Annotated in this window: 100 protein-coding genes and 1 tRNA gene (2 of these 101 cut by a window edge); 41 read left to right on the forward strand and 60 right to left on the reverse strand. The window is 67.5% G+C overall.

Features of this window, described 5'->3' with window-relative positions; all coding sequences use genetic code 11:
- The 17 genes from AC1DSZ_RS01530 to leuC all read right to left on the reverse strand — a co-directional run.
- A protein-coding gene (locus AC1DSZ_RS01530; protein ID WP_476836635.1) for an SIS domain-containing protein crosses the window boundary here: on the reverse strand, positions 1-1,035 show its 5' portion. The gene continues 66 nt to the left of window position 1, outside the view; only the first 1,035 of its 1,101 coding nucleotides appear in the window; it begins with the start codon at positions 1,033-1,035; its stop codon lies beyond the left edge, outside the window.
- A 29-nt stretch (positions 1,036-1,064) separates the two neighbouring features.
- The gene (locus AC1DSZ_RS01535; protein WP_476836636.1) at positions 1,065-1,880 is read right to left on the reverse strand and encodes an ABC transporter permease; all 816 of its coding nucleotides are present in this window, start codon (positions 1,878-1,880) and stop codon (positions 1,065-1,067) included.
- A complete protein-coding gene (locus tag AC1DSZ_RS01540) occupies positions 1,877-2,806 on the reverse strand; it encodes an ABC transporter permease (protein WP_476836637.1) in 930 nt (309 codons plus the stop codon). Before AC1DSZ_RS01540 ends, AC1DSZ_RS01535 begins: the two co-directional genes overlap by 4 nt.
- On the reverse strand, positions 2,796-3,860 hold the full coding sequence (locus AC1DSZ_RS01545) for an ABC transporter ATP-binding protein (protein ID WP_476836638.1): 1,065 nt from the start codon (positions 3,858-3,860) through the stop codon (positions 2,796-2,798). Before AC1DSZ_RS01545 ends, AC1DSZ_RS01540 begins: the two co-directional genes overlap by 11 nt.
- The gene (locus tag AC1DSZ_RS01550) at positions 3,857-4,759 is read right to left on the reverse strand and encodes a carbohydrate kinase family protein (protein ID WP_476836639.1); all 903 of its coding nucleotides are present in this window, start codon (positions 4,757-4,759) and stop codon (positions 3,857-3,859) included. Before AC1DSZ_RS01550 ends, AC1DSZ_RS01545 begins: the two co-directional genes overlap by 4 nt.
- Complete coding sequence (locus AC1DSZ_RS01555; protein WP_476836640.1) at positions 4,756-5,841, reverse strand: SIS domain-containing protein; 1,086 nt, start codon at positions 5,839-5,841, stop codon at positions 4,756-4,758. The genes AC1DSZ_RS01550 and AC1DSZ_RS01555 overlap by 4 nt, the downstream gene beginning before the upstream one ends.
- A 10-nt stretch (positions 5,842-5,851) precedes the next feature.
- On the reverse strand, positions 5,852-6,907 hold the full coding sequence (locus AC1DSZ_RS01560; RefSeq protein WP_476836641.1) for an ABC transporter substrate-binding protein: 1,056 nt from the start codon (positions 6,905-6,907) through the stop codon (positions 5,852-5,854).
- Positions 6,908-6,942: 35 nt separating this feature from the next.
- On the reverse strand, positions 6,943-7,986 hold the full coding sequence (locus AC1DSZ_RS01565; protein ID WP_476836642.1) for an ABC transporter substrate-binding protein: 1,044 nt from the start codon (positions 7,984-7,986) through the stop codon (positions 6,943-6,945).
- Positions 7,987-8,800: 814 nt separating this feature from the next.
- Complete coding sequence (locus AC1DSZ_RS01570) at positions 8,801-10,153, reverse strand: HNH endonuclease (RefSeq protein ID WP_476836643.1); 1,353 nt, start codon at positions 10,151-10,153, stop codon at positions 8,801-8,803.
- A gap of 178 nt (positions 10,154-10,331) precedes the next feature.
- A complete protein-coding gene (locus AC1DSZ_RS01575; protein WP_476836644.1) occupies positions 10,332-11,342 on the reverse strand; it encodes a hypothetical protein in 1,011 nt (336 codons plus the stop codon).
- Between the two features lie 236 nt (positions 11,343-11,578).
- On the reverse strand, positions 11,579-12,328 hold the full coding sequence (locus AC1DSZ_RS01580) for an ABC transporter permease (protein ID WP_476836645.1): 750 nt from the start codon (positions 12,326-12,328) through the stop codon (positions 11,579-11,581).
- Positions 12,325-13,077, reverse strand: a complete 753-nt coding sequence (locus AC1DSZ_RS01585) for an ABC transporter permease (protein ID WP_476836646.1) — start codon at positions 13,075-13,077, stop codon at positions 12,325-12,327. The genes AC1DSZ_RS01580 and AC1DSZ_RS01585 overlap by 4 nt, the downstream gene beginning before the upstream one ends.
- Entirely contained in the window at positions 13,074-13,892 is an 819-nt protein-coding gene (locus AC1DSZ_RS01590) for an ABC transporter ATP-binding protein (RefSeq protein ID WP_476836647.1), read from the reverse strand. Before AC1DSZ_RS01590 ends, AC1DSZ_RS01585 begins: the two co-directional genes overlap by 4 nt.
- Positions 13,889-14,884, reverse strand: a complete 996-nt coding sequence (locus tag AC1DSZ_RS01595) for an ABC transporter substrate-binding protein (RefSeq protein WP_476836648.1) — start codon at positions 14,882-14,884, stop codon at positions 13,889-13,891. Before AC1DSZ_RS01595 ends, AC1DSZ_RS01590 begins: the two co-directional genes overlap by 4 nt.
- Positions 14,885-14,953: 69 nt before the next feature.
- Entirely contained in the window at positions 14,954-15,844 is an 891-nt protein-coding gene (locus tag AC1DSZ_RS01600; protein WP_476836649.1) for an isocitrate lyase/PEP mutase family protein, read from the reverse strand.
- Positions 15,841-16,473, reverse strand: a complete 633-nt coding sequence (leuD, locus tag AC1DSZ_RS01605) for a 3-isopropylmalate dehydratase small subunit (protein ID WP_476836650.1) — start codon at positions 16,471-16,473, stop codon at positions 15,841-15,843. The genes AC1DSZ_RS01600 and leuD overlap by 4 nt, the downstream gene beginning before the upstream one ends.
- Positions 16,470-17,888, reverse strand: coding sequence for a 3-isopropylmalate dehydratase large subunit (gene leuC, locus AC1DSZ_RS01610; protein WP_476836651.1), 1,419 nt, complete (start codon positions 17,886-17,888; stop codon positions 16,470-16,472). The genes leuD and leuC overlap by 4 nt, the downstream gene beginning before the upstream one ends.
- Positions 17,889-18,114: 226 nt before the next feature.
- Between leuC and gcvA the strand changes: the two genes are divergently transcribed.
- Positions 18,115-19,014, forward strand: a complete 900-nt coding sequence (gcvA, locus tag AC1DSZ_RS01615; RefSeq protein WP_476836652.1) for a transcriptional regulator GcvA — start codon at positions 18,115-18,117, stop codon at positions 19,012-19,014.
- Between the two features lie 1,135 nt (positions 19,015-20,149).
- Here gcvA and AC1DSZ_RS01620 read toward each other — a convergent pair.
- The gene (locus AC1DSZ_RS01620; protein WP_476836653.1) at positions 20,150-21,337 is read right to left on the reverse strand and encodes an AAA family ATPase; all 1,188 of its coding nucleotides are present in this window, start codon (positions 21,335-21,337) and stop codon (positions 20,150-20,152) included.
- A gap of 41 nt (positions 21,338-21,378) precedes the next feature.
- Here AC1DSZ_RS01620 and AC1DSZ_RS01625 point away from each other — a divergent pair, with 41 nt between their 5' ends.
- Positions 21,379-21,774 (forward strand): hypothetical protein, encoded by a 396-nt coding sequence (locus AC1DSZ_RS01625; protein ID WP_476836654.1) that lies wholly within the window; start codon positions 21,379-21,381, stop codon positions 21,772-21,774.
- 131 nt (positions 21,775-21,905) lie between these two features.
- On the opposite strand, the gene AC1DSZ_RS01630 is transcribed toward AC1DSZ_RS01625, so the two are convergent.
- The 5 genes from AC1DSZ_RS01630 to AC1DSZ_RS01650 form a co-directional block, all read right to left on the reverse strand.
- Positions 21,906-22,487, reverse strand: coding sequence for a hypothetical protein (locus AC1DSZ_RS01630; RefSeq protein ID WP_476836655.1), 582 nt, complete (start codon positions 22,485-22,487; stop codon positions 21,906-21,908).
- Positions 22,488-22,826: 339 nt separating this feature from the next.
- Positions 22,827-23,045, reverse strand: a complete 219-nt coding sequence (locus AC1DSZ_RS01635) for a helix-turn-helix domain-containing protein (protein WP_476836656.1) — start codon at positions 23,043-23,045, stop codon at positions 22,827-22,829.
- Positions 23,046-23,129: 84 nt separating this feature from the next.
- Complete coding sequence (locus AC1DSZ_RS01640; protein WP_476836657.1) at positions 23,130-23,915, reverse strand: hypothetical protein; 786 nt, start codon at positions 23,913-23,915, stop codon at positions 23,130-23,132.
- The gene (locus AC1DSZ_RS01645) at positions 23,902-25,125 is read right to left on the reverse strand and encodes a tyrosine-type recombinase/integrase (RefSeq protein ID WP_476836658.1); all 1,224 of its coding nucleotides are present in this window, start codon (positions 25,123-25,125) and stop codon (positions 23,902-23,904) included. The genes AC1DSZ_RS01640 and AC1DSZ_RS01645 overlap by 14 nt, the downstream gene beginning before the upstream one ends.
- Before the next feature lie 157 nt (positions 25,126-25,282).
- Positions 25,283-25,372 (reverse strand) — tRNA-Ser (locus AC1DSZ_RS01650).
- Between the two features lie 157 nt (positions 25,373-25,529).
- On the opposite strand from AC1DSZ_RS01650, the gene AC1DSZ_RS01655 reads away from it, so the two are divergent.
- The 9 genes from AC1DSZ_RS01655 to AC1DSZ_RS01695 all read left to right on the forward strand — a co-directional run bounded on the left by AC1DSZ_RS01655 (position 25,530) and on the right by AC1DSZ_RS01695 (position 34,312).
- Positions 25,530-25,928, forward strand: coding sequence for a hypothetical protein (locus AC1DSZ_RS01655; RefSeq protein WP_476836659.1), 399 nt, complete (start codon positions 25,530-25,532; stop codon positions 25,926-25,928).
- A 415-nt stretch (positions 25,929-26,343) separates the two neighbouring features.
- Entirely contained in the window at positions 26,344-27,369 is a 1,026-nt protein-coding gene (locus AC1DSZ_RS01660; protein ID WP_476836660.1) for a septal ring lytic transglycosylase RlpA family protein, read from the forward strand.
- 72 nt (positions 27,370-27,441) lie between these two features.
- Positions 27,442-28,650 (forward strand): D-alanyl-D-alanine carboxypeptidase family protein, encoded by a 1,209-nt coding sequence (locus tag AC1DSZ_RS01665; RefSeq protein ID WP_476836661.1) that lies wholly within the window; start codon positions 27,442-27,444, stop codon positions 28,648-28,650.
- Positions 28,647-29,294: a dTMP kinase gene (gene tmk, locus AC1DSZ_RS01670; protein ID WP_476836662.1), complete on the forward strand. Its 648-nt coding sequence runs from the start codon at positions 28,647-28,649 to the stop codon at positions 29,292-29,294. Before AC1DSZ_RS01665 ends, tmk begins: the two co-directional genes overlap by 4 nt.
- 66 nt (positions 29,295-29,360) lie before the next feature.
- Positions 29,361-30,434, forward strand: coding sequence for a DNA polymerase III subunit delta' (locus AC1DSZ_RS01675; protein ID WP_476836663.1), 1,074 nt, complete (start codon positions 29,361-29,363; stop codon positions 30,432-30,434).
- Between the two features lie 29 nt (positions 30,435-30,463).
- Positions 30,464-32,005 (forward strand): methionine--tRNA ligase, encoded by a 1,542-nt coding sequence (gene metG, locus AC1DSZ_RS01680; protein WP_476836664.1) that lies wholly within the window; start codon positions 30,464-30,466, stop codon positions 32,003-32,005.
- A 43-nt stretch (positions 32,006-32,048) separates the two neighbouring features.
- Positions 32,049-32,849 carry a TatD family hydrolase gene (locus AC1DSZ_RS01685; RefSeq protein ID WP_476836665.1) on the forward strand — a complete coding sequence of 267 codons (801 nt, stop codon included), beginning with the start codon at positions 32,049-32,051 and terminating at the stop codon, positions 32,847-32,849.
- Positions 32,846-33,643: an MBL fold metallo-hydrolase gene (locus AC1DSZ_RS01690; protein WP_476836666.1), complete on the forward strand. Its 798-nt coding sequence runs from the start codon at positions 32,846-32,848 to the stop codon at positions 33,641-33,643. The genes AC1DSZ_RS01685 and AC1DSZ_RS01690 overlap by 4 nt, the downstream gene beginning before the upstream one ends.
- A gap of 180 nt (positions 33,644-33,823) precedes the next feature.
- Positions 33,824-34,312, forward strand: a complete 489-nt coding sequence (locus tag AC1DSZ_RS01695) for a GFA family protein (RefSeq protein WP_476836667.1) — start codon at positions 33,824-33,826, stop codon at positions 34,310-34,312.
- Between the two features lie 24 nt (positions 34,313-34,336).
- Here AC1DSZ_RS01695 and AC1DSZ_RS01700 read toward each other — a convergent pair whose 3' ends face one another.
- The gene (locus AC1DSZ_RS01700; RefSeq protein WP_476836988.1) at positions 34,337-35,446 is read right to left on the reverse strand and encodes a class I SAM-dependent methyltransferase; all 1,110 of its coding nucleotides are present in this window, start codon (positions 35,444-35,446) and stop codon (positions 34,337-34,339) included.
- Between the two features lie 404 nt (positions 35,447-35,850).
- Here AC1DSZ_RS01700 and AC1DSZ_RS01705 point away from each other — a divergent pair, with 404 nt between their 5' ends.
- A complete protein-coding gene (locus AC1DSZ_RS01705; protein WP_476836989.1) occupies positions 35,851-37,038 on the forward strand; it encodes a UbiH/UbiF family hydroxylase in 1,188 nt (395 codons plus the stop codon).
- A gap of 75 nt (positions 37,039-37,113) precedes the next feature.
- Here AC1DSZ_RS01705 and AC1DSZ_RS01710 read toward each other — a convergent pair whose 3' ends face one another.
- On the reverse strand, positions 37,114-38,076 hold the full coding sequence (locus tag AC1DSZ_RS01710; protein WP_476836668.1) for an AEC family transporter: 963 nt from the start codon (positions 38,074-38,076) through the stop codon (positions 37,114-37,116).
- Between the two features lie 214 nt (positions 38,077-38,290).
- On the opposite strand from AC1DSZ_RS01710, the gene AC1DSZ_RS01715 reads away from it, so the two are divergent.
- The 3 genes from AC1DSZ_RS01715 to hspQ all read left to right on the forward strand — a co-directional run bounded on the left by AC1DSZ_RS01715 (position 38,291) and on the right by hspQ (position 40,747).
- Positions 38,291-39,211 carry a lysophospholipid acyltransferase family protein gene (locus AC1DSZ_RS01715; RefSeq protein ID WP_476836669.1) on the forward strand — a complete coding sequence of 307 codons (921 nt, stop codon included), beginning with the start codon at positions 38,291-38,293 and terminating at the stop codon, positions 39,209-39,211.
- A 93-nt stretch (positions 39,212-39,304) separates the two neighbouring features.
- A complete protein-coding gene (locus AC1DSZ_RS01720) occupies positions 39,305-40,345 on the forward strand; it encodes an HpcH/HpaI aldolase/citrate lyase family protein (RefSeq protein ID WP_476836670.1) in 1,041 nt (346 codons plus the stop codon).
- A 72-nt stretch (positions 40,346-40,417) separates the two neighbouring features.
- Positions 40,418-40,747, forward strand: a complete 330-nt coding sequence (gene hspQ, locus AC1DSZ_RS01725; RefSeq protein WP_188518017.1) for a heat shock protein HspQ — start codon at positions 40,418-40,420, stop codon at positions 40,745-40,747.
- Positions 40,748-40,806: 59 nt separating this feature from the next.
- Here the strand turns inward: hspQ and AC1DSZ_RS01730 are convergent, their stop codons facing one another.
- Together AC1DSZ_RS01730 and AC1DSZ_RS01735 are read right to left on the reverse strand one after the other, a co-directional pair.
- Positions 40,807-42,669, reverse strand: a complete 1,863-nt coding sequence (locus AC1DSZ_RS01730) for an ABC transporter ATP-binding protein/permease (protein ID WP_476836671.1) — start codon at positions 42,667-42,669, stop codon at positions 40,807-40,809.
- Positions 42,670-42,796: 127 nt separating this feature from the next.
- Positions 42,797-43,882, reverse strand: coding sequence for a LacI family DNA-binding transcriptional regulator (locus tag AC1DSZ_RS01735; RefSeq protein WP_476836672.1), 1,086 nt, complete (start codon positions 43,880-43,882; stop codon positions 42,797-42,799).
- A 115-nt stretch (positions 43,883-43,997) separates the two neighbouring features.
- Here AC1DSZ_RS01735 and AC1DSZ_RS01740 point away from each other — a divergent pair, with 115 nt between their 5' ends.
- From AC1DSZ_RS01740 to AC1DSZ_RS01765, 6 genes are all read left to right on the forward strand, one after another.
- Complete coding sequence (locus AC1DSZ_RS01740; protein WP_476836673.1) at positions 43,998-45,017, forward strand: TRAP transporter substrate-binding protein; 1,020 nt, start codon at positions 43,998-44,000, stop codon at positions 45,015-45,017.
- Between the two features lie 29 nt (positions 45,018-45,046).
- Positions 45,047-46,936 (forward strand): TRAP transporter large permease, encoded by a 1,890-nt coding sequence (locus AC1DSZ_RS01745; protein ID WP_476836674.1) that lies wholly within the window; start codon positions 45,047-45,049, stop codon positions 46,934-46,936.
- A gap of 22 nt (positions 46,937-46,958) precedes the next feature.
- Positions 46,959-47,498 carry a VOC family protein gene (locus tag AC1DSZ_RS01750; RefSeq protein WP_476836675.1) on the forward strand — a complete coding sequence of 180 codons (540 nt, stop codon included), beginning with the start codon at positions 46,959-46,961 and terminating at the stop codon, positions 47,496-47,498.
- A gap of 9 nt (positions 47,499-47,507) precedes the next feature.
- The gene (locus AC1DSZ_RS01755) at positions 47,508-48,779 is read left to right on the forward strand and encodes a ribulose-bisphosphate carboxylase large subunit family protein (protein WP_476836676.1); all 1,272 of its coding nucleotides are present in this window, start codon (positions 47,508-47,510) and stop codon (positions 48,777-48,779) included.
- On the forward strand, positions 48,776-50,068 hold the full coding sequence (locus AC1DSZ_RS01760) for a four-carbon acid sugar kinase family protein (protein ID WP_476836677.1): 1,293 nt from the start codon (positions 48,776-48,778) through the stop codon (positions 50,066-50,068). The genes AC1DSZ_RS01755 and AC1DSZ_RS01760 overlap by 4 nt, the downstream gene beginning before the upstream one ends.
- Before the next feature lie 161 nt (positions 50,069-50,229).
- On the forward strand, positions 50,230-50,745 hold the full coding sequence (locus AC1DSZ_RS01765; protein WP_476836678.1) for a BA14K family protein: 516 nt from the start codon (positions 50,230-50,232) through the stop codon (positions 50,743-50,745).
- Positions 50,746-50,802: 57 nt separating this feature from the next.
- Here the strand turns inward: AC1DSZ_RS01765 and AC1DSZ_RS01770 are convergent, their stop codons facing one another.
- The 17 genes from AC1DSZ_RS01770 to AC1DSZ_RS01850 all read right to left on the reverse strand — a co-directional run bounded on the left by AC1DSZ_RS01770 (position 50,803) and on the right by AC1DSZ_RS01850 (position 68,933).
- Positions 50,803-52,470: a ribonuclease J gene (locus tag AC1DSZ_RS01770; RefSeq protein ID WP_476836679.1), complete on the reverse strand. Its 1,668-nt coding sequence runs from the start codon at positions 52,468-52,470 to the stop codon at positions 50,803-50,805.
- Positions 52,471-52,486: 16 nt separating this feature from the next.
- Positions 52,487-53,263, reverse strand: a complete 777-nt coding sequence (locus AC1DSZ_RS01775) for a biotin--[acetyl-CoA-carboxylase] ligase (RefSeq protein ID WP_476836680.1) — start codon at positions 53,261-53,263, stop codon at positions 52,487-52,489.
- 1 nt (position 53,264) lies between these two features.
- Positions 53,265-54,704 (reverse strand): NADH-quinone oxidoreductase subunit NuoN, encoded by a 1,440-nt coding sequence (gene nuoN / locus AC1DSZ_RS01780; protein WP_476836681.1) that lies wholly within the window; start codon positions 54,702-54,704, stop codon positions 53,265-53,267.
- Between the two features lie 10 nt (positions 54,705-54,714).
- On the reverse strand, positions 54,715-56,220 hold the full coding sequence (locus tag AC1DSZ_RS01785) for an NADH-quinone oxidoreductase subunit M (protein ID WP_476836682.1): 1,506 nt from the start codon (positions 56,218-56,220) through the stop codon (positions 54,715-54,717).
- 4 nt (positions 56,221-56,224) lie between these two features.
- Positions 56,225-58,243, reverse strand: coding sequence for an NADH-quinone oxidoreductase subunit L (gene nuoL / locus AC1DSZ_RS01790; RefSeq protein WP_476836683.1), 2,019 nt, complete (start codon positions 58,241-58,243; stop codon positions 56,225-56,227).
- Between the two features lie 31 nt (positions 58,244-58,274).
- A complete protein-coding gene (nuoK, locus tag AC1DSZ_RS01795) occupies positions 58,275-58,583 on the reverse strand; it encodes an NADH-quinone oxidoreductase subunit NuoK (protein ID WP_188518030.1) in 309 nt (102 codons plus the stop codon).
- A 10-nt stretch (positions 58,584-58,593) separates the two neighbouring features.
- A complete protein-coding gene (locus AC1DSZ_RS01800) occupies positions 58,594-59,208 on the reverse strand; it encodes an NADH-quinone oxidoreductase subunit J (protein ID WP_476836684.1) in 615 nt (204 codons plus the stop codon).
- 201 nt (positions 59,209-59,409) lie between these two features.
- A complete protein-coding gene (gene nuoI / locus AC1DSZ_RS01805) occupies positions 59,410-59,898 on the reverse strand; it encodes an NADH-quinone oxidoreductase subunit NuoI (RefSeq protein WP_476836685.1) in 489 nt (162 codons plus the stop codon).
- A gap of 102 nt (positions 59,899-60,000) precedes the next feature.
- On the reverse strand, positions 60,001-60,246 hold the full coding sequence (locus tag AC1DSZ_RS01810; protein WP_476836686.1) for a hypothetical protein: 246 nt from the start codon (positions 60,244-60,246) through the stop codon (positions 60,001-60,003).
- A 1-nt stretch (position 60,247) separates the two neighbouring features.
- Positions 60,248-61,261, reverse strand: coding sequence for an NADH-quinone oxidoreductase subunit NuoH (gene nuoH / locus AC1DSZ_RS01815; protein ID WP_476836687.1), 1,014 nt, complete (start codon positions 61,259-61,261; stop codon positions 60,248-60,250).
- A gap of 11 nt (positions 61,262-61,272) precedes the next feature.
- On the reverse strand, positions 61,273-63,351 hold the full coding sequence (nuoG, locus tag AC1DSZ_RS01820; RefSeq protein ID WP_476836688.1) for an NADH-quinone oxidoreductase subunit NuoG: 2,079 nt from the start codon (positions 63,349-63,351) through the stop codon (positions 61,273-61,275).
- A 14-nt stretch (positions 63,352-63,365) separates the two neighbouring features.
- Complete coding sequence (gene nuoF / locus AC1DSZ_RS01825; RefSeq protein WP_476836689.1) at positions 63,366-64,676, reverse strand: NADH-quinone oxidoreductase subunit NuoF; 1,311 nt, start codon at positions 64,674-64,676, stop codon at positions 63,366-63,368.
- Between the two features lie 6 nt (positions 64,677-64,682).
- Positions 64,683-66,032 carry an NADH-quinone oxidoreductase subunit NuoE gene (gene nuoE, locus AC1DSZ_RS01830; protein ID WP_476836690.1) on the reverse strand — a complete coding sequence of 450 codons (1,350 nt, stop codon included), beginning with the start codon at positions 66,030-66,032 and terminating at the stop codon, positions 64,683-64,685.
- A gap of 48 nt (positions 66,033-66,080) precedes the next feature.
- Positions 66,081-67,271: an NADH-quinone oxidoreductase subunit D gene (locus AC1DSZ_RS01835; RefSeq protein WP_476836691.1), complete on the reverse strand. Its 1,191-nt coding sequence runs from the start codon at positions 67,269-67,271 to the stop codon at positions 66,081-66,083.
- 10 nt (positions 67,272-67,281) lie between these two features.
- Positions 67,282-67,896 (reverse strand): NADH-quinone oxidoreductase subunit C, encoded by a 615-nt coding sequence (locus tag AC1DSZ_RS01840; protein ID WP_476836692.1) that lies wholly within the window; start codon positions 67,894-67,896, stop codon positions 67,282-67,284.
- A gap of 96 nt (positions 67,897-67,992) precedes the next feature.
- A complete protein-coding gene (locus AC1DSZ_RS01845) occupies positions 67,993-68,577 on the reverse strand; it encodes a NuoB/complex I 20 kDa subunit family protein (protein WP_188518040.1) in 585 nt (194 codons plus the stop codon).
- Positions 68,568-68,933 (reverse strand): NADH-quinone oxidoreductase subunit A, encoded by a 366-nt coding sequence (locus AC1DSZ_RS01850; protein WP_188518041.1) that lies wholly within the window; start codon positions 68,931-68,933, stop codon positions 68,568-68,570. Before AC1DSZ_RS01850 ends, AC1DSZ_RS01845 begins: the two co-directional genes overlap by 10 nt.
- 294 nt (positions 68,934-69,227) lie before the next feature.
- Between AC1DSZ_RS01850 and AC1DSZ_RS01855 the strand changes: the two genes are divergently transcribed.
- On the forward strand, positions 69,228-69,983 hold the full coding sequence (locus AC1DSZ_RS01855; protein ID WP_476836693.1) for an SDR family NAD(P)-dependent oxidoreductase: 756 nt from the start codon (positions 69,228-69,230) through the stop codon (positions 69,981-69,983).
- A gap of 2 nt (positions 69,984-69,985) precedes the next feature.
- On the opposite strand, the gene AC1DSZ_RS01860 is transcribed toward AC1DSZ_RS01855, so the two are convergent.
- The 3 genes from AC1DSZ_RS01860 to AC1DSZ_RS01870 all read right to left on the reverse strand — a co-directional run bounded on the left by AC1DSZ_RS01860 (position 69,986) and on the right by AC1DSZ_RS01870 (position 72,763).
- Positions 69,986-70,519, reverse strand: coding sequence for a response regulator (locus AC1DSZ_RS01860; protein WP_476836694.1), 534 nt, complete (start codon positions 70,517-70,519; stop codon positions 69,986-69,988).
- A 143-nt stretch (positions 70,520-70,662) separates the two neighbouring features.
- Positions 70,663-71,697 carry an L-idonate 5-dehydrogenase gene (locus AC1DSZ_RS01865; protein WP_476836695.1) on the reverse strand — a complete coding sequence of 345 codons (1,035 nt, stop codon included), beginning with the start codon at positions 71,695-71,697 and terminating at the stop codon, positions 70,663-70,665.
- Between the two features lie 118 nt (positions 71,698-71,815).
- Positions 71,816-72,763 (reverse strand): acetamidase/formamidase family protein, encoded by a 948-nt coding sequence (locus tag AC1DSZ_RS01870; RefSeq protein WP_476836696.1) that lies wholly within the window; start codon positions 72,761-72,763, stop codon positions 71,816-71,818.
- 210 nt (positions 72,764-72,973) lie between these two features.
- On the opposite strand from AC1DSZ_RS01870, the gene AC1DSZ_RS01875 reads away from it, so the two are divergent.
- From AC1DSZ_RS01875 to AC1DSZ_RS01900, 6 genes are all read left to right on the forward strand, one after another.
- Complete coding sequence (locus AC1DSZ_RS01875; RefSeq protein WP_476836697.1) at positions 72,974-74,536, forward strand: ABC transporter substrate-binding protein; 1,563 nt, start codon at positions 72,974-72,976, stop codon at positions 74,534-74,536.
- Positions 74,537-74,718: 182 nt separating this feature from the next.
- Positions 74,719-75,687 (forward strand): ABC transporter permease, encoded by a 969-nt coding sequence (locus AC1DSZ_RS01880; RefSeq protein WP_476836990.1) that lies wholly within the window; start codon positions 74,719-74,721, stop codon positions 75,685-75,687.
- The gene (locus tag AC1DSZ_RS01885; RefSeq protein ID WP_476836698.1) at positions 75,687-76,523 is read left to right on the forward strand and encodes an ABC transporter permease; all 837 of its coding nucleotides are present in this window, start codon (positions 75,687-75,689) and stop codon (positions 76,521-76,523) included. Before AC1DSZ_RS01880 ends, AC1DSZ_RS01885 begins: the two co-directional genes overlap by 1 nt.
- Positions 76,520-78,133 (forward strand): ABC transporter ATP-binding protein, encoded by a 1,614-nt coding sequence (locus tag AC1DSZ_RS01890; protein WP_476836699.1) that lies wholly within the window; start codon positions 76,520-76,522, stop codon positions 78,131-78,133. Before AC1DSZ_RS01885 ends, AC1DSZ_RS01890 begins: the two co-directional genes overlap by 4 nt.
- Before the next feature lie 149 nt (positions 78,134-78,282).
- Positions 78,283-79,590, forward strand: a complete 1,308-nt coding sequence (locus AC1DSZ_RS01895) for an ArgE/DapE family deacylase (RefSeq protein WP_476836700.1) — start codon at positions 78,283-78,285, stop codon at positions 79,588-79,590.
- A 3-nt stretch (positions 79,591-79,593) separates the two neighbouring features.
- A complete protein-coding gene (locus AC1DSZ_RS01900; RefSeq protein WP_476836701.1) occupies positions 79,594-80,637 on the forward strand; it encodes a histone deacetylase family protein in 1,044 nt (347 codons plus the stop codon).
- Here the strand turns inward: AC1DSZ_RS01900 and AC1DSZ_RS01905 are convergent.
- From AC1DSZ_RS01905 to mfd, 6 genes are all read right to left on the reverse strand, one after another.
- Entirely contained in the window at positions 80,634-82,934 is a 2,301-nt protein-coding gene (locus tag AC1DSZ_RS01905; protein ID WP_476836702.1) for a xanthine dehydrogenase family protein molybdopterin-binding subunit, read from the reverse strand. The two genes, AC1DSZ_RS01900 and AC1DSZ_RS01905, sit on opposite strands and share 4 nt — an antisense overlap.
- 17 nt (positions 82,935-82,951) lie before the next feature.
- Positions 82,952-83,839, reverse strand: coding sequence for an ABC transporter permease (locus AC1DSZ_RS01910; protein WP_476836703.1), 888 nt, complete (start codon positions 83,837-83,839; stop codon positions 82,952-82,954).
- 4 nt (positions 83,840-83,843) lie between these two features.
- Positions 83,844-84,731 (reverse strand): ABC transporter permease, encoded by an 888-nt coding sequence (locus AC1DSZ_RS01915; protein WP_476836704.1) that lies wholly within the window; start codon positions 84,729-84,731, stop codon positions 83,844-83,846.
- Between the two features lie 2 nt (positions 84,732-84,733).
- Positions 84,734-85,798: an ABC transporter ATP-binding protein gene (locus AC1DSZ_RS01920; RefSeq protein ID WP_476836705.1), complete on the reverse strand. Its 1,065-nt coding sequence runs from the start codon at positions 85,796-85,798 to the stop codon at positions 84,734-84,736.
- Between the two features lie 184 nt (positions 85,799-85,982).
- The gene (locus tag AC1DSZ_RS01925; RefSeq protein WP_476836706.1) at positions 85,983-87,167 is read right to left on the reverse strand and encodes an ABC transporter substrate-binding protein; all 1,185 of its coding nucleotides are present in this window, start codon (positions 87,165-87,167) and stop codon (positions 85,983-85,985) included.
- Between the two features lie 213 nt (positions 87,168-87,380).
- On the reverse strand, positions 87,381-90,935 hold the full coding sequence (gene mfd / locus AC1DSZ_RS01930) for a transcription-repair coupling factor (protein ID WP_476836707.1): 3,555 nt from the start codon (positions 90,933-90,935) through the stop codon (positions 87,381-87,383).
- 391 nt (positions 90,936-91,326) lie between these two features.
- On the opposite strand from mfd, the gene AC1DSZ_RS01935 reads away from it, so the two are divergent.
- Positions 91,327-94,563 carry a PAS domain-containing protein gene (locus AC1DSZ_RS01935; RefSeq protein WP_476836708.1) on the forward strand — a complete coding sequence of 1,079 codons (3,237 nt, stop codon included), beginning with the start codon at positions 91,327-91,329 and terminating at the stop codon, positions 94,561-94,563.
- A gap of 14 nt (positions 94,564-94,577) precedes the next feature.
- Here AC1DSZ_RS01935 and AC1DSZ_RS01940 read toward each other — a convergent pair whose 3' ends face one another.
- Complete coding sequence (locus AC1DSZ_RS01940) at positions 94,578-95,324, reverse strand: FadR/GntR family transcriptional regulator (protein ID WP_476836709.1); 747 nt, start codon at positions 95,322-95,324, stop codon at positions 94,578-94,580.
- 140 nt (positions 95,325-95,464) lie between these two features.
- Between AC1DSZ_RS01940 and AC1DSZ_RS01945 the strand changes: the two genes are divergently transcribed.
- The 7 genes from AC1DSZ_RS01945 to AC1DSZ_RS01975 all read left to right on the forward strand — a co-directional run bounded on the left by AC1DSZ_RS01945 (position 95,465) and on the right by AC1DSZ_RS01975 (position 101,951).
- Entirely contained in the window at positions 95,465-96,250 is a 786-nt protein-coding gene (locus AC1DSZ_RS01945) for a transporter substrate-binding domain-containing protein (protein WP_188518059.1), read from the forward strand.
- Between the two features lie 88 nt (positions 96,251-96,338).
- The gene (locus AC1DSZ_RS01950; protein ID WP_476836710.1) at positions 96,339-97,010 is read left to right on the forward strand and encodes an amino acid ABC transporter permease; all 672 of its coding nucleotides are present in this window, start codon (positions 96,339-96,341) and stop codon (positions 97,008-97,010) included.
- The gene (locus AC1DSZ_RS01955) at positions 96,989-97,507 is read left to right on the forward strand and encodes an ureidoglycolate lyase (protein WP_476836711.1); all 519 of its coding nucleotides are present in this window, start codon (positions 96,989-96,991) and stop codon (positions 97,505-97,507) included. The genes AC1DSZ_RS01950 and AC1DSZ_RS01955 overlap by 22 nt, the downstream gene beginning before the upstream one ends.
- A 17-nt stretch (positions 97,508-97,524) precedes the next feature.
- Complete coding sequence (locus AC1DSZ_RS01960; RefSeq protein ID WP_476836712.1) at positions 97,525-98,742, forward strand: cysteine desulfurase-like protein; 1,218 nt, start codon at positions 97,525-97,527, stop codon at positions 98,740-98,742.
- A gap of 116 nt (positions 98,743-98,858) precedes the next feature.
- The gene (locus AC1DSZ_RS01965) at positions 98,859-99,911 is read left to right on the forward strand and encodes a type III polyketide synthase (protein WP_476836713.1); all 1,053 of its coding nucleotides are present in this window, start codon (positions 98,859-98,861) and stop codon (positions 99,909-99,911) included.
- Positions 99,908-100,414, forward strand: coding sequence for an isoprenylcysteine carboxyl methyltransferase family protein (locus AC1DSZ_RS01970; protein WP_476836714.1), 507 nt, complete (start codon positions 99,908-99,910; stop codon positions 100,412-100,414). Before AC1DSZ_RS01965 ends, AC1DSZ_RS01970 begins: the two co-directional genes overlap by 4 nt.
- On the forward strand, positions 100,374-101,951 hold the full coding sequence (locus AC1DSZ_RS01975; RefSeq protein ID WP_476836715.1) for a DHA2 family efflux MFS transporter permease subunit: 1,578 nt from the start codon (positions 100,374-100,376) through the stop codon (positions 101,949-101,951). The genes AC1DSZ_RS01970 and AC1DSZ_RS01975 overlap by 41 nt, the downstream gene beginning before the upstream one ends.
- Here the strand turns inward: AC1DSZ_RS01975 and AC1DSZ_RS01980 are convergent.
- From AC1DSZ_RS01980 to AC1DSZ_RS01995, 4 genes are all read right to left on the reverse strand, one after another.
- The gene (locus AC1DSZ_RS01980; protein WP_476836716.1) at positions 101,948-102,646 is read right to left on the reverse strand and encodes a 4-carboxy-4-hydroxy-2-oxoadipate aldolase/oxaloacetate decarboxylase; all 699 of its coding nucleotides are present in this window, start codon (positions 102,644-102,646) and stop codon (positions 101,948-101,950) included. The genes AC1DSZ_RS01975 and AC1DSZ_RS01980 overlap by 4 nt on opposite strands.
- Positions 102,643-103,383, reverse strand: a complete 741-nt coding sequence (locus AC1DSZ_RS01985; protein ID WP_476836717.1) for a PIG-L deacetylase family protein — start codon at positions 103,381-103,383, stop codon at positions 102,643-102,645. The genes AC1DSZ_RS01980 and AC1DSZ_RS01985 overlap by 4 nt, the downstream gene beginning before the upstream one ends.
- Before the next feature lie 12 nt (positions 103,384-103,395).
- A complete protein-coding gene (locus AC1DSZ_RS01990) occupies positions 103,396-104,508 on the reverse strand; it encodes a 4-oxalomesaconate tautomerase (RefSeq protein WP_476836718.1) in 1,113 nt (370 codons plus the stop codon).
- A 133-nt stretch (positions 104,509-104,641) separates the two neighbouring features.
- Positions 104,642-105,556 carry a LysR substrate-binding domain-containing protein gene (locus AC1DSZ_RS01995; RefSeq protein ID WP_476836719.1) on the reverse strand — a complete coding sequence of 305 codons (915 nt, stop codon included), beginning with the start codon at positions 105,554-105,556 and terminating at the stop codon, positions 104,642-104,644.
- 108 nt (positions 105,557-105,664) lie between these two features.
- Here AC1DSZ_RS01995 and AC1DSZ_RS02000 point away from each other — a divergent pair, with 108 nt between their 5' ends.
- The gene (locus AC1DSZ_RS02000) at positions 105,665-106,615 is read left to right on the forward strand and encodes a catechol 2,3-dioxygenase (RefSeq protein ID WP_476836720.1); all 951 of its coding nucleotides are present in this window, start codon (positions 105,665-105,667) and stop codon (positions 106,613-106,615) included.
- Positions 106,616-106,711: 96 nt separating this feature from the next.
- Positions 106,712-107,272 carry a fasciclin domain-containing protein gene (locus tag AC1DSZ_RS02005; RefSeq protein ID WP_476836721.1) on the forward strand — a complete coding sequence of 187 codons (561 nt, stop codon included), beginning with the start codon at positions 106,712-106,714 and terminating at the stop codon, positions 107,270-107,272.
- Between the two features lie 76 nt (positions 107,273-107,348).
- Here AC1DSZ_RS02005 and AC1DSZ_RS02010 read toward each other — a convergent pair whose 3' ends face one another.
- A complete protein-coding gene (locus AC1DSZ_RS02010; RefSeq protein WP_476836722.1) occupies positions 107,349-107,585 on the reverse strand; it encodes a hypothetical protein in 237 nt (78 codons plus the stop codon).
- Positions 107,586-107,766: 181 nt separating this feature from the next.
- On the opposite strand from AC1DSZ_RS02010, the gene AC1DSZ_RS02015 reads away from it, so the two are divergent.
- Positions 107,767-108,894: a zinc-binding dehydrogenase gene (locus AC1DSZ_RS02015; RefSeq protein WP_476836723.1), complete on the forward strand. Its 1,128-nt coding sequence runs from the start codon at positions 107,767-107,769 to the stop codon at positions 108,892-108,894.
- Between the two features lie 4 nt (positions 108,895-108,898).
- On the opposite strand, the gene AC1DSZ_RS02020 is transcribed toward AC1DSZ_RS02015, so the two are convergent.
- Complete coding sequence (locus tag AC1DSZ_RS02020; RefSeq protein WP_476836724.1) at positions 108,899-109,819, reverse strand: LysR substrate-binding domain-containing protein; 921 nt, start codon at positions 109,817-109,819, stop codon at positions 108,899-108,901.
- 130 nt (positions 109,820-109,949) lie between these two features.
- Here AC1DSZ_RS02020 and AC1DSZ_RS02025 point away from each other — a divergent pair, with 130 nt between their 5' ends.
- Positions 109,950-110,975 (forward strand): ABC transporter substrate-binding protein, encoded by a 1,026-nt coding sequence (locus tag AC1DSZ_RS02025; RefSeq protein ID WP_476836991.1) that lies wholly within the window; start codon positions 109,950-109,952, stop codon positions 110,973-110,975.
- 213 nt (positions 110,976-111,188) lie between these two features.
- Positions 111,189-111,982, forward strand: partial view of an ABC transporter ATP-binding protein gene (locus AC1DSZ_RS02030; protein ID WP_476836725.1) — the 5' portion only. It continues 259 nt past the right edge of the window; the window shows 794 of its 1,053 coding nt (coding positions 1-794); its start codon is at positions 111,189-111,191; the stop codon falls past the right edge of the window.

Here is a 111,982-nt window from a genome sequence, read left to right on the forward strand (position 1 = left end):
GATGCTGGCCGGGAGGGCTGCGAGCTCCGCCCGAACTGCCGGGACGTGGACGGCGCCGAAGGCGAGCTCCTCGATCTCGGGGTGAGGGTCCGCGAGGATCGCGACCAACCGCCCGCCGACCTTGCGGCTTACCAGCGCGGTGTCCAGCGCCCGGTCGAGGCTCGCCGCATCCGTGGCGACCAGCACCAGCGGCTCGCCCGCCTTTTGCGAGCGGTAGTGGTGGTACTCCTCCAGCGGCGTCGCGATGGCGTGGACCGGCGAGAGTTCCTTGACCTTCGCGGCGCCGAAGCACGCCGTCGCCAGATTGGGTCCGAGCCCGGAGAACAGCACCAGCGGGGCGTCCGCGACGGGGGCTGCCAAAGCTTTCACGGGCGCGTCCAGCGTCAGCGCGAGCTCATCCAGACGGTTCGCCACGTGGTCCAGATCCGCGCCGAACCGCGCGGCCTCGGGCGTGTCAGCCCAGCGCTGGGCGAGGCGCATCAGAAGCGCCATTGTGGCGGTGCTGGACTGGGTGGGCCAGCCGGAGCGGGTGGCGTGCACCACGAGGCCGGCGTCGAACGCGGTGAGCAGCGCGCTGCCGGGCGTATTCGACACGCCGAGCGTGAAGGCGCCACGCGCCCGCGCCCTGTTTAGCGCGTCCATGATCACCGGGGTGGTCCCGCTGGCGCTGATGCCGACCACCAGCGTGCACGCGTCCCCGGCCGCTGCGCCGTAGCTGGCGTAGTCCAGCGCCTGGGCGGCTTCCAGCGGAAGGCCGAGCAGGCTCTCGAAGGCGTGGCGCACCCCTGTCCCCACATGCCAGCTGTCGCCACAGCCCGCCACCACCACGCGCGAAATCCCGCGTTCGCGCAGGGTCGCCGCCAGGCGCTCGATGGCGGGCGCTTCGGCCGCAAGGGTCCGCGCTATCGCGACGCCCTGCGCCATCATCTCGGTGCGCGTGCGCTCGACGCGGCCGAGCCGGGCGGGGTCGCCGGCTTCGTCGCGCGACGGCTCCGCCGTGAGGGCGTCGGCGCGGGCGGTCTGTTCGGGGGTCATCGGGCGGCGTCCATGGCGGTTTGCGGGGGTCATCGGCCGAGGCGGTCCAGCCCGACCGTGCGGGCGATCAGCATCATCGCCAAAAAGGAGAGGCCGATCTCCAGCGACGAGATGGCGGCGATCACCGGCGAGCTGTCGAACTGCACGAGGTAGTAAAGCTCCACGGGCAGCGGCCGGGCGCGCACGTCGGAGGTGAACAGCGCCACCGTGACGTTGTCGAAGGCTTCGATGAACGTGAAGGCCCCGGCCGCCAGCAACGCCGGCGCGAGCTGCGGAACGGTGACGCGCGCAAAGGTCTCCAGCTTGCCGGCGCCCAGATTGGCGCTCGCCTCGTCGAGGCGCGGGTCAAGCCCGGCGAGCCGCGCCATAGCGATGCGGATCACGAAGGGGAGGCAGAACACCGACAGGCTCAGGATCAGCATGGCGTCCGAGGCCCGGAACGCGAAATAAGCCCCGAAAAACAGGCTCGCGATGCCGATCACCATGCCGGGCATCATCTGTGGCGACAGCAGGAAGGCGTTCAGCGCGCCCTTGCCCGCAAAGGCGCCGCGCACGCTCGCGAAGGCGGCCGGCACCCCGAGCGCGAGGCAGACCAGCATGACGCTGAATGCGGCGCGCACGCTCACCAGCACCGAGTCGGTGAGCTGCCGGTTCGCGAACACGGCCTCGTACCAGCGCAGCGAGAACCCCGATGGTGGAAAGCTGATGTAGCCGCGCGGCTCGATCGACACCGCGAGCACGATCAGGCTCGGCGCGACCAGCAGCAGGATGGAGAAGCCGGTGACGATCGCGAGCGCCGCCATGCCGATCCGGTCGACCCAGACAACTCCGGAAGGCCGCCTCATCGCCGCACCTCGTTCCAGCGGCTGAGCCGCGACCCCACGCTCACGATCGCGAGCACGAACACGAAGCAGGTCGAGAGCAGCAGCGTGGCCAGCACGGCTCCGCGCGTCCAGTCCAGCACCACGATGGTCTGCTCGTAGACCTGCACGGCCAGCGTCGAGTAGTTGCCGCCGCCCAGGAGCTGCGGGATGATGAAGTTCGTGTAGGAAACCGCGAACACCAGCGCCAGACCGGCGAAGGTGGCCGGAATGCTCATCGGGACGATCACCTTGAAGAAGGTGGCGGTGCGGCTCGCGCCGAGGTTCAGCGAGGCCTCCTCAAGCCGCCTGTCGCGCTCGCTCAGCACGGCGAGCAGAGGCAGGATCATGAACGGCAGGTGGATCTGCGTCATCCCGATCAGCACCGCCCAGTCGGTGTTGAGGATCCGCAACGGCTCGTCGATCACGCCGAGCCAGATCAGCGACTGGTTGAGGATGCCGCGCCGTCCGCCCAGGATCACCAGCCACGCATAGGTGCGCACCAGCGCGCTGGTCAGCAGCGGCGACACGATCGCGACCAGCAGCAAGGTGCGCCATGCGCCGCGCAACGACCCGTACGCGAAGGCGACCGGATAGGCGAGCACGAGGCAGAGCCCCGTGGAGGCCGCCGCCACCCAGAAGCTGCGCCACATCAGCCGCCACACCAGCGGGTCCGACAAGGCGCGCAGCATCGGCTCCAGCGTGAAGCTGTCGCCGACGATCCGGCCGCGCTCGATGGTGACGAACCCGAACAGCAGCAGGGTGCCGATCGGCAGCACCATGAAGACGAGGAGATAGGCGACCGCCGGCACGGCCGGCCACAGGCCGCCGCCCGTCAGGGGCCGCAGCCACGCGGCGCGGCGGGGCGACACAGGCCGGGACGGGGGAGCCCGAAGCGCCTCAGTGGACATGCGCGCCATCCTGCCGCCGCAGCACCACGGCCGCGGCCGGGTCGGCGATGCGGGCGACCACGCGCTCGCCCGGTCCCGCCTGCGGCCGTCCAGGGCTGCGCGGCGCGATGGCGCGCAGCGGCTCGGCCCAGCCGCAATCGATCTCATACTCCACCGTGGGACCGAGCGCGGTCGTGAAGGTGACGGTTCCGGGCCAGCCCGGCGCCGCGTCGCCGCCGGCTGCAGGCTCGACCGTGACGTTCTCGGGCCGCACCACGAGCACGGCCGGCCCGGCCGGCGCCTGCGTGGCGATCCGGGCGGGGTCGTCGAAATGGCCGTCCGCCACCGCGCCCGGGATCACGTTCGCCCGGCCGATGAAGTTCGCCACATACGCGGTGCGCGGGCGGTCGTAGATGTCCAGCGGCGATCCGAACTGCTCGACCACGCCCTTGTGCATCACCGCGACCGTGTCGGAGAGCGTCATCGCCTCCATCTGGTCATGCGTGACGAAGATGGACGTGATGCCGACGCGTTGGATGAGCTTGCGCAGCTCGATCTGCATGGTGAGCCGCAGGCGTGCGTCGAGGGCGTTGAACGGCTCGTCGAGCAGCAGCACGGACGGCTCCAGCACGAGCGAGCGCGCGATGGCGACGCGCTGCTGCTGGCCGCCCGACAGCTGTGCCGGGTAGCGGTCCGCGAAGGCGGAGAGGTCGACAAGCCGCAGCGCCTCCTCGACCCGCCGCGCCACGTCCGCCCGGGACATGCGGCGCACCTTCAGCCCATAGGCGATGTTGGCCGCGATGGTGAGGTGGGGAAACAGCGCGTAGTTCTGGAAGACGTAGCCGACCTCGCGGCGATTCGGCGGCAGGTCGGAAATGTCGTGTCCCTGCACGACGATCCGGCCCGCGTCAGGCGTGATGAAGCCCGCAATGGTGCGCAGCAGGGTGGTCTTGCCGCAGCCGGACGGCCCGAGCAGCGTCAGCACGGAGCCTTTCTCGACCGAGAGGCTGCAGCCGCGCAGCACCGGCAGGTCGCCGAAGCTCTTGGACACGTTGTCGATCACGAGGTGGCTCATGCTGTCTCCGCCAGGCTTTGCGCGACCGTTAGGGGAAGGCCGACGTCGAGGCCGAGGCCGGTGGGCCCCCGGCCCGACACCGCCCGCCCGCCGATCCGCATGGCGCCGTCGATGAGGTCGAGAAACGGCGTCCGGCCGGCCAGTCCGGCCGCCATCGCGCCCAGCACCGCGTCGCCGGCGCCTGTCGGGTCCAGCGCTTCGACGCCCATGGGCGCGCCGAACTGTGTGAGGTGGCCGGAGCTCGGCGTTGCCGCCGCCGCCCCGTCCCGCCCGCGCTTCTGGAGGACGCAGCAACCCATGGAGGCGAGCCGGATCACGGCGGCGTTGTCGTCGAGTTCGGGGAGCAGCAGCCGTGTTTCCTCCCGGCTCGCCGCCAGCACGCTCATGCGGGGCGCCAGCGCCAGGAACCGCGCGGTGTCGGCCGCCGCGAAGGCCTCGCTGGTGTCGACCAGCACCGGCGCGTCGCCCGCAGCGTCCAGCAGCGCTTCGAGACGCTCGATCGGCATCGGGCAGGCCGCGACGCCGTCGAACGCCGCGGCGTCGGCCGGAATGGCGGGCGCAAGCGCGTGGGTGCGGGCCCACCACTGTGGGTCGCGGTGGTGCGGGGAGGCCCGCGCGCCGTCCAGCGCATGCACGATGCGCGCGGTGCGGGACGGGCCTTGCCGGCGCTCGATGCGGGACAGGTCGACCCCAAGCGCGATGAGCGCCTCGAGCCACGCGGCTGGATAATCGTCGCCGACCGCCGCGGCCAGGCAGGGCAGGGCGGAGCCGGCGGCGAGCGCCCCGAGCGCGGCGTAAAGCGCCGCCCCGCCCGGAACGGGGCCGAAGCGCCCGGCCGGCGTATCGATCGTGTCGACAGACAGATAGCCGACGACCAGCACGGTCGGGCGGCGCGTCATTGCCCGGTCCCCAGCAACGACCGACGCGTGAGCAGCCGGCTGACGCGAAAGCGCAGCGTGTCGTTCTTGAGATGCAGGCGCGTGTCGGGGTCGAGCCCCGTCATGCGCGCCAGCCCGGCCGCCAGCGCCTGCACGGGCGCGGCCATCGCGAGCGGCGACAGCGCGGCGGGCGCGGCCGGGACGGTGATCCGGTGGGTCGCGCTTGGGATCGGGGCTTCGGGCGTATCGATCGCGAGCGTGACGACGCCCATGTCGCGCAGTGCCTCGCAATTCAGGTTGGCGTAGCGCGCGATGGCGGGCTGGCTGGCGATCATCACCACGAGGTCGGTCGCCGGCATGGTCCAGTACTGGCTGTGCGCAAACTCCTCCAGGTCCGCCGACCAGGCGGGGATGCGGGTGAGCTCGACGCATTTCGCCGCCGCATAACGCGCCGTGCCGCGCTCCACCCCGGCGGCCTGGAAGCGGACCCCGGTGGGCGCGGTAAGCGCCGGCGTCACCGCGTCGGCCGCCCGCAGGGCTGCGCCGATCGCATCGCCGATCGCGCCAATGTCGAGGCTCTCCGCGCGCCCGGCGGCGCCTTGCGCGAGCAGCATCAGCGCCAGGATCGTGGCCGTGTAGGAGGCCGTTCCGCACAGGAACGGCGCGACGTCGGCGAGTTCGAGCGAGATCTTCCGGGTGGCAATCGAGCCCAGGCGGCCTCCGTCGCCGTTCACGAGCGCCAGCAACGGCGCGCCGCGCTCCTGGATGGCCTGCGCGGCCTCGACGGTGCGGTCGACATTGCCGGACATCGAGATGGACACGATGCGGTCGCCGTCGCGCAGGTCCGCGGCGGCCAGCATCAGGTCCAGCGGCCCGACGGCCCGCCAGTCGAGACCGAGCGTCTCGGCGTAGCCGGTCGCCGCCTGCGCGGCGAACAGGCCGTCGCCGCAGCCGCATACGAAGATCCGCCCGCCGACCCCCGGCGCGAGAACGGCCGCGCCGGCGCTCCGGAAGGCGTCCGCCCGCCGCAAGAGATCCGCCAGGACCTCCGGCTGCCGCTCCATGTCGCGCCGCATCGGCGACGCGGATGTGTTCGTCGTCATGAACGCGTCCTCAGCTGGCGAAGAGCCGGTCGAACTGCTCGACGAGCTTGCCGCGCACGGGCGCGATCTTGGCCCAGTCCACCGACTGCAGCGCCAGCACCTCGGCCGGCGTGGCCGGCGTGTAGGGCTTCGCGGCTTCCGGAATGGGAACGTCCTTCACGGTCGGGCCGAAGAAGTAGGGCGCGTTCGCGGCACGCGTCTGGTACTCGACCGAGAGCAGCATGTTCATCCACTCGGCGACCAGATCGGGATGGCGGGTCTTGGCGACCGCCGACATGAACGACACGATCGCGACCGGGCCGGGCGTCGGCTTGATGAACTTGATCGGGAGGCCCTTGTCGGCCGCGCCCGCGGCGTCGTTGTTCCAGATCGGCGCCAGCGCGATCTCCTCGCGCTCCAGCATCTGCAGCAGCTGCGTGGGCGAGCGGCCCACGATGGGCTTCAGCTCCTGCAGCTTCGCCCAGCCCGGCTCGAGATTGTCCTCGGACCCGCCAAAGGTCTTGGCCGCGATCACCAGCACGCCGAGGCCGAGATTCGAGGAGGCGCGCGGAATGCCGATCTTGCCGCGGTATTCCGGGTTCCACAGGTCGGCCCAGCCCTTGGGAAGGGTTTTCACCATCTTCTCGTTGTAGGCGACGCCGATCAGCGAGTAGCTCGCCGGCACGCCATAGCCCTGGCTCTTGGCCACGAAGTCGGGAACCAGGTTGGCGTAATTCGGGATCTTGGCCGGGTCGACCTTCTCGATGTAGCCGTCCCTGATTCCGATCAGGTGAGGCGGCTCGCCGTTCGGCAGCGCGTCATAGGGCGAGTAACCCTGCGCGGCCTTGATTTGCGCCACCACGTCCTGGCTCTCGCTCGGCACGAGCCGAACCTTGAGCCCGGGATGCTTCTCCTCCATGCGCTTTGCGAGCCACTGGTGCGGCTCCTGCAACTGGCCCGCGAAGCTCACGATCACGAGCTCCCTGGCCTCCTGCGCCCTCAGGCTCGTCGGCAAGGCCGCGGCCGCGCCGGCCGCCAGGGTGGTGGACAGGAAAGTGCGGCGATCGACGGTGGTGAGGCGTGTCATGGCGGCGTCTCCGAAGGGCTTCAACGGGTGGCGGATCACATCGCAAAGGTGCGGTCGAAACGCTCGACCAGCTGCCCGCGCACGGGCACGATCTTGGGCCAGTCGATCGTCTGCAGCGCCAGCACCTCCTCGGGCGTCGAAGGCGTGTAGGCGGCGGCGTCGGCCGGAACCGAAACGCCCTTCACGGTCGGCCCGAAATAGTACGGCGCGGCGGCGGCCCGCGCCTGGTACTCGGCGCTGATGATCCCGTTCATCCACTCGTCGACGAGCTCGGGCGCGCGGGTGCGGGCGATGCCGGAAAAGAACGAGATGATCGCGATGGCGCCGGGCTTCGGCTTCACGAAGGCGATGGGCAGGCCCTTGCCGGCCGCCGCCGCGGTGTTGTTGTTCCACAGCGGAGCCATCGCGATCTCCTCGCGCTCCAGCATCTGCGTGAGGCTGGCGGGCGAGCGCGCCGCCTTGGCGTCAAGCTCCTTCAGCTTCGCCCAGCCGGGCTCGAGGTCGGCCTCCGAGCCGCCGAAGGTCTTGGCCGCGATCGCCAGGGTGGCGAGGCCGAGATTGGACGACGTGCGGGCGATCCCGACCTTGCCCTTGAATTCCGGCTTCCAGAGGTCCGCCCAGCTCGTTGGCGGCGCCTTCACCATCGCGGTGTTGTACGCGATGCCGACCAGCGAATAGGTGGCCGGCACGCCGTAGCCCTGGCTCTTGTCGAGCAGCGACGGGTAGACGTTGCCGAGGTTCGGCAGCGCAGAATCGTTGCGCTTGGCGAGGTATTGCTCGCCGATGCCGATCAGGTGCGGCGGCTCGTCGTTTGGCATGGCGTCATAGGGCGAAAAGCCCTGGCCGGCCTTGATCTGCGCCACCACGTCCTGGCTGTCCGACGGAACGAGCCGGATCTTCAGCCCGGGGCGGCGCGCCTCGATCTGATCGGCGAGCCAGCGATGCGGCTGGGACAGGACGCCCGGATAGGAAATGATCACCAGCTCGGTGGCGGTCTGTGCGCGCAGAACGGAGGGCGACGCGACGGCGGCGACGCCGCCCAACGCGGTGATCAAGGCTTCGCGACGGCTCATCGACATGGCGGCGGTCCTTTCTGGGATCCGGGATAGCGCTGGCGGCCCACGCGTGGGCGAGGTCGGGCAGTGGAGAGATGGGATTAAGGCGAAGTGGCGCGTCCGCGCCGCGCAACGCCGCCTGAACGGCGCATCAGCGCCGCAGGCGCATCAACGTCTGGCGCGTTCGAGCGAGCCCAGCAGGGCCACGAAGAGCCGGCAGGAACGCGAGCGCCATACGGCGCTGCGGCCGCGCGCGCCGCCGCGGCGGCCGGAATGACCGGCGGCTCTGCAGGGGGCGCGGGATGGCGTTGCGTGGCTCACAAATGAAAGCGTTTCACAATGGCGGGGGGCGCACAAGCTGATTTGATATGCAGCGATGCTTGATAATGCGGCACTGCTAGCAGCCGTTTAGTGGGTAGCTGCTCGTGCGCCGATACAAGTAGTCAGTCTCCCGGCATTCACACCCGCTCTCCCCCGCACATAACGTCCCGTCCGCAACGGGACTGTCCTTCTCGACGGGGAAGTCGCGTCCGCATTCAGAGGACGTACAGCTGGCGCGCAAAGCCGACTGATTTGAACGCGTGCTCCTGACCCTGAACGGACCTTGAGAATGCCGCTTGCACCGCGGTGCTCAACATCGAATGGTGTTTGTCGAAGTTAGGGTCCCTGGAACTTTCGGCCCGCCGCCCGCTTATCGGGCACCACACAGCTCAGAGAGATGGTGGCAGCCTGCCCCTGAGTGCCGCAGAACATACCGGAGCTTGCGTAATAATGTGCCATATGGGCAAGTCTCAATGTCAGGTTCAGCTAAGGTACCGCTAAAAGGCAAAAGAGCCGGCTACCCCAATCTATCCAGATCTTCCCGAAGCTTCTTTATTTCAGCTTCGTCCAAAGCGAATTTGCCATTGTTATAGACCTCACCCGCCAAAGTGAGCATATGCCGCGCTTCCGCCACAAAGGACCTATCGCCGCTAATAGCGATTTTCTGGATGAGAGCGGCCGAAAGATTCTTTTGAACCCTCGCTTGCATGAGTCGGATCATCCCATCGTATTTAGCAACGCATTCGCGAAGATTGATTATGGATATATCCAGTAAAAACCTATCCGACTTTGAGCGCGCTGATCTGAAACGCTCCAATCCTAATCCAGACAGTGCGTATGCGACTTCGAGTTGGCCACTGTTAGCCCTATGATAAATCTCCAATTCTTCGTAGAGAGAAATGAGCTTGCGGTGCAAGTCATGCGTCTTAAGTGAACGAAATACTGCGTTCACTGTATCAGCTAATTTGTTCGTGACATAAAGCCATTCTTTGCTATTTTTTGTCGTACGCTGCTCACGAACATTGAAAAGGAAGTTGGATAGTGGAATGGAAACTGCGTTACCACCTTTATCAACTGCCGCCCATTCAGCATATCCTGGTATAACTATCAGACAGAAAGAAATTTCACTAGGCGCATCCGCGATAGTGTATGTTTTAATTTGATCACCTACCCGCAAATTGCGTTGGTCTATGTCTACTAACGAGCCCGCGTTCCCTCTAAACTTAGCTTTTCGCACATCAACCAACTCAGGCGAGAGCGCAATTTCTAATTCTATTTCTCTGGGCTTAGATCTAATCTTTAGAATTGGCCCTACAAGCTCATAATCCCAAACTCCGGTGCTTACAGAAATTTCGTTCTTATTGATCTCAAGAATTTTGGCTCCTTTTTCGTCGAATACTCCTAGGTTTAATAGCAGCGCTGTATCTTGTCTTTCGAAATTTAGCGCGAAAAATATATCCAAGATAATTATTGGACAGTAATGGCCATCATGAATGTCATACTTTAGAGCTTGCGGGCCAAGCTTAAATGCTGTCAGGCCATGGTCGAAATGCGCTATGTCGACAGCGGGTGTTTCGCTTGCGTTTGAGTTACGAGGATTTCTATTCTTTGCTACGACTTGTGCGCTGCTGATCCTTTTCGAAGTCTTGGATGCATGATGGTTGTAGCAAAGCAGAGTCAAATTGGACGCCTCATGGCACTGAACTTCGCTGAAGGGGTCCATATGATCATATGTAAACAAGGGCACGCCGCAGAAGATGCAGCCGAAACCGCAACGCTGGCGCACTTCTCTCTTGATCCCTTCAGGGATGGTCCTGGCAATCGCACTCTGCTTTTCGAACGCAATGCGCTCTGCTTCTACGTCACTCATTTGACCCTCGCTACAGTCAGGATGGGTACGCAGAATGGGTACGCACTCGCTGGGCATGCAGCCTAGGGGACTGCAAATACTGGGAAATTCATGCTCAAAATAGCGTGGCGGAGGGAGCGGGATTCGTAGCCAAGCCCAGATTCCTTGCCGCGACCTGCAGCATGACGAAAGTCCGACGTCAATCAAACCGGGTTGTAGCCCTTCGCATAGGTGGGCTGCGATCCCAAAGGCTTGGGACCACGTCGCCGCTCTGGAGGTAGTTCAAGACCGCGCCAAGATAGCGGCGGAAATCATCGTTCTCCTCAGCGATCCGGTTCGCGCTAGCCCAGTCAACTTCTTCGCGTTCGCGTGCGGGGATGAGGATCCTGCCTGCGAGGGCGTCGTCGTGGTCAAGGCGGATGTAACCCACACCATGCAGAGCGCAGAGCATCTCGAGCTCTCGCCAGGTGTCCGCCCCGCGTACCTCCGTGGCTGCTAAGTAGGCGCGGTTTGCCCATTGGCTGTTGGAGACGGTTTGGAAGAAAGCCTCTCGGATGTCGCCGGAGGTGAGCCGTACCTTAACTTCGACTGAGATAAGCTTGGCTCGGCGGGTTGGGAGTTGCCTCGAACAGTCTCTTACGATCCTGGTCCAGGCGAGATCCGGAACGATCATCCCATCGATGTCCGGGTGGAGCCACTTATTGCCGTTGCGTCCTCGGCGGTTGGCGCTTCGGCTTTCGTTGACCCGTATTCCAAGCGTACTCTCGATGTCAGCAAGGAACTCGAGCACGTTAGGATAGAGACTTGCCTCTTTCAGGCTCTCCTCTAGCGTGAGCTCAGCCTCAACTATCTCCTTGAGTGCGGCGATCGGGTCCGCATCGGGAGCTCCGCCTGCGTCTTCAACCTCGTGAGCAAATGAGCTAGCAGCAAGCGTTGGAGCGGCGGCAAAGAAGCGGATGCCGTCCGACACGTCTACCTGCACACTTTCGCTCGCTTCAACGATCGCATGTCGCCTTGCATACAGCTCGCGTTCAATTTGGTAACCGACAGACCGTCCGGCATGCTGAGCCTCATACTCCCGCCTCTTGCGCGCGAAATGATCCGGGTAACTTGTTAAGAGCCGTTCAGCGAGTTCCCGTGGCCGGAGCTTCTCGCCGGCTGCATCGAGGATTGCAGCAGTCGCCAACGCGACCAAAGTAGGTTTAGTCATGCTCTGCCCGCAGAAACCGTAGGCGACCGAACCACTGTCCGAGATTCGCGGTCGATTGCCGTCATTGTATATCGACCATTGCGCAATGGTTCAAAGCCGGCCACGTCCATCCGGCTTCACCTTTAAAAATCGCCTTTTGCAAGAGGCCGAACTTCTGCTCTTGGCGCGAAGGGTAACTTCATTGCTTCGGAACTAAGCTGCTTCCCGAGCTGTCCCTTGGACATTGGGCCATACACTCACGCCGGCGATTGCAGGCGCTTGTTGATGCTCAGCAGGATGCCGCTCGCCACGCCCGCGAAGGTGGCCAGAAGGACGGTGAGCGCCAGGATGAGTTCGACGTTGTGCAGTCCGATGGCGTTCATCAGCAGGAACCCGAGGCCACGCTGCGAGGCGAACATTTCGCCCAGCAGCGTGCCGATGAGCGTCAGCGAAAAGCCGATGCGCAGCCCCGTGAAGATCTCCGGCATGGCGGCCGGGATCACGATCCGCAGAATGGCGTCCCAGGCCCCCAGCCGCATCACCCGCCCCGTCTTGATGTAGACCCGTCGCACATTGCGCACCGCCGCCATCGTGAACAGCGCGATCGGGATGATCCCGTGGATGGCCCCGAACGCCACCTTGGCGGCGATGCCGAGGCCGAACATCAGCAGCAGGATTGGATAAAGGGTGATCTTCGGGATCGAGTAGACCGCCACCAGCACGGGTTCGAACACCGCGCTCATGAAGCGGTTGAGCCCGAGCGTGAAGCCGATCGCCAGGCCGATGGCGATGGCCAGCAGCAGGGCGAGGCCGAAGGCCTTGGCGGTCTCGGCGAGGTGCGGCAGGAAGAGCGGCGTCGTCATGAACTTCGCCATGAACGCCGCCGTCTGCGCCGGCGAGCGAAGCGCCACGTCGCCGACCATCCAGTAGAGCGCCTGCCAGGCGACGAGGATCGCGGCCAGCAGCGTCAGCGTGTTGCGCAGGGAGCCGTTCGCGAACCGCGTCATGCCAGGCCTCGTCTCGCCATCAGGACCTTTTCCCAGCGCGCGATCCCCATGTTGATGCTGATGGACACGAGCAGGATCAGCACGATCAGCGGGTACATGGTCGCATTGTCGAAGTTCATGTAGGCGAAGCTGATCTCGTAGCCCATGCCGCCATTGGACATGATGAACTCGGCCCCGATGATGCCGATCAGCGAATAGGCGACGGCCAGCTTCGCGCCTGTCATGATGGCGGGCGCGGCGCAGGGCAGGGTGATCTGCAGCGCGGTCTGGAGCGGCGACAGGCGCATCACCCGCGAGGTTTTCATCAGCGCGCGTGGCACGCGGTCGAGGCCGTTCAGCGTGTTCACGATCACGGCGACGACGCCCAGCATGGCCCCGATGAAGATCTGCGGCGCGTCGCCGAGCCCCAGCACCACGATCAGCAGCGGATAGAACGCGAAGACCGGGATGGCGTAGTAGGTGGCGAACAGCGGATCGAGCGTGTCGCGCACGCGGCGGAAGCGGTGGATCACGAGGCCGCTCGCGACGCCAAGCGCCATCGCGATCGCGAACGCGATGGCGGCGTTGCCGAGCGTCTTCGCGATGGCGGCGTTGAGCGAGCCGGAGGCGAGCAACTTCCACAAATCCATCAAGATTCGGTGGGGCGGCTGCATGGTGATCCGGTCGATGACGCCGAACAGGCACAGCGCCTCGATGGTCGCCAGGAGGCCGACGAGGAGCCCCGTCCGCCAAAGGCCAGCGCGCGTCATGCCGCCGCGCCCGCGTGGCCAAGCGACTTCATGGATTCCTCGCGGAGCGACCGCCAGAGGCGCGCCGTGATGGCGCCGAAGGCCTCCTGCTCGACGATGCGGCTGTCGCGCTCGCGCGGCCAGCCGGTCTCGATGACGTCGATCAGCCGGCCGGGCCGGGCCGACATCACGCCGATGCGGTCGGCCAGCATGGCGGCCTCGTCGAGCGCGTGCGTGATCAGGAACACGGTCGCGCCGGTCTTGCGCCAGAGATCGAGCACCTCGTCGCCCATCAGCAGGCGGGTCTGCTGGTCGAGGGCGCCGAAGGGTTCGTCCAGCAGGATCAGCTTGGGCTCGGTAACCAGCGTCCGGGCGATGCAGACGCGCTGGCGCATGCCGCCCGAGAGCTGCGCCGGATAGGCGTCCGCGAACGGAACGAGGCCCATCATGGCGAGCGCCCGCTTGATCCGGCGCTGCTTCTCGTCAGGCGCGAGCGGCAGCCGCTTGAGCCCGAACGCGATGTTGTCGCGCACGCTCAGCCACGGGAACGACGCGTCCTCCTGGAACACGACGCCGACACCGTCCGGGATCTCGCCCCGGATCGGGCTGCCTTCGTACAGGACCTCGCCGCTCGTCGCGTCGGCGAGGCCGGCGATCAGCTCCAGCAAGGTGGACTTGCCGCAGCCCGACGGGCCGACCACGGCGAAGAACTCGCCGCGCCGGAGCTCCAGGTCGATGGGCCCGAGCGCGTGGACCGGGGCGCCGCCCCGGCCGGAGGCCGGGAAAACCTTCTCGGCCGCCCGCAACGCGACCTGCGCGGTCGGAACGTCCCTCATTTCAGCGCCTTCAGGTCGTCCGGCAGGAACTGCGTGTCCACCATGGAGGCGGCGTCCACGTCGCCCGTGATCGCGCCGACCATCTTCTGGACCTCGATGGCCTTCTTCAGCCCCTCCATGTGGAACTGGCCGGCGCCCCAATAGTCGACGCCGTCCGTCTTGCTGCCCACCAGGGCGGTGACGGATCCGCGGGCCACCTCGGGCTCGAGATTGTAGACCTTGGCGATGATGTCGCCGGCCTCGTTCGGGTTCTGCTTCATGAACTCAACGGCGCGGCGCCGCGCCCGGATGACGCCCTTGATGAAGTCGCCCTTGGAGGCGGCCGCCGAACCCGACGCCGCGCCAAGCACGTTGGCGATGGGCGGCAGCATGTCGGAGGCCTTAGCGATCGCCCGGTACTTGTCCTTAAACTTGGCCCAGAGGGGTTCCGGAATGGGCGCGATGTCGACGAGCCCGATGTCGAGCGCGGCCACGCCCTCGCCGAAGCCGCCGGTCTTCACCAACTCGACGTCCTTGGCGGTCAGGCCGCCGGACTGCAGCACGAGGGTGGCGAGGGCCTGGCTGGTGGAGCGCGGGTTGGTGTAGCCCATCTTCTTGCCCTTGAGGTCCTGGACGGACTTGATGGGCGAGTCAGGCTTCACGGCCCAGACGAATTCCGCGACCGTGAGCACGTTGTCGCTGATGAACTTAATGTCCGCGCCTTGCTGGACGGCCGCGATCACGGCGTTGGGGTTGACCTCGGCGTAAGGGGCGGAGCCGGCCAGCATGTTGCGCAGGGTTGTGCCGCCGCCGGCGCTGGAGAGGATGCCCGTGACATTGGCGCCCTCCTCCTTGAAGTAGCCTTTCTCCATCGCAACCGCGAAGGGCATGCCGTTGGCGGACACGCCGTAATTGCTGACGACGATCTCTTCCGCCCTGCCGGCCGTCGAGCCGACCAGCATCGCGGCCAAGCCGGCCGCGGCGAGCACGCTGCGTTCCGTGGTTCCGTTCATGTGGCTTCCTCCCGTTGTGTCCGTCTTGTCGCGGATCGCTGCGCCGCGATGGGCGCGTTTCGGTGCAGTCTAGTCGGTTGCGGCGGGCTTGTGGTCCCGCTCGATGGCCCGCCAACGCGCAAGGTCGACGGCCTGGTCCAGCGTCGCCCGCGCGGCGGCTCCGCCGGCGAAGACCTGGAGCGGCTGCGAGCCATCGCCGTGGCGGCGCAGCGCCTCCAAGGCGTCGCGCATGGTCGCGACGATGCGGAACATGAGGCTCGCCGGAAAGGAAACCTGGGTAAAGCCCAGGGCGCCGAGTTCGACGGGGCTGATCCAGGGCGTATCGCCGCCCTCGAACATGGCGGCGGACAGGAACGAGCCCCGGAAGGCCGCGCCGACGCGGCGGTAATCCTCCTCCGTTTTCAGCCCGGCGACGAACACGCCGTCGGCGCCCAGAGCCAGGAACCGCTCGGCGCGCCGCATCGCCGCGTCCAGCCCGAGCGGGCCATACGCGTCGGTGCGGCCCACCACGAAGGTCTCGCGATCCTGGCGCACGCTCAGGGCGGTGCGCAGCTTGGCCTCGATCACAGCCTCGTCGACCACGGCGGCGGCCTTGTCGGCGCGCTGCTGCTTGCTGTCGCGATCCTGGTCCTCGAGCAGGAAGCCGCGGACGCCGATCGCCTCGTAGGCCTCCACCAGGCGCGCAACGCTCTTGACGTCGCCATAGCCGTCATCCGCATCGGCGAAGAAGGGAAGGTGGGAGGCCGCCGCGATGTCGCGGACGCCGCTCACCATATCGGAGAGACCGATCAAACCGATATCCGGATAGGCGTGCCGGGCCGCCAGCAGGGCGGAGCCCCCGATCGCGAAGGCGCGAAAGCCGGCCTGTTCAATCAGCCGGGCCGACAGCGCGTCATGCGCGAGCGGGGTGATCAGGGGCGTTTCGGCTGCAAGGGCCTGCCGGATTGTTGCGCGGGTCATGAGGCCTTGCGCTCCACCAGACTGCCAGGGAATAGCCAGCGCGAGGAGGCGAGGCTCCGGTCGTAATGGGCGTCGATTTCGCCTTCGAACGCCAGCGTGATCGCGATCTCGTCATCACCGCGCAGCAGGGCCTGGGCGCGCGACGCCGGGATCAGGAACGGGTAGGCTTCGCCGCCCGGCGCGATCACGGTCGCGGAGGCCAGGTCCACCGTGAATGGAGCGCCGCCCTGGGACGCGCCGCCAAGGGCCCGGAACGTCGCGGCGTCCACGACGCCCGCCACGAGGCCGTTCCGGAACGCGTTCTCGTAGAAAATGTCCGCGAAGCTGGGCGCCAGCACGCAGCCGACGCCGAACTGGACAAGGGCCCAGACGGCGGCCTCGCGCGAACTGCCGCAGCCGAAATTCTCGCCCGCCAGCAGGATGCGGGCCTGGCGGAACTCGGGCCGGTTGAGCACGAAGTCCGGCTTCTCGCGCCCTTCCTCGTCATAGCGCTGGGCCCCGAACAGGCCCTTGCCCAGATCCGCCGTCGCGGTTCGCAGCCACGCGGAGGGAATAATCTGGTCGGTATTGACGTTCGGCGTCGGCATTGAGGCCATCGCGCCATGCACGGTCGAGACCGGGTTTCTCATGCGCGCGGCCCCTTGCGGATGTCGACGATACGCCCCGCCAGGGCGGCGGCCGCCACCGTGGCTGGGCTCGCCAGATGGGTGCGGCTCCCGGGCCCTTGGCGGTTTTCGAAATTGCGGTTGGTGGTCGCGATGCAGCGCGAGCCGGGCGGCGCCACGTCCTGGTTGATGCTGACGCACATGGAGCAGCCCGCGTCGCGCCATTCGAAGCCGGCGTCGCGGAACACGTGGTGCAGCCCAAGCGCCTCCGCGTCGCGCTTCACCGACATGGAGCCGGGCACCACCAGAGCCTTCACGCCCGGCGCGACCCTGCGCCCGCGAACCACCGCGGCGGCGGCTTCGAGGTCGGAGACGCGCGCGTTGGTGCAGGAGCCGATGAATGCGATGTCGACCGGGATGCCTTCAAGCGGCGTCCCGGGCTCCAGGCCCATGTAGTGGATCGCCTTGGCGGCGGCGTCGCGGCGGCGGACGTCGTCCATCCGCGCCGGATCGGGCACATAGCCGTCAACCCCGGCGACGTCCTCGGGCGTGGTGCCCCACGTGACTTGCGGCGCCATGCCGTCGCAGTTGATCGTCACGTCACGTTCGAACGCGGCTTCGGGATCGCTGGCGAGACGGCGCCAGGCCTGGACGGCGGCTTCGAAATCCTGGCCGCGGGGGGCGAACTCCCGGCCGCGCACATAGGCGAACGCCTTTTCGTCCGGCGCGATGAGGCCGAGCCTCGCGCCCAGTTCGATCGACATGTTGCAGATGGTCAGGCGGCCCTCGACCGAAAGCGCCTGGATGGCCGAGCCCGCATACTCGACCGCGCAGCCGCGTCCGCCAGCGACGCCGACCGTCCCCATGGCGCGCAGGATCAGGTCCTTCGCCGAAATCCCGTCCGGCGGAACGCCCTCGAAGCGGATCCGCATGGCCCGCGGGCGAGCCAGCGCCAGCGTCTGCGTCGCCAGGACGTGCTCGACCTCGCTGGTTCCCACGCCGATGCCGAGCGCGCCGAGCCCGCCGACCGTGGAGGTGTGGCTGTCGCCACAGGCGAGAATGCATCCGGGAAGCGCCAGCCCGAGCTCCGGCGCGATTACGTGGACGATGCCCTGGCGAGGATCCTCGACGCCGAAATGGCGGATACGGTTGCGATAGGCGTTGCCCCGCATCAGGCCAAGCAGCTCGCGGCCGCCCGGATTGGTGTCTTCCGTCCGGCCGGGCTCCGTCGAGACGATGTGGTCCTGGGTCGCGACCGTCAGGTCGGGGCGACGGACGGCGCGGCCGGCGCGCCTGAGGCCGTCGAAAGCGACTGCGCTGGTGGTTTCCTGAAGCACGTGGCGATCGACGAAGATGAGATCGCGCCCGTCGTCGAGCCGGCGCACGAGATGCGCATTCCAGATTTTCTCGAACAGGGTGGCCGGCGGCTGTTCACCCATGGCGGGCTGGCCGGATGACGCAGCTCTGAACAGGACGAGCAGCCGACAGGGCGGCGCCGCGAGCGCGGTCGCATGCCATGAATTTTCCTTCCGAAACGTCTTATTTGAAGCGGCTGACGCTCTCCGCGCCAGGATGCCTACGCTTGACTTACAAAAAGGCTAGCCGTGCAATGGGAGCCTGCATACCCACAATAATGGCCTCACCCTTGACGAAAGCTCAGAGCAGATGGCCAGAACTCTACCGCCGCTGAACGCTCTGCGGGCGTTCGAGGCCACCGTCCGGCACGGCAGCCTGACCCGGGCGGCTGACGAACTGAGCGTCACCCAGGGAGCGGTGTCGCGCCATGTCACCCAGCTCGAAGCCTGGCTGGACGTGGCGCTGCTGGTCCGGCTGCGCCGCGGCGTCGAGGCGACGCCGCTCGGGGCCGCCTACGCGATTGCGGTGCGCGACGCGTTCGACCAGCTCGAAGCCGGCACAAGGCGCGCCATGACCAAGCCGAACGAGAACCGGTTGCGCATCAAGCTGCCGCCGACATTCGCGATCCGCTGGTTCGTGCCCCGCCTGGCCCGCTTCCACGCGCGCCATCGCGAGATCGACGTCCAGATCACGACCTCGCACCAGCCGGTCGATTTCAGCCGCGACGAAGCGGATCTCTGCATTCATTCGGGCGGGGAGCCGCCGCGGGGCGCGGTGCTCCGCCGGTTGTTCGGCGAGATGCTCACCCCGGTCGCCAGCCCCGGGCTCCTCGCCGCCAATAATGGACTTCGTGAGCCGGGTGATCTGGCGCGATACGTCCTGCTTTGTTCGATGCATCGCCCGGATGACTGGCCTGTCTGGCTGCGCGCCGCCGGCGTGGCCGAACTCGACGGCAATGCCGGCCTGAAGTTCGAAAACTCGGCCTTGGCCTACCAAGCCGCCATCGATGAACTCGGCGTCGTCATGGCTCAACGCGCTTTCGTCGAGGACGACTTGCGGAGCGAACGACTAGTCGCTCCATTAGATCTGCAGGTTGAAACCGCGGGTGGATACTACTTAGCTTATTCTGAAGCGCGTGCGCGATCTCCCGCCATCCGTGCCTTCGAGCAATGGATCCTCCAAGAGGCGGCGGCAGCGCAACCTTCGTGATTTCTGCGCCCGCTCTTGATTCGATGGAGAAGAGCAAAGCCCAAGCGGGTTTAAGGCGTGAACGATCCCAAGACGCAGGCTCACGGGGCCGTTTCATGCGGTCATTGTGAGAGGCCGCTGACAGCCATCGGTCTTAGGTCGGCTCCTGGCGCAAAACGGACCGCGGCGAAGGTGCGCTACTGACCCGAGCAGACGTTAGCCGGTCGCCCATATAGAGGCAGCAGATGACGCAAGTTAACAGGTGAAGCAAGGCACCTGAGCCGCGGTGCGGGGCATGGTCTCACCGGCTTTAAAGCACCCGGAGTGCGGCCCCGAAAGGGGCTACCAAGCACGTGAGGCCCACGCCAAAAGAAATGAATCCTCGATTTCTCTTTCGCGAGATACGCCAAAATCTTGGGCCGGATTACCGCCGCACGTGCCGCAGGGCACAGGGAGGACCCATTCGATTTCCGCGGAAGGCCGGGCCGTGGGCCAGGCGCGGGGGCGTGGGCGGGCTCGGTGGGGGTGCGACGTGCGTCGGGGCGGCGTGGTGCGAGCGCCCGTGTACGGCCCGCTGTGTGGCCCTGCCTGAGGGGTCGGCTAGGTGCTCGACCAGGGGTCAGGGGCTGGGCGTGGTGGCTGTGTGCTGAGGGTCGAAGCGACGTAGACGGTCCAGCCACCATGCGTGGCCTCGTGCTCCTGCCCGGCGAAGAAGCGAGCCTCGGGTGCTCTTGCTCCGCGCCTCCGCAGCATCAAGCCGGACGAGATGTCGGCGTGACGCCGACACTCGCCGGTCAGACGCGTAGGGGACGCCCACCAGGCGTTCCCGATGCGCGGCCAGTTGAAGCGAGCGAGGCAGTCGGCGCGATCGGTCGAGATCGAGCCAGTCCGGTGGATGCTCGCCCTACAGCCCCAATCCAACTCCCATCGAGCAGGCCCTAAAGTACCCGCGCGCATACGCGGGGAGGACTGCGTAAGTTGTTCGAGCCTTATGGGACAATTCCTGGAGTGGCTGTGCAAACGGTCCCCTTAGGGAACCTCCGGTCTTCCGACCGGGGTGTTCCAACACTCCCGGGGTATAAGGGGTGTGTGTGGACAGGGTGTCGGAAAGGGGTTGGAAGGGTGTTGGAATAGGGTTGGAAGGGGGTTGGAAGCGTTACAGCCCGACCTCAACGAGACGGCTGCGCCGTCGTGATGGCGGGCCGCTCTCCTCAACTTTAATCCTGCCAGCGTTGAACAGGCGCTCCATGGCGGCCGCGAACTGCTTCTTGTTCCTGCCGCCCCGATCCGGGTTTTCGGCGAACAGCTTCGGCGCGTACGTAGAGCATGTTTTGGACGTGACATCCCGGTTTTGCTGGTCGAACTGGCTCAACAGTCGAAGAAAAATTGCATCGGTCTCAGCGTCGTAGCCAATCCCATTCGAACCGGTTAGGCCCGTTTCAAGCCGGAACCGGCCATCTACCCAACGCAAGCGGATCTCGCCTCCAGTACGGCCGTAGTTGGCTTTCATTGTGCGAAGTACGCGTGCATCCGGGTCTGACTCGGAGCCGCCGACCTTCACGCGATCGAGGTAGAGGCGGCTCCGGACGCTATTAGACCATGAGGTGGATCCGCTCAGGCCCGTGCCGCTCTCCATGCCGCTCACCGAAGGGTGGGCTAGAAGCACGACTGCCAAATCGAACTCTACGGCGAGCGCTCGCAGCATGGCGATAAAGCCTCGTACGGCTGAGCGCTTGATCTCTTCGGGGAACAGATCGGCCGCCGTATCTAATACGACCAGCGCCGGCCTTAACCGTTCGACCTCCGCTCTCAGCGCGCCCCAAAGCGGAGTGGGATGGAGCCGGCCCGAAGGGTCGTTCGCGGGCACCGCTAATGCTGTGCCCGATGCGCCTGCTGCGGCTTGCTCAACAAGCGAGACGAGCTCGAGCCAAGCGAGGTCACGGTCTGAGAACCCTCGATCACGCACTATGTCTTCCAGTCGCCGGTTCAACTCGTCTTGCTCATCTTCAGCGGACACAAAGAGGGCAGGCCCGCGGCGGGGCTCGCAAGTGAGCCAATCCGTGCCAGTGACACCCGCAACCGCCAGTTCCAGGCTCAGAAGGCTTTTGCCTGTTCCGCCGTCTCCGCCGAGCAAAGTGACCTGGCGCATCGGGACCAATCCTTCTGCATACCACTCGCGCGTTGGAGCGGGCTGAGACAACAGGGAGGCCGCGGTAACCGGGCGCAACTTTAGGAGCGGCTCAGGCGCAATCGGGCCGCGCTGGACCGGCTGCTCAAACCTTGACACTGCCGCCTCATGGCGCACTGCTTGGATCTCGGCGTCTGTGTCGGCTCGGAAGCTCATCACGCCACCGCCGGCATCAGAACTGTCGAAGGCTCGACAACATGAAGCGTGAGCCGGACAAAAGCGGCCCAATCCTCGCGATCCTGGGCCGCAACGGGCGCGTGCTCAGCCCCGCAAAGCCCGGCGGCCGCTGCTTCCGTAAGCGGCACGGCGCCGACGCAGCCCGCCTTGATGCAGGTCAGGGGCGTCCGGTGCAGCCGGAGCGGCTTTCCCCGGTGGCACGTTCCGGGGTTCACTACGTTTACGGCGCCAAGAACGTCCGCAGCACCGAGCAGCGTCCCGAACCGCTCCGGGGCAACCAAGTCAAACGCTACGACGTCAATCAAGCCCTGATCGTCATTCGTCGGAACCTCGAGCGCGAGCGCCAGCACGCCATGTGCATCGAGCGGGGCGAACTCGCATCGCCCTGGAACGCCATAGAACCCGAAAGGGGCTAGGCAGGGCGCGTAAGCGCGCTCCCGGAGCGGGCCCAAGTAGACGCCCGTTCGATGAGCCCAGCGCACCGTACGGCTGCAGCCCAGCTTCTCATTCGGCGCCATTATCTGGAGCAGGATCTCCGCAGCCTCGCTCATGCCGGCCCTCGCGCCAGTGCTGCGGCAGATTTGGGGAACGAGAAGCCGATTGCTCGGTCCGTGTCCGGCACATGCAGTGCACGAGCCTGGTAGAGGCCAAGCCGCTCCCGTCCGTTTGGTCCATGGTCCACGACACCGGTCACCAGGACCGCGCCACCGCGCTTGGTAGGCGAACCGAGGCCGTGTTCGCCGGGGTAGTAGCTCTGCAAGCAAAGACGGCGGCCAGGGCGGCTTGCGAACCACTCGCCATCGTCGTCGCGACCGATCTGGTTGTAAGCCTCATCGATCTGTTCGGCACCGGTGAGCTCGCCCATTCGCTCGCGCTTACAAATCGCGCGAACTGCAATCGCTTCTGACCGGTCCAGAACGTCCGGCCTGTCCGCAACGAGCGAATTCTGGCCGAAGAAAACCCCTACAAGGTAGCGGCCGAGTTGGTCGACATCCCGGCGATATATGCGCTCCTCCGCCTCGCTGCGGTCTCCCCAGTAGTCGAACTGATGTAGCCGGTACCTAGCGTTGAGACGGTCCCGATCCAGCACCAGAACCGCCCCAAGCTGCTCTCCATTGTCACGCTCCATTGAGGCCCAATAACGCGCAGTCTCAATTGAGCGTGAGAAACACACGGTCGGAGACCCAACACGGCTGTATCGCAGCACGCCGGATTTCAGCACCGCAGTGGGATACCTAGTTCCATGAAAGAGAAGTGAGCGCATTCATGAGCCTCGGTTTTCGCAGCTTCAATCGTGAGCGACTTGCCAATGCTTTGGTGTGATTGCGAAGATGGCCCAAGGTTTATGTGGTGCTGACACTCCCACCTCACCTATGTGGCTCCGGCACTTACCGCCGCGGTAAGCCGCATCGTCCCACAGGAGACCAATCAACTGAGTCCGGCAGGCTGGGCGCAGGGATGCTGCCGATCATGTCCGTTTGGGGCAGGTAAGCCGATTGATTCCGGCCTTGGGAGCGAGCTGCGGGAGCCTCGCAAGAAAGTTCAGATAATCCTGACGGAGAATAACGGTCAGGCGGCCAGCTTTCCGAGCCGGCAATTCGCCGTTGTTGATCCTGTCGTAGAGAGCCGTTTTGCTAAACGGCCCGAGTTTGACGACCTCCGCGATCGTCAACGCAGGCTTTTCCATCGATCTCGCTCCAAGGTTCAGCGAAGCGCTAGTGCGTTCGTGGCTGAACGTTGGAGTTGGCAAAACTCTGGGTCACTGGCGTCTTCAGGAATTTTCATCTTGGAAATCGGAGCTTTTAGATAGCCGCGCTCGCCGTTCGAGGGCGAACTGTTCGAGGAATGCATCCAGCACTTCGTCCGGAACGGCAGGGCGGAAGAAATCGGGAGGGAGCGACTGGAATTCGTCCATGATTGCGAAAACGGTGCTCGGCTCAATGACGCCGAGATCAAACGTTTCGTGAATGACGGCTAGAAATCGGGAGAACAGTCCGGTGTCAGCCTTCTTGAGAGGTAGGTCTCTCTCGACCCAAGCCCACATCAGCTTCGGCCAAAGCCACCCAGTCAAAGGGCCACGTTGCCCGCCTCGCACAAGCCTGAAATCACGGATGCTCTCTGCTTCCAGCGCTTCCGGTAAAGAGCTTATATAGGTGTATATCTGCTCCATCCTACCAAGCTGCTTGATGGTGTCGAGCAAGCTATCGAACTCTACGACCATCTCGGCGGGGCTCATGACATAGTATGGTCGCGAGATTTCTCTCCGAATTTTGTCTTTTGCTTTGCGCAGGGCGGCTGCAACGGACTTGTACCGAGTGCCTAGCTCCGAAGGGCTCAACCTCTGCTCGTAACGGACTGCTCGCTTCCGGTACGAACAAACCAATGCCTCGGCTTCGCGCGCCAATTTTTCGCAGGTGTGCGGGTCGACGCTGTTCAGATCGCTCTCTATTCGTCGTCCAAGGTCGCTTCTCTCAGGATCATTGGCGCCCGCGAGCGCCCCATCCACGATAGACGGGATCTCGCTTTCCGAACGCTTGGGCCGCTTACGATCGGGCATCGCGCGCCGGCTTGGAAGGTAAAGCAACCACTTTGCCGCCAATCTCAGGGTCTAAGTATGCTGCCCATGCATTCATCAATGCACGGCGCTTCTCTAGCGCGTCGCCGCGGCGGTAGGCCTGCTCGACAGCCGAGCCGACTGAATGAGCGAGCGCCTGTTCGGCGACCTCTCGTGGAAACGAAGTCTCTTCTCCTGCCCAGTCGCGGAACGAACTCCTGAAGCCGTGCACAGTGGCGTGTTCGACTTTGAGCCGGCGAAGCACCATCTCTAGGGCCATGACGCTGAGCCCCTTGCCTCTGCGCTGTCCCGGAAACAAGAAGTCCCCCACGGTCCGGATCAGCGCCATTTCTTCGAGGATCCGAATTGCCGGCGAGGAGAGGGGGACGCGATGCTCGCGGCCCGCTTTCATGCGGCCGGCCGGCACGGTCCAGACCTTTCGCTCAAGGTCTATCTCCGACCAAGAGGCGCCCATGGTCTCACCTGACCTGGCGGCCGTAAGGACCGTGAACTCCAAGGCCCGCGCGGAGGAGCCCTTCATGTCGTGTACAAGCCCCAAGAAGGCCGGAACCTCGGCGTATGCCATTGCGGCATGGTGCCCACGCGAGAGCTTGGGACGTTTGGGCAAAAGGTGATCTAGGTGGTTGCGCCACTGTGCCGGGTTCGGGCCTGAGCGATGTCCTCGGACAGTGGCCGCGGAGAGCACGGACTCTATGCGTCCCCTTACCCTAGAGGCGGTCTCGGGTTTGGTAAGCCAGATCGGTTTCAGTGCATTAAGCACGTCCTCAGTCGTTATCTTGTTCACCGGCAAGGGCCGTAGGGCAGCCGCGTACTCCCGCAGCGTCATCTTCCATTGCGCCCGGTGTTTCTCATTCCGCCAGGATCCCTCATGGGCCTGGATGAGCGCGTCGGCAGCTTCTCCAAAGGTCGGGACAGCAGTTCGTTGGGCACGTTTTTCGGCAAGAGGGTCCCCGCCGCGCGCGAGTATCTCGCGCGCCTCGGCAGCCTGCTGCCGAGCTGACGCGAGAGGCAACGAGTTCAGGCCACCAAGGCCCATCTCGCGTTGCCTCCCGTGCTTTTTGAATATGAAGAGCCACGATTTGGCGCCCGAAGGACTGATTTGAAGATAGAGCCCGCCCCCGTCCGACAGCCTCCCGGACTTGCTCGCGGACGCGACAGCCCGGGCCGAGAGCTTGTTAAGTGAAAGAGTCATTCGCCGCTCTGCCCACCCCAGCGCATACCCCAGCGCGTAAGGCGGATGGTAGCGAACATACCCGAACGTAGACAAGCACAATGGGTCTGGAAGTCTTGGGTTTATAGCGAGAACTCGAACGGTGCCGGACGTCAGAAGGCCTCGGTGGAAGCTGAATTGGCGGAAGGGGTGGGATTCGAACCCACGGTGAACTTGCGCCCACGGCGGTTTTCAAGACCGCTGCCTTAAACCACTCGGCCACCCTTCCGCAGGCCCTGGGCCGTGCGCGCGCCATCCATGCCGTGGCGGGCCCGCCTTGGCAAGAGTCGCGAAGGGACGGTCGCGATCGTTTTCCGCAGCAAGGTTGAAACCGGCGCGCGGGGGCGTCCGTATCGGGACTGTCGAAACCGAGCGCGGAGAGTGGAATGCAACGCAAGCACGTGATCGGGGCCGCGATGGCGGCCGTCGTCCTGGCAGGGCAGGGCGCCGCGATGGCGAGCGGCCCCAAGTTGAATGGAGCCGACCTGGAGAAGGCGGTGGCGGGCAAGCGCGTCTTTCTGGCGGTGCCGCTCGGAGGCGAATTCCCGTTGTTCTACCGGGCAGACGGACGCGTCGACGGGTCCGGCGAAGCCGTCGGGCTGGGGCGTTTCCTGAAGCCGAACGACAGCGGGCGCTGGTGGGTCTCGGGCGAGAAGCTCTGCCAGAAATGGCAGAACTGGTACGACGGCCGCACCTTCTGCTTCACGCTCTCCCGGCAGGGACCCGACAAACTCGCCTGGGTGCGAGACGACGGCACGTCCGGAGTGGCCCGCGTCGGCAACTGAGTGTGGCTCCTGAACAACCCGGCCCCACAATCCACGTACTGGCTGCGGCGAGCTTGCCTGCCGACACATTTCCGCCTTGATCGCGCGCCGAATTGGTGGCTGCTTTCGGACGACATCATGGCGAAGCTTGGCCGACGCCGTGCGGATGGGGATTGTTAAGCCTGCCTGATTCAGGCGGGCCTGAATTAATCCTTCGTTCATCGTCCCGCGTCAGAAATCGACCTGTCGCGATCGAAAGCGGATGCCCAGGGCAGGGCGGGCCGTAACGAACGCGCGGCGTACAGGCGTTTTGAGGGGGTAGTCCATGGACACGTACCGGATCTCCGATCAAGAGACCGCCGTATCCGAATCGTCCCCCTTCGCCGTTGCATCATCTTCGACGAACCTGCAGCGAGGCCTTCGTGTCTGCGCCGCTGTGGCGGCCGGCCTGCTCGTCGCCAACTGCTCGTCCTCGTCGCCCACCCGCACCGCCAAGGGCGGCATCGATCCCAAATATGGCGTGTCCGCCAGCCCGCGCGTGGTCGCCGAAGGCGAGCCCGTGCCGAAGGGCGGCGGCCGCGATCTGGTCGGCAAGCCTTATGTGGTGGCGGGCCGCCTCTACACGCCGCGCGAGATGCCGAACTACTCGGCCGTCGGCACCGCATCCTGGTACGGCTCGGCCTTCCATGGCCGGCGCACCGCGAATGGAGAAGTATTCGACCGCATGTCGATTTCCGCCGCGCATCCGACGATGCCGCTGCCGAGCTACATCCGCGTCACCAACATGGACAACGGCTACTCGATGATCGCCCGGGTCAATGACCGCGGGCCCTATCATGGCAGCCGCCTGATCGACGTGTCGCAGCGCGTGGCGGAATCGCTGCGCTTCAAGCACATCGGCACCGCCCGGGTTCGGGTGGACTATGTCGGCCGCGCCTCGCTGGCCGGCAGCGACGACGAGAAGCTCGCGATGACGCTGCGCTCGGACGGCGTCCCGGCCCAGCTGCGCGGCGCCGACACCATGGTGGCGAGCGCCGAACCTGCCGTTCTGCCGCGTCCCTCCGTGGCGCGCGCGCTTCCGGTGGATGACGAGGAAGAGGGCGTTCCGGCCATCGTCGCCAACGCGTCCTCGCGTGCGCCCGCCGTTGTGGCGACCTCTGTCGCGGCGCCGCGCACGGCGCCGGTCTCGACGCCCATCCAGGCGGTCGCGGCCCTGCCGCTCGGCAAGCCGGCCCCCGGCGTGCCGTTGCCGCCGGATCGTCCCTTCGACCTCGGCACCATCCCGAACGCCGCTAAGCCGGTGCCGGCGCCGCGGACGGCGCAGCGTGCGCCCGGAACGGTGACGGCGGGGCTGTTCTACGCGCAGCCCGATTCGGTCACCTCGTCGTTCCGCAAGGACGACCCGATGGCCCGCCTCATCCAGCAGAACTTTGTTCCGCTGCGCGCCGCCGCCCGCTTCTGAACCGACCCCCACGGTCGTTGATTTCCGCCCGCCGCCCGCCCATGGTGGGAGCCTTGGCAGGCGGGTGAAGACATGATGCGTGGCGCTTTTCGGATGGGTTTGCGACGGCTCGGGCTCGCTGTCGGCATTGTTTACCTGGCGCTCGCGCCGGCCCCCGCCTGGGCCCAGGCGCAGGGTTTTCAGAGCACCGCCCCCTACGCCATCCTGATGGACTACGACACCGGCGCGGTTCTCTACGAGAAGGCCGCCGACGACCTCATGGTCCCGGCCAGCATGGCCAAGCTGATGACCCTCGAGATCCTGTTCAAGGAGATGGCCGAGGGCAAGGTCAAGCCGGACGACGAGTTCCTGATCTCCGAGGGCGCCTGGCGGCGCGGCGGCGGCCCATCCGGCGGCTCGTCCATGTTCGCCCAGCTCAACAGCAAGGTGAAGGTCGCCGACCTGATCCCCGGCATCGCGGTGCAGTCGGGCAACGACGCCGCCATCGCGGTGGCCGAAGGCCTCGCCGGCAGCGAGGGCGCCTTCGCGACCCGGATGACGACGCGGGCGCGCGAGCTCGGGTTGCAGAAGTCCACCTTTGCGAACGCGACCGGCATTCCCGATCCGGACCAGCGCGTCACCGCGCGTGAACTGGCGCTCCTGGCTAGGCACATCATCCGGACCTACCCGGAGCAGTACAAGGTGTTCGCCCAGCGCGAGTTCACCTGGAACAAGATCCGCCAGCAGAACCGCAATCCGCTGCTGACGCTCGACGTCGGCGCGGATGGGCTGAAGACCGGCAATGTCGGCGAATCCGGCTTCGGGCTGGTCGGCTCGGCCGTGCAGAATGGGCAGCGGCTGATCACTGTGCTGAACGGCCTTAAGACGAGCAAGGACCGTTCGGAAGAAGCACGCCGCATCCTCAATTGGGGTTTCCGCTCCTTCGAAATGAAGGAGGTCTTTCCGGCCGGCGCCGCCATCGGCGAAGCCAAGGTATTCGGCGGCGAGCCGGGCGAAGTGAAGCTCGTCGCAAAGGGGCCCGTGCGCGTGCTCGTGCCGCGCACCGGCAACGAGCGGTTAAGCGGCAAGGTCGTCTACCAGGGCCCGCTGCGGCCGCCCGTGCGCGCCGGCCAGGAGGTCGGGCGCCTGCGCATCAACCGCGGCGACATCCAGGTGTTGGACCTGCCGCTCTATGCCGACGAGGACGCCCAGCCGGGTAAGCTCACCAAGCGTGCGTTCGATTCAGCGACCGAGCTGGCCGTCGGCTTCGTGCGGAGCAAGTTCCAGAAGTCAGGATCATGACCCGGGCGCCCGTGCCGCGCGGCCGCTTCATCACGCTCGAGGGCGGTGAGGGAGCCGGAAAGTCCACGCAGGTCCGCCGCCTCGTGGCCGCGCTGGCGGAGCGCGGCGTGAGCGCCGTCGCGACCCGCGAGCCGGGCGGCTCGCCCCGCGCCGAGGACATTCGCGCGGTTTTGCTGGCCGGATCGGCCGAGCGCCTCGCGCCCCTGGCCGAGACGCTGCTGTTCGCCGCCGCCCGCGCCGACCACATCGCCAAGACGATCCGGCCGGCGCTGGCCCGGTCGCAATGGGTGATTTGCGATCGCTTCGCCGATTCCACCCGCGCCTACCAGGGCGCGCTCGGCGGCGTGGACGCTGAGACAGTTGCGGCGCTTGAGCGGATCGCGGTGGGCGACACCCGGCCGGACCTGACGCTCATCCTCGACCTGCCGGCCGAAACCGGACTGGCGCGGGCCGCCCGCCGCCGCGGCGCCGGAGAGGTCGATCGGTTTGAGCAGGAATCGCTCGCCTTCCACCAAACGCTCCGGCAAGCCTTTCTGGACATTGCGGCGGCCGAGCCCAGGCGTTGCGTGGTGATCGACGCCTCCGGCGACGAGGATCAGGTCGCGGCGGGAATCATGGCCGCCGTCGCGCCGCTGTTGCGCTGATCGCCTTCCATCCCGCCGGCGGCTGTGCTCTGACAGCCGCTCCGGCCGAACGAGAGAGCCCGAACAGTGGCGCAGGACGACGATATCGCCGAAGTCGACCGGCTCGCGAATGCGCCGCATCCGCGCTTCGCGCAGGCGCTGATCGGCCAGGACGCCGCCGAGGCGGCGTTTCTGGACGCCTATCGGGGCGGGCGGTTTCCGCATGCGTGGATCCTGGGCGGCCCCGAGGGCGTCGGCAAGGCCACCTTCGCGTATCGGGCGGCGCGATTTGTGTTCGCGCACCCGGACCAGCGCTCGCCGGCGGTGCTGGGCGCGGCCGATCTTTTCGTGCCGCCGGAGGAGGGCGTATTTCGCCGGGTCGCCGCGCTGGCCCATACGAGCCTCTTCGTGGTGCGCCGCCAGCTCAACCCCGAGAAGAAGACCATGCCGACCGTGATCCCGGTGGATCTGGTCCGCAAGGCGGTGAACTTCTTCGGCTCCACGGCCGGCGAGGGCGGCTGGCGCGTCTGCATCGTCGACTGCGCCGAGGACCTCAACGTCCAGGGCGCCAACGCGCTGCTGAAAGTGATCGAGGAGCCGCCGCCGCGCTCGTTGTTCCTGCTGGTGTCGCACATGCCCGGCCGGCTGCTGCCAACGATCCGGTCCCGCTGCCGGATGCTGCGCTTTCGCACCCTGGCGCCCGACGAGGTGAGCCGCGCGGTCGTGGCCGCCGCCGGCGCGGACGCGCCTGACGAGCACCTGGCCGAACGCGCCGCCGCGCTGTCGGGCGGCACGGTGCGGGGCGCGTTCAAGATCATGGACGAGAGCGCGCTCGCCATCGTGGAGCACATCTGCAAGGCGCTGGAGCGGCTGCCCGACGTGGACTGGAAGGACGTGCACGGCATCGCGGACGGGCTGGCCGGCCGCGCCAACGACGCCGCCTACGAGACCGCGATCGAGACGATGTTCGCCTGGCTCGGCGAGCAGGCGACGGCGCGCGCCGAGGAGGGCCCCCGTCGCCTTGCGCCCCTTGCGGAGGTATGGGACAAGGCGACGCGCACGGTGCGAGAGACGGACAGCTACAATCTGGACCGCCGGGCGCTTGTTCTGACCCTGTTCGCGGACCTCTCGGACGCGCTGCGCGCTTCCCGCGCGGCATGAAAGGTTCGCCGCCCGACCTTGAGGCCGCGATGCCCGCCAAGCCGCATTTCTATATCACGACGGCGATTTCCTATCCGAACGGCGCGCCGCATATCGGCCACGCCTACGAACTCATCGCCACCGACGCCATCGCGCGTTTCAAGCGGCTCGACGGCTTCGACGTGTTCTTTCTGACCGGCACGGACGAGCACGGCCAGAAAATGCTGCAGACGGCCGCCCGCGAGGGCGTCACCGCACAGGAACTGGCCGACCGCAACGCCGCCGTGTTCCGCCGCATGGCGACGGCCCTGAACGCCTCCAACGACGACTTCATCCGCACCACGGAGGAACGCCACCACCGCACGTGCCAGGAAATCTGGAAGCGCATGGAGGCCAATGGCGACATCTACCTCGCCAAATATTCCGGCTGGTACTCGGTGCGCGACGAGGCCTACTACGCCGAATCGGAGACCACGGCCGGCCCCGACGGCGTCCGCCGCGGCCCGACCGGGACGCCCGTGGAATGGGTGGAGGAGGAGAGTTACTTCTTCCGCCTCTCGGCCTATGGAGACCGGCTGCTGGCGCTCTACGAGAGCCAGCCCGACTTCGTCTCGCCCGAGGAGCGCCGCAACGAGATCGTCAGCTTCGTGAAGGGCGGCCTGAAGGACCTCTCGGTCAGCCGCACGGCCTTCGACTGGGGCATTCCGGTGCCGGGCGACCCCAAGCACGTGATGTATGTGTGGGTCGACGCGCTGACCAACTATGTCACCGCGACCGGCTATCCGGACGAGACGGAGCGCTCGCATTTCTGGCCCGCCGACGTGCACGTGATCGGCAAGGACATCGTGCGGTTCCACGCCGTGTACTGGCCGGCGTTTCTCCTGTCCGCCGGATGGCCGCTGCCCAAGCGCGTCTTCGGCCACGGCTTCCTGTTCAACCGCGGGGAGAAGATGTCGAAGTCGGTCGGCAACGTGATCGACCCCTTCACGCTCGCCGAGCACTACGGGGTCGACCAGCTGCGCTACTTCTTCCTGCGCGAGGTGCCATTCGGGCAGGACGGCAACTATTCGCACGAGGCGATCGTCAACCGCATCAACGCCGACCTCGCAAACGACCTCGGCAACCTGGCGCAGCGCTCGCTGTCCATGATCGCCAAGAACCTGGACGGCGTCGTGCCGACCCCCGGGGCCTATTCGGACGGCGACAAGGCGCTGCTCGCGGCCGCCTATGCGCTGCCCGCCAAGGCGCGGGACGCGATGGGCGCGATGGCGCTGCACACCATCCTGGCCGACATCTGGCGCGTCGTGGGCGACGCCAACCGGTACTTCGCCGGCGAGGAGCCCTGGGTGAAGCGCAAGAGCGATCCCAAGCGCTTCGCGACGGTGCTCTATGTGACGGCCGAGACGCTGCGCTCCGTGGCCATCATGGCGCAGCCTGTGATCCCGACCGCGGCGGGCGCCTTGCTGGACCTGCTCGGCGTCGCCCCCAACGCGCGCGACTTTGCGCAGGTCGGGGAGGGGGCCCGCATCGCCCCCGGCGCCATCCTGCCCGCGCCGGCGCCCATCTTCCCGCGTTATGTAGAACCTGAATGATCGCCTGCAACCCATTGTCTGGATTATAGGTTATCGTTTCACCATGCTCGTCGACAGCCACTGCCACCTGGATTTCCCCGACTTCGCCCCCGAGCTCGACGCCGTGGTCGCCCGGGCCCGCGCGGCGGGCGTCGGGACCATGCTGACGATCTCGACCCGCGTGCGGCAGGTCGACCGCTACCGGGCCATCGCCGAGACCTACCCGGAGGTGTTCTTCACGGTCGGCACCCATCCGCACCAGGCGGCCGAGGAGCCGGACGTCACGCAGGATGAGATCGTGGCGCTCTCGGCCCATCCGCGCTGCGTCGGCATCGGCGAGGCCGGGCTCGACTACCATTATGGCTACAGCCCCAAGGACGTGTCCGCGCGCGTGTTTCGTACCCATATCGGCGCGGCGCGCGAAACCGGGCTGCCGCTGGTGATCCACGCCCGCGACGCGGACGAGGACATGATCGCCATCCTGGAAGACGAGATGGGGAAGGGCGCCTTCAAGGCGGTGCTCCATTGCTTCTCATCCGGCGCCGAGCTCGCCCGCGCGGGCGTGCGGCTGGGCCTCTACGTATCGTTCTCCGGCATCCTGACGTTTAAGCGCTCCGAGGAGATCCGCGCCATCGCGGCCGAGATTCCGGCCGAGCGCCTGCTGGTGGAGACCGACGCGCCGTTCCTGGCGCCGCTGCCGCATCGCGGCAAGCGCAACGAGCCCGCCTTCGTGGCGCACACCAACGCGGTGCTGGCGGAGGTCAAGGGCGTGTCGCCGGACGCCATGGCGCAGACCACGACCGACAACTTCTTCCGCCTGTTCGCCAAGGCGGTACGGCCCAGCCAGGCGGCAAGCGCCGCATGACGATGCGCTTCACCATCCTGGGCTGCGGCTCATCCGGCGGCGTGCCGCGCGTCGGCTCGGGCTGGGGCGCGTGCGATCCCGCCAACCCGCGCAATCGCCGCCGGCGCTGCTCCATGCTGGTCGAGAAGCTCTCCGGCGGCGCGGCGACCCGCGTGCTGGTCGACACTACGCCGGACTGCCGCGAGCAGCTCCTGGACGCGCAGGTGAAGCACCTCGACGCGGTGCTCTACACCCACGACCACGCTGACCATACGCACGGCATCGACGATGTCCGGCCGCTCGTGATCCACATGCGGCGCGTCCTGCCGGTGTTCATGGACGAGACCACCGCGCACCTGATGAAGCAGCGCTTCGGCTACTGTTTCTCGTCGCCCGAAGGCAGCGGCTATCCGCCGATTGTGCGCGAGTTCCGCATCACGCCGGGCCATGCCGTGAAGGTCGACGGCGCGGCCGGCGAACTGGCCGCCACGCCGATCCGGGTGCATCACGGCCCGAACTACGACGCGCTCGGATTCCGCTTCGGCGACGTGGCGTACACGCCTGACGTGAATGCGATTCCCGACGCGAGCGTGCCGTTGCTGGAGGGCCTGGACCTCTGGATCATCGACGCGTTGCGCCACACGCCGCACCCGACACATTTCTCGCTCGGCGAAGCGCTGGACTGGATCGCCCGGATGAAGCCGAAGCGCGCCGTGGTGACGAACCTCCATACGGATCTCGACCACGACACGCTGCGCCGCGATCTGCCGGCCAATGTCGAACCGGCTTATGACGGCATGGTGCTGGAGGCCTGACTGCGCCAACCCCCGCCTACACTGAGTTAGGTTCCATAATATATCTTATGCGAATCACATCTAGGCGGCTGGCGTCCTGTTCCCGCTTCCGTCACAGCGCCGCGACACGCTCCACCACGTGGCGGAACGCTTTCGTCGTGTCCGCGTCGACGCAGCGCCACCCTGCTCCGGAGCCCCGCCATGCTGACGCTCGATGGATCCTGCCGCTGCGGCGCCGTGCGCTTCTCGATGCGCTCGCACGCGCCGCAGCCGTACCAGCTCTGCTACTGCTCGATCTGCCGCAAGACGGCCGGCGGCGGCGGCTTCGCGATCAACCTGTCGGCTGACGCCAAAAGCCTCACCGTGGACGGCGCGGACGCGATCGCGGTGTTCCGCGCCGAGATCGCCGATGACGGCCACTGCAGGACGAGCTCCGGCGAACGCAACTTCTGCACGCGATGCGGCACGGCGTTGTGGCTCTATGATCCGACCTGGCCGGAGTTGATCCACCCCTTCGCGTCGGCCATCGATTCCGCGCTGCCGGTTCCGCCGGCGCGCACCCACATCATGCTGCGGTTCAAAGCGTCCTGGGTCACGCCGGATTTCGGCCCCGATGACGAAAGCTTCGACCTGTACCCGGAGCAATCCATCGAGGACTGGCATCGCGGCCGCGGCCTCTGGCTCGACTGAGCCGCCGACCGCGGCCGCGCATCCTCAGGGACGCGCCTCCAGCACCATGTTGAACGGCGTCGTCGCCGCCGCCCGCACCCGGCCGAAGCCGCCGCTGCGGATGACCTCCGCGAGCCGCCTTTCGCCGGCCTGGGCGCCGAGCGCCAGGCCGACGTCCTGCGATTTCGACGCCGGCGTGCACAGCATGGTGGACGCCGCATAGTAGATCCGGCCGACCGGATTGAGGTTGTCCTCCACCTTGTCGCCCGCCATCGGCTCCACGATCATCCAGGTTCCGTCGGCCGCCATGGTGCTCCGCGCGTGCCGCGCCGCGCCCACGGGGTCGCCCATGTCGTGCAGGCAGTCGAAGAACGTGATGAGGTCGTAGTTCATGGCCGGGTAGCTCCGCGCATCCGCGACCGCGAACTCGCACTGCCCGGCGACGCCGGCCTCCAAGGCGGCCGCCCGCGCCTGCTCGATCGAGCCGTCATGGTAGTCGAAGCCGAAGAAGCGGGAATTTGGGAAAGCCTGCGCCATGATGATCGTGGACGCTCCGTGCCCGCAGCCCACATCGGCGACCCGGGCGCCCCGTCGCAGTTTTTCGACCACGCCCTCGAGGGCGGGCAGCCACTCATCCACGAGGTGATGCCGGTAGCTGGTCCTGAAGAAGCGCTCGGTGCCGCGGAAGAGGCACTGGCTGTGGTCGTGCCATCCGACCCCCCTGCCCGACTTGAACGCCGCCGTGATCTTCGGTTCGTCGCGGTACATCGCCGACGCGATGTCGAAGGCGCCGGCCATGAAGGCCGGGCTGTTTTCGTCGGCCAGAACGGCGGCCTGCTCGGGCGACAACGTGTAACGCTCGGTCTTGGGGTCGTAGTCCATGTAGCCCGACGCCGCCATGGCGGAGAGCCATTCGCGGACGTAGCGCTCATCCGTATGCGTGCGCAGCGCCAGTTGCTGGGGGCCGATCGGCCCGGCGTTCGCCATGGCCTTGTAGAGGCCGAGCTTGTCGCCCATCAGCACGAGCGCCCCGCTGAACACGGCGCCCATGTCGCCCAGCATCTTGCCCACGAAGGCGTTGAGCCGGTCGCCGTCGAGCAGTGCGGCCGCCGGCGGCGCAGCCTCGGTCGGGGCGGCTGGATTGGCCCCGGGCATGATCGCGGCTGGGTTCAGCATCGCGCCGTTGGGCGCGGGAGAGGTCGAGGGAGTTTGGGGTTGCATGACGATCCTCCAGATGCGGCGCGTTCGGTGGACGCGTCCGCCAGCTATGGAAAGGATGTCGTGAGCGCCGCCGGCGCACTGCAGTCGCCCGATACGACGTTCGCGGCTTCAAGCCCCGGCGACCAGGATCGACGCCGGACCGAAGCACAATACCACTCCTCCGGCGGCTGTGACGTCGCCATGGCGGCGTGACGAGCGCCCAGAGGGGCATTTCGGCGCGCGCTGTGCGGCGTCGCACGCTCTTGACCGGGATCATGGCGGCGCGGGACAAGGTGGACCACACGCACGAGCCCACCGCCGCGACGGCGCAGGAGGCGCTTGGGGCTCACGAGGTCGAGATGGCTGATCAGCAGTTGCAGAACCCCATTCCCGATCAGGTCGACATCGCGGTGGTCGGCGGCGGCGCCGTGGGGTTGGCGGCCGCCATCGCGCTGTCCCGCCAGGGCTGGGACGTCGCGCTGGTCGGCCCCACTGCGGCGCGCCGGGATGGCCGCACCGTCGCGCTCATGGAAGGCTCGCTCCGCATCCTGGACGATCTCGGCGTCTGGAGCACCCTCGCCCCGCTGGCGTCGCCGCTCGCCACGCTGACGATTATCGACGACACGGGCGGCCTATTTCGGGCGCCGCCCGTCAGCTTCCATGCCGGCGAACTCGGCCTCGACGTGTTCGGACAGAATATCGAGGTTGCGGCGCTCACCGAGGCCCTGTCGGACGCGGCCGCGCGGCGGCCCGGCCTGGCGCGCATCGATGCGCTGGCGACCCGCGTGAGCCTGGGAGAGGATGGCGGCGAGGTCACGCTGGCCACGGGCGCGACCCTGCGCGCCAGCCTCCTCGTGGGAGCCGAGGGCCGCGAATCCCTCGTGCGCGACGCCGCCGGGATCGGCGCCCGCCGCTGGAGCTACCCACAAACCGCCCTCACGGCGATTTTGGCGCATGACCGGCCCCATCACGATACCTCGACGGAGTTTCACACCCGCCAGGGGCCGTTCACGCTCGTCCCGATGCAGGGAAATCGATCCAGCCTCGTCTGGCTCGTGGAGCCTGCCCGCGCCGAGCATCTCGCGGCGCTGGACGACGAGGCCTTCGCGGCCGCGGTCGAGCGGCAGGCGCAATCCATGCTCGGCCGCATGCGTGTGGACGGCCCAAGAGGCGCCGTGCCGATGAGCGGCTTGTCCGTGAACGGCTTTGCGGGCGAACGTTGCGCCGTGATCGGCGAGGCCGCGCATGTGTTCCCGCCCATCGGCGCGCAGGGCCTCAATCTCGGGCTGCGCGACGTCGCGGCGCTCGCCAAGGCGACCGGGCCGGTGGGAAGCGATCCCGGAGCCCCTGCCCGCCTGGCCGCCTTCGACCGTGCGCGCCGGCTCGATGTGGCGACCCGCACGACCGCCGTGGATGCGCTCAACCGCTCGCTGCTGGCCGGCTTCCTCCCTGTCGACATGGCGCGCGGGCTTGGCCTGATGGCGCTGTCCGCAATAGGTCCGCTGCGGCGCTTCGCAATGCGGCAGGGTCTCGGTCTGAATGCCTAGGCATATTTGCCGGCATGGAATGAGCTAGGATTAAGAGCGGAACAACGCAAGATTGAGCGCCCTGCCCTCACTGATTTAAGGGAAAAGATCGAAGGGAATGCGGTCCTCCGCCATCAGCACCAGCAGCGTCGTGACCGTGACCACGGACGCCAGCGTGCCCAGCAGAATGGCCGTGGAGGCCCGCTCCACGTAGGTTTTGTACTGGTTCGCGATCACGAACACGTTCAGGGCCGGCGGCAACGACGCCATCAGGACGGCGGTGAACATCCACTCGCGGCTGAAATTGCCGATCCAGGACAGGATCACCCAGGCCGCCAGCGGGTGGATGATGAGCTTGATCACCAGCAGCGCCGGCGTCTCGACGGGCAGCCGCTTCACCGGCCGCAGCGCCACCGTGACGCCCATCGTAAACAGCGCGCACGGCGCGGCGGCGTTCTTCAAGAAGGTGAGCATCGTGTCGAGCCAGACCGGCGGCTCGAAATGCGCGTAGGCGGCCCCGATCGCCACCGCGGTCGCGATGTTGAATGGGTGCGTCACGACCCGTTTCACCACGTACCAGGCGGTTTGCGCGAGGTTCATCTCCCCCTTCCCGCCCAGCGCCATGAGGAACGGCACGAGCGTGAACAGCAGGATGTTGTCGAACACGAAGATCAGCGCGGTGGGGACGATGGCCCCCTGCCCTAGCGCCGCGATGGTGAGGCCCGGGCCCATATAGCCCACATTGGCGTAGCCGCCCGCGACGCCCTGCACGGCCGATTGGCGGAAATCGCCGCGCGTGGTCAGCATGCCCACGGTGAAGGCCAGCGCGAAGGCCAGGAACGTCGAGGCCGTGGTGCCGAGCACATAGGGCCAGTTCGACAACTGCTCCAGCGGCGCGGCCGAGATCAGCTTGAAGAACAGGCCCGGCAGTGCGAGGTAGACGATGAAGAAGTTCATCCACTGCAGCCCGGCCTCCGGATATTTCAGGAGCTTGCCGCAGAAATAGCCAAGGAAGATGAGCCCGAAGAACGGCAGCGCAAGGGAGACGACGCTCGACACCTGGGCTCCTTGTCGACGGACGGATCGGCCGGCATTGGCTCTACGGCGCAGCATGCCCGATGGCAACATCTCTCGTCCCGACGCTGCGCCGTGCTGCCCCTCGCGAACCGCGCGGCTGCCTTTGGCAAACCGCTGATCCCCAGCCCAACGGATGTCGCGCTTCCGGGAACCGCACCGGCGTGCTAGCCCCAGCGCATTGCGGCGAGGCGAAGACGTGCGGGCTGATGAACGGGCGGTGCGGGACGGTACGCTCAGCGGACGGATGCTGGGACCGTTCGGGATTCTGACGCGGCTCGAATATTGGGGCTTCCGGATCGTCGCCGCCCTTTTCGGCGCGCTGCCGGTGGATGTCGCCTCCAGCCTGTCGGGGTGGATCTGGCGCACGGTCGCGCCGCATCTTCGCCGCCATGCGCGGGCCGAGCGCAACCTTGCCGCCTCCATGCCCGAGCTGAGCGCCCGGGAACGCGCCGCCGTGCTGGACCAGATGTGGGATGGGCTGGGCCGCACCTTCGCGGAGGCGTTTCACCTGCGAACCATCCAGAGCGATCCGTCCCGCATCGCGCTCGACCTGTCGCCCGAGGTGCTGGAGGCGGTGCGCTCGCCGCGCGGCTGCGTGCTCGCCTGCCCGCACATGGGCAACTGGGAGGTCGCCAGCATCGCGGCCCTGCAGGCAGGCGGACGCGTCGCGGGCGTCTACCAGCGACTGAAGAACCCGCTCGTCGACCGCTACGTGACCGGGCTGCGGGAGCCTTATTATCCACAAGGCCTGTTCACGAAGGGCAACGACGCCGTCCTGAAGCTGCGACGGGTCTTGCGCCAGGGCCACGGCGTGGCGCTGCTGGCCGACCTGCGCGAGATGCGGGGCGTGGCCGTGCCGTTTTTCGGGCGCCCTGCCCCGTCCACCCCGTTTCCGGCGTTTCTGGCCTGCTCCATGGGCGCGCCGCTCGTCGCCGGACGCGTGGTCCGCCTGGGCGGCGCGCGTTTCAGGATCACCGGCGAACTCCTTCCGGTGCAGTCCACGGGAAACCGGGACGCCGATATCGAGGCGACCACGGCCGCGATCCACGCCTGCTTCGAGCGCTTCATTCGCGAGAACCCCGGCCAGTGGATGTGGGCGCACCGGCGCTGGGGCTAGCAGACGCGGTTGTCTCCGCCATACGGCGGATCGCCGGGGCTCGACGCCCCTGCTATTGCACTGCACAATGATCGTCGTTCAACGGAGAACGCCATGAAGCTCGCGCGCAATTTTTACCGCCCCCTCGCGATTGGCGCGCCCGAGCCCTTTCGCGAATTGCCGGTGCGGCTGGAGCGGATGATCCACTTCGTGCCGCCGCACATTGAGAAGGTGCGGAACAAGGTTCCCGAACTGGCGCAGACCGTGGACGTCGTGCTCGGAAACCTCGAGGACGCCATTCCGCTCGACGCCAAGGAGGCCGCGCGGGAAGGCTTCATCGCCATGGCCAAGGCGACCGATTTCGGGCGAACCGGCCTGTGGACCCGCATCAACGCCCTGAACAGCCCCTGGGTGCTGGACGACCTGACCCGCATCGTCGCCGAGATCGGCGACAAGCTCGACGTCGTGATGGCCCCTAAGATCGAAGGCGCCTGGGACATCCATTACCTCGACCAGTTGCTTGCGCAGCTGGAGGCGCGCCATCAGGTCAAGAAGCCGATCCTGATCCACGCCATCTTGGAGACGGCCGAGGGTGTGAAGAATGTCGAGGACATCGCCGCGGCCTCGCCGCGCATGCACGGCATGAGCCTCGGGCCGGCCGACCTCGCGGCGTCCCGCGCCATGAAGACGACGCGCGTCGGCGGCGGCCATCCGGACTACAAGGTGATCTCCGATCCGGTCGAGGGCCAGGCTCGCGCGGTCGCCCAGCAGGACCTGTGGCACTACACCATCGCCAAAATGGTGGACGCCTGCGCGGCCAATGGGTTGAAGGCCTTCTATGGGCCGTTCGGCGACTTCGCGGATGCGGACGCCTGCGAGGCGCAGTTCCGGAACGCCTTCCTGCTCGGCTGCGCGGGCGCGTGGACGCTGCATCCCTCCCAGATCGACATAGCCAAGCGCGTGTTCAGCCCGGATGTCGCGGAGGTGAAGTTCGCCAAGCGCATCCTCGACGCCATGCCGGACGGTAGCGGCGCGGTGATGATCGACGGCAAGATGCAGGACGACGCGACCTGGAAGCAGGCCAAGGTGATCGTCGACCTCGCCCGCACGGTGGCGGCCGGGGACGCCGAGCTGGCGGCCGCCTACGGACTATGACGAGCTTGCGTCGTGCGGTCGCTCATCGTTTGAATTGACGTTGATGACGCCCCCGCGTATCGGATTGCGGTCATGAAAGAAAAGCAGGCGAAGTACGGGCTCGGGCAAGTGGTGAAGCACAGGCTTTACCCGTTCCGCGGCATTATCTTCGACGTCGATCCGAGCTTCTCGAACACCGACGAGTGGTACGAGTCGATTCCCGAGGACGTGCGTCCGTCCAAGGACCAGCCCTTCTACCATCTCTTCGCCGAGAACGCTGAGACCGAGTACGTCGCCTACGTGTCGGAGCAGAACCTGCTGCCCGACACCTCCGGCGAGCCGATCCGGCATCCGCAGGTCGACGAAGTCTTCATCCGCGACCCCAATGGCGAATACCGGACCCGCTCGCACAGCGTGAACTGAGCCGGTGCGTCATCCCGCCCGGTGCAAACCGGTTGGCGGGATGATGCTGGAATGAGCGGCTACAGGTTCTCCGCCTCTTCGCTCGGGTCCGCGGACGGGCGCGGTCGCATGCCCCGCTTGAACAGGCGTCCCAGCCCGCGCTTGATGCGCTTGGGCGCATCCGGATCGTGCATCTCCGCGCCGGTCGGCTTGCGCGCCAGCTCCACCGTGCGGTCGTGGAACTCCGCCAGCGACGGCCGGTGCCCGACGCTGAGCAGCATGGCGTCCGAGAGCTCGCTGCGGAACAGCGACATCATGGTGTCCTGGCTGGCCTCGTCGAGCGCCGAGGTGGCTTCGTCCAGGATGATGATCTCAGGCTTGTGCACCAGCAGCCGCGCGAAGGCGAGGCGTTGCTGCTCGCCGCCCGAAAGCAGCTTGTCCCAACGCTCCTCCTCGTCGAGCCGGTTGGCGATCTGCCGGAGGCCGCAGCGATGCAGGGCGTCGACGAGATCCTGGTCCGACCGGCTGGTCTCGCCCTCGGGATAGAGCAGCGCAGCCCGCAAGGTCCCGTTCGGCACATAGGGCTTCTGCGGAACGAACATCACGCGCGCGCCCTTGGGGAGCAGCACCTCGCCCGAGCCCCAGGGCCAGAGCCCCGCGACGGCGCGGATCAGCGTCGACTTTCCGGTGCCCGACTCGCCCTTGATCAGCACCTTCTCGCCGGGCCCGAACACGGCCTCGGCCTCGTTGATCACTACCCGGCCATTGTGCTGCGCCACCGAGAGGCCGTGCAGATGCAGGTTCTCGTCCGGGCTTTCGCCGATCGTGATCCGCTCCTCGGTCTCCTGCGCGCGTCCCATCGCCTTCAGGGTGCGCCACAGCGCGACCACGCGGCTGGCGGACGCATTCCACTCGGCCAGGCGGATGTAGTTCTCCACGAGCCAGTTGAACGCGAGCTGCACCTGCACGAAGGCCGCCGCGATCTGCATGAGCTGACCGAGAGACATCTGGCCCGACAGGTATTTCGGCGCGCCGAGCAACAGCGGCACCACGGGCGCCAGGATGGTGTTGCCGTGGATGATGAACGTCATCAGCGCCTGCTGGCGGACGACGTGCTTCCAGCGCGCCAGGACCTCGCCCAGCGTCCTGCCGATGCCGCGCTCCTCGTCCTCCTCGCCGCCGATCAGCGCGATGCTCTCCGAGTTCTCGCGCACGCGCACCAGCTCGAAGCGGATCTGCGCCTCCGCGGCGTTCTTGCTCTCCGTGTAGCGGATCAGCGGCCGGCCCAGGAACACCATCGTGCCCGAGGTCAGGATGCCATAGGCGGCCGCGCAGGCGACGAAATAGCCCGGGATCGTGATGCCGAACGCCTCGATGGAGCCGCCCGCCGTCCACAGCACGCCGACGAACACGGCCGCCATCAGAACCGCGTTGGAGAGCCCGATCGCGAAATCGACGATCGGCTCGGTGGCGATCTTCACGTCGTCCGTCATGCGGAACTCGGGCCCGTCCACCTCGGGCGCGGCGATGCTCATCTGGTAGAAGCGCCGGCCCTCGAGCCAGAGGCTCGCTAGATAGGCGGTCAGCCAGCGGCGCCAGCGCGCCTGCAGCGACAGGCGGCAGAACACCTGCGCGACCATCGCGGTCACGGCCGCCACCGCAAGGCCGGCGAACAGCATGATGGCGTGCGTGACCCGGGCGCCGTCTCGCGCGTCGAGAGCGTCGAAGAAGTACTTGTTCCAGAGGTTGATGCCGTATTGCACGGCAATGTTCAGGATGATCAGCGCCCCGATCGCGCCGGTCAGGATCCAGGCCTGCCGCTTCGCGTCGCCACGCCAGAAGCCGGACGCCATGGTCCAGAACTCACGGGCCGAGGCGCGGGGTGGCTCGGCCAGCTCGCTCGTAAACAACGCCGGACGGGCGTCGACTTCTGCTTCAGACATGCGTGCGCCGCTCCGGGTGCGCTTCAGGTTCAGCAGCAACGCCGAAGCTGGCGCGAGCGTTCAGGGGCGGAGGGCGTGAAAATGTCAATTTGGTGAAAAATACACCACGGGTGCTCCGCGCGGCGTTTCAGGGCAAGTTTTCCCGAAAAAACACCTCTGTCCGAGGCGGATCGACCCCATGCAGCGGGTCGCGCCCGGCGCGCAAGTTCGCGAACACGTTCACGCAGCTCATCATGGCGGCTTGCGGGTTCTGGGTGATCACCGCATCCATCGCCCCGTCGATCAGCAGCGCCCGGGTCTCGCCCGTGAGTCCATGGCCGATGAACACGATGTCCTGATCGCGCCGCACCTCCTTGAGCGCCCGCGCCACGCCCTCGGGCCCGCCGCCAATGTTGTAGATGCCGGCGAGGTCCGGGTGGCGCGCCAGCAGCATCTTGGTCTGCCGGTAGTTCTTGTTTTCGTCGTCGTGCCCCTCGCGCAGGCCCACGACCTCGAACTCCGGATATTTCTCCTCGAAGATGTGGAGAAATCCCATCTCGCGTTCCTCATGCGCCCGGTAGCTCAGGCTGCCGGCGATCATCGCCACCTTGCCGGGCGTCTTGATCAAACGAGCCATGAGGTAGCCCGCCGTGCGGCCGACGGAGCGGTTGTCGAGGCCCACATAGGCCACCCGCTTCGAGCTCGCGATGTCGGAGATCAGCGTCACGGTGGGTTTGCGCTGGTCGGCCAGCCCGTTCACGGCCTCGCGAACGGCGGGATGCTCCAGCGCCATGAAGGCGACGCCGTCCGCCCGGCGGCCATGCTGGCGCAGGCTCTGGGCCAGCAGCTCCGGATTGAAGCTGCGGATCGTCTCCACCTGGCAGCGCACGTTCATGGCCGCAAGCTGGTTCTGCGCGCCCTTGATCATCTGGCCCAGCATGGAAAGGAACCGATTCGTCCCGGCCGGCAGCACGAACACGAGGCGCAGCGGCTTCAGGCCAGCGCCGACGAGTTCCTCATCCGGCAGGTAGTCGAGCTCGGCCGCGGCCTTCAGCACGCGCTGGATGGTCGCGGGCCGCACGCCCGGACGCCGGTTGAGCACCCGGTCCACCGTGGCGGTGCTGGCCCCCGAAAGCCTTGCGATATCCGGAATGCGGGCCGCCCTGCCCTTGCGGGCGCGCTGCTCATCTGCATCCGAACCGTCGACCCCGGCTTCAAAAACGCGCTCGTCCATCACAGATCACATCAAAAACAATCAGGAATGCAGTTTGACGCGCTTTGCCGTCGCTGGCTACATCGAACGCACAATAAACATCGAACGCATCAAATTCGATCACGGGAGAAACGTCATGACTGGGCTCACCCGCCGTACGCTGCTGCAGACGCTTTCGGCCGTTCCGGCCGCCGGCTTTGTCGCCGGAATGCCCGCGATCGCGCGCGCGGCGGAGTTCTCGTTCAAGTACGGCAACAATCTCCCGCTGACCCACCCGCTGAACGTGCGCTCCCAGGAGGCGGCCGACCGCATCGCTAAGGAAACGAACGGCCGGGTCGAGATCAAGATCTTCCCGAACAACCAGCTCGGTGGCGACACTGACATGCTCGCGCAGGTGCGCAGCGGCGGCATCACGTTCTTCACGCCCTCGGCGCTGGTGATCGCCACGCTGGTGCCGGTGGCGGCCATCAATGCGGTCGGCTTCGCCTTCGCGGACTACAACCAGGTCTGGGCCGCCATGGACGGCAAGCTCGGCCAGCATGTGCGCGACGCCATCGGCAAGGTCGGCCTCTACGCCTTCGAGAAGATGTGGGACAACGGCTTCCGCCAGATGACCACGGGCGCCAAGCAGATCCAGTCGGCCGCCGACATGGACGGGCTGAAGATCCGCGTGCCCGTGAGCCCGCTCTCCATCTCGATGTTCAAGGCGTTGGGCGCCTCGCCCACCAGCCTGCAGTTCAGCGAGGTTTACTCGTCGCTGCAGACCCGCATCGTGGACGCGCAGGAAAACCCGCTGCCGATCATCCAGGTGGCGAAGCTCTATGAGGTGCAGAAGTTCTGCGCCACCAGTAACCACATCTGGGATGGGTTCTGGTTCATCGCCCATGGCCGCTCCTGGGCCGGCCTGCCGCCCGACCTGCAGAAGATCGTCGCCACGGCGATCAACGAGGCCGGCGTCAAGCAGCGCGAGGACATCAAGGGCCTGAACGAGACCGTGCAGGCCGACCTGCAGAGCAAGGGCCTGGCCTTCAACCACCCGGCCCCGGAGAGCTTCCGCGCCAAGCTGCGCGACAGCGGCTTCTACGCGGAGTGGAAGGGCCGCTTCGGCGACGACGCCTGGGCGCTGCTGGAAAGCGCCGTCGGCAAGCTCGCCTGATCCAAACCCAACGCACCGAGGAGCATTCCATGTCCGCGCATGGAGCCGACTATGGGACGGCGCCCGTCGCCGTCCCGACGACGCGCCCTGCCCGCCTGGCCGAAACCGTCGAGCGTGGCCTGGGAACGCTGGTGGAGAGCGCCGCCGCGGTCCTCCTCGTGCTGGAGATCGGCATCCTGCTGGCGGGCGTGCTGGCCCGCTACGTCTTCCACAAGCCGCTCGTCTGGTCGGACGAGCTCGCCTCCATCCTGTTCCTGTGGCTCTCGATGCTGGGCGCCGTCGTGGCGCTCCGGCGCGGGGAGCACATGCGGATGACCGGGCTGGTGAGCCGCGTCGGCCCCAAGGCGCGCGAACTCCTGGAGACGCTCACCATCACGGCGTCGCTCGCCTTTCTGGTGCTGGTGATCCACCCGGCGGTGGAATACGCGCAGGATGAAGCCTTCATCGTCACGCCCGCGCTGGAGATCAGCAACGCCTGGCGCGCGTCGGCCCTTCCGGTCGGCCTCGGCCTGATGCTCGTCGCAGGCGCGGCGCGCCTGCTGCGGCTAGGCTCGCTCCGGACGACCGCGACCGCGCTCGCCATCACGGTCGGGCTGATCGCCCTGTTCTGGCTCGCCGGCCCGGTGTTCAAGCCGCTCGGGCAGGCGAACCTCGTGATCTTCTTTGTCGGCGTGGTAGCCACCAACGTGTTCGCCGGCGTGCCCATCGCGTTCTCGTTCGGCCTGGCCACCTTCGGCTACCTGGCGCTCAGCACCTCGACGCCGCTGCCCGTGCTGGTGGGCCGGCTCGACGAGGGCATGTCGCACCTGATCCTGCTGGCGGTGCCGCTGTTCATCTTCCTCGGCGCGTTGATCGAGATGACGGGCATGGCGCGCGCCATGATCCAGTTCCTCGCCGGCCTGCTCGGCCACGTGCGTGGCGGGCTCTCCTATGTGCTCATCGGCGCGATGTACCTCGTTTCCGGCATCTCGGGGTCCAAGATCGCCGACATGGCCGCCATCGCGCCGGTGCTGTTTCCCGAAATGCGCAAGCGCGGCGCGCCTCCCGGCGATCTCGTCGCGCTCCTTTCGGCGACCGGCGCGCAGACCGAGACGATCCCGCCCTCCATCGTGCTGATCACGATCGGCTCGGTCACGGGCGTCTCCATCGCGGCCCTGTTCACTGGCGGCATGGTGCCGGCCCTCGTGCTCGGCGCATGCTTGTGCTTCGTCGTCTGGCGCCGCTACCGCCACGAGGACCTGAGCCACGTGCGGCGGCCGGCCGGCAAGGAACTCGCCCGCCTCTTGGTGATCGCCCTGCCGGCGATCCTGCTGCCCTTCGTGATCCGCGCGGCCGTGGTGGAAGGCGTCGCGACCGCCACGGAGGTCTCCACAATCGGCATCGTCTACGCCGCGCTGGCGGGGCTCCTCATCTACCGCCGCTTCGAGTGGCGTCGCCTGCGCCCGATGCTGGTGGAAACCGCCTCGCTCACGGGCGCGATCATCCTGATCGTCGGCTGCGCGACCGGAATGGCCTGGGGTCTGACCCAGTCCGGCTTCTCGCAGGACCTCGCCCGGCTGATGGGCGCCATCCCGGGCGGAGCCTATGGCTTCCTGGCCATCTCGATCGTCGCCTTCGTGATCCTCGGCAGCGTGCTGGAAGGCATCCCCGCCATCGTGCTGTTCGGCCCCCTGCTGTTCCCGATCGCCAAGCAGGCCGGCGTGCACGAGGTGCACTACGCCATGGTGGTGATCTTCGCGATGGGTATCGGCCTCTTCGCCCCGCCTTTCGGCGTCGGCTACTACGGCGCCTGCGCGATCTCCAAGGTGAACCCGGACGAAGGCCTTCGCTACGTCTGGGGCTATGTGGCGGCCCTGCTGGTCGGCCTCGTGATCGTGGCCGCCTTCCCGTGGCTCTCCACCGGCTTCCTCAAATTCTGACCCTCTCAAGCAGGAGCTCATCATGAGCCGCTTTTTCGGCGAGATCCGCCAGGCCGGTTATGTCGTCAACGACATCGAGGCCGCCATGGACTACTGGAGCCGGGTGCTCGGCATCGGGCCGTGGTTCTACAATCCGCGCGTCCCGATCGTGAACTACACCTATCGCGGCGAGCCCTACGAGGTTCACAACTCGGTCGCGCTGGCCAATTCCGGGCAGCTCCAGATGGAGTTGATCCAGACCCGCAACGATGCGCCCTCCATGTATCGCGACTTCCTCCGCGCTGGGAACACCGGCCTGCAGCACGTCGCCTACTGGACGGAGAACTACGACGCCGACCTGGCGCGCCTGACAGAACAGGGCTTCAAGGCCGTGATGAGCGGCGAAGTCGGCGAGCGCGGTCGCTTCGTGTATTTCGACACCGAGTACCACCCCGGCACGGTGATTGAGCTCTCGGAAGTGGCCGGCCCCAAGGGCAAGATGTTCAAGATGATCCGGGAAGCCTCCGAGGGCTGGGACGGCAAGGACCCGGTGCGCCCCTTCCCCGACCTGTCGAAGCTCTGAGCCGCCGCGATGAGCGACGACCGGATCCGCGCCACATACCTCATCGAGACGCCGCTCGACCCCGCCCGCGTGGCGGACGTGATGGCGGGCGAGCAATCCAGCGGCACCTTCACGCGGGTCCATGGCGAGACGGACGCCTTGCGGGCCCGCACGCGCGCCAAGGTGGAGCGGATCGAGGAGCTCGAGCCGGCGAAGGCGCCCAGCCTGCCCAACAGCTGGCTGGAGCGGCAGGGCCGGGACGGCCCCTGGCGGCGCGCCCGGATCGAGATCGCCTACCCAACCGTGAATGTGGGCGCGAACCTGTCGACGCTGGCCGCCACGGTGGCCGGCAACCTGTTCGACCTTGGCGAGGTCACCGGCATGCGGCTGGAGAGCATGCGCGTGCCGCTGGCCTATCGGGCGCTCTTCGACCGGCCGGCCCAGGGCGTCGCCGGGACGCGGCGCCTGACCGGCGTCGCGGAGGGACCGCTGGTCGGCTCTATCATCAAGCCCAATGTCGGGCTCTCGCCGGACGAGACGGCCGCGCTGGTGGGGCAGCTCTGCGCCGCCGGGCTCGACTTCATCAAGGACGACGAGATCTGCGCCGATCCGGCGCATGCGCCCTTGGCGCAGCGCGTGCCGGCCGTGATGGCGGCCGTGCGGGTGCACCAGGAGCGGACCGGCAAGCGCGTGATGGTGGCGTTCAACATCACGGACGAAACCGACGCCATGCTGCGCCACGCCGACCTCGTGGAGCGCGAAGGCGGAACCTGCGTGATGGCCAGCCTGAACTGGTGCGGCTTCTCGGCCATCCAGACGCTGCGCCGGAGCACCGGGCTGGCGCTCCACGGTCACCGCAACGGCTTCGGAGCGCTGTCGCGCGCGCCGCTGCTCGGCATCGGCTTCGACGCCTACCAGGCGCTCTGGCGCCTCGCCGGCGTCGACCACATGCACGTCCATGGGCTGAACGGAAAGTTCGCCCAGACGGACGAGGAAGTGGTCGAGAGCGCCCGGGCCTGCCTGCAGCCGCTGGCTGACGGCGCGGACGACGCCGTGATGCCGGCCTTCTCATCCGGCCAATGGGCCGGCACGGTTCCGGCCACCTGGGCGGCGGTTCGAAACCCCGACCTCCTGTTCATGTCCGGCGGCGGCGTCATGGCGCATCCCGATGGTCCGGCCGCCGGCGTGGCCAGCATTCGCCAGGCCTGGGAGGCCGTGCAGGCGGGCGAGACGCTGGCGGACGCCGCCCACTCGCGGCCCGAGCTCGCGCGGGCGCTGGCGTTCTTCGGAGCCAAGGCGTGAGCGCGCCGCGCCTCGTCTGGTACGGCGACGACTTCACGGGCGCGACCGACACGTTGGCGACGCTGGCCGGGTTCGGCCTGCGCGCTCTGCTCTTCCTGGACGTCCCCTCCCCGGAGCGGCTCGCCGCCGCCGGTCCGCTGGACGCCGTCGGCATCGCGGGCGCGGCCCGCGCCATGGCGCCGGACGAAATGACGGCGGAACTCGCGCCGGTGGGCGTCTTCTTCGCCCGCAGCGGCGCGCGGGTGCTGCACTACAAGTGCTGCTCCACCTTCGACAGCGCCCCGCGTGTGGGCAGCATCGGCGCAGCCGTGCGGGCGCTGCGGCCGCATGCGCCCAACCCGCTGGTTCCCATCCTTGGCGGTCAGCCGAGCCTTGGCCGCTTTTGCGTGTTCGGCAACCTCTTCGCCCGGGCCGGCGCGGACGGCCCCGTGCACCGCATCGACCGCCACCCCACGATGGCGCGCCACCCGGTGACCCCGATGGCCGAAGCCGACCTCGCACGCCATCTCGCCGCGCAGGGGTTGGAGCGGATGGGGCGGATCGACTACCCGGCCTACTTGGCCGGAGCGGAGGCGCTCGGGCGCAGTCTCGCCGCGAGCGCCGTCGGCCATCCCGACGGCGTGCTGCTGGACGTCTCCCGCCCTGACGATCTCGCCATGATCGGCCCGGCGATCTGGGCGGCGGCCGAGGCTGCGCCGCTGCTGGCCGTGGGCGCGAGCAGCGTCGCACAGGCGCTCGCGGCGGCCTGGGGGGCAGAGGCCGTGAGCGCCCAGCCGCTCGGCCCGGCGTCCGGGCCGGTGTTCGTGCTGGCCGGCAGCCTCTCCCCGGTCACCCGACGCCAGGTGGCGGCCGCACGAGCCTATGAGCGGGTCAGCATCGACGCCGAGAGCCTCGTGGCCAGCGACGCCTATCGCGAGCGGGTGGTGGCGCAAGTCGCCGCATTGCTGGGCGCCGGCCGCAATGTCCTCGCCGTGACGGCCCCTCAGGATGGCGAAACGCAGCCAGGCGCCCTGGACCCGGCCGCAGTCGCGGCCGCGAGCGCGCGCTTCGTCGCTGACGTCATCGCGCGCGCGCCGGTGCGGCGGCTTGGCGTGGCCGGCGGCGACACGTCGAGCCAGGCCGTAAAAGCGCTCCGGCCCTGGGCGCTCCAGCACATCGCCACGATGCCGCCGGGCGTCGCCGTGTGCCGGGCCCGGTTCGACGAGCCGGCGCTCGACGGTCTCGAGCTGATGCTCAAGGGCGGCCAGATGGGCGCCGAGACGCTCTTCGACGATTTCGCCGGCCGTTAACGCGAGAGCCCGCGGTGCTTGCCGCGGGGCGCCGCTATTCACGCCAGGTCGTTGTCAACGAAAAACGCTGCTCCGTCAGGAACCGTGCGCTCCCCATTCAGTTTAATCGCCGACAGATCAGCGAACGCGATCACTGCTGGAATACTTGGGAGCACCTGACGATGCGAAACGTCCTGACTGGTATCGTGGACGTCTGCCGCGTACTGGCCTTGTTGATCCTGGCGGTGTGCGCCGTCGGGTTGGGCTACCTCGCAGTCGTCACCCGCCTGCCGCCAAGCGCCGCGCCGCTCGCCCAGGCCGACAAGATCGGCCCAACCTATTCCCGCGCGCCCGCGCCTCTCGCGACGGCCGCGCTCCGCTCCACCCCGACCGTCGACAAGGACGCTCCCCGGCAGGTCTCGGCGGCTACGCCGATCTCCACGGCCGCGTCCACGTCGCCGCAGCCTATCGCGGCCCCGCGCGCCGCCGCCGAGGCGCGCGTCCAGACCGCCAATCTCGAGACCGGCACGCTCAACGACGCCTCCGAGGAACTGTCGCAGCCGGTCGCGCCGAGCCGCCGGACGTCCAACAAGCGCACCGCGGGAGCCGCCGGCTGCGGATATTTCCGCAGCTTCGACCCGGCCACCCAGACCTACCGCGCTTACGACGGCCGCATCCGCGAGTGCCGCGTCCGCTGACGATCAAATTAGTAGAGAGACACGGTCAGGCCGATCGGGCCTGACCGCTTTCGCGCGTCAGACCACCACCACGTGAACATGCACGGTGGGCTTCTTGCCCCACGCCTCGCCGACCGCGCCGCGCACCGCGCGCTCCACCGCGTTCTCGACCAGGTCGGCGTCCCGGCGGCGTTGCTTGGGCAAGCTGCGCAGGACGTTCACGATGGCGTCGTCGATCACGTCCTCGAAAGGCTCGCCGGTGCGGGTCTTCTGCGGCAGACCGGTGATCTCGAAGCCCGGATCGCCGACCAGATCGCCACGACCGTCGATCGCGATCGCGACCGAGACGACGCCCGCAAAGGACAGGCGCCGGCGTTCCTGGACCGTGGATTCGCCTGCGCTGATCAGCAGGTCGCCATCCTTGAACAGCCGGCCATACGGCACCTCGTCGACGACGCCGGCCTTGCCAGGGCCGAGCAGCACCATGTCGCCGTCCTTGGCCACCACCACCTGCGGCACGTTCAGCGAGCGGGCCAGCTTGGCGTGCTCGTCGAGATGCAGCGGCTCCCCGTGCACCGGCACGGCGACCTGGGGGCGAACCCACGAATACATCCGCTCCAGCTCGCCGCGGCGGGGATGGCCCGACACGTGCACCATGTGGGTGCGGTCGGTGATCACCTCGACGCCACTGCGGATCAGCGAATTGACGATGCGGCCGACGGCCTTCTCGTTGCCCGGAATGGTCCGTGACGACAGGATCACGAGGTCGCCCGACGCCAGCGCCACGTCCGGATGCTGGTCCTCGGCCACGCGCGCCAGCGCGGCGCGGGGCTCGCCCTGGCTGCCGGTGAGCAGCGCCACGACCTTGTCGCGCGGCAGGTAGCCATAGGCGTCCGTGCCGCGGAAGGGCGGCAGGCCGTCGAGGTAGCCGCACTCCGTCGCCACCTGGATCACCCGGTCCATGGCGCGGCCGATCGCGATGCATTCGCGGCCATTGGCGAGGGCGGCCTCCGCGACGGCGCGGATGCGCGCCACGTTGGACGCGAAGGTGGTCACCGCGACGCGGTTCTTCGCCGCCCCGATAATCTCGGTCAGCGACTTGCCGACATCGGCCTCCGACGGGCTCTCGCCGCCGCGCACCACGTTGGTGCTGTCGCAGATGAGGGCGAGCACGCCCTCGTCGCCGAGCTCGCGCAGGCGCTTCTCGTCCGTGATCCAGCTCGCGCCCGGGGTGGGATCGATCTTCCAGTCGCCCGTGTGCAGCGCCACGCCGGCCGGCGTGCGGATCGCCAGCGCGCAGGATTCCGGAATGGAATGCGCCATCCCGATGATTTCGACCGCGAACGGCCCGAGATTGATCGTGCCGCCGCGGTCGATCACGGTCATAGGCACCTTGCGGCCCTGATCGTTGAAGCGCCGCACCTCGAGCAGGTTCGCGGCGAAGCGCGTCGCGAAGACCGGCACTTGCAGCCGCGGCCACAAATCCGTCAGCGCGCCGATGTGGTCCTCATGCGCGTGCGTGATGATGATGCCGAGCAGGTCCTTGCGGTTCTGCTCCAGGAAGCGGATGTCCGGCATCAGGAGGTCGATGCCCGGCAGGTCGTCGCCCGCGAAGGCGACCCCGCAATCCACCATGATCCATTTGCGGCGGCCCTTCGGGCCGAAGCCGTAAAGGGCGGCGTTCATGCCGATCTCGCCCAAACCGCCCAAAGGCACGAAGACGAGTTCGTCGTCGCCCAACGCCATTATGCAACTCTCCGGTTCATTGAAATTCATTCTGCAGGGCTGTCAGGAAGACATCGCCCGCTTCGATCGCAACCCTACGTGTCCCCTCGTCGAGGAGCAAACGACCATCGGGGTCGAGGTCCACGAAGATGCCGCGCCTTTCGCCGTCAGGACGCCGCACCGTGACGGCTTCGCCGAGCCCGCCCGCACGCTCCAGCCATTCGCGGCGGATCGCCTGAAAGCCTCGGCCGGCGTCCCAGCGGGCCAGCGTCTCGGCCATCATGTCAGACAACGCCGCGAACAAGGGCGAGACACCCACGGGCAGGCCCTTGGCCCCCAGATTCGTCGCCGGATAGGGCGTGTCGGTGGGGTTGTGCGCTGCGTTGACGCCGATCCCGATCACGACCGTCAGGTCGCCGCCGGGCGCCATGGAGCCTTCCACGAGGATGCCGGCGAGCTTGGCGCGATCCAGCAGCAGGTCATTCGGCCACTTCAGCGCCAGCCTGCCGGGCGACACCGCCGAAACGGCCGAGACCGCCCGATGCAGCGCGACGCCGGCCACGAAGCCGATTTGTGGCGCCAGGGCCGGTTGGCACGGCGCGCGCAGGAGGAGGCTGCAATAGAGGTTGCCCGGCGGAGAGGACCAGACCCGGCCATTGCGGCCCCTGCCCTGCCCCTGCTCGCGCGCCACGACCCACAACCGGCCGGCGTCGCCGGCGCGACCGCGGGCCATGGCTTCGTCGTTGGTGGACCCGAGGCTTTCGAAAGCCTCGACCCGGTAACGGGATGCTTGCGCGGTCCGGCCCAGTTGCACGTCAGAACAGCGACTTGGCGGCGGCCGTGGCGGCCGAGACCAGCGGCGCCGGCCAGAGCCAGAACAGCAGGATGAAGGCGCCGGACAGCCCGGAGACGATCTTCAGCGTCGGCGCCATGGGCTCGAAAGCCTCGGCGGGCTCGTCGAAATACATGATCTTGACGATGCGCAGGTAGTAATAGGTGCTCACCACGCTGGTCAGCACGCCGATCACCGCCAGCGTGTAGAGGTGGGCGTTCACGGCCGCCGCGAACACGTACCACTTGGCGAAGAAGCCCGCGAGCGGCGGGATGCCGGCCAGCGAGAACATTAGCATCGCGAACACGAAGGCCGTGCCCGGGGACGTGTGGCCGAGGCCGGCGAGATCCTCGATAGTCTCCACATAGCCGTCGGCGCGGCGCATCGACAGGATCACGGCGAAAGTGCCGAGCGTCATCACGAGGTAGATCGCCATGTAGATGGCGACGCCCTGGACGCCGTCCGTGGTGCCGGCCGCGAGACCCACCAGCGCGAAGCCCATGTGGCCGATCGACGAGTAGGCCATCAGGCGCTTGATGTTGCGCTGGCCGATCGCCGCGAAGGCGCCGAGCGCCATGGAGGCGATCGCCACGAACACGATGATCTGCTGCCACTGCGACAGGATGCCGGGAAACGCCGTGATCACGACGCGCACGGCCAGCGCCATGGCGGCCATCTTGGGCGCGGCGGCGAAGAACGCCGTCACGGGCGTGGGCGCGCCCTCATAGACGTCCGGGGTCCACATGTGGAACGGAACGGCCGAGATCTTGAAGCAAAGGCCCGCCATCACGAAGACGAGGCCGAACACCACGCCGGTGGAGCCGTTGTCCTTCAGCGCCGCCGCGATGCCGCCGAACGAGACCGAGCCCGTGAACCCATAGACCAGCGACGCGCCGTAGAGCAGCATCCCGGACGAGAGCGCCCCGAGCACGAAGTATTTCAGGCCCGCCTCGGTGGCGCGGACATTGTCCCGGTGGAAGGCCGCGACGACGTAGAGCGCGAGGCTCATCAGCTCGAGGCCGAGATACAGCGCGATCAGATCCCCGGCCGAGATCATCATCATCATGCCGATCGTCGAGAGCACGATCAGGATGGGATACTCGAAGCGCTGCACGCGCTCGTCACGCCAGTAGTCGATCGACATCACGAGCGCCACGGCCGAGCCGATGATGGCCGCGATCTTCATGAACTTGGCGAAGTCGTCCTGCACGAAGGAGCCGTTGAACGTAACGGCGCGGCCGGTGCGGGTCATCACCAGAACACCGACCACGACCAGCAACGCCAGCGCCAGGCCGTTGATCAGCCCGACGGACCGGTCGCCCCGGATGGCTCCGAGCAGCACCAGGGCGAGCGCCCCGATGGCCAGGATGATCTCCGGCAGCGCGAGGCCCAATGCCGGAACGGCGGCTGTCAATCCAGGCATCGAACGGTCCTCAGTGCGCCAGGGCGGCGGTTTTCGCAGCGGCGCCGAGCGCAGCCTGCGTGGTCTTCAGCAGGGAGTCGGTGGAAGCCGCGAAGGCGTCCAGCACGGGGGCCGGATGCACGCCGTAGTAGATCGTCAGCAGGATCAGCGGAACCAGCAAGCCGATCTCGCGCGGCGACAGGTCCAGCATGCCCTTGAGGCTCGGCTTCTCGAAGGGGCCGAACATCACGCGGGCGAACAGCCAGAGCGCATAGCAGGCCGACAGGATCACCCCCGTGGTGGCGATGAAAGCCACCCAGGTATTGGCCCGGAACGCGCCCAGCAGCGTCAGGAACTCGCCAACGAAGCCCGAGGTGCCCGGCAGGCCGACATTCGCCATGGTGAACACCATGAAGGCGACGGCGTAGCGGGGCATACGGTCCGTGAGACCGCCATAGGCCGCGATGTCACGGGTATGCATGCGGTCGTATACGACGCCGACGCACAGGAAGAGCGCGCCCGACACGATGCCGTGGCTCACCATCTGGAACATCGCGCCCTGGATGCCCTGCGGCGTCAGGGTGAACAGGCCCATGGTGACGAAGCCCATATGCGCCACGGACGAATAGGCGATGAGCTTCTTCATGTCCTCCTGCATCAGGGCGACCAGCGACGTGTAGACGATCGCGATCACTGACAGCGCGAAGACGAAAGGCGCGAAATAGAGCGACGCATCCGGGAACATCGGGATCGAGAACCGGATGAAGCCGTAGCCGCCCATTTTCAGCAGGATCGCGGCCAGGATCACCGAGCCGGCCGTCGGCGCCTCGACATGCGCGTCGGGGAGCCAGGTGTGCACAGGCCACATCGGCATCTTCACCGCGAACGAGGCGAAGAAGGCGAGCCACAGCCAGAACTGCATGCCGTGCGGGAACTTGTGCGCCAGCAGCGTCGGGATGTCGGTGGTGCCCGCGTCCCAGTACATCGCCATGATGGCGACCAGCATCAGCAGCGAGCCGAGCAGCGTATAGAGGAAGAACTTGAAGCTGGCGTAGATGCGCCGCTTTCCGCCCCAGATGCCGATGATCAGGAACATCGGGATCAGGCCGGCCTCGAAGAAGACGTAGAACAGCACGAGATCGAGCGACGCGAAGACGCCGATCATCAGCGTTTCGAGCACCAGGAAGGCAATGAAGTATTCCTTGATGCGCTTCTCGACCGAAACCCACGACGCCACGATGCAGAACGGCATCAGGAACGTGGTCAGCATGACGAACGGCATCGAGAAGCCATCGACGCCGAGCTTGAAGCGGATCGTCTCGGACAGCCAGGAGCCGTCTTCCACCAGCTGAAAAGCCGGATTGGCGATGTCGAAGCGCCCCCAGGCCACCAGCGACAGCAGGAAGGTCGCGACCGTCGCCAGCAGCGAGATCCAGCGGATGTTCTTCTGGCCGGCTTCCGTGTCGTCGCGCGTGATCAGGACGAACAGCGCGCCGGCGAGCGGCAGGACGAGGAGGCCCGTGAGCAGGTGGGACATCATCTCAGTGGGCTCCGCCGAACATGTACCAGGTGATCAGCGCGGCGACGCCGATCAGCATCGCGAAGGCGTAGTGGTAGACGAAGCCCGTCTGCAGCCGCACGACCGCATTGGTGACGTCCACAACTCGGGCGGAAACGCCGTCCGGGCCCATGCCGTCGATCACCAGGCCATCGCCCTTCTTCCAAAGGAAGCGGCCGAGCCACTTGGCCGGGCGCACGAACATGACGTCGTAGAGCTCGTCGAAGTACCACTTGTTGAGCAGGAACCGGTACAGCGTGGGCTGGCTCTCGGCGAGCTGCCGCGGCAGGTACGGCTTCTGCACGTAGAAGACATACGCGACCACGAAGCCGATGATCATCTCCACGGTGGGCGAGTACTTCACCCAGCCCGGGACCTCGTGGATCGCATGCAGGATGTGGTTCTCGGGGCCGGTATGCACGGCGTCCTTCCAGAACTCCTCATAGGCATGGCCGAAGAAGAAGCTCTCGAAGGCGAGGCCGGCGAACAGTGCGCCGACGCCCAGCACGCCGAGCGGGATCAGCATGGTCAGCGGCGACTCGTGCGGCTCATGGTGACCATGGCCATGGTCGCCCGCATGCGCGTGCGAACCGTGGCTGTCGTCCTCGGATTCGACGTGGCCGCTCGCATGGGCGTCATGCCCATGCGCGGTGTCCCAGCGCGGCTGGCCCATGAAGGTGAGGAAGAACAGGCGCCAGGAGTAGAACGAGGTCAGCCCGGCCGTGATCGACAGCAGGATGAACGCATAGGCGTTGCCGAAGGTGTGCGTCGCATAGGACGACTCGATGATGGCGTCCTTGGAGAAGTAGCCGGCCGTGAGCGGGAAGCCGGTGAGCGCCAGCGTGCCGACGGCGAACATCGCGGTCGTGAACGGGATCTTGCGCGCCAGGCCGCCCATGTGGCGGATGTCCTGCTCGTGGTGCATCGCGTGGATCACCGAGCCGGCGCCCAGGAACAGCAGCGCCTTGAAGAAGGCGTGCGTGAACAGGTGGAAGATGCCGGCCCCGTAGGCGCCTGCGCCGAGCGCCACGAACATGTAGCCGAGCTGCGAGCAGGTCGAATACGCGATCACGCGCTTGATGTCGTTCTGCACCAGTCCGATCGTGCCGGCGAAGAACGCCGTGGTGGCGCCGACGAACAGCACCGCCGACATGGCGACCGGCGACGTCTCGAACAGTGGCGACAGGCGCGCCACCATGAACACGCCGGCCGTCACCATGGTGGCGGCGTGGATCAGAGCCGACACCGGCGTCGGGCCTTCCATGGCGTCCGGCAGCCATGTGTGCAGGAGGAACTGCGCCGACTTGCCCATCGCGCCCATGAACAGGAGCAGGCACGCGATCGTCATCGCGTTCCAGTCGTAGCCGATGAAGTGGAACGTCCCCTTGGCGATCTCCTCCACCTTGGGGAAGATCTCCGAGAACGCCACCGAGCCGGTTAGCACGAAGACGAGGAAGATGCCGAGCGCGAAGCCGAAGTCGCCGACGCGGTTGACGATGAAGGCCTTCATGGCGGCCGCGACCGCCGAGGGCTTGTTGTACCAGAAGCCGATCAGCAGGTAGGAGGCGAGGCCGACGCCCTCCCAGCCGAAGAACATCTGCACCAGGTTGTCGGCCGTCACCAGCATCAGCATCGCGAAGGTGAACAGCGACAGGTAGGCGAAGAAGCGCGGCCGGTGCGGATCCTCGTGCATGTAGCCGATGGAGTAGAGGTGAACGAGCGACGAGACGCTGTTCACCACCACCAGCATCACGACCGTGAGCGTGTCGACCCGGAAGGCCCAGTCGACCTTGAGGTCGCCCGACACCATCCACTGGCCGACCTGCACGCGGGTTCCGCCGTGGCCGAGCCCGACCTGGAAGAACGCCACCCAGGAGAGCAGCGCCGCCGCCATCAGAAAGGCGGTGGTGACGATCTCGCTGGCGCGCGCGCCGATGATGCGGCCGAAGAGGCCCGCGATGAGGAAGCCGACGAGCGGCAGGAAGACGATGGCCTGATACATGTCCGTTTCCCGTCGGGGGACTTACCCCGAGTCAGCCCTTCATCATGTTGATGTCCTCAACCGCGATGGTGCCGCGGTTGCGGAAATAGACGACGAGGATCGCCAGCCCGATGGCGGCTTCGGCCGCCGCCACGGTGAGGATCAAGAGCGCGAAGACCTGGCCGACGAGGTCGCCGCCGAAGGTCGAGAAGGCCACCAGGTTGATGTTGACGCCGAGCAGGATGAGCTCGACCGACATCAGGATCACGATGACGTTCTTGCGGTTGATGAAGATGCCGAACACGCCGAGCGTGAACAGCATGGCGGCGACGGTCAGGTAGTGCCCGAGTCCGATGATCATCGTCTAGCCCTCAAACGCCCTGCCCGAACGGCACTTTCTTGATCTCGACCGCATCCTGTGGCGTGCGGGCGACCTGCCGGGAGATGTCTTGGCGCTTCACCCCGGCCTTGTGCCGCAGCGTCAGCACGATGGCTCCGATCATCGCGACCAGCAGGATCAGGCCCGACGCCTGGAAGAAGTAGAGATATTGGGTGTAGAGCACCCGCCCGAGCGCCTCGGTATTGCTGACCAGCGCGTCCGCCGACGGCGCCGCCGTGACCGGGACTTTCAGCGCGCCCGGCTGCACCATGTAGGTGGTCACCACCAGGACGAGCTCGATCAGCAGCATCAGCGCCACGACGGCGCCGAAGGGCAGGTAGCTCAGGAAGCCCTGCCGGAGCTCGGCGAAATCGACGTCCAGCATCATGACGACGAACAGGAAGAGCACCGCCACCGCGCCGACATAAACGACCACGAGGATCATCGCCAGGAACTCGGCGCCCATCAGCAGGAACAGCCCGGCCGCGTTGACGAAGGCGAGGATCAGGAACAGCACCGAATGAACCGGGTTCTTCGAAGAGATCACCATCAGGGCCGACGCCAGGGTGATGCCCGCGAAGAGGTAGAAGAAGAAGGCGGCCGCCATCGTGCAGGTCCTCACCGGCCGTCGGGCGACGGCCTCGTCTGATCCTCGGAACCAAGCCAACCGGCCCGGATCTCAGTGCGGAGAACGGCCGCGATGCGGCCATCCTGAAACTCTCGGCGCCGGCATGGACGCCGCGCCGTCTATAGACGCCGATTCCCGGAGCGACAACCCGACTTCGGACTGCCCGCCGGCAAGCGGCGCTCAGCGATACGGCGCGTCCTGCGCGATGTTGCGCGCGATCTCGCGTTCCCACCGGGCTCCGTTATCGAGGAGGCGCTCCTTGTCGTAGAACAGCTCCTCGCGGGTCTCGGTGGAGAACTCCATGTTCGGGCCTTCGACAATCGCGTCCACCGGGCAGGCTTCCTGGCAGAAGCCGCAATAGATGCACTTCGTCATGTCGATGTCGTAGCGGGTCGTGCGGCGCGTGCCGTCGTTGCGGCGCGGGCCGGCCTCGATCGTGATGGCCTGCGCCGGGCAGATCGCCTCGCACAGCTTGCACGCGATGCAGCGTTCCTCGCCGTTGGGATAGCGGCGCAGCGCATGCTCTCCCCGGAAGCGGGGCGAGATCTGGCCGCGCTCATAGGGGTAATTCAGCGTCGGCTTCGGCTTGAAGAAGTAGCGCATGGACAGCACGAACGCGTCCAGGAACTCATTCAGGATCAAAGACTTTGCAGCCTGGGCGAATGCCATTCGGGTCTCTCCCGGCGCTTGCGCGCCGCTTGCATCTGTTCGGCGCTTCCGCGCCCTCTCGTCGTCGCGCCGTCCAGGGCCCCTGCCCTGCCGGCGCCGCGTTCAGCGCCCAGCGATCGTCAACCCGAGCAGGTATCCGATCACCGGGAAAAACAGCACGGTCCCGATGAAGAGCACGATGCGCAGGATGCGCAACTTGCGTTCGAAGACCGCCTTTTGCTCCGGGCCGCTGGAGTCGTCCAGCTTGCGAAGCCTTCCTTCCACCACGCCGCTGACGACGCGGTAGTCGACATAGCCCAGCGCCAGCCCGACGCCGGCCCCGATCAGGCCCGCGACGGAGGGCTCCATCTCAGTGCCCCGGCGCCCAGCCGGTGAACTGCAGCACGCCGGCCACGATCACCACCATCGCGAGCGAGATCGGCAGGAACACCTTCCAGCCAAGGCGCATCAGCTGGTCGTACCGGTAGCGCGGCACGAACGCCTTCACCATGGCGATCAGGAAGAACATGAACGAGGCTTTGAGCACGAACCAGATCACGCCCGGGATCCACGTGAAGGGCGCGAACGGGATCGGCGACAGCCAGCCGCCCAGGAACAAGATCGTCATCAGCGCGCACATGGTCATGATGGCCACGTACTCGCCCAGCATGAACAGCAGGTACGGCGTCGACGAATACTCGACCATGAAGCCGGCGACGAGCTCCGACTCGGCTTCCACCAGATCGAAGGGCGGCCGGTTCGTCTCCGCCATGGCGGAGATGAAGAAGATCACGAACATCGGCAGCAGCGGCAGCCAGTACCAGCCGAACAGGCCGGCGCGGGTGTCCTGCGCGTTGACGATGTCGGTGAGGTTCAGCGACCCGACGCAGAGCAGCACCGTGATGATCACGAAGCCGATCGAGACCTCGTAGGACACCATCTGGGCCGCCGAGCGCAGCGCCGACAGGAACGGGTACTTCGAGTTCGACGCCCAGCCGCCCATGATGACGCCGTAGACGCCCAGCGACGAGATCGCGAACAGATAGAGGATGCCGACATTGATGTCGGCCAGCGCCCAGCCGTCGCTGAGCGGGATCACGGCCCAGGCCGAGAGCGCCAGCAGCGTGGTGACGAACGGCGCGAGCAGGAAGATGCCCTTGTTGGCGCCGGACGGTATCACCGGCTCCTTGAGGGCGAACTTCAGCAGGTCTGCGAAGGACTGCATCAGCCCCCAGGGACCCACCACGTTGGGGCCGCGGCGCAGCTGCACGGCCGCCCAGACCTTGCGGTCGCCATAGAGCGCGAACGCGATGAACACGAGCAGCGCCACGATCAGCAGCAGGCTCTTGCCCAGCATCAGCAGCACGGAAAGGAAGAGATCCATCGTCCTGTCCCTTACTCGGCCGCGACGGCGACGCCGCCCTGAGCCAGCGCCGAGCACTCGGCCATGACGGCCGACGCGCGCGCGATCGGATTGGTAAGATAGAGGTCCGTCACGGCGCGGCGGAACGGCGCCTTGTCGGTCGTCCCTCCGGCGTTCGCCAGACCGGCCAAGCCGGCGAAATCCGCCGGCGTGATGCGATCGATGGCGGCCATGTGCGGGTAGTCGGCGTAAAGCTTCGCCCGCAGTTGCGGCAGCGAGTCGAACGGCAGGCGCTGGCCGAGCACGTCCGAGAGGGCGCGCAGGATGGCCCAGTCTTCCTTGGCGTCGCCGAGCGGGAAGCTCGCGCGAGCGCCGAGCTGAACCCGGCCTTCCGTGTTGACGTAGGTGCCGCTCTTCTCCGTGTAGGCCGCGCCCGGCAGGATCACGTCGGCGCGGTGCGCGCCGCGATCGCCATGCGTGCCCTGGTAGATCACGAAGGCGCCCGGCGCGATGTCGATCTCGTCGGCGCCCAGCAGGAAGGCGACGTCGAGCGCGCCCGGAGCCGCCATCGCGAGTGCGTCGAGGCCGCCCTCACCCGGCACGAGGCCGAGATCCAGCGCACCGACGCGGGCGGCGGCCGTATGGAGCACGCTGAAGCCGTTCCATTCGGCCGTGACCGCTCCCACCGACTGCGCCAGTTTGGCGGCGAGCGCCAGGATGGCCTCGCCGTCCGGACGCATCAGAGCGCCCTGGCCAACGATGATCAGCGGCTTCTTGGCGTTCTTCAGCGCATCCGCGAAGCCGACCGAGCCGTCGAGCACGCCGGCCAGCGTCTCGGCGCCGGCGCCGAGAACCTGGACGTCATAGGTGAGGTCGACCGGCTCGCCGATCAGCCCGACCGGCAGCGGCGCCATGCGCCAACGCTTGCGGATGCGGGCGTTGAGCACCGGCGCCTCCCGGCGCGGATCCGTGCCGACCAGCAGAACCGCGTCGGCCTCCTCGATGCCCATCACGGTGCTGTTGAAGAGGTACGAGGCGCGCCCGAACTTCGGGTGCAGCTTCGCGCCGTCCTGGCGGCCATCCACGTTGGCGACTCCAAGCGAGGCCGCCAGCAGCTTCAGGGCGTACATCTCCTCCACGGAGGCGAGGTCGCCCGCGATAAAGCCGACGCGCTTGGGATCGGCGCCCTTCAGTTTGCCCGCGACGGCCTGGAAAGCCTCGCCCCAGGAGGCCGGCCGTAGCTGGCCGTTGACCCGCACATAAGGCTTGTCGAGGCGCTGCGCCTTCAGTCCGTCCCAGATGAAGCGGGTCTTGTCCGAGATCCACTCCTCGTTCACGGCCTCGTTGAGCCGCGGCAGGATGCGCATGACCTCGCGGCCGCGCGCGTCGACCCGGATGGCCGAGCCAAGCGCGTCCATGACGTCGATGGATTCGGTCTTGGAGAGCTCCCAGGGCCGCGCCTTGAAGGCGTAGGGCTTGGAGGTCAGCGCGCCGACCGGGCACAGGTCGATGACGTTGCCCTGCAACTCCGACTGCATGGCGCTTTCGAGATAGGAGGTGATCTCCATGTCCTCGCCGCGGCCAATGGCGCCGAGATCCGGCACGCCGGCCACTTCCGTCGAGAAGCGGACGCAGCGCGTGCACTGGATGCAGCGGTTCATCTGCGTCTTCACGAGCGGGCCGATATACTTATCCTCGACCGCGCGCTTGTTCTCGGCGAAGCGGGACGTGTCGACGCCATAGGCCATCGCCTGGTCCTGCAGGTCGCACTCGCCGCCCTGGTCGCAGATCGGGCAGTCCAGCGGGTGGTTGATGAGGAGGAACTCCATCACCCCCTCGCGCGCCTTCTTGACCATCGGCGACTTGGTGGAGATCACCGGCGGCTCGCCATTCGGGCCCGGGCGGCAGTCGCGCACGGCCCAGGCGCAGGACGCGACCGGCTTCGGCCCGCCCTTCACCTCGACGAGGCACATGCGGCAATTGCCGGCGATCGAGAGCCGCTCATGGAAGCAGAAGCGCGGGATCTCGGCGCCGGCTTCCTCGCACGCCTGCAACAGCGTGTATTCAGCCGGAACGTCGAGCTCGATGCCGTCGACGATGATCTTGGTCATCGATGCACTCTTTCTTATTCCGCCGCCACGCCGTAGTTGCGGACAGGCTCGCTGTGCGGGTTGGCGGCGTACTGGTCGATACGCGCCTCGATCTCGTGGCGGAAATGGGCGATGAGGCCCTGAACGGGCCATGCCGCCGCGTCGCCGAGCGCGCAGATGGTGTGGCCCTCGACCTGCTTGGTCACTTCCAGCAGCATGTCGATCTCGCGCTTCTGGGCGCGCCCTTCGGCCATGCGTGTCAGCACGCGCCACATCCAGCCCGTGCCCTCGCGGCACGGCGTGCACTGGCCGCAGCTCTCGTGCTTGTAGAAGTAGCTGATGCGCGCGATCGCCCGGACGATGTCGGTCGACTTGTCCATCACGATCACGGCCGCGGTGCCGAGGCCGGACTTCAGCTTCGACAGGCTGTCGAAGTCCATCGGCGTGTCGATGATCTGGTCGGCCGGAACCATGCGGACGGACGAGCCGCCCGGGATCACGGCCTTCAGGTTGTCCCAGCCGCCCCGGATGCCGCCGCAATGGCGGTCGATCAGCTCGCGGAAGGTCAGGCCGAGCTCTTCCTCGACGTTGCACGGCTTGTTCACGTGCCCGGACACGCAGAACAGCTTGGTGCCGACATTGTTGGGCCGGCCGATGCCCGCGAACCACGCCGCGCCACGGCGCAGGATGGTGCCGGCGACCGCGATCGACTCGACGTTGTTCACCGTGGTCGGGCAGCCATAGAGGCCCATGTTGGCCGGGAACGGCGGCTTCAGCCGCGGCATGCCCTTCTTGCCTTCCAGGCTCTCCAACAGAGCGGTTTCCTCGCCGCAGATATACGCGCCTGCGCCGTGGTGGACGTAGATGTCGAAGGGCCAGCCATGGACATTGTCCTTGCCGACGAGACGCGCCTCATAGGCCTCGTCCACGGCGCGCTGCAGCGCCTCGCGCTCGGCGATGTACTCGCCGCGCAGATAGACGTAGCAGGCGTTCGCCCCCATCGCGAAGGACGCGATCAGGCAGCCCTCGATCAGGAGATGCGGATCATGCCGCATGATCTCCCGGTCCTTGCAGGTGCCGGGCTCGGACTCGTCCGCGTTGACAACGAGATAGCTCGGGCGCCCGTCGGACACCTTCGGCATGAACGACCACTTGAGGCCGGTCGGGAAACCCGCGCCGCCGCGGCCGCGCAGGCCCGACTTCTTCATCTCGTCGACAATCCAGTCCCGGCCCTTCTCGAGCAGGAACTTGGTTCCGTCCCAGGCGCCGCGCATCTGCGCGGCCTTCAGGCCAGGGGACTGCAGGCCATACAGGTTGGTGAAAATGCGATCGCGATCAGCCAGCATGTCCGCTTATCCCTTGGTCGCATCGTCCGTGGGCGCGGAGCCCACGGGCCTGTCGCCGAGCTTGCCGTCCGGCCGCCAACCGGCCGCCAGCTTCTGCGCCTGCTCGATCCACTTGTCGCGCAGCGCGCGACCGCGGAACGCGCCGAGATTCTGGTCCACCCAGCGCAGGTTCATCTCGTTCCACGAGGCGATCTGGCTGAAGTGGTAGATGCCCATGCCGTTCAGCATGGCGCTGAGCTTGGGTCCGACGCCCCAGATCAGACCCAGGTCGTCAGCCTTGCCGTTTTCCGGCGCAGACAGCAGCGCGGGCTTGAACGTGTCCGAAACCGGGGGCGGCAGCGGCGCATCTGGGGCCGCCATGCTGGCGGCGGCCGCCTTGTTTGCGGCGTCGGGCGCGTCGTCCTTGTTCGGCGTCGCCACGTAGGACGTCTCGCGGTTCTGCGTCGGCGCGTCGGGACGCGTGGACGAGGGCGCGTCGGAATTCGACTTGGCCGCATCGCCCGCCTTGGCCTGGTCGGCCTGGGACACCGGCTCCTTGCCCTCCGCGACGCGGTGGGCCGGAGTGTCCGTCACGTTGCGCCCGGCCGTATCGTCGCTCGGCCGCCCGGGCTTCGGGTTCGCGGCGGCTTCTGCCGCGATCGCCTGGTCGGAAGCCGTTTTCTTGTCGGCCGCATCCTTCTCGGCGGCGGCAACCCTGGCCTTCGCCTCTTCTTCCTCGAAGCGCCTGCGCCAGGCCCCGACGGCCGAGCCGTCATACAGCGCCGGGTCGGTCAGCGTCGTGGCACCGCCCTCGGGCTCGGACGTGTGCCGGCTGTTCTGCGGGCCCTTCTTCACCGGGCGACCGGCCGCGAGGTCGTCCAGCAGCTTGTTGAAGCTCTCGGGCGTCAGGTCTTCGTAGTAGTCGTTGTTGATCTGCACCATCGGGGCGTTGCAGCACGAGCCCAGGCACTCGACCTCGAGCCAGGAAAACTGGCCGTCGGCCGTGACGTGGCGCTGGTCGCCGATGCGGTCATGGCAGACCTTGATGATGTCCTCGGCGCCCCGCAGGCGGCACGGCGTCGTCCCGCACAGCTGGATGAAGTGCTTACCCACCGGCTCGAGATTGAACATCGTGTAGAAGGTCGCGACCTCGAGCACGCGGATATACGGCATGTCGAGCATCTGCCCGACATACTCGATCGCCGCCTTGGAGATCCAGTAGTCGTGCTGTTCCTGCGCGCGCCACAGCAGCGGGATCACGGCGGAGGCCTGCCGGCCTTCCGGATACTTCGCGATCACGCCCTGCGCCCAGGCCAGGTTCTCCGGCGTGAAGGCGAAGCTCTCGGGCTGTTCTGCGGCTAGTCTTCTGACTGACATGACGTCCTCATACCCGCACGAACCGCGCGGCGGCGCGTGCGCAAATGATCACCGATCGACCTCGCCGAACACGATGTCGAGCGACCCCAGGATCGCCGACACGTCGGCAAGCATGTGGCCGCGGTTCATGTGGTCCATGGCCTGGAGGTGGGCGAAGCCCGGCGCGCGGATCTTGCAGCGATACGGCTTGTTGGTGCCGTCCGCCACGAGATACACGCCGAATTCGCCCTTTGGCGCCTCGACGGCCGCATAGATCTCGCCTTCCGGAACCCGGAAGCCTTCGGTGTAGAGCTTGAAGTGGTGGATCAGCGCTTCCATGGAGCGCTTCATCTCGCCACGCTTGGGCGGCGCGATCTTGCCGTCGAGCGTGGTCACGGGCCCCTGCCCGGCCGGCTCGCGCAGCTTGGCGACGCACTGCTTCATGATGCGCACGGACTGGCGCATCTCCTCCATGCGGATCACCTGGCGATCATAGTTGTCGCCGTTGCGCCCGACCGGGATGTCGAAGTCCATCTCCTCGTAGCACTCGTAGGGCTGCGCCTTGCGCAGGTCCCACGCCGCGCCCGAGCCGCGCACCATGACGCCCGAGAAGCCCCAGGCCCAGCACTCGTCCAGCGTCACGACGCCGATGTCGACGTTGCGCTGCTTGAAGATGCGGTTGCCGATGAACAGCGCGTCGAGATCGTCCAGAACTTTCAGGAACGGGTCGCAGAACGCCTCGATGTCGTCGACCAGCTCCGGCGGCAGGTCGGCATGAACGCCGCCCGGCCGGAAATAGGCCGCATGCATCCGCGAACCCGAAGCGCGCTCGTAGAAGATCATCAGCTTCTCGCGCTCCTCGAAGCCCCACAGCGGCGGGGTGAGCGCGCCCACGTCCATCGCCTGCGTGGTGACGTTCAGAAGATGCGACAAGAGCCGCCCGATCTCCGAATACAGCACCCGGATGAGCTGCGCCCGGCGCGGAACCGTGATGCCGAGCAGCTTCTCCACCGCAAGGCAGAAGGCGTGCTCCTGGTTCATCGGCGCGACATAGTCGAGCCGGTCGAAATAGGGCACGGACTGAAGGTAGGTCTTGCTCTCGATCAGCTTCTCGGTGCCGCGATGCAGCAGCCCGATATGCGGATCGACACGCTCGACCACTTCGCCGTCGAGCTCCAGCACGAGGCGCAGCACGCCATGCGCGGCCGGATGCTGCGGGCCGAAATTGATCGAGAAATTGCGGATGGCGGTTTCGGTCATTGCTAGCGCCTCACGCCTTGGCCTTCTCATCGCCCGGGAGCACGTAGTCCGCGCCCTCCCACGGCGACAGGAAGTCGAAGCTGCGGAATTCCTGCGTGAGCTTCACGGGCTCGTAGACGACGCGCTTCTGCTCCTCGTCCCAGCGGACCTCCACGAAGCCGGTGGTCGGGAAGTCCTTGCGCAGCGGATGCCCTTCGAAGCCATAGTCCGTGAGGATGCGGCGCAGATCGGGGTGGCCGGAGAACAGGATGCCGTAGAGATCGTAGGCCTCGCGCTCGAACCAGTTCGAGGCGGGAAAAACCTCGATGGTCGACGGCACCGGCGTGACCTCGTCGGTCTGCACCTTGACGCGGACGCGCGTGTTGAGCCGGGGCGACAGCAGGTGATAGACGACGTCGAAGCGCTTCTCGCGGGCGGGATAGTCGACGCCGCACAGGTCGATGAAGCAAATGAAGCCGAATTGCGGGTCCTCGCGCAGGCGGCGCAGCACCGGGACGATCTGCGACGCCTCGGCGTCGATCGACAGGTCGCCGAACGACACGCTCGCGCCCGTCACCGCGCCGGGAAGCGCGGCCAAAATGGCGTCGCCAAGCTGTTTCAGCGTCTCGTCCGTGTGGACTGGCATGAGAACTGGCTTTCTTCGGTCAGTTTGCGCGGGAGCCGCGCTTGGAACTCGGACAGGCCGGGCAGGATGAACGAACGGGCCGTGGCCCGTCCGCCCTTAGCGTTCGATGGTGCCGGTGCGGCGGATCTTCTTTTGCAGCAGCAGCACGCCGTAGAGCAGCGCCTCGGCGGTGGGCGGGCAGCCCGGCACATAGACGTCGATCGGCACGATGCGGTCGCAGCCGCGAACCACCGAGTAGGAATAGTGGTAGTAGCCGCCGCCATTGGCGCAGCTGCCCATCGAGATTACGTAGCGCGGCTCCGGCATCTGGTCGTAGACCTTGCGGAGCGCGGGAGCCATCTTGTTGGTCAGCGTGCCGGCGACGATCATCACGTCCGACTGGCGCGGCGAGGCGCGCGGCGCAAAGCCGAAGCGCTCCACGTCGTAGCGCGGCATCGACATCTGCATCATCTCGACCGCGCAGCAGGCGAGACCGAACGTCATCCACATCAGCGAGCCCGTGCGGGCCCACTGGATGAGGTCGTCCGTCGCGGTGACGATGAAGCCCTTGTCGGCGAGCTCGGCGTTCACGTCCGAGAAGAACGGATCATTGTGCCCGACCGGCTTGCCGGTGTTGGGATCGATGATGCCCTTCGGGGCCGGAGCGACGAGAGCGCCCTCGTTGGTGAGGGTCAATCCCATTCCAGGGCTCCTTTTCTCCACTCGTAGACGAAGCCGATCGTGAGGACGCCGAGGAAGATCATCATCGACCAGAAGCCGAACAGCCCGACCTCCCGGAACGCCACCGCCCAGGGAAACAGGAACGCCACCTCAAGGTCGAAGATGATGAACAGGATCGACACGAGGTAGAACCGGACGTCGAACTTCATGCGGGCGTCGTCGAAGGCGTTGAAGCCGCATTCATACGCCGACAGCTTCTCGGGATCCGGGTTCTGGTAGGCGATGATGAAGGGCGCGACGAGCAGCGCCCCGGCGATCACCAGCGACACGCCGATGAACAGCACGAGCGGCAGATATTCGACCAGATAGGCGGGCATGGCGTCTCCGCGCGGGCGGCGAAACTCGAACGATATTCCCGCAAGCCGGACGGCTTTTCGGGGTCGACGCAACCACAAGAGGTCGGGCGGGGCGTAAAATCGCCGAAGATCAGCGTCCCGCGCCTCCAAGGAGGGTCGCGCGGAGGCTTATCGCAGCGCATCGGGAACCGCAAGACGGAAGGGGGTCGCACCGCCTTCGCCGTTGGTCGCGGCTGCGCCATGAGCGCAATCGATCTCGACCGGGGACCCCCGATCCGTATAGTTGCGTCCGCAACCAACGGGAAATGCTCAGCTATGTCCAACACCATCGATCTTCAAGGCCGCGCGGCAGCAGTCACGGGCGGCGCGCAGGGCATCGGCTATGCGGTGGCGGCCCGGCTGCTCGAATCAGGCGCCTCGGTCGCGCTGTGGGATCGGGACGAAGCGCTTCTCGCCGAAGCCGCCTCGAGCCTCGCCGGCAAGGGGCGAGTGATCACGGTGGCGTATGAGCAGACCGACCCGGATTCCTGCCTCGCGGCCGCCCGCAATACCGAAGCCGAGTTCGGTCGGCTCGACATCCTGGTGAACAACGCCGGCATCGCGGGCCAGAACGCGCCGGTGGCCGACTATCCCATCGACGAGTGGCGCCGCGTCATCGACATCGACCTGAACGGCGTCTTCTACTGCTGCCGAGCCGTGACGCCCGGCATGGTGGCGCGCGGCTATGGGCGCATCGTCAACGTGGCTTCCATCGCCGGGAAGGAGGGCAACCCCAACGCCTCCGCCTACTCGGCCGCAAAGGCGGGCGTGATCGCGCTCACCAAGTCCCTCGGCAAGGAACTCGCCTCCCACGACATCGCGGTGAACTGCGTCACCCCGGCCGCCGCCAAGACCCGCATCTTCGACCAGATGAAGCAGGAGCACATCGACTACATGCTCTCGCGCATCCCGCGCGGGCGATTCCTGATGGTCGACGAAGCGGCCGCGATGATCGCCTGGCTCGTGTCGCAGGACAATTCCTTCACGACCGGCGCCGTGTTCGATCTTTCGGGCGGGCGCGCGACCTACTGAGCTCAGCCGGCGGCCGCAGCGGCTTCCCAGGAGTCATGCTGCGGCCCATCGTCGACCGGCGCTGGAGCCGGGTTCAGCAGCATGCTCTGCGACCGCGTGATCTTGGGCGCGATCCGCTCATCCATCTGCGGCTGGTTCTGGTCGTCGAAGAAGTGGCCGATCCGTTCCCACAGCATCTTGGGCGAGAACGGCTTGCGCAGCACGTGGTGGACCTGCCTCTCGGCGGCCGAGTCCACGACCCGGCGCGTGGGCCTCTCCGTGGTGACGATCACCGGCACGCTGGTTTCACGCACCCGCGATGGATCGCGCAGGATGTCCAGGATCTCGACGGTGGAGAACTCCGGAAGCTCCCACTGCATGATGATCAAGCCGGGCTTGATCTCGCCCAGGCGCTCCAGCGCCTCGTACCCGGTCGAGGCCTCGACCACGTGTCGCATGCCGACCGACAACAGCATGGTGCGGACGATCCGGCGGACGAACGGGCTTTCGTCCGCGACGAGCACCGTGACGCTGGAATACAGCGGAGCCTTGATCATCTCGACGCACCAAACCCTAACTCAACACACGCTTCACATTAGAAGCGAAGCGCTGAGGATTCAGTAAACGTCTTGTCGATACCCAGAAATGCAGTCTCCGGTTGCGGTTCGATCGATCGAATACTTAGAGTTGACGCCTAAGTTCAGAAGCTCAACTGCACCTTCATGGCCCGTGTGCGATCGCCCGCGAGGTCGAACGCCTCGACCGCCGAATGAAACGGCAGCGTCGCGCTGATCAGCGGCTTCACGTCGATGAGGCCGGCGCCCATGAGGCGCACCGCCAGCTCGAACTCGTGATCGAACCGGAAGGTGCCGCGCAGTTGCAGCTCCTTCGCCACAATGGTGTTGATGGGCAAGCTCATGTCGCCGCCGAGCCCGACCTGTACGATCACGGCTCCAGGACGCAGGATATCGAGCGCGCCGACGAGCGCCGGCTGGGCGCCGGAGGCCTCGAACAGCACGTCGAACGTGCCCTTGTTGGCCTTGAACGGCTCGAGTTGGTGACCGTCGCGCGCAACGTTGACGGTACGGGTCGCGCCCAGCGAGCGGGCGAGTTCCAGCGGCTTGTCGGCCATGTCGGTGACGAGGATTTCGGAGGCGCCGCCGAGGCGCGCCACCAGCAGGCATAGCGCGCCGATCGGGCCCGCGCCCGTGACGAGCACGCGCTTGCCAAGCAACGGCCCGGCCTGGACGCCGGCGTGCAGGCAGACCGCGAGCGGCTCCGCCATCGCGGCTTCGCCGAGGCTGACCGAGTCGGCGACCGGCACGGCCTGCGAGGCGTCGATCGTCACATATTCGCGGAAGCCGCCCTGCACATGCGGAAAGCGCATCGCGCTGCCCATGAACCGCATGTCCGTGCAGTGCTGGCGCATGCCCCGCTGGCAGTAGTCGCAATGGCCGCAAGGCCGGCTGGGATTGACGGCGACGCGCGCGCCGATCGCCAGGTGCGAAACGCCCTCCCCCAGTTCGGCGACGACGCCCGAAATCTCATGGCCGAGCGCCATGGGCTCCTTGACGCGCACCACGCCGAAGCCGCCGTGATGATAGTAATGGAGGTCCGACCCGCAGATGCCGCCGGCCTTGATGGCCACGCGCACTTCATTGGGGCCAGGAGCCGGCGCCTCGTCGATCGAGTCCACCCGCAGGTCCATGGGCGCATGAATGACGACGGCGCGCATCTGATCTCTCCTGAACGGCCCCAAGGTGGCGGGCGACGCTGTTTGGCCTCAACTAAACCGATTTGCAAGGCGATGTTGGGGCGAATAGGCCAACTTCACCGTCCAGGACCGACGGCGCTCAGCTCGCTTTCGGAGTGAGCAGCGCCTTGTCGATCATGCAATGCACGCCCTTGTGCTGGTTCACCGTCTGGGTGATGCGCAGGTCCGCCGCGAGGCTGCAAAGCGCATAGGCCTGGTCGCGCGTGATCCCGGTCCGGTCCACGATCCAGGCGATCATGTCGCGCAACGCCTTCTCGGCGCAGCGGTCGAGATCGGGATCCATGCCAAACGTCATCAAGCGTGTAGGCGTCTCGGCGCGCGGGTAGGTCCAGCCCAGGTCCTTGCGGACGTGGAATTCGAGCTTGCCCTGCAGCGCGGTCTCGATCGCCGTGACATTGACCTCGCCATCGCCCTGAACGCCGTGCCCGTCACCGCAGGAAAACAGCGCGCCTTCCACGAACACCGGCAGATAGAGCGTCGAGCCCGCCACGAGTTCCTTGTTGTCGATGTTGCCCCCGAACGCGCGCGGGATGATAGACGTGCAACGCCCCCATGGGGGCGGCGGCGCCACGCCCATCACGCCGAAAAACGGTGAGAGCGGAATATCCAGCCCCCAAGGCAGGCGGCCGACATTCCGCTCGGCGTCGAGCGGAATGTTCATGTGGTGATAGGCCGGAAAATCGTCCGGAAGCGTTCCGGCGAGCGGGCGATGGTAGTTGTAGCCCCAATCCTGCCTGAGCTTCACGTCGAGCACGCGCACTTCGAGCACGTCGCCCGGCTGCGCGCCATCCACCGCGATCGGGCCGGTCAGGATGTGCCCCGAGGTCGGGCCGACCTGGGCGGCATGCATCGCCAGGAGTTCCGGCGGGACGTGGAACCCCGCCGGCGGCAGAACATCGGGACCGCCGCTGATGCTGTCCACCGTCACAGTGTCGCCGCTCGCGATCCTGAGCACGGGCGCATTCGCGGCGTCGAACCACCCCCAGCAGCAAGTTTCGGGCGAGGCGTGAAGGACGTGCTGGGCCATGGGAAGAGACTCGTCGTTGCGGGCCGCGATCATGCGGCGGCAGCCCGGGCGGGTCGAGTCCCCGCGTGTCTGGCCCGGCGGCCGCGCGGTCCTGCCTGGCGAAGTTGGTAGGCCCTTCAGCCGACGCCTGCGCAAATGCGAGAACCGGCTTTGACACTCCCCCAACGCCTTGCATAATCAACTTTTCCGAGTGGGATGGGGATGGATTTGATGCAGGCTTGGACCAGGACCGCGTCGCTGGCGCTCGTTTTCGCGCTGTTGGGCTCGACGAGCCTCTCCGCGCAAACGCCCAAGAAGGGCGGCGTCGCCCAGGTGATCGTCACGCCCGAGCCACCCATGCTGATGCAGGGCCTCAACCAGACCGGCCCCACCAACATGATCGCCGGCAACATCTACGAATCGATGCTGCGCTTCGACGACAAGCTCCAGCCCATGCCCTCGCTGGCCAAGAGCTGGAAGGTCTCGGACGACTCCAAGGTCTTCACCTTCACGCTGCAGAACGACGTGAAGTGGCATGACGGCAAGCCTTTCTCGGCCGACGACGTGGTGTTCACGCTCGACAAGTTCCTGCGCGAGGTGCACCCGCGCTGGCGCCCCATCGTCAACAACCAGGTCGAGAAGATTGAGAAGACGGACGACAAGACCGTCGTGATCACGATGAAGCAGCCTTTCGGGCCGCTCCTTTTCGCCATGGAGGTCGCGTCTGCGCCAATCGTCCCGAAGCACCTGTACGAGGGCACGGACTACAAGGCGAACCCGAACAACAACACGCCCATCGGCACCGGCCCGTTCAAGTTCAAGGAATGGAAGAAGGGCTCCTATATCCAGCTCGTCCGCAACCCGGATTACTATTTGAAGGACAAGCCGGCGCTGGACGAGGTCTACTACCAGTTCATCCCGGACGCGGCGGCCCGCGCGGTCGCGTACGAGACCGGCAAGGTCGATGTGCTGACCGGCGGCGCCGTCGACATCTTCGACGTGCCGCGCCTCTCCAAGCTGCCGAACACCTGCATGACCACCAAGGGCTGGGAGATGTTCGCCCCGCACGCGTGGATCACCCCCAACGTGCGCAACGGCATCCTGGGCAGCAAGGAATTCCGCCAGGCGATGATGTACGCCATCGACCGCGACTTCGGGAAAGACGTGGTCTGGAACGGCTTCGGCAAGATCCCTACCGGGCCGATCTCGTCCAAGACCAAGTTCTACTCGGATGACGTGAAGAAGTACTCCTACGACCCGAAAAAGGCGAAGGAGCTCGTCAAGGCGTCCGGCTACAAGGGCGAGACCATCAAGTTCCTGGGCCTTCCCTATGGCGAGACCTGGACGCGCTGGGCCGAGGCGATCAAGCAGAACTTCGCCGATGTCGGCATCAACATGGAAATCGTGACCACGGACGTGCCCGGCTGGGTCCAGAAGACCAGCAACTGGGACTTCGACCTCACCTTCAACTTCCTCTACCAGCTCGGCGACCCGGCCATCGGCGTCAGCCGTTCCTACGTGTCCGGCAACATCGCCAAGGGCAATCCGTTCGGCAATGTGGGCGGCTATTCGAACCCCGAGGCCGACAAGCTCTTCGCGGACGCCGCCGTCGCGCCGACGCCCGAGAAGCGCCAGGAGCTCTACACCAAGGTGCAGCAGGTGCTGGCCGAGGACCTGCCGGTGCTGTGGCTGCTCGAACTCGAATATCCGACCATCTATCGCTGCAACATCAAGAACCTGGTCACCACCGGCATCGGCGTGAACGACGGCTTCCGCGACGCCTGGAAGGAGTAGGCGGCAACTCTCTCCCGCGCAGCGGGGGAGATGTCGGCGCCAGCCGACAGAGGGGGCGCCGGGTTGATGCTGAGCCCCGCGGGCGCACGTCCGCCCACTCCCTGCCCTCCTCCGCTGCGCGGGAGAGGGTTCCGGCTGCGGCCCGCCGCTGGCGGTAAGATGAGGATCCTCCACTGATGGGCATGGCCCGGTTCCTGGCGTCGCGACTGCTGAAGGGCGTCGTCGTGCTCTTCGCGATTGCGGTGCTGAACTTCTTTCTCATCCGCGCCGCGCCGGGCGATCCCGCGGCCGTGATGGCGGGCGAGGCCGGCGCCGCGGATGCGCAGTTCCTGCAGCAACTGCGCGAGCAGTTCGGGCTCGACCGCTCCATCCCGTACCAGCTCGGCATCTACCTGAAGGGCTACGCGACGCTCGATCTCGGCTACAGCTACCGCCAGCAGCGCAGCGTAGCGGCGGTGGTCGGCGAGCGCCTGCCCGCCACGCTCCTTCTCACCGGCGCGGCCTTCATCATCTCGCTGGCGCTCGGCAGCCTGCTTGGCATCCTGGCGGCGGCCCGCGCCGGGCGGTGGTCCGACAGCCTGATCACCACGGCCGCGCTGGTGTTCTACGCCACGCCGCTGTTCTGGATCGCGCTGATGAGCCAGATCGTATTCTCGCTGAAGCTCGGCTGGGTGCCCAATGTCGGCTTCGAGACCATCGGGGCCCACTACACGGGCCTCGCCCGCGCGCTCGATATCGGCAGCCACCTCGTGCTCCCGGCGCTGACGCTGGGGCTGTTCTTCACCGCCCTCTACGCCCGCATGATGCGCGCGAGCATGCTGGAGATCGCCGGCGCCGACTTCATCAAGACGGCGCGCGCCAAGGGCCTGCGCCCGTCCGTGATCACACGTCGCCACATCGCCCGCAACGCCATCCTGCCGATCGTCACGCTGGCTGGCCTGCAAGCCGGCCAGCTCGTCGGCGGCGCGGTGCTGACCGAAACCGTGTTCGCCTGGCCGGGCATCGGCCGGCTCATGTTCGAGGCGCTGGTGCAGCGCGACTACGCGGTGCTGCTCGGCGTGTTCTTCGTCTGCTCCGCCATGGTGGTGCTGTTCAACATCGTCACAGACCTCGTCTACCGGGTCGCCGACCCCCGCATCGAGGCCGCCTGATGGGGTTCCTGTCGCGGTTCGCCGCCAACAAGGGCGCGCTAGTCGGCCTCGTCCTGCTAGTGGCCCTGCTCGCTTTCGCGGTGCTCGGGCCTTGGCTCTACCCCACCTCGCCCTGGCGCATGGTGGCGCGGCCGTTCACCGCGCCCTTTGTCACGGACCGCTTTCTTCTCGGCACCGACACGCTCGGCCGGGACGTTGCGGCCGGGCTCGTCCACGGCGCCCAGATTTCCATCCTGATCGGCTTCGTATCGACGCTGGTCGCTCTCCTGATCGGCGTGCCGCTGGGCGCGCTCGCGGGGTATTTCGGCGGCTGGATCGACGACGCGCTGATGCGCATCACCGAGTTCTTCCAGACAATCCCGAGCTTCGCGCTCGCCATCGTGCTCGTCGCGGTGCTGCAGCCCTCCATCTACTCCATCGTGCTCGCCATCGGCATCGTCAGCTGGCCGCCGGTGGCGCGCCTCGTGCGCGGCGAGGTGCTGTCGCTGCGCACGCGCGAATATGTTCAGGCCGCCATCACGGTGGGGCAATCGACCCCGCGCATCATCTTCAGCCAGGTGCTGCCCAACACGGTCGCGCCCATCATCGTCATGGCGTCCCTGATGGTGGCGAGCGCCATCCTGCTGGAATCCTCACTTTCGTTTCTTGGTCTCGGTGATCCCAACCTGATGACCTGGGGCTACATGGTGGGCGCCGGCCGCACCCGCCTGATGGATGCCTGGTGGATCAGCTTCTTCCCGGGCGTGGCGATTTTCCTCACCGTGCTGGCGCTCAACCTCGTGGGCGAAGGCCTGAACGACGCGCTGAACCCGCGCCTGTCGCGAGGCCGCGAGTGAGCCAGCTCCCCGTTCTCGACATCCGCGGCCTGACGCTGGCGCTGCCCACTCTCGCGGATCGCCCACACGCCGTGAGCGGCCTCGACCTCGCCATCGCGCCCGGCGAGCTGCTGTGCGTGGTCGGCGAGTCCGGCTCCGGCAAGTCCATGGCCGCGCACGCGGTGATGGGGCTCTTGCCCCGCGCCGTGAGGCCGGTCGCCGGCCAGGTGCTCCTCAACGGGCGCGACCTGCTGGCGCTGGACGACGCCGCCATGCGGGACGTGCGCGGGCGGGAGGTCGGCATGATCTTCCAGGAGCCCATGACGTCGCTGAACCCCGTCATGCGCGTCGGGGACCAGATCGCCGAAACGCTTGAAGCCCACCGCATCGGCGACGGTGGGAGCCGGATGCGGCGCGCCGTGGAGCTCATGACCGAGGTGGGCCTGCCCGATCCCGCCCGCATGGCGCGCGCGTTTCCCCACCAGCTCTCCGGCGGGCAACGCCAGCGCGTGATGATCGCGATGGCGCTGGCGCTCCAGCCGAAGCTCCTGATCGCCGACGAACCCACGACGGCGCTCGACGTCACCACGCAGGCGCAGATCCTGAAACTGATCGACGCCCTGCGCCGCGACCACGGCACGGCCGTGCTGTTCATCACCCATGATTTCGGCGTCGTCGCCGAGATCGCGGACCGGATCGCGGTGCTGCAGCATGGCGTCGTCGTGGAGCAAGGTCCGGCGGACGCCGTGCTGGGCGATCCCCGGCACGACTACACCAAGCGGCTGCTCGCAGCCGTGCCCTCGCTGACGCCGCCCCCCGCCCGTCCCCGCGCCGAAGGCGAACCGGCGCTGTCCGTGGATGGCCTGGGCAAGATTTACCAGCGGCGCAGCCTGTTCGGCGCGGGCCGCGTCGTGAAGGCGGCGTCGGACGTCTCGTTCTCGATCGCGCGCGGCGAGACGCTCGGGCTGGTGGGCGAGTCAGGCTCGGGCAAATCCACGGTGGGCCGCTGCTGCATGCGGTTGATCGAGCCCGACGCCGGCCAGATCCGCATCAACGATCTCGACATCACGGCCCTCTCTGCCCGCGCTTTTCGCCCGCATCGCAAGCGCATCCAGATGGTGTTCCAGGACCCGTTCGCGTCGCTCAACCCGCGCCGCACCGTGGGGCGCATCATCGCCGAAGGCCCAGTAGCGCAAGGCGTGGAGCCCAAAGCGGCGCTGGAACGCGCCCGTGAATTGCTGGACCTCGTGGGCCTGACGCCCGGCGCGATCGACCGTTACCCGCACGAGTTCTCCGGCGGACAGCGCCAGCGCATCGGGATCGCCCGCGCTCTGGCGCTCGATCCCGAGATCCTGGTCGCCGACGAGGCGGTCTCGGCGCTCGACGTCTCCGTGCAGGCGCAGATCCTCGATCTCATCCAGGACCTGCAGAAGCGGCTCGGCCTCGCCATCCTGTTCGTCACCCACGACCTGCGCGTCGCCGCCCAGATCTGCGACCGCATCGCCGTGATGCAGCGCGGCGAGATCGTCGAGATGGGCGACACCGCCGCCCTCTTCGCCGCGCCGAAGCACCCCTACACCCAGCAACTCCTCGCCGCCGTGCCCGGCGCCCGCAGGCTCAAGGCGCCGTGATGGGGACGAACATTTCCGAACCACCCTCCCGTCATTGCGAGCGAAGCGAAGCAATCCAGACGCTGGGCGTCAGGCCCGGCGCCTGGATTGCTTCGTCGCTTCGCTCCTCGCAATGACGGGAGAAAGCCGGCCGCCAAAGGACCAAACCCATGCCGCTCGACCCCGCCCTGCGTGACCGCATCATCGCCGCCGTGGACGCCGGCTTCGCCGAGCAGGTCGCCTACACGCAGGAGCTGATCCGCTTCCCGTCCCTGCGCGGCGAGGAGCAGGCCATCCAGGATTTCGTGTTCCGCGCCCTGCGAGACCGGGGCCTCGCGATGGACCGCTTCAGCATGGACGAGGCCGCCATCGCGGCCCATCCGGGCGGAGCGCCGTTCAGCGCCGAGCATTCGCAGGCTCCCATCGTGGTCGGCATCCACCGGCCGCAGAATGAGACCGGCCGCTCGCTCATCCTGCAGGCGCATGTGGACGTGGTGCCGACCGGGCCCGCCGACATGTGGAGCCGCCCGCCCTTCGAGCCCGCCATCCAGGGCGACTGGCTCTACGGCCGTGGCGGGGCCGACATGAAGGCCGGCCACGCCGCCAACCTGTTCTGCCTCGACGCCCTGCGCCGCATCGGCCTGCAGCCGGCCGCGACCGTCTATGTCCAGTCCGTGGTAGAGGAGGAATCCACCGGCAACGGCGCGCTCATGACGCATCTGCGCGGCTACAAGGCCGACGCCGTGCTGATCCCGGAACCCGAGGAGGAGATGCTGGTGCGCGCCAACACGGGCGTGCTCTGGTTTCAGGTGGAGGTGCGCGGCGTGCCCGTGCATGTGCGCGAGATGGGATCGGGCGCCAACGCCATCGACGCGGCGTACCGGATCGTCGGCGAGTTGCGCGGGCTCGAGGCGGAGTGGAACGCCCGCAAGGTAGGGCGCCCTCACTTCGAAAACGAGGAGCATCCGATCAACCTCAACATCGGCAAGATCGAGGGCGGCGACTGGGCCTCGTCGGTGCCGTGCTGGTGCCGCATCGATTGCCGCGTCTCGATCTACCCGGGCACGACCGCCGACGAAGCCGCCCGCGAGATCCGCGAGCGCATCGCGGCGTTCTCGCGCGCCGACCGTTTCCTGGCCAACAACCCGCCGAGCGTCGCCTTCAACGGCTTCCACGCCGAGGGCTATGTGCTGGAGCCGGGCTCGGAGGCCGAAACCGTGCTGGGCCGCGCCCACGAGGCCGCGACCGGATCGGCCCTCAAGAGCTTCATGACCGCCGGCTATCTCGACACCCGCGTCTATGCGCTCTACGACCGAATCCCGGCGCTCTGCTACGGCCCGAAATCCGAGAATATCCACGGCGTCGACGAGCGCGTGAGCCTCGCCTCGCTGAAGCGCATCACCGCCACGATGGCGCTGTTCGTCGCCGAATGGTGCGGCGTCGAGCCCATCGCGACATCCGCAGGCGCGAGAGGCTGAGCCATGAAGGCGTTCTTTCATCCCGCGCAGCGCCTGCACGAGCCCCGGCAATTCATGCGCTCCGGCGTGATCAGCGATCCCAAGGACGTGGCCGACCGCGTCGAGCCGTTGCTGGCCGCGCTGGGCCGCCATGGCGTGTCGGCGGCGGAGCCTGCGGACTATGGCGTGGCGCCCGCCCTTTCGGTGCACTCCCTCGCCTATGTGGAATTCCTCCGCTCGGCCTTCGAACGCTGGTCGGCGCTGCCCAACGCCGGTCCCGAGGTGCTGCCCAACGTATTCCCCTACTGGAACGGCGATCCCGCCCGCGCCGGCCGGCCGCCCTGCCCGTCCCCGTCCATCATCGCGCAGGCAGGGTGGTACATGGGCGACCTCGCGGTCCCGATCGGGCCGCATACGTGGCGCTCGGCGCTCGCGTCCACGCACACGGCCGTGGCCGCAGCCGACGCGGCGCTGGACGGGGAGCGCTACGCCTATGCGCTGTGCCGCCCCTCCGGGCACCACAGCCGCGGCGATCGCGCCAGCGGCTTTTGCTACCTCAACAACTCCGCCATTGCGGCGGAGCGCCTGCGCGGCCGCTTCGGCAAGGTCGCGGTGCTGGACGTGGACGCCCATCACGGCGACGGAACGCAGGAGATCTTCTACCGGCGCGAGGACGTGCTCACCGTCTCGGTGCATGTCGACCCGCAGGGCTACTACCCGTTCTTCACCGGCTACCCGCACGAAACCGGACATGGTGTTGGCGAGGGCTTCAATTGCAACCTGCCGCTCGCGGTGGGCTCCGGCGATGCGGCTTTCCTCGCCGCGGTCGACGCCGGGATCGGGGCCGTCAAGGAATTCGGCGCCGAAGCGCTCGTTCTGGCCCTTGGCTATGACGGCCACAAGGACGACCCGATCACCGCGCTGGCGCTGACCACGGACGTCTACCGCGCCGTCGGCGAGCGGGTCGCCCGGCTCGGGCTGCCGACCGTGGTCGTCCAGGAAGGCGGCTACCAGGTCTCGGTGATCGGCGATTGCCTCGACGCGTTTCTGGCTGGCCTCGCGGCCTAGTCACTCATCGCGCGCCACACGCGCTCGGCGGTCGCCGGCATGTCGATGTGCTCGACGCCGAAGGGCCGCAGCGCATCCACGACCGCGTTGATCACGGCCTGCGGCGCCGCGATGGCGCCGGCCTGCCCCGAGCCCTTGGCCCCGATCGGGTTAGCGTCGGTCGGGATCTCGACGAAGCGGATGTCGAGCCAGGGCAGGTCGCCGCCGCGCGGCATGGCGTAGTCCATGAAGGTGGCGCTCAGAATCTGGCCGCCGTCGCTCTCGTAAAGCGCTTCTTCCATCAGGGCTTGGCCGACGCCCTGCGCGACGCCGCCATGGATCTGGCCCTCGGCCAGCAGCGGGTTCAGCAGCGCGCCGTAGTCGTCCACGGCCGTGTAGCGCGCCAGCGTGACCGCGCCGCTGTCACGGTCGACCTCGACCTCGGCGACATGGCAGCCGTTCGGGAAGGTGTAGCGGTCGCACCGGTTGTCGCCGTGCCCTTCCGGGGTCTCGTCCTGTCCCGCTTCGACGAGAGCCCGCGCGATGCCGATAAGATCGACCGTCCCGCTCACGCCTTCCGGCGTCATGGCGGTGAAAGCCCCATCCGAGTAGGCGACCGCCGCCTCGTCCGCCTGCAGCAGGCGCGCCGCGATGGGCAGGGCTCGGCGCAGGAGATCCTCGGCGGCCAGCAACAGCGCCGCCCCGCCCATGTGGAGCGAGCGTGCGCCGCCATGCCCGCCGCCGCGCGGCACGGTTCGGGTGTCGCCCTGCACGAAGCGGAACCGGTCGTGCGGCAGCCCCAGCCTGGCCGCCACGAGCTGGACGAAGCTCGTCTCGTGCCCCTGCCCGTTGGACTGCGTGCCGATCGCAACCTCGATCCCGTCCGGCCGGACGCGCAGCCAGGCTTCCTCGTCCGGTTGCCCGCGGGACGTTTCGAGGAAACAGCCAACGCCGAAGCCCCTGAGCTTGCCGCTAGCTGCCGACTGCGCCTTGCGCGCCTCGAAGCCGGCGCGGTCGGCGGCGAGCAGCGCCCGCTCCAGGTTCTCGGCGAACTCGCCGCAATCGATCGTGAACCCGAGCGCGTTGCGATGCGGAAAGGCGCGGATGAAGTTGCGCCGCCGCAGTTCCGCCGGGTCGACGCCCAGCCGCGCAGCCGCGATGTCGATCAGCCGCTCCAGCAGGTAGTTCGCCTCCGGCTTGCCCGCGCCCCGATAGGCGTCCACCGGCGCCGTGTTGGTGAAGGCGCCGCGCACGTCCATGGTCACTGCGGGAATGTCGTAGAGCCCGCCCATCGCGGGCGTGGGCGCCGTGGTGGCCGCGCCGGGACCGAGCGAGCTCACATAGGCGCCCAGATTGGCGACGGTCTCGACCGAGAGGGCGAGAAAGCGCCCATCAGCGTCCAGCGCCAGCCGGGCGCGGGTGTGGTTGTCGCGCCCATGCGCGCCGCCGGTGAAGTCCTCCGTCCGCTCCGCGACCCAGCGGATCGGGGCGCGCAGCCGCCGCGCGGCCCATAGCAGCAGCGGGTATTCCGGATAGGTGACGTTCTTCATCCCGAACCCGCCGCCCACGTCCGGGCAGACGAGATCCACCCGGTCCGGCGCGACGCCCAGCACGGTCGCGGTTTCCCGGCGGATTTGATGCACCGAAGCGCCGCTGAGTTCGAGGAGGTAGCGGTCGCCCGCCTCGTCCCACCGCGCGATTGCGGCGCGCGGCTCCATGGCGGCGGCGACGACGCGGTTGTTCACGAGGTCGAGCTCGACAACATGCGCGGCGGCGTCGAACTGAAGGCGCGCCGCGGCGAAATCGCCTCTCCGGTAATGAAAGGCGCAATTACCCGGAGCTTCGGCCCACAGCACGGGCGCATCAGGCGAAAGCGCCTCGGTGGGATCGGTGACCGCCGGCAGCGTCTCGTAGTCGACCACGATCCGCTCGAGAGCATCCGTGGCGGCATGGCGCGTGTCCGCCACCACCAGCGCGACCGGGTCGCCGACATGCCGCACCCGCCCTACGCAGAGCGGCGGCCTGGGCGGCACGACGAGCGCGGACGCCTGGTCGAGCGCCAGCGAGCATGGCAAATGGCCGACGCCGTCGCGAGCGAGATCCTCGCCCGTGAAGATACCCCGCACCCCGGCGACCTGCAGCGCGTCCGTGACGTCGATTCCTCGGATCGCCGCATGCGCATGCGGCGAGCGCAGCACGACGGCGACGAGCTGGCCGTCCGCCGGGGCGTCGTCGAGATAGCGCCCCTGCCCTGTCAGGAACCGCTCGTCCTCGACGCGGCGCCGCGAACGCGGATCGCGCTCCGCCGCCGTCAGCACGTCCCTGTCCCTGCCGGTCAATGCGCCGGCTGGCGCTTGGCGCGCGTCACCATCTGGGTCGGGTTCACGAAGCGCAGCGCGATCACGAGCCAGATCAGCGTCGTCACCATGTAGACCACCGCCATGGCGTCGATGGACTGCACGGCGCGCACGCCGGCCGCGAACACCGCGTAGTAGAGCGCCACCACGAGCGTCTGGCTGGTCGGCCCCGCCGTCAGGAAGGTCAGCTCGAACATCGCGATGGTGCGAACCAGCACGAGCAGCAGCGAGGCCAGGATGCCGGGCATCAGCAGCGGCAGCAGCACGTAGATGAACATCTTGAACGTGCCCGCGCCAAACACCCGCGCGGCGGCCTCCACCCGCGGGTCGATCTGCTCGATGAACGGGATCATCACCAGGATCACGAACGGGACCGTGGGGACGAGGTTGGCCAGGATCACGCCCGCCATCGTGCCGCCCACGCCCGACTGGTAGAGCACCGTCGCGAGCGGGATGCCGAACGTCACGGGCGGCACCAGCAGCGGCAGCAGAAACAGCAGCATCAGCACCTTCTTGCCCGGGAAGTCCCGCCGCGCCATCGCGTAGGCGGCGGGCACGCCGAGCAGGCCGGCCAGCAATACGACTGAGCCGACGATCTGGAAGGTCACCAGCAGCACGTCGTGAAGCTGGAACTCCTCCCAGGCCGAGACGTACCAGCGTGTGGTGTAGCCGCTCGGCAGCCAGGAGCGTAGCCAGCGCGTCGCGAAGGAGCTCGTGACGACGGCCGCGATGATGCCGAGCAGGTTGATGATGAAGAAGATCACGGTGGTCCACACCGCGATGATCCAGAGGCGCGACCCGACGGAGCGCAGGCCCGACGGCCCGGTCGTCGCCGCGGGAGCGGAGTCGAGGGAAACGGCGGTCATCGGATCAGCCTTTCGCGCCCGCGGCCGGGCCGCGATAGAACAGGTTGCGGGCCGCCAGCACGGCCACGACGACGACGAGCTGCACCGCGCCCATGATCATCGCGATCGCGGAGGCCATGCTGTAGTCGTACTCCTCGAACGCCGCCTGGTAGGCCGCGATCGAGATCACGCGCGTCGGCCCCGCCGGAGCGCCCAGCAGCACCGCGGACGGAAACACCGAATAGGCCTGCACAAAGGAGAGGCAGAACGTGATCGCCAGCCCGGGCACCAGCAATGGCAGGAAGATGTGCCGGAACCGCTCGGCCGCGCGCGCCCCGAGGGTCGCGGCCGCCTGCTCGAGGCCCGGGTCGATGCCGGTCACGTAGGACAGCGTCAGCAGGAACGTGAACGGGAAGCCGGTGATCAGCAGCGACAGGAACACGCCCCAATAATTGTGGACGAGCTTGATCTGCGACACGTTGAACAGGCCGGTGGACGTGAGCGCCCGCACGAACCAGCCTTGCGGGCCGAAATAATTCAGCATGCCCTCGGCCACCAACACGGTGCCGAGCGTGATCGGCAGAACCAGAATGGTCGTCAGCAGACGCTGGTGCCGCATCAGCCGCACCCGGAAAGCCACCGGCACGGCCAGAAACAGGTTCATCAGCGTCACCGGCACAGCCAGCGCCAGGGTCGTGTAGATCGTGTCGTAGAGGAAGGGGTCGGAGAAGAACTTGCCGTAATTGCCCAGCAGCGATCCGTCCTTGGGCCGGAACGAGAGCCACAGGCCATAGCCGAATGGGTAGACGAACAGGGCGATCAGCACGATCGCGGCGGGCACGACGAGCAGCGTGACGCCGTCGAGGCCCTTGGCCGACAGGCGCGTGCTGAGCGGAATGGCGGGCGTTGCCATGGTCACGCTCCCGGATACACGAGGACGCGATGCGGCTCGGCGCCGAGGCGCACCTGCGCGCCGGGCGCGAGGCGCTGCTCGGAGCGGAAGAAGAGTTCGTCCCCGGTCTTGGAGCGCGCCTGGCCGAAGAAGTCGCGGCCACGATACTCGATGGCCTCGACGACGGTGTCGATGCCGTGGGCGTCGGGCGCGACCGGGACCATGTCGTCCGGCCGGACGGCCGCGATGGCGGTGTCGCCCGTGAGCGCTTCCTGGACGACGCCGTCCAGCGTCGTGCCGGCCACCGTCAGCTGCACCCGGTTGCCGTCCCGCGCCTGCACGCGGCCGGTGATGCGGTTACGGAAGCCCATGAACTCAGCGACGTCGAGATGCGCCGGCCGGGCATAGAGATCCTCCGGCGCGCCGACCTGCCGGATGGCTCCGTCGCGCAGCACGACGATGCGGTCGGCCAGCGACAGCGCCTCGTCCTGGTCATGCGTGACGTAGATCGTGATGCAGCCGAGGCTCTGGTGGATGCGGCGGATCTCCTGGCGCATCTCGAGGCGCAGCTTGGCGTCGAGGTTGGAGAGCGGCTCGTCCATCAGCACCAGCGGCGGGTCGATTGCGATGGCGCGTGCAATGGCGACGCGCTGCTGCTGGCCGCCCGAGAGCTGGCCCGGCAGCTTGTGCGCCTGGGTGTCGAGCCGGACGGTCCGGATCGCCTCTTCCACGCGCGGGGCCGCCTCGGCTTTCGGGATGCCCCGCATCTTCAGGCCGAAGCCGATATTGTTGCGCACCGTCATGTGTGGGAACAGCGCGTAGTTCTGGAAGACCATGCCGAAGCCGCGGTCCTCGGTCGGCAGCGTGTCGATGCGCCTGTCGTCCAGCATGATCTGCCCGCGCGTGGTGGGCAAAAGCCCCGCGATGCAGTTCAGCGCCGTGGACTTGCCGCAGCCGGACGGCCCCAGCAACGCCACGAACTCCCCACGCTTGATCTCGAGCGTCAGGTCACGCAACGCGTTAACGACGCCGAAGTCGCGGCTGACGCCTTCGAGGCGCAAGGATTTGAAGGAGGACAGCAGGGTCATGGGGGTCTCGACTGAGGGCCCTCCGCTAAGCGGCGAGCGAGAGCGCGATGGTCGGTCAGTGGTGGTCGGCATCGGCCGGCGGCCGCCGGCGACCCGGCGCGAACCTGGGCGCCGGCGTCGCTGCCGATGCCCGGGTTGCGGAGGCGAGAACGGAGCCGCGGGCGAACCCGCGGCCCTTGCAGTCTTACTTGGTCTTCTTGGAGCCGATTTCCTCATCCCAACGGCGGAACGCCGCCACCATGGGCTCGGGCTCGAGCGGCAGCTCGAGGGGCACGTCGGCGATCAGCTTCTCGTATTCGGGACGGCCGAATTCCTTGATGGCGGCCTGGCTCTCGGCCGGGGCCATCGAGAGCGGGACATCCTTCACGGCCGGGCCCGGATAGAAGTAGCCCTCGTCGTAGGTGTAGGCCTGCGCTTCCTTGCCGAGCATGAACTTCATGACGTCGAGCAGAACCGCGATCTTGTCGTTGGACAGGCCCTTCGGCACCACCATGTAGTGCGCGTCGATCACCCAGCGGAAGTTCTTCAGCGTCGTGATCTTGGCTTCCTTCGGCACGACGCCGAGGACGCGCGGGTTGATGTCCCAGCCGGTGGTGGACACGATGATGTCGCGGGTGCCTTCGCCCAGCTCCTTCATGGTCGCGCCGGTGCCGGTCGGGTAGTACTCGATGTTCTGGCCGAGTTCCTTCAGATAGGCCCAGGTCTTGTCCCAGCCCTTCATCGGATCCTTGGGGTTGCTGTCGCCAAGGATATAGGGAAGCCCCATCATGAAGGTGCGGCCCGGGCCCGAATTGGCCGGACGGGCGTACAGGAACTTGTTCGGGTTCTGCTTGGTGAAGGCGAGCAGCTCCTCCACTGAGGTCGGGGCAGTCTTCACCTTGTCGGGCATGTATTCGAGCAGCGGCCCGGACGGGTAGTAGGCGCACACCACGCCCTGCCCGCGGGCGAGCGTCTGCATCATGGCCGCGCCCTTGAGGTAGATGTCGTCCAGCTTCGGCAGCGCGGCGGCGTGCTGGCCGAGCAGGTCGAGCCACAGGCCCTGCTGGATGCCGGCAGCGAGCGCGTCGGTGCCGGTCAGCACCATGTCGATGTCGAGGCGGCCGGCGTCCTGCTGGGCCTTGATCTTGCCCGGCAGCTCGGGCGCGGGCGCCTTGGTGAAGGTGAACTTGGAGACGACGTTCGGCTTGGCCTTGCGATAGGCCTCGAAGGCCTTCTGCGTCAGCGCCAGGTTGCCGGCCACGTCGACGATGTTGAGCGTGACGGGATCCTTGGGCATCGCGAGCTGCGCGAAGGCGCGGTTGGTTCCCAGCGTGGCGAGGCCCGCCGCTGCGCCCATCAGTCCACGGCGCGAGAGCTTGAACTCTGTCATTCTTGTCGTCCTCCCATCGGATCGGGCGCGGAGCTTGAAGCCGCCCTCGTCGCCGTTCGGCGTACTTTCGCGAATTCGATCGATTTAACAAGCCTATATTGTGGCCCCACCCGGAGTTGAAGCAAGATTCCCGTAGTTTAGCAGCGTGTCGGGAAGCCGCAGCCACGCGGCGGACGCCACGAGCACAAGACTAAGAGCCTTGGTCCCCTGCTGTCACGCCGCCTTGCGGGTTTCGGCGATGCGGGTGAGGTCCCGCAGGATGCGCGTCGCGCCTTTCAGCCGCTCGTCGAGCTCGTCGAAGTCGCGAATGATCACGATCTTCATGTCCGGCCGCACCTTGGCGAGCGAGCCCTGCTCGCCGATGAAGCGCACGAGCCCTTCCGGGTTGGCGAAGGCGTTGTCGCGGAAGCTCAGGATTAGGCCCTTCGGGCCGGCGTCCACCTTCTCGACATTCGCCCGGCGACACAGCGCCTTGATGGCCACGATGGCGAGCAGCTGCTTCACCTCGTCCGGCAGCGGGCCGAAGCGGTCGATCATCTCGGCGCCGAAACCCTCGATGTCCTGGTCGTTGTCCAGCATCGACAAGCGCTTGTAGAGCCCCAACCGCAGGTGGAGATCCGGCACGTAGTGCTCGGGGATCATCACGGGCGCGCCCATCGTGATGGACGGCGACCACTGGCCCTCGACCGCATCCTCGTCCGAGATGCCGGCCTTGAGCTGCGCGACGGCGTCCTCCAGCATCTGCTGGTAGAGCTCGTAGCCCACTTCCTTGATGTGCCCGGACTGCTCGTCGCCCAGCAGGTTGCCGGCGCCGCGGATGTCGAGGTCGTGACTGGCGAGCTGGAAGCCCGCGCCCAGCGTGTCCAGCGACTGCAGCACCTTGAGCCGCCGCTCCGCCTGAACAGTCATGGTCTTGTTCGCCGGCACGGTGAACAGCGCATAGGCGCGCGTCTTGCCGCGGCCGACGCGGCCGCGCAGCTGATAGAGCTGGCCGAGGCCGAACATGTCGGCCCGGTGCACGATCAGCGTGTTGGCGGCCGGGATGTCGAGCCCGGATTCCACGATCGCGGTGGACAGCAGGATGTCGTATTTGCCCTCGTAAAACGCCGTCATGACGTCCTCGAGCTCGGTGGCGGCGAGCTGGCCATGCGCCACCGCGACCTTCGCCTCCGGCACCTCGGCGGCCAGGAAAGCGCGCGCCTCGGCGATGTCCTCGATGCGGGGGCAAACATAGAAGCTCTGGCCGCCGCGATACCGCTCGCGCAGCAGCGCCTCGCGGACGATCAGCGGGTCGAACGGCGTCACGAAGGTGCGCACCGCCAGCCGGTCCACCGGCGGCGTCGCGATGATCGAGAGCTCGCGCACGCCCGTGAGCGCCAACTGCAGCGTGCGCGGGATCGGCGTGGCCGACAATGTCAGCACGTGCACCTCGGCCCGCAGGTCCTTCAGCCGCTCCTTGTGGCCGACGCCGAAATGCTGCTCCTCGTCGACGATCAGCAGCGCGAGATCCTTGAAGCTGATCGCCTTGCCGAGCAGCGCGTGCGTGCCGACCACGATGTCGATCGTCCCGTCCGCGAGCCCGGCCTTGACGGCCTTCAGCTCGGCGGCGGGCACGAAGCGCGACGCCTGCGCGACCTTGATCGGCAACCCGTGGAAGCGCTCCGAGAACGTCTTGTGGTGCTGGCGCGCCAACAAGGTCGTCGGCACCACCACGGCCACCTGCCGGCCCGACATCGCGGCCGCGAAGGCGGCGCGGAGCGCCACCTCGGTCTTGCCGAAGCCGACGTCGCCGCAAATCAGGCGGTCCATCGGGCGGCCGGAGCTCAAGTCGTCCAGCACCGAGTCGATGGCGTTCTGCTGGTCCTCGGTTTCGTCATAGGGGAAGCGGGCCGCGAATTCGTCATAGACTCCGTCCGGCGGCGCCAGCCGGGGCGCTTCCTTGAGGGCCCGCGCCGCCGCGATCTTGATCAGCGCATGCGCCATCTCGCGGATGCGTTGCTTCAGCTTGGCCTTGCGTGCCTGCCAGTTGCCGCCGCCGAGACGATCCAGCGCGACCTCGGTGTCTTCCGAGCCATAGCGCGACAGCAGCTCGATGTTTTCCACCGGCAGAAACAGCTTGGTGTCGCCCGCGTAGTGGATCTCCAGGCAATCATGCGGCGCGCCGGCGGCGTCGATCGACTTCAGGCCAACGAAGCGGCCGATGCCGTGGTCGACATGCACGACCAGGTCGCCCTGGGTCAGGCTCGCGACCTCGGCCAGCATGTCCTGCGGCCGCTTCGAGCGGCGCGCCTTGCGGACGAGGCGGTCGCCCAAAATGTCCTGCTCGGCCACCACCGCAAGGTCGCCGGCCTCGAAGCCCGCCTCCATCCCCCACACGGCGAGGCTCGGCACGTTGCGCGGATGCGCCATGGCGTGCGCCAGCACCTGCACGGAGACTGCGCCCTTGAGGCCGTGGTCGCCCAGCACATGCGCCAGCCGCTCGCGCGAACCGTCGGACCACGCCGACAGGATCACCCGTTTGCCGTCGCCCTGCAGCGCCCGGATATGCGCCACCGCGGCGTCGAATACGTTGGAGGCGCCGCTCTCGCCCTCCTGCGCGCGCTCGGCCGAGAACGAGCGTCCCTGGCGGGCGCCGAGGTCCACCACCGCCCTGCCCGCGCCTTCCGGCTGCGCGAACGGCGTCAGGCGCGCCACCGGCGCGGCTGCGATGCGCTCGGCCCACTCCTCGGGCGTGAGGTAAAGCATCTCGGGCGGCAGCGGCTTGTAGGGCGCGCCTGGAGCGCCGCCCTTGTCCATCACGGTTTTGCGGGCGTCGTAGTAGTCCTGGATCTGCGACAGCCGCTCACCGATGGCGTCGTCCACATTGTGGTCCAGCACCAGTGGCGAGCCGGCAAAATAGTCGAACAGGGTGTCCAGCCGCTCGTGGAACAGCGGCAGCCAGTGTTCGAGCCCGGGATGCCGGCGGCCTTCGCTCACCGCCTCGTAGAGCATGTCGTCGCGCGTCGCCGTGCCGAAGCGCGCCAGGTAGCCCTGGCGAAACCGCTTGATGTTCTCGGTGGTGAGCTGCACCTCGCTCATCGGCACGAGATCGAGCGAGCGCAGCTGCCCGGTGGTGCGCTGCGTCTCTGGATCGAACGCGCGGATGGACTCCAGCGTGTCGCCGAAGAAGTCGAGGCGCACCGGCGCGGGCAGGCCCGGCGCGTAGAGGTCCACGATGCCGCCGCGCACTGCGTATTCGCCGGTCTCCCGCACCGTGGAGGTGCGCAGGAAGCCGTTGGTCTCCAGCCATCCTGCCAGAGCCGTGGTGTCCACCATGTTGCCCGGCGCGGCAGAGAAGCTCTCGGTCGCGACCTTCCGCCGCTCGGCCGCGCGCTGCAGGATCGAGTTCACCGTGGTGGTGAGGATGCGCGGCTTGGCCTCGCCCGAGCGCGAGCGCGCCAGCCGGGCCAGCACGGTCATGCGCTTGGCGGCCACCGCGGCGTTGGGCGACACGCGGTCATAAGGTTGGCAGTCCCACGCCGGCAGCGACAGGATTTCGAGCTCCGGCGCCACAAAGGCGAGCCCCGCCTCCACCATGGCCTGGCGTTGGCCGTCGCGCGCCACGAACACCAGCACGGCCGGCCGTTCCGGGCCCGTGCGCGCCAGCGTGCGCGCCAGGTCCGCCACCACGATCGCGTCGAACCCGTCCGGCACGGAGGACAGGATCACGCTCTGGCCGGAGCCGATCAGGTCGGCGATCCGGTCGTTGGGGCGCTGGGGCTTGGCCATGGTCATCCGAATGCAAAACGTCCCGGGCCCCGTTTCGGGTCCAGGCTCAAGGATCAGGATGGCTGGCTAGCGCATCCGTTCAGGCGAGGCAAATAGGGCGGCGCGGATGCGATCGCCAGCCGCTGCGAGAACTCTCGACGAGGTGCGGCGCCAAAACACGGGATAAGCGTTAGTGTTCGGCGCCGGAACTGGCCGGAGCCGTCGTAACGCACTGGATCGTCTTAAAACAGGCAGCTGGACCTTGAGCATCGAAGAATTAGCGGCGCCCGACTATTCGTTTCTGTTTACGGACAGTGAGACCGGACGAATGATCTCCGACCACGGATGGTCGGGAACGCCGCTCGGACCGCTTCGACAGTGGCCGCAGAGCCTGCGCACGGCGGTTGGAATCGTGCTCCGCTCCCCTGTGCCGATGGTGCTGCTGTGGGGTCCGGAAGGCGTCATGCTCTACAACGACGCGTACTCGCTGTTTGCCGGCAAACGACACCCGCGGCTGCTCGGCTCCAACGTGCGCGAGGGTTGGCCCGAGGTCGCCGACTTCAATGACAACGTCATGCGGGTTGGCATGGCGGGCGGTACGCTGGCCTACCGCGACCAGGAGCTCACCCTTTACCGTAAGGGCGGGCCCGAACAGGTCTGGATGAACCTGGACTACTCGCCCGTTCCGGACGAAACCGGCAGCCCGGGCGGCGTTCTGGCCGTAGTGGTCGAGACAACCGAGCGCGTGCTGGCGGAGCGGCGCCTCGCCAGCGAGGGGGAGCGCCTGAAAACGCTGTTCGCCCAAGCGCCTGGCTTCATCCATGTGCTGCAAGGTCCGGATCACGTCTTCGACTTCGTCAACGACGCTTTCTTCCTGCTCATCGGCGGCCAGCGTGACGTCATCGGCAAGCCCTTGCGCGAGGCGTTCCCTGAACTCATCGGCCAGGGTTTCTTCGAGATCCTCGACCGGGTCTACGCGAGCGGTGAGCCCTTTGTCGGGCGGACGATGCCGGTTTCGGTCAGGAGCGCGTCGACCGGCCTAACGGACGAGCGGTTCGTGGATATCGTCTATCAGCCCATCCGCGATGATCGCGGCCGGGTCACCGGCATCTTCGGGCAGGGTACGGACGTCACCAGCCTCGTCAGGGCCGAACATGCCGTCCAGGGGCGCGAGAAGGAGTTCCAGCTCCTGGCGGACGCGCTGCCGGTCCTCGTGTCCTACATGGATCGCGCTCCCGAGCTGCGCTACCGCTTCGTGAATCGGATCTACGAGGACTGGTTCCCGCACCGCCGCGACGACATCGAGGGCCGCCTCGTCCGCGAGGTGATCGGCGAAAGCGCCTACGCCAAGGTGAAGCCCTGGATCGAGCGCGCCCTGTCGGGAGAGACGGTCAGCTTCGAACAGGAGATGGACTACAAAACCGGCGGCAGCCATTACGTTCAGGTCGAGTATGTGCCTCGCGTCGACCAGTCGGGGCGCGTGGAGGGCCTGTATGCGCTCGTCAAGGACATCACCGAGCAGAAGGACGCGGAAGCCGCCCTGCGCGAAAACGAAGCTCGGCTCCTGTTTCTCGACACCCTGGGCAAGCAGACGGCCAAAAGCGCCGACGCAGACGTCGTTCTGGGCATCACGACACGGATGCTGGGAGAGCACCTCGGCGTCTCGGTCTGCGCATATGCGGACATGGAGCCCGACCAGGACCATTTCACCATCCGCGGCGACTGGAGCGCCCCCGGGTCGCCGAGCATCGTCGGATATTACAGCCTCGCGGCGTTCGGCAAGCTCGCGGTTGAAAACCTGCACGCCGGAAAGCCGTTGGTTCTCAACGACATCGCCAGCGAACTTCCGCCCGAGGAAGCCGCCACCTATCTGCAGATCGGGCTGGCCGCCACCATCTGCATGCCGCTCGTCAAGGAAGGCCGCCTCACCGCGCTGATGGCGATCCACGACAAGGTGCCGCGGTTGTGGGAGGCCAACGACCTCGCCTTGCTGGCCGAAGTCACCGAAAGGTCCTGGGCGCACATCGAGCGCGTCAGGTCCGACATGTCCGCCAGGCTCAGCGAACGCCGGTTTCGTGAGGAGCTGGAGGCCAAGGTCGCCGAGCGAACCGCGGCCTTGCAGCAAAGCGAGCGGAATATCCGCACCGTGCTGGAAACGTCGCACCTGTATCTCGGCCTGCTGTCGCCGGACGGGGTGGTCCAGTATGTGAATTCGACTTCGCTCGCCGGCATCGGCGCGAAACTGAGCGACGTGGCGGGCGCGCCCTACTGGGAAACGCCGTGGTTCACGGGCACGCCCGGCGCGCCCGAGCTCGTGCGCGAGACCGTGAAACGCGTCGCCCGGGGCTCGGCCGAAAGCGCCGACCTTGTGTTAAACCTGCCCGCGGGACCGCGCTCGTTCGAGTTCACGATGCGGCCCGTGATGAGCCGCACCGGAGAGGTCATCGCGCTCGTTCCCGAGGCGGTGGACACAACAGCGCGGGTCCATGCCGAAAAGGCGTTGCAGCACGCCCAGAAAATGGAGGCGATCGGCAACCTCACGGGCGGGGTGGCGCATGATTTCAACAATCTGCTCATGGCGGTCTATGGCAGCCTCGAACTGCTCCGCAAGCGCATGCCCAAGGAGCCGCAATTGCTGCGGCTGCTCGACAACGCGCTCGAGGCCGCCCGCCGCGGCGGATCGTTGACGAAGCACATGCTGGCCTTCGCGCGGCGGCAGGACCTGCAGTCCGAACAGGTCGATCCCGAGCAGTTCGTGGGCGGCATGATGGATCTGCTCCAGCATTCGCTGGGGCCGATGGTCGCCATCGAGACCCGCTTCGATCGGCCGTTGCCCGCCATCGTGACCGACCCCAACCAGCTCGCGTCAGCGCTGCTGAACCTCGCCGTCAACGCCCGCGACGCCATGAACGGACAAGGCCGGATCACCATCGCGGGGCGCGAGGAGATGGCCGCCATCGGCGACGGCTCCCGGTTGCGGCCCGGCCGCTACGTTCGCATCAGCGTTTCCGACAGCGGCGAAGGCATGGACGAGGCGACGCTGAAGCGTGCGACCGAGCCGTTCTTCACCACCAAGGGGGTCGGCAAAGGCACCGGGCTCGGCCTCTCGATGGTGCATGGTTTCGCCGAGCAATCCGGCGGCACGCTGCTGCTGCGCAGCGAGCCCGGCGCCGGAGCCACCGCGGAGATCTGGCTGCCCGCCTTCGCGGACGGCGAAGCCGCTGCGCTTGGCGCGAAAACGCTGGACCGCGCCGGCGCGTCGCCGCCGTCGCCAAGCCAGGACCGGCTCACCATTCTGGCGGTCGACGACGATCCTCTGGTGCTGATGAACACGGTCGAGATGCTGGAAGACCTCGGGCACGAGGTCAGGTCGGCCAAATCCGCTCGCGAAGCCTTGGAGATCATGGAAGGCTCGGATTTCGACCTCCTGATCACCGACCACGCCATGCCACAGATGACCGGGGCGCAGCTCGTCGGGGCCGTGCGGGAGCGGCGCCCCGACCTGCCCGTGATCCTGGCGACCGGCTACGCCGAGCTGCCGCCCGACGTTGACCCCACGATGCTTCGCCTGGCGAAACCGTTCCTGCAGTCCGAGCTGGCCGACGCCGCCGCGCGCGCCATGGCCGGACGCGCGCGCTTGCACGCCTGATCGGCGCACAAAGCTCAGACGTCGATGCCGGCCCGCTTGGCGGCTGCCCGGATGTGGGACGTCATGGCGGCGGCGGCCTCTTCGCCGCGACCGTGGCGCAGCAGTTCCAGAATGGCGCGGTGCTCCGCCACCGTGTCCTCGAGCCCGGTCCCGGCCGTCATCGGCAGGCTCTGGCTCGCCACCATCACCTCTCGCACGCTGCGATACATCGAGGCGATCAGTGGGTTTCCGGACAGCTCCAGCATGGTGTCATGGAACGCCGCGTCGGCCGCCGCCATGCCGTCGATGTCGCCGGCCCCGCACGCCTGCGCAAGCGTGTCGACGGTTGCGGCCAATCGCCGGAGGCCCTGCTCGTCAACCCGGGCGGCCGCAAGCGAAGCCGCCTGGGCCTCCAGCGCCAGCCTCGCCTCATAGGCGTCGCGCGCCGAGGCGCGATGCGAGTAGGGCCAGAGCGTCCGCCGCTCCCCCTCGGTCGACACGAACACGCCACGCCCGGGCTGCACCTGGATCAGGCCCTGCGCCTCCAGCACCGAGAAGGCCTCGCGCAGGGACGCACGGCTCACGCCGAAATGCTCCGACAGATCGCGTTGCGACGGCAGCTGGGCTCCCGGCCCGAGCTCTCCGTCGAGAATCGACCGCTGCAACGTCGCCGCGATGGAGCGCGGCACGGGCTCCCGCGAAGGCGCGGTCGCGGTCCAGGACGCCGGAAACGAAGCGCCGGCCTCCCCGTCCTGCCTCGTTGTCGTATCGGCGTCGCTCATGCGTGGACCTGCTGCCCAAAACTGCGCCCGACGACGCACCATCTATGGGCTTGACGGTGCAGTTCAACGCCGACATCGTCAAGCGGTCTGGCCGGTCTGACCAGTTCCGGCGAGCGATCCACACTGGAGGGAGAATTCGGATGCGCAACATTTTGCGGGGCGCCTTGACGGTGGCGGCGCTCGCCCTGGGGCTGGGCGGAGCCCAGGCTCAGAGCATCAAGGTCGGAGCCAATATCGGCAACGTGCCCTGGGAGTTCCAGGACGCCAAGGGCGAGATCGTCGGCTTCGAGATCGACCTCATGAAGGAGGTCGGCAAGCGGATCGGCCAGAAGGTCGAGTTCGTGAACATCCCCTTTAACGGCCTGTTCGCGGCCGTGCAGTCGGGCCAGATCGACGCCGCCGTGTCGTCCATCACCATCACCAAGAAGCGCCTTGAGAGCGTCTCCTTCGCGCAGCCCTACTATGACAGCGACCAGTCCCTCACGGTCGTGAAGGCGAGCGGCGCCAAGACCCTCGCCGACATGGCCGGCAAGACGATCGGCGTCGACACCGGCTCCACGGGCGACATGTGGGCGACCGAGAACATGGCCAAGTCCAAGTTCAAGGACATCCGCCGCTATGAGGGCCTGAACCCGGCCATGCTCGACCTCGCGGCCGGCCGCATCGACGGCTACATCTCGGACATCCCGGCGCTGCTCTACTACGTCAAGGACAAGCCGCAGTTCGCCGTGATCGAGCGCATCAAGACCACCGAGCAATACTCGGTGATGACCGCCAAGAACTCCCCCATTCTCGCCAAGGTGAATGACGCGATCACGGCGATGAAGAAGGACGGCGCCATGGCTGCCATCCACAAGACCTGGTTCGGCACCGACCCGGACGCCGGCATGGCGACCGCCACCGTGCTGGATCTGCCGAAGCTCTGATCCTGCGCCTCGCCGCCGCGTCCTCGCACGCGGCGGCTTCCTTCCGCGTGGTCCGCCTCCCTGGCGAACGCGCTGCGCCCCGGGCCCCATGTCGATTTTCGAGACGTTCCTCAACTACAAGGTCTTCGTCGCAACCTTGCCGCTGATCCTCAGCGGTTTGTCGACGACCCTTCTGCTGGGCGTGACCAGCATCGTGATCGGCCTCGCGCTGGGGCTCGTGCTCGCCCTGGCGCGGCTCTACGCCGCGCGGCCGTGGCGCTGGCTGGCGATCGCCTATATCGACCTCTTCCGCGCCATCCCGATCCTGGTTCTGCTGATCGTCGTCTACTACGCCCTGCCCTTCGCGGGCCTGCGGCTGCCGGCCTTCGGCGCCGCCGTGACGGCGATCTCCATGGTGGCGGCCGCCTACAGCGCCGAGATTTTCCGCGCCGGGATCGAGGCCGTTCCGATCGGCCAGTTCGAGGCTGCCCGCGCGCTCGGGCTGCGGCCCTGGCTGGTGATGTCCAAGGTGGTGCTGCCGCAGGCGGTCAGCATCGTGGTGCCGCCGATGACGTCCAACGCCATCAACGTCATGAAGGACACCGCGCTGGCCTCCGTGGTGGCGATGCCGGACCTCTTGAAACAGGCCACGCAGGCGCAGGCGCTTGCCGCCAACCCGACCCCGCTGATCGCGGCGGCGGGCGTCTACATCATCATCCTGCTGCCGCTGGTGCGGCTCGTCGCCCACATGGAGAAGACATGGACGCCGGCCCGACGCTGACGCTCACGGCCGAGCCCCTGGACGGGGCGGCCTTCGAAGCCTTCGGCCGCGTGATCGACCGGCAGCCCGGAAAGCCCGTGAACGAAGGCCGAGGCGTGCGCATCGAGATGGGCGCCACGCTCGACCACGACACCGCCGCGGCCGGCCAGAGCGTCGCGCTGTATCGGCTGGATGCGTCGTCCTGGCCGGTGCCGGTCGCGATGTTCGAGCGCCACCCGCGCAGCGAGCAGCTCTTCGCGCCGATCGACGGCGGCTCCTATCTCGTCATCGTGACGCCCGATGGCCCCGACGGCGGCCCCGACGCCGCGCAGGCCCGCGCCTTTCTGGGACGGCCCGACCAGCACGTGGTCTATGGCAAGGGCGTCTGGCATTTTCCCATGGTCGCTCTCGTGGAGCGCGGCTCCTTCCTGATGGCCATGTGGGAATCCGGCGGCGACGACGACTGCCAGAGCTGCACGATCCCGACCCCCTTCCACGTCATCCTTCCCCCGTCCTGACCCCGTTGCGAGCCGCCATGACCGCCAACCTCGATCTCGATCTCGTCCGCTCCCATTTCCCGGCTCTCGCGCTGGACGACTGGGCCTATCTCGACAACGCGGGCGGATCGCAGGTGTTGGGCGTCGTCGCCCGCCGGGTGGCCGACTACATGCTCACGACCAGCGTCCAGACTGGTGCGAGCTACCCGGCCTCGGTGCGCGCCTCCGAGCGCCTGGCGGAAGCACGCCGGCGCATCGCGACCCTGATCGGCGCGCCCCGACCCGAGGAGGTGGTGCTCGGCCCCTCCACCACCGTCCTGATGCGCTTCCTGGCCACCGCGATGGCGAGCCAGTTCAGCCCGGGCGACGAGATCGTGGTCACCGATTTCGACCATGAATCCAACATCGGACCCTGGCTGATGCTGGGCGACCAGGGCGTCGTGATCCGCACCTGGCACGCGAACGCCGAGACCGGCGAGATCGACCTCGCGGACCTCGACGCGCTGCTGAACCCGAAGACGCGGCTCGTTTGCGTGACGCACGCGTCCAACATCCTGGGCGCGATCAACCCCATCGCGGCCATCGCCGAAAAGGTCCACGCCGCAGGCGCGAGGCTCTGCGTCGACGCCGTCGCGTATGCGCCGCACCGGGCCGTGGACGTCGCGGCGCTGGGCGCGGACTACTACGTCTTCTCGTTCTACAAGGTCTACGGCCCGCACTTCGCGGTGCTGTGGGGGCGCCACGAGCATCTGCTCGAGCTCGACGGCCTCTACCACTACTTCTACGGCAAGGCCGTCGTGCCCGGGAAACTGGAGCCGGGCAACACCAACTACGAACTCGCCTGGGGCAGCGCCGGCATCGTCGACTACCTCGAGGAAATCGGCGGCGCGCCGGGCCGCGCCGGCGTAGTGGCGGCCTTCGACCAGATCGCCGCCCATGAGGAGAAGCTCTCGGCCCGCGTGCTCGACTGGCTGAACGCCCGCAACGACATCCGCATCGTTGGACCGCGCACGGCCGATCGCGCCATCCGCGTGCCCACCATCGCATTCAAGGTGGACGGGCGCCGCGCCGACGACGTCGTGCGCGCCGTGGAGGCCGACCATATCGGCATCCGCTTCGGCGACTTCCACTCCCGCCGGCTGATCGAGCGCTTGAACCTCCAGGACGACGGCGGCGTCGTGCGGGTCTCCATGGTGCACTACAACACACTCGAGGAGGCCGATCGGCTTCTCGCCGCCCTCGACAAAGCGCTGTGAGCCGGCCGCGATAGCGGAAAGGTGATGCGGGGCTGCGTCATCATGCGCCGGAACGGACCCTACAATGATTGATTGAGCACAGAGCCTCATGCCGGGGCGCTCGAGGCCGCATTCGCATGTCTTCGCCTGTTCAACTCGTCTCGCTGTCCACCGCCCTCCCCCCGCATGAGATCCTCCAGACCGACGCCGCCCGCGCCGCGGCCGAGCAGTTCGCAGATCGATTCAAGGATTTCGGACGCCTGGCGCGCGTCTTCGAGAGCGCCGGCATCCGCAAGCGCCACGCCGTGCGACCGCTGGAGTGGTACGCGGCCGATCTAGGCTGGCCGGAGCGCACGGCGGCCTATCTGGAAGGCGCGCAGGACCTCTTCGTCGACGCCGCCACGAAGGCGCTGGACATGGCAGGGATCACGGCCGCCGAGGTCGACACCGTCGTGACGGTCTCGTCCACCGGCATCGCGACCCCCAGCCTCGAGGCGAGAGCCTCGGCCCGCATGGGCTTTCGCCCGGACATCGAGCGCGTGCCGGTCTTCGGGCTGGGTTGCGCCGGGGGCGTGTCCGGCCTCGGCCTCGCCGGCCGGCTCGCCAAGGCGCGCCCCGGCAGCGTCGTCCTCCTTGTCGTGATCGAGATCTGCACCCTGGCGTTCCGGCACGACGTGCTCAGCAGCGCCAACATCGTCGCCACCGCCCTGTTCGGCGATGGCGCCGCGGCTTGCGTCCTGCGCACCGGCGATGCCGGGATGGCGACGATCGAGCATTCCGCCCAGCACACATGGCCGGACACGCTCGACATCATGGGCTGGTCCGTGGATCCCCAGGGCCTCGGCGTGATCTTCGATCGCGCCATCCCACCCTTCGCCGAGGAAAACCTCGCGCCTGCGGTCACCAGCATGTTGGCCAGCGGCGGCCTGGCGATGCACGACGTCGACCGCTTCGTCTGCCACCCGGGCGGCGTGAAGGTGATCCAGGCGCTCGAACGCGCGCTCGACCTCGGCCAGGGCGCGCTCGACCATGAGCGCGAAATCCTGCGCGAATACGGCAACATGTCCGCCCCGACGGCGCTCTTCGTGCTGCAGAGGACCGCCCAGGCGGCCCTGCCGAACCGCAGCCTCCTCACCGCCATGGGGCCGGGCTTTTCGGCCAGCAGCGTCTCGCTGCGCCACGCCGCATGACCGGAGCCGCTGTGCTGCTGGCGCTGGTCACCGCCGAGCGCCTGGGCGAGCTGGTGCTGGCGCGGCGCAACACCGCCGGCCTGCTGGCCCGCGGCGGCGTGGAAGTCGCGCCCGGCCACTACCCGCTTGTGGTGGCATTACACGCCGCCTGGCTCGCCTATTTGTGGGCGGCCGGCGTCAGCCAGCCGATCGAGCCGATCTGGCTTGCGGTGTTCGGCCTGCTCCAAGTCCTGCGCGCCTGGGTGCTATGGACGCTCGGCCGCCGCTGGACCACGCGCATCCTCGTTGTCCCCGGGGAAACGCTCGTCGCCTCCGGCCCCTATCGCGTCCTGCCTCACCCGAACTACGCAGTCGTGATCGGCGAGATCGCGGTTTTGCCGCTATGCTTGGGGCTGACAGGAGCAGCCATCGTGTTTTCACTCCTCAACGCGGCCGTGCTGACGATCCGCATCCGCGCCGAAAATGCAGCCCTCGCCGAGCTGCGCCGTGACGGCCGCGTCTGAGCCGGCTCCCGCCGTCGCGGGATGGCGCATCTGGGCGGGCTTCGCCGCCATGTGCGCCGGCATGTTCATGGCCATCCTGGACGTGCAGGTGGTCGCGACATCGCTGCCGACGATCCGCGCCGCGCTGGACATGTCCGAGGACCAGGTCAGCTGGATCCAGACCGCCTACCTGATCGCCGAAATCGTCGCCATTCCGCTCACCGGCCTGCTCACGCGCGTGCTCAGCATGCGCTGGCTTTTCGTGATCTCGGTCGCGATCTTCACCATCGCGTCGGCCGGCTGCGCGGCGAGCGGCTCCTACGAGGCCCTGATCGCCTGGCGGGTCTTGCAGGGCTTTGCGGGCGGGACGCTGATCCCCGCCGTGTTCACGGCCGTGTTCCTGCTGTTTCCCCTGCGGAACCAGACGCTCGCGACCACGCTGGCCGGCGTCCTGGCCGTGCTCGCGCCGACGCTGGGACCGGTCGTCGGCGGCTGGATCACGGACGCTTACTCGTGGCGCTGGCTGTTCCTGATCAACGTGGCCCCCGGCGTGGTGGCCGCCCTGATCGGGGCCGCCACGCTGCCGCGCGACGATACCGACCTTGCGTCCGCGCGAAGGATAGACGCGCTCGGCGTGGCGCTGCTGGCCGCCAGCCTCGCGGCGCTGGAGATCGGCCTCAAGGAGGCGCCCGGCCGGGGCTGGACCTCCGGGGTCGTCCTCGGCCTGCTGATCGCCAGCCTGATCTGCGGGGCGGCGTTCGCGGCGCGGATGCTGCGGTCGGGCGCGCCTGTCGTGAACCTGCGCGCATTCGCGTCGCTGCGCTTCTCCGTCGCCTGCGCGCTCAGCTTCGTGCTCGGCGTCGGCCTGTTCGGGTCGGTCTACCTGATGCCGTTCTTTCTCGGCTTCGTGCGCGGCCACGATGCGCTCGCGATCGGCAAGACCATGCTGGTGACGGGGCTTGCCCAGCTCGTCGCCGCGCCCGTCGCGGTGATGCTCGAGAAGCGGGTCGACCCTCGCGCGCTGAGCGCGTTCGGCTTCGCGCTGTTTGGCGTCGGGCTCGGCATGAGCGCGTGGCAGACGCCAGAGACCGATTTCGCTGGCATGCTGTGGCCGCAGGTTGTGCGCGGGCTGGCGATCATGTTCTGCCTGCTGCCGCCCACCCGGCTGGCGCTCGGGCATTTGCCGCCGGCGCAAGTGCCGGACGCGAGCGGCCTGTTCAACCTGATGCGGAACCTTGGCGGCGCGATCGGGCTGGCGTTGATCGACACCGTGATCTTCGGCCGTCTGCCCACGCTGGCCTCCAGCCTCACCACAAAGCTGCAGGCCGGCGATGCCGACGCGGCCGCCTTCGTAGGCATCCCGCCCGGCCTGCTGAACCCCGCCCAGGCGCCGCCGCCCGGCGCGCTAGCCATGCTGGAGCCGCTGGTGCGCCGCGCCGCCATGACGACCGCGATCAACGAGGCCTGGGCCATGCTGGCCGCTCTCACGCTCGCGGGCGTTCTGTGCCTCATAATCCTGGCCTTGCCGGGACGCCGCGCGGAACCGGTCACGCGCTAGCCGACGCGCTCCTCCGGGTCGTCCAGGTAAACGAGGCCCGCCTTGGCGAGCCCTTCGCGCATGGCGTAGATGTCGAGCCCCAACTCTCCGGCCGCGAGCCGCGCACGCTTGCTCTCTTCGTTGGCGAGCCGCGCATCGGCGAGGTCCGCGATCCGCACGGCGTCGACCATCGGGACCACCACGACGCCATCGTCGTCCGCCACGATCACGTCGCCCAGATTCACGAGCGCACCCGCGCAGACCACCGGGATGTTGACGCTGCCGGGCGTCGCCTTGACGGTCCCGCGCGCCGAGATCGCCTTAGACCATACCGGGAAGCCCATCTCCTTCAGGGTCAGGATATCGCGGCAGCCGGCGTCGATGATCAGGCCGACGACGCCCCGCGCCTTCAGCGAGGTCGCCAGAAGGTCGCCGAACATGCCGTCCGTGCTGTCGGCCGCCAGCGCCACCACCATCACGTCTCCGGGCCGGCATTGTTCCACCGCGACATGGATCATCCAGTTGTCGCCCGGCTGCGACAGCACCGTCACTGCCGAGCCGGCGACGGAGCCGCCCTGCCACACCGGGCGCAGATACGGCTTCATCAACCCCGTCCGGCCCATGGCCTCGTGCAGGGTGGCGACGCCGGCCGCGCCCAGGCGGCGGACCGCGTCCGCGTCGGCGCGGCGATTGCGGCGGATGACGACGGGCTTCATGCGAGCGTCTCCACCACCATCGGGAACAGGCGCTGGTAGGCCTCGCCATACTGCATGCTGCGGCCGGAATTGCGCCCGCCCTGCATGCCGCGGTTCAGCGCCACGCGGGTGTAGTAGTCCCAGAGGTGCTTTTGCGCGGCCAGCACCTCGAAGGCGCTGCGCTTCTGCTCCCACACGTCGTCGATGTTGAGGATCACGTTGGGCTTGTAGTCGCACTGCTCGGGCTGGTGCGGCTCGAACAGGAAAACGGGCGGGGCCGCATAGGAAAGGTCCGGCGAGGGCTTGTGGCCGGCCGCTTGCGCGATGATACGCGCTTCCTGGGCGAGACGCGTCGCCTCCGGGTGATCGACATTGTAGGGGTCGGCCAGCGAATGGGTGAGCACGAAGGCCGGCTTCACGCTCCGGTAGATATCGACCAGCCGGTCCAGCATCTCAGGCGTGGAGCGTAGCGGGTAGTCGCCCGCGTCCATGAACTCGATTTCGGCGCCGAGGATCGACGCGGCCTTCTGCGCCTCGGCCCGGCGCTGCGCCTTCACGTCGGCCAGCGCCGCGCCCGCGGTTTTCCACGCCCACTGGCTTTCGCCGCGCTCCCCATAGGAGAGGCACACGATCACCATGCGCATGCCCTGGCGGGCGTGCAGCGCGATCGCGCCGCCGGCGCGCCAGACGAAATCGCCCGGATGGGCGGTGACCACGAGCCCCGCGCCGGTGCGGCCGGGAAGCGACGATGTGGACAAGGGACGTTCTCCTCAGGATCGAACTGCGGAAGGCGGGTCGGCGGCCACGGACAAACGCTCCGGCAGGAAGGCCTCGCCATCGAAGAGCTTGCGCGCCGTTCGCAGCAGCCCGGCGCGCTCGACCCGAGGCTCGGCCGACGTGCCGCCCACGACGACGCGGACGGTGAATTCGCCGGTCGGATGCTCCACGGACAGGATCTTCTCGCGCCCCTCCGGAACCACCGCCACCCCCGCCGCCGGCGAGCCGGGCAGGATGCAGGCGGTCGCCACCGTCACGGCCGCGAAGACCCCGATGGAAGCGTGGCACTCGTGCGGGATGAAGCTACGCGTGCACACATGCCCGCCGGCGCGCGGTGGTGAAACCAGCGCGATCTTGGGCACCACCTTGGGGCCGACATCGCCGAGATTCATCAGCGGCCCGGACGCAAGGCGGATCTCCTCCAGCCGCGCTTTCAGCGCGACGTCCTTGTCGAGATCCTCGCGGCTTTCGTAACCCGTGCGTCCCACCGAGCGCGCATCGATGACGATCACCGGCATGCCATTGTCGATCAGCGTGACGTCCACGCCCGCGACCCTGTCGACGACGTTGCCGGTTGGCAGGAGGCTGCCGCAAACCGAGCCGGCCGCATCCAGGAAATCGATCGGTATCGGCGCAGCCGTGCCCGGGACGCCGTCGATCCGCGCGTCGCCGCCATAGCGCACCCGCCCGCCGGGCGTTTGCACCTGCAGCTCCGCGATCGTGCCGGTGTTCAGCGTCCGCACCCGGACCGTGGTGACGCCGTCCCGCGCCTCGACCAGCCCGCGCTCGATCGCGAAGGGCGCGGTTCCGGCGAGGATGTTGCCGCAGTTCGGCGTCGTATCCACCGAAGCCTTGTTGACGCCGACCTGCGCGAACAGGAAATCGACGTCGCAGGCCGGATTGGTGGAGCGCGACAGCACCGCGACCTTGCTGGTCAACGGATGCGCGCCGCCAAGCCCGTCGATCTGGCGCGGGTCCGGCGAACCCATGAGGGCCAGCAGCCAGGCGTCGCGTTCAGCCGGGTCCTGCGGCAGGTCGGCGGCGAGGAAATAGGCCCCCTTGGAGGTCCCTCCCCGCATCAGCATGCAACGCACGGCCTGCTGCATCGTCCCTATCTCGATTGGCATGGCGTCATGCTGGCCCGCCGAGCCGGATGAAACAAATGACAAGATTGCCGGCTTTGACGAATCCAATTCATCGCCGCGCGGCCTCGTCGCGCCGCCTCATCGTGGGTGCCGCTCAGCAATCGGCCGCGCGGCCGGCCTCCGCCTTCAGCCGGCGCCTGATCAGCCCCACCAGCGCGGTGGCGGCCGGCGACAGCGGCAGCCCCTTTTTCGAGATCACGCCCAGCGTGCGCGAGATGCCGGGATTGCGCAGCGTGACGGCCCGGACGCCGGGCGCGTCCGATCCCTCGATCGACAGGCGCGGCAGGATCGCGACCCCGAGCCCTTCGGCCACGAGGCTCACCGCCGTGGCGACGTGCTGGCACTCGTAGCGCCACGTCATCTGCTCGCGCCGGCAGCCGAGCGCGTCGTCGATCAGCGCCCTATTGCCGGTTTGCGGGCTGATCCGCACCAGCGGCGTGCCTTCCAGTTGCGACCAGTCGATCACAGCCTCGGTCGCGAGCGGATGCCCGACCGGGCACACGGCCACGAACGGCTCCTTCAGCAGCGGCGCGATCTCGAGGTCCCAGCGGTTGGCGGACACGATCGTGATGCCGAACTCGGCGCGCCCGGCCTGCACGTGTTCGGCGATCTCGCTGGCCGAATTGTCGTGCACCTGCACGGTGAGGCCGGGCCACGCGGCCTGGAACTCATGCAGCACGCGCGGCAGGTAATGGATCGCTATGGTGGGCAGGCACCCAACCGAGAGCCGCTCCTGCCGGTCCTTGCCCTGCCGGCGCAGCTCCGCAAAGCTGATCGTGATCTCGTCGATCAGCCGCCGCGCCTTGGGCAGCAGGTCCTGCCCGGCCGGCGTCAGCGAGACCTGCCGGGTCGTGCGGGCGAGGAGCTTCAGTCCGAGGTCGTCCTCGAGCTTCTTCATCCGGTGGCTCAACGCCGTCTGCGACAGGTTGAGATGCGCGGCCGCAAGGTTGAAACTGCCGCGGTCCGCGATGCTCAGAAAGGCTTCGAGCCCCAGGAAGTCGACCCGCATCGTCGTGTTCCACCCGCGCATTGGTGCGCCCGTTTCAGCAATCGGGTGAAACATTCAATTTGATTGCAGCCGAAAGCAATGGCCATTTCGGCGAGACGGAGAAACACGATGACCGAACCGCGCCATGACCTCGCCCATCTCGGCCATGTCGAGTTGCTCACCGCCAGGCCGGACGAGAGCCTGCGCTTCTTCGTCGACATCATGGGCATGACCGAGAGCGGGCGCGACCGCGACAGCGTCTACCTGCGCGGCTGGGACGACTATGAGTTCCACACGCTGAAGCTCACCGCCAGCCACACCTCCGGCGTCGGCCACGTGGCCTTCCGCACCTGGAGCCCCGAGGCGCTGGACCGCCGCGTCCACGAACTGGAGGCCATGGGGGCGGGCCTCGGCTGGGTCGACGGCGACCTCGGCCACGGCAAGGCCTATCGGGCCCGCAACGCCGACGGACACGTCTTCGAGCTCTACTACGACACCCGCTGGTACGAGCCGCCGCCGGAGCTGCGCCCGGCGCTCAAGAACCAGGCCCAGCGCTACCCCGCCCGCGGCTGCAACGTGCGCCGTCTCGATCACCTGAACCTGCTGGTGCTCGACGTCGCCGAGACCCGCCATTTCCTGGAGCGCGGCATGGGCATGCGCACAACCGAGATGATCGTGCTCGACAGCGGCGTCGAGGCCGGCGCCTGGGTGACCTGCACCAACAAGACCTACGACATCGCCTTCACCAAGGACCACACCGGCACGCCCGGCCGCTTCCACCATGTCACCTACGCGGTCGATAGCCGCGAGGACATCCTGCGCGCGGCCGACATCTTCCTGGAGCACGGCGTCTACATCGAGACCGGCCCGCACAAGCACGCCGTGCAGCAGACCTTCTTCCTCTATGTCTACGAGCCGGGCGGCAATCGCGTCGAGATCGCCTGCGCGGGCGCCCGCCTGATGCTCGCGCCGGACTGGAAACCCATCGTCTGGACTCAGGCCGAGCGCGCCAAGGGCCAGGCCTGGGGGCTGAAAACAGTGGAGTCCTTCCACACGCACGGCACGCCGCCGGTCGCCTAGATCGCGCGTCCGTGATCAGCCGGGGCTGAAACTTCGCCCATTGAGGCCCCGTAACTCCCACAGGCCCCCACCAGGGGCCGCAGGGAGACAAAAGCCATGCGCAAGTTCAACACGATCCTCTTCGCCGCAACCTCGGCGCTCTGCCTCACGGTCGCGGGCGCCGCCATGGCGCGCACCGTCATGGTCGGCGGCGCAGCCATGTACCCGTCCAAGACGATCGTCGACAACGCCGTCAACTCCAAGGATCACACCACCCTCGTGGCGGCCGTGAAGGCCGCGGGCCTCGTCGACACGCTGCAGGGCCCCGGCCCGTTCACGGTGTTCGCGCCCACCAACGCGGCCTTCAAGAAGCTGCCCGCCGGCACGGTCGAGGGCCTGGTCCAGCCGCAGAACAAGGCAACGCTCACCAAGGTGCTCACCTACCACGTGGTGCCGGGCCGCTACACGGCGTCTGACCTGATGCAGCTCGTCAAGAAGGGCGGCGGACAGGCGATGCTGAAGACCGCCGAAGGCGAGAACCTCACCATCCAGCCCGGCCGCAGCGGCAAGACCTTGTTCGTGACCGACAGCAAGGGCGACCAGGCGCGCATCACCATCGCGAACGTCATGCAGTCCAACGGCGTGATCCACGTGGTCGACACGGTTCTGATGCCCTGACGGGCGCGCCGAGATCCTGAACGGCAAAAGCCCCGGAGCGATCCGGGGCTTTTTGCATATCCGCGTCAGGGTCCGATCAGGCGTCGGCCATCAGCGGCGCAGCGGCGGCGAGTTCCAGAAACAAGGCTAGCGTCGCGAGGTCCAGGATCGCCCACCACATCGTTGTCCCCCCGCGCCCACCAACGCCTTTAAGGTTTATAGTGGCATAAATCCTTAAAGCGCCAGTAGGGCGAATTACTGAGATCGCGGCGAAATACACTGTATCTTTTCGGGCGGGTGCTGAAGTTGACGTCGCGACAGCTTCGACCTTCATTTATTTACTCGAAATTTGATGTTTTCAAAGATCGTGCGCAGGGCGCAGCCGTGACCGAATGTTCCAAGCGGCTGCTCGGCGCACCGTAGGCCTGATTGTCGGCCGGCCAAGGCCTCCTATGTAGGTTGGGGTCCGGCGCCGCACGCCGACGCCGTCCCGCCGTCCCGACTGGAGTTCTCCCATGGCTGACATGCCGACCGGCCTCGAACTGCGCTCCCTGGTCACCGACCACGGCGAACTCAGGCTCACGCTCGACCCCATCGACATTGGCGAGCCCGGACCGGGCGAAGTGATCGTCCGCGTCGAGGCGACGCCGCTCAACCCCTCGGACCTTGGCCTCTTGCTCGGCCCGGCCGACCCCGCCACGCTGGGCCGCGACGACTCCGGCGAACGCCCTGCCCTCTCGGCGAAGATCCCGCCGCAATTCATGCCGGCCGTGGCCGGACGCGTCGGGCAGGCCCTGCCGGTCGGGAACGAGGGCGCAGGAACCGTGCTGCGGGCCGGCCCGGACGTACAGCATCTGGTCGGCCGCAAGCTCGCGATGATCGGCGGCGGCATGTACGCCACGCTCCGGCGCATTCGGGCGAGCGACTGCATCGTACTTCCCGAGGACGTCACGGCCGCCGAAGGCGCCTCCCTGTTCGTGAACCCGCTCACCGCGCTAGGCTTCGTCGAGACCATGCGGATGGAAGGCCACACCGCCCTCGTGCACACGGCCGCGGCGTCCAACCTGGGGCAGATGCTCGTGCGCATTTGCCTAGCCGACAACGTTCCGCTTGTGAACGTCGTGCGCAGCGAGGAACAGGCCAAGCTGCTACGCGGCATCGGGGCGACGCACGTCGTCGACAGCAGCGCTCCCGATTTCGCGGAGAAACTCGTGGAGGCGATCGCCGCCACCGGAGCGACCCTCGGTTTCGACGCGATCGGCGGCGGCGAGATGGCGGGCCAGATCCTGAACGCCATGGAGACCGTCGCGTCCCGCGCTCTGCCGGCCTACAGCCGCTACGGCTCTGACACGCACAAGCAGGTCTACATCTACGGATCGCTCGCCGGCGGGCCGCTGGTCCTGAAGCGCAATTTCGGCTTCACCTGGGGAGTGGGCGGCTGGCTCCTGTTCAACTTCCTGCGCCGGGCGGCGCCCGAGCAGACGAAGCGAATGCGCCAGCGCATCGTCGAAGAGATCCGGACCACCTTCGCGAGCCGCTACACGCAGACGGTCAGCCTCTCGGACCTGCTGGATCCCGCAGTTGTCGCCAAGGCGCAGCGCAAGGAGACCGGCGCCAAATACCTCATCGATCCGAGCCGCTAGGCGTCTACGCCGCCGCGTTGTCTCCGCCGGAGCGCTCCCGAAAGGGCGCGAGCCGGCCGGCGATGAATTCCACGAACTGCCGAGCGATCCCCGACCGGCTGCGCTGCGCCGACCAGATGCACGAGATGTCGAGGTGCACGTCCGGCCGGAAGGCCCGCACGGCGACGCCGCGGCCGTCATATTCGGCGGCCGTAAATGGGTCGACGATGCTCAGGCCCGCGCCGGCCGCCACCATCGCGCAGGCGATCATCGAGAGCGGGGTTTCGGCCCGTGTGTGGCGCGACACGCGCGCCTGCGCGAACACCGCGTCGGTGCGGTAACGAAGCTGCGTGCTGTTTTCCAGCGACACGAACTGCTCGCCCGCGAAATCCTCCGGCCGCAACACCGCCTTGGCGACAAGGCGATGGCCTGCCGGAAGCACCGCCACGGCCGGCGCCGAGATCAGGGGCTCGATGTCGAGATGCCCCGACTCGATGGGAGCCTGCACGAAGCCCACCTCGCAAAAGCCGGACGCCACCCATTCGGCGACCTGGGACGAGATGCTGCCGTAGAGCGCTACGTCAAGTTCCGGCCGTTCGGCCATGAACGCGCCGACCGCGCGCGGCATGAAACCGACGTTGAAGGCCGGCAAGGCTGCAATCCGCAATGTCCCGACGCGCCCTTCGCGGATGTCGCGGGCCGCCCGCGCGATGCCGTCGAGCCCGACGAATTGCCGCTCGACCTCGCGATAGAGCGCCAGCGCCTCCTCGGTGGGAACGAGCCGTGAGCCGCGCCGCACGAAGAGCGGCATGCCGAGGCTGCGCTGGAAAACATGGACCAGCCGGGTGACGGCCGGTTGTGTGACGTTGAGCGCCTGCGCGGCGCCGGTCACGCTCCCCATCACGATGACGGCGCGGAAAGCCTCGATCTGCCTCGGGTTCAGCATGCCTCGCCCATAACATCCTGTTATGGGCTGCTGCAATCATTCGATTTGACCCTCGGCTCGCGCGCCGTCCAAGCTGGCGACAGTTGCCAGGCCAGTGTTCTTGGCCATGAGGGAGGGTCTCATGAAGTTGATGTTTGCAGGTCTGCTGCTGGCTTCCACCGCGTTGGCGTCCAATGGGGCGCTCGCGCAGCAGAAGACGCTCTATGTGGCCGGTTATGGCGGCTCCTACGAGCAGACCATGCGCAAGGAGATCATCCCGCCCTTCGAGGCCAAGAGCGGCGTGAAGGTCGAGTACGTGGCGGGCAACTCCACGGACACGCTCGCCAAGCTGCAGGCCCAGAAGGGCGCCCAGCAGATCGACGCCATCATCGTGGACGACGGCCCCGCCTATCAGGCCGTGTCGCTCGGCTTCTGCGGCGAGCTGGCGCCCGGCGAGGTCTACAAGGACGTCGCCCCGGTGATGAAGTTCTCGTCCAACAAGGCCGTCGGCATCGGCATGGTGGCCACCGGCTTCATGGTCAACAAGAAGGCCTTCGAAGAGAACAAGTGGCCGATCCCGACCTCCTGGGCCGACCTGAAGGACGCCAAGTTCAAGCAGAAGATCGTGATTCCGCCGATCAACAACACCTACGGGCTGCATGCGCTGATCGCCGAAGCGCAGCTCGCGGGCGGCGGCGAGAAGGACATCGAGCCCGGCTTCAAGGCGTTCAAGTCCGAGATCAACGCCAATGTGCTCGCTTACGAGCCCTCCCCGGCCAAGATGACCGAGCTGTTCCAGAACGGCCAGGCCGTGTTCGCCGTGTGGGGCTCCGGCCGTGTGAAGGCCTTTGCGGACACCGGCTTTCCGGTGGAGTTCATCTACCCCAAGGAAGGCGGCTACGCGCTCGGCACCGCGGCCTGCCCGGTCGCCGGCTCCAAGAACGAGAAGGAGGCCAACGCCTTCCTGCAGCACCTGCTCTCGCCCGAGATCCAGGTGGCGCTCGCCAAGGGCGCTGGCACAGGCCCGGCCAACATGACCGTGAAGCTCGCCCCCGAGGACCAGAAGGGCCTGCCTTACGGCGATCTCGCCAAGACGCTGAAGGCCGTCGACTGGGACACCGCCAACGCCAAGCGCGAGGAGTGGACCAAGCGCTGGAACCGAGAGATCGAGCGGTAACAGCCCACCTCCCGTCATCGCGGGACGCGCAGCGACGAAACAATCCACGCCGGGCGTGAAGCGCTTCTCCCGTGAGAAGACTCGCCCCGGCGACCGGATATCGTCGCCCGGCCTCGGGATGAGGAACGAGGCGCCGCCCCGCCGCGAGCCTTGCGGCCGCCGTCCTGCGCAACACGCGGGGGACCGCGGCCACGAACATCGGACGAATAGCCCATGCCCTATATAGCTCTCGAACGCCTGACCAAGCGCTACGGCGACCATGTCGCCGTGGACGCTCTCGATCTCGCCGTCGAGAAGGGCGAGTTCATCTCGTTGCTGGGCCCCTCCGGCTGCGGCAAGACCACGACCCTGCAAATGATCGCCGGCTTCGTGGAGCCGACGGGCGGGCGCGTCATGCTGGACGGCGTCGACCTCGGGGCCATGAAGCCGAACCGGCGCGGCCTCGGCATCGTGTTCCAGAGCTACGCCCTGTTTCCACACATGACGGCGGCCGAGAACGTCGCCTTCGGGCTGGAGATGCGCGACGTGCCGCGCGCCGAGCGCGACAAGCGCGTCGCCGAGACGCTGGCGCTGGTCGGGCTTTCTGGCTTCGCCGAGCGCTACCCCAAGCGCATGTCGGGCGGGCAGCAGCAGCGCGTCGCGCTGGCCCGCGCGCTGGTGATCAAGCCCGCCATCCTGCTGCTGGACGAACCGCTCTCCAACCTCGACGCCAAGCTGCGCGAAGAGATGCAGATCGAGCTGCGCTCGATCCAGCGGATCAGCGGCGCCACCACCATCCTGGTCACGCATGACCAGGCCGAGGCCATGGCGCTCTCCGACCGCATCGTGCTGATGAACAAGGGCCGGGTCGAGCAGATCGCGCGCCCGGACGAGGCCTATGCGCGCCCGGCCTCCGCCTTCGTGGCCAACTTCCTGGGCAAGACCAATCTCCTGAACGGGACTGTCGAGGCCGGCCCCCAGGGCCCGGTGCTGGTCGTCGGCGGCCTGCGCCTTCCCGCCCCGGCGGG

The organism is Alsobacter sp. P4_H11, from assembly GCF_056400925.1.

What these genes read in the sequence shown, in the direction of transcription:
- AC1DSZ_RS01810 (WP_476836686.1), bottom strand. Translation starts at nt 60,246, where the DNA reads ATGGAGCCCTCCGTCGCGGGCCTGATCGGGGCCGGCGTCGGGCTGGCG.
- nuoH (WP_476836687.1), bottom strand. Translation starts at nt 61,261, where the DNA reads ATGGATCTCTTCCTTTCCGTGCTGCTGATGCTGGGCAAGAGCCTGCTG.
- AC1DSZ_RS01950 (WP_476836710.1), top strand. Translation starts at nt 96,339, where the DNA reads ATGTCGATTTTCGAGACGTTCCTCAACTACAAGGTCTTCGTCGCAACC.
- AC1DSZ_RS01750 (WP_476836675.1), top strand. Translation starts at nt 46,959, where the DNA reads ATGAGCCGCTTTTTCGGCGAGATCCGCCAGGCCGGTTATGTCGTCAAC.
- AC1DSZ_RS01550 (WP_476836639.1), bottom strand. Translation starts at nt 4,759, where the DNA reads ATGACGCGCCGCCCGACCGTGCTGGTCGTCGGCTATCTGTCTGTCGAC.
- AC1DSZ_RS01570 (WP_476836643.1), bottom strand. Translation starts at nt 10,153, where the DNA reads ATGAGTGACGTAGAAGCAGAGCGCATTGCGTTCGAAAAGCAGAGTGCG.
- AC1DSZ_RS01655 (WP_476836659.1), top strand. Translation starts at nt 25,530, where the DNA reads ATGCAACGCAAGCACGTGATCGGGGCCGCGATGGCGGCCGTCGTCCTG.
- AC1DSZ_RS01585 (WP_476836646.1), bottom strand. Translation starts at nt 13,077, where the DNA reads ATGACGCGCGCTGGCCTTTGGCGGACGGGGCTCCTCGTCGGCCTCCTG.
- AC1DSZ_RS01740 (WP_476836673.1), top strand. Translation starts at nt 43,998, where the DNA reads ATGACTGGGCTCACCCGCCGTACGCTGCTGCAGACGCTTTCGGCCGTT.
- AC1DSZ_RS02010 (WP_476836722.1), bottom strand. Translation starts at nt 107,585, where the DNA reads ATGAAGGTCGAAGCTGTCGCGACGTCAACTTCAGCACCCGCCCGAAAA.
- AC1DSZ_RS01720 (WP_476836670.1), top strand. Translation starts at nt 39,305, where the DNA reads ATGAAGCTCGCGCGCAATTTTTACCGCCCCCTCGCGATTGGCGCGCCC.
- AC1DSZ_RS01635 (WP_476836656.1), bottom strand. Translation starts at nt 23,045, where the DNA reads ATGGAAAAGCCTGCGTTGACGATCGCGGAGGTCGTCAAACTCGGGCCG.
- AC1DSZ_RS01555 (WP_476836640.1), bottom strand. Translation starts at nt 5,841, where the DNA reads ATGACGACGAACACATCCGCGTCGCCGATGCGGCGCGACATGGAGCGG.
- AC1DSZ_RS01705 (WP_476836989.1), top strand. Translation starts at nt 35,851, where the DNA reads ATGGCTGATCAGCAGTTGCAGAACCCCATTCCCGATCAGGTCGACATC.
- AC1DSZ_RS01860 (WP_476836694.1), bottom strand. Translation starts at nt 70,519, where the DNA reads ATGATCAAGGCTCCGCTGTATTCCAGCGTCACGGTGCTCGTCGCGGAC.
- AC1DSZ_RS01745 (WP_476836674.1), top strand. Translation starts at nt 45,047, where the DNA reads ATGTCCGCGCATGGAGCCGACTATGGGACGGCGCCCGTCGCCGTCCCG.
- AC1DSZ_RS01600 (WP_476836649.1), bottom strand. Translation starts at nt 15,844, where the DNA reads ATGACCCGCGCAACAATCCGGCAGGCCCTTGCAGCCGAAACGCCCCTG.
- nuoL (WP_476836683.1), bottom strand. Translation starts at nt 58,243, where the DNA reads ATGTATCAGGCCATCGTCTTCCTGCCGCTCGTCGGCTTCCTCATCGCG.
- AC1DSZ_RS01765 (WP_476836678.1), top strand. Translation starts at nt 50,230, where the DNA reads ATGCGAAACGTCCTGACTGGTATCGTGGACGTCTGCCGCGTACTGGCC.
- nuoF (WP_476836689.1), bottom strand. Translation starts at nt 64,676, where the DNA reads ATGCTGGCTGATCGCGATCGCATTTTCACCAACCTGTATGGCCTGCAG.
- AC1DSZ_RS02015 (WP_476836723.1), top strand. Translation starts at nt 107,767, where the DNA reads ATGGCTGACATGCCGACCGGCCTCGAACTGCGCTCCCTGGTCACCGAC.
- AC1DSZ_RS01690 (WP_476836666.1), top strand. Translation starts at nt 32,846, where the DNA reads ATGACGATGCGCTTCACCATCCTGGGCTGCGGCTCATCCGGCGGCGTG.
- leuC (WP_476836651.1), bottom strand. Translation starts at nt 17,888, where the DNA reads ATGGGTGAACAGCCGCCGGCCACCCTGTTCGAGAAAATCTGGAATGCG.
- AC1DSZ_RS01785 (WP_476836682.1), bottom strand. Translation starts at nt 56,220, where the DNA reads ATGTCCCACCTGCTCACGGGCCTCCTCGTCCTGCCGCTCGCCGGCGCG.
- AC1DSZ_RS01700 (WP_476836988.1), bottom strand. Translation starts at nt 35,446, where the DNA reads ATGCCCGGGGCCAATCCAGCCGCCCCGACCGAGGCTGCGCCGCCGGCG.
- hspQ (WP_188518017.1), top strand. Translation starts at nt 40,418, where the DNA reads ATGAAAGAAAAGCAGGCGAAGTACGGGCTCGGGCAAGTGGTGAAGCAC.
- AC1DSZ_RS01995 (WP_476836719.1), bottom strand. Translation starts at nt 105,556, where the DNA reads ATGCGGGTCGACTTCCTGGGGCTCGAAGCCTTTCTGAGCATCGCGGAC.
- AC1DSZ_RS01535 (WP_476836636.1), bottom strand. Translation starts at nt 1,880, where the DNA reads ATGAGGCGGCCTTCCGGAGTTGTCTGGGTCGACCGGATCGGCATGGCG.
- AC1DSZ_RS01850 (WP_188518041.1), bottom strand. Translation starts at nt 68,933, where the DNA reads ATGCCCGCCTATCTGGTCGAATATCTGCCGCTCGTGCTGTTCATCGGC.
- AC1DSZ_RS01880 (WP_476836990.1), top strand. Translation starts at nt 74,719, where the DNA reads ATGGCCCGGTTCCTGGCGTCGCGACTGCTGAAGGGCGTCGTCGTGCTC.
- AC1DSZ_RS01755 (WP_476836676.1), top strand. Translation starts at nt 47,508, where the DNA reads ATGAGCGACGACCGGATCCGCGCCACATACCTCATCGAGACGCCGCTC.
- AC1DSZ_RS01835 (WP_476836691.1), bottom strand. Translation starts at nt 67,271, where the DNA reads ATGACCGAAACCGCCATCCGCAATTTCTCGATCAATTTCGGCCCGCAG.
- AC1DSZ_RS01910 (WP_476836703.1), bottom strand. Translation starts at nt 83,839, where the DNA reads ATGACCGCCGTTTCCCTCGACTCCGCTCCCGCGGCGACGACCGGGCCG.
- AC1DSZ_RS01875 (WP_476836697.1), top strand. Translation starts at nt 72,974, where the DNA reads ATGCAGGCTTGGACCAGGACCGCGTCGCTGGCGCTCGTTTTCGCGCTG.
- AC1DSZ_RS01665 (WP_476836661.1), top strand. Translation starts at nt 27,442, where the DNA reads ATGATGCGTGGCGCTTTTCGGATGGGTTTGCGACGGCTCGGGCTCGCT.
- AC1DSZ_RS01940 (WP_476836709.1), bottom strand. Translation starts at nt 95,324, where the DNA reads ATGAGCGACGCCGATACGACAACGAGGCAGGACGGGGAGGCCGGCGCT.
- AC1DSZ_RS01595 (WP_476836648.1), bottom strand. Translation starts at nt 14,884, where the DNA reads ATGAACGGAACCACGGAACGCAGCGTGCTCGCCGCGGCCGGCTTGGCC.
- AC1DSZ_RS01735 (WP_476836672.1), bottom strand. Translation starts at nt 43,882, where the DNA reads ATGGACGAGCGCGTTTTTGAAGCCGGGGTCGACGGTTCGGATGCAGAT.
- AC1DSZ_RS01895 (WP_476836700.1), top strand. Translation starts at nt 78,283, where the DNA reads ATGCCGCTCGACCCCGCCCTGCGTGACCGCATCATCGCCGCCGTGGAC.
- AC1DSZ_RS01945 (WP_188518059.1), top strand. Translation starts at nt 95,465, where the DNA reads ATGCGCAACATTTTGCGGGGCGCCTTGACGGTGGCGGCGCTCGCCCTG.
- AC1DSZ_RS01990 (WP_476836718.1), bottom strand. Translation starts at nt 104,508, where the DNA reads ATGCAGCAGGCCGTGCGTTGCATGCTGATGCGGGGAGGGACCTCCAAG.
- AC1DSZ_RS01970 (WP_476836714.1), top strand. Translation starts at nt 99,908, where the DNA reads ATGACCGGAGCCGCTGTGCTGCTGGCGCTGGTCACCGCCGAGCGCCTG.
- AC1DSZ_RS01540 (WP_476836637.1), bottom strand. Translation starts at nt 2,806, where the DNA reads ATGTCCACTGAGGCGCTTCGGGCTCCCCCGTCCCGGCCTGTGTCGCCC.
- gcvA (WP_476836652.1), top strand. Translation starts at nt 18,115, where the DNA reads ATGGCCAGAACTCTACCGCCGCTGAACGCTCTGCGGGCGTTCGAGGCC.
- AC1DSZ_RS01980 (WP_476836716.1), bottom strand. Translation starts at nt 102,646, where the DNA reads ATGAAGCCCGTCGTCATCCGCCGCAATCGCCGCGCCGACGCGGACGCG.
- AC1DSZ_RS01955 (WP_476836711.1), top strand. Translation starts at nt 96,989, where the DNA reads ATGGACGCCGGCCCGACGCTGACGCTCACGGCCGAGCCCCTGGACGGG.
- AC1DSZ_RS01915 (WP_476836704.1), bottom strand. Translation starts at nt 84,731, where the DNA reads ATGGCAACGCCCGCCATTCCGCTCAGCACGCGCCTGTCGGCCAAGGGC.
- leuD (WP_476836650.1), bottom strand. Translation starts at nt 16,473, where the DNA reads ATGAGAAACCCGGTCTCGACCGTGCATGGCGCGATGGCCTCAATGCCG.
- AC1DSZ_RS01640 (WP_476836657.1), bottom strand. Translation starts at nt 23,915, where the DNA reads ATGCCCGATCGTAAGCGGCCCAAGCGTTCGGAAAGCGAGATCCCGTCT.
- AC1DSZ_RS01560 (WP_476836641.1), bottom strand. Translation starts at nt 6,907, where the DNA reads ATGACACGCCTCACCACCGTCGATCGCCGCACTTTCCTGTCCACCACC.
- AC1DSZ_RS01865 (WP_476836695.1), bottom strand. Translation starts at nt 71,697, where the DNA reads ATGCGCGCCGTCGTCATTCATGCGCCCATGGACCTGCGGGTGGACTCG.
- AC1DSZ_RS01960 (WP_476836712.1), top strand. Translation starts at nt 97,525, where the DNA reads ATGACCGCCAACCTCGATCTCGATCTCGTCCGCTCCCATTTCCCGGCT.
- AC1DSZ_RS01975 (WP_476836715.1), top strand. Translation starts at nt 100,374, where the DNA reads ATGCAGCCCTCGCCGAGCTGCGCCGTGACGGCCGCGTCTGAGCCGGCT.
- AC1DSZ_RS02000 (WP_476836720.1), top strand. Translation starts at nt 105,665, where the DNA reads ATGACCGAACCGCGCCATGACCTCGCCCATCTCGGCCATGTCGAGTTG.
- AC1DSZ_RS01965 (WP_476836713.1), top strand. Translation starts at nt 98,859, where the DNA reads ATGTCTTCGCCTGTTCAACTCGTCTCGCTGTCCACCGCCCTCCCCCCG.
- AC1DSZ_RS01845 (WP_188518040.1), bottom strand. Translation starts at nt 68,577, where the DNA reads ATGGGATTGACCCTCACCAACGAGGGCGCTCTCGTCGCTCCGGCCCCG.
- AC1DSZ_RS01695 (WP_476836667.1), top strand. Translation starts at nt 33,824, where the DNA reads ATGCTGACGCTCGATGGATCCTGCCGCTGCGGCGCCGTGCGCTTCTCG.
- AC1DSZ_RS02005 (WP_476836721.1), top strand. Translation starts at nt 106,712, where the DNA reads ATGCGCAAGTTCAACACGATCCTCTTCGCCGCAACCTCGGCGCTCTGC.
- AC1DSZ_RS01840 (WP_476836692.1), bottom strand. Translation starts at nt 67,896, where the DNA reads ATGCCAGTCCACACGGACGAGACGCTGAAACAGCTTGGCGACGCCATT.
- AC1DSZ_RS01870 (WP_476836696.1), bottom strand. Translation starts at nt 72,763, where the DNA reads ATGGCCCAGCACGTCCTTCACGCCTCGCCCGAAACTTGCTGCTGGGGG.
- AC1DSZ_RS01625 (WP_476836654.1), top strand. Translation starts at nt 21,379, where the DNA reads ATGAAGCGTGAGCCGGACAAAAGCGGCCCAATCCTCGCGATCCTGGGC.
- AC1DSZ_RS01590 (WP_476836647.1), bottom strand. Translation starts at nt 13,892, where the DNA reads ATGAGGGACGTTCCGACCGCGCAGGTCGCGTTGCGGGCGGCCGAGAAG.
- AC1DSZ_RS01920 (WP_476836705.1), bottom strand. Translation starts at nt 85,798, where the DNA reads ATGACCCTGCTGTCCTCCTTCAAATCCTTGCGCCTCGAAGGCGTCAGC.
- nuoI (WP_476836685.1), bottom strand. Translation starts at nt 59,898, where the DNA reads ATGGCATTCGCCCAGGCTGCAAAGTCTTTGATCCTGAATGAGTTCCTG.
- nuoN (WP_476836681.1), bottom strand. Translation starts at nt 54,704, where the DNA reads ATGCCTGGATTGACAGCCGCCGTTCCGGCATTGGGCCTCGCGCTGCCG.
- tmk (WP_476836662.1), top strand. Translation starts at nt 28,647, where the DNA reads ATGACCCGGGCGCCCGTGCCGCGCGGCCGCTTCATCACGCTCGAGGGC.
- nuoG (WP_476836688.1), bottom strand. Translation starts at nt 63,351, where the DNA reads ATGACCAAGATCATCGTCGACGGCATCGAGCTCGACGTTCCGGCTGAA.
- AC1DSZ_RS01575 (WP_476836644.1), bottom strand. Translation starts at nt 11,342, where the DNA reads ATGACTAAACCTACTTTGGTCGCGTTGGCGACTGCTGCAATCCTCGAT.
- nuoE (WP_476836690.1), bottom strand. Translation starts at nt 66,032, where the DNA reads ATGTCAGTCAGAAGACTAGCCGCAGAACAGCCCGAGAGCTTCGCCTTC.
- metG (WP_476836664.1), top strand. Translation starts at nt 30,464, where the DNA reads ATGCCCGCCAAGCCGCATTTCTATATCACGACGGCGATTTCCTATCCG.
- nuoK (WP_188518030.1), bottom strand. Translation starts at nt 58,583, where the DNA reads ATGATCATCGGACTCGGGCACTACCTGACCGTCGCCGCCATGCTGTTC.
- AC1DSZ_RS01925 (WP_476836706.1), bottom strand. Translation starts at nt 87,167, where the DNA reads ATGACAGAGTTCAAGCTCTCGCGCCGTGGACTGATGGGCGCAGCGGCG.
- AC1DSZ_RS01645 (WP_476836658.1), bottom strand. Translation starts at nt 25,125, where the DNA reads ATGACTCTTTCACTTAACAAGCTCTCGGCCCGGGCTGTCGCGTCCGCG.
- AC1DSZ_RS01630 (WP_476836655.1), bottom strand. Translation starts at nt 22,487, where the DNA reads ATGGAGCGTGACAATGGAGAGCAGCTTGGGGCGGTTCTGGTGCTGGAT.
- AC1DSZ_RS01855 (WP_476836693.1), top strand. Translation starts at nt 69,228, where the DNA reads ATGTCCAACACCATCGATCTTCAAGGCCGCGCGGCAGCAGTCACGGGC.
- AC1DSZ_RS01800 (WP_476836684.1), bottom strand. Translation starts at nt 59,208, where the DNA reads ATGGCGGCCGCCTTCTTCTTCTACCTCTTCGCGGGCATCACCCTGGCG.
- AC1DSZ_RS01580 (WP_476836645.1), bottom strand. Translation starts at nt 12,328, where the DNA reads ATGACGCGGTTCGCGAACGGCTCCCTGCGCAACACGCTGACGCTGCTG.
- AC1DSZ_RS02025 (WP_476836991.1), top strand. Translation starts at nt 109,950, where the DNA reads ATGTTTGCAGGTCTGCTGCTGGCTTCCACCGCGTTGGCGTCCAATGGG.
- AC1DSZ_RS01770 (WP_476836679.1), bottom strand. Translation starts at nt 52,470, where the DNA reads ATGGCGTTGGGCGACGACGAACTCGTCTTCGTGCCTTTGGGCGGTTTG.
- mfd (WP_476836707.1), bottom strand. Translation starts at nt 90,935, where the DNA reads ATGGCCAAGCCCCAGCGCCCCAACGACCGGATCGCCGACCTGATCGGC.
- AC1DSZ_RS02020 (WP_476836724.1), bottom strand. Translation starts at nt 109,819, where the DNA reads ATGCTGAACCCGAGGCAGATCGAGGCTTTCCGCGCCGTCATCGTGATG.
- AC1DSZ_RS01900 (WP_476836701.1), top strand. Translation starts at nt 79,594, where the DNA reads ATGAAGGCGTTCTTTCATCCCGCGCAGCGCCTGCACGAGCCCCGGCAA.
- AC1DSZ_RS01730 (WP_476836671.1), bottom strand. Translation starts at nt 42,669, where the DNA reads ATGTCTGAAGCAGAAGTCGACGCCCGTCCGGCGTTGTTTACGAGCGAG.
- AC1DSZ_RS01620 (WP_476836653.1), bottom strand. Translation starts at nt 21,337, where the DNA reads ATGAGCTTCCGAGCCGACACAGACGCCGAGATCCAAGCAGTGCGCCAT.
- AC1DSZ_RS01885 (WP_476836698.1), top strand. Translation starts at nt 75,687, where the DNA reads ATGGGGTTCCTGTCGCGGTTCGCCGCCAACAAGGGCGCGCTAGTCGGC.
- AC1DSZ_RS01545 (WP_476836638.1), bottom strand. Translation starts at nt 3,860, where the DNA reads ATGAGCCACCTCGTGATCGACAACGTGTCCAAGAGCTTCGGCGACCTG.
- AC1DSZ_RS01565 (WP_476836642.1), bottom strand. Translation starts at nt 7,986, where the DNA reads ATGTCGATGAGCCGTCGCGAAGCCTTGATCACCGCGTTGGGCGGCGTC.
- AC1DSZ_RS01685 (WP_476836665.1), top strand. Translation starts at nt 32,049, where the DNA reads ATGCTCGTCGACAGCCACTGCCACCTGGATTTCCCCGACTTCGCCCCC.